The organism is Komagataeibacter medellinensis NBRC 3288, assembly GCF_000182745.2.
Lineage (GTDB): Bacteria > Pseudomonadota > Alphaproteobacteria > Acetobacterales > Acetobacteraceae > Komagataeibacter > Komagataeibacter medellinensis.
The window spans coordinates 3,047,501-3,136,818 of the sequence record NC_016027.1 but is presented as its reverse complement, the minus strand read 5'-3'; the positions used below and the strand labels follow the sequence as shown (position 1 = coordinate 3,136,818).

At 59.2% G+C, this 89,318-nt stretch carries 69 protein-coding genes, 2 tRNA genes and 2 rRNA genes (1 of these 73 cut by a window edge); 23 read left to right on the top strand and 50 right to left on the bottom strand.

Translation table 11 applies throughout. The annotated features are described in order from the left end of the window. Positions 1–240 precede the first annotated feature (240 nt). Positions 241–510 carry a 30S ribosomal protein S20 gene (gene rpsT, locus GLX_RS14530; RefSeq protein ID WP_014106711.1) on the bottom strand — a complete coding sequence of 90 codons (270 nt, stop codon included), beginning with the start codon at positions 508–510 and terminating at the stop codon, positions 241–243. 106 nt (positions 511–616) lie between these two features. Continuing rightward, positions 617–1,489, bottom strand: coding sequence for a bifunctional DNA-formamidopyrimidine glycosylase/DNA-(apurinic or apyrimidinic site) lyase (gene mutM / locus GLX_RS14525; protein WP_014106710.1), 873 nt, complete (start codon positions 1,487–1,489; stop codon positions 617–619). A gap of 29 nt (positions 1,490–1,518) precedes the next feature. Here mutM and GLX_RS14520 point away from each other — a divergent pair, with 29 nt between their 5' ends. The 5 genes from GLX_RS14520 to GLX_RS14500 are packed head-to-tail and all read left to right on the top strand — an operon-like array spanning position 1,519 to position 7,101. Beyond that, the gene (locus GLX_RS14520) at positions 1,519–2,316 is read left to right on the top strand and encodes a class I SAM-dependent methyltransferase (RefSeq protein WP_014106709.1); all 798 of its coding nucleotides are present in this window, start codon (positions 1,519–1,521) and stop codon (positions 2,314–2,316) included. Then, positions 2,316–3,566, top strand: coding sequence for a bifunctional phosphopantothenoylcysteine decarboxylase/phosphopantothenate--cysteine ligase CoaBC (gene coaBC, locus GLX_RS14515; protein ID WP_014106708.1), 1,251 nt, complete (start codon positions 2,316–2,318; stop codon positions 3,564–3,566). The genes GLX_RS14520 and coaBC overlap by 1 nt, the downstream gene beginning before the upstream one ends. Beyond that, positions 3,563–4,024, top strand: a complete 462-nt coding sequence (gene dut / locus GLX_RS14510; RefSeq protein ID WP_014106707.1) for a dUTP diphosphatase — start codon at positions 3,563–3,565, stop codon at positions 4,022–4,024. Before coaBC ends, dut begins: the two co-directional genes overlap by 4 nt. A gap of 41 nt (positions 4,025–4,065) precedes the next feature. Beyond that, positions 4,066–5,739, top strand: a complete 1,674-nt coding sequence (locus GLX_RS14505; protein WP_407927272.1) for an ABC transporter permease — start codon at positions 4,066–4,068, stop codon at positions 5,737–5,739. 6 nt (positions 5,740–5,745) lie between these two features. Continuing rightward, positions 5,746–7,101, top strand: a complete 1,356-nt coding sequence (locus GLX_RS14500; RefSeq protein WP_014106705.1) for an ABC transporter ATP-binding protein — start codon at positions 5,746–5,748, stop codon at positions 7,099–7,101. Positions 7,102–7,214: 113 nt separating this feature from the next. Here GLX_RS14500 and msrA read toward each other — a convergent pair whose 3' ends face one another. The 4 genes from msrA to GLX_RS14480 form a co-directional block, all read right to left on the bottom strand. Beyond that, positions 7,215–7,769, bottom strand: a complete 555-nt coding sequence (gene msrA / locus GLX_RS14495) for a peptide-methionine (S)-S-oxide reductase MsrA (RefSeq protein WP_014106704.1) — start codon at positions 7,767–7,769, stop codon at positions 7,215–7,217. Between the two features lie 40 nt (positions 7,770–7,809). Continuing rightward, entirely contained in the window at positions 7,810–10,503 is a 2,694-nt protein-coding gene (locus GLX_RS14490) for a valine--tRNA ligase (RefSeq protein ID WP_014106703.1), read from the bottom strand. A 145-nt stretch (positions 10,504–10,648) separates the two neighbouring features. Next, positions 10,649–12,082, bottom strand: coding sequence for a TolC family outer membrane protein (locus GLX_RS14485; protein ID WP_041247481.1), 1,434 nt, complete (start codon positions 12,080–12,082; stop codon positions 10,649–10,651). Positions 12,083–12,177: 95 nt separating this feature from the next. Continuing rightward, positions 12,178–12,864: a protein-L-isoaspartate O-methyltransferase family protein gene (locus GLX_RS14480; protein ID WP_041247480.1), complete on the bottom strand. Its 687-nt coding sequence runs from the start codon at positions 12,862–12,864 to the stop codon at positions 12,178–12,180. A gap of 182 nt (positions 12,865–13,046) precedes the next feature. Here GLX_RS14480 and GLX_RS14475 point away from each other — a divergent pair. Further along, positions 13,047–13,120: transfer RNA gene (locus GLX_RS14475), tRNA-Cys, on the top strand. A gap of 695 nt (positions 13,121–13,815) precedes the next feature. Beyond that, a complete protein-coding gene (locus GLX_RS14470) occupies positions 13,816–15,180 on the top strand; it encodes a purine-cytosine permease family protein (protein ID WP_041247914.1) in 1,365 nt (454 codons plus the stop codon). Here the strand turns inward: GLX_RS14470 and GLX_RS19390 are convergent. Further along, entirely contained in the window at positions 15,164–15,556 is a 393-nt protein-coding gene (locus GLX_RS19390; RefSeq protein WP_407927246.1) for a family 20 glycosylhydrolase, read from the bottom strand. The genes GLX_RS14470 and GLX_RS19390 overlap by 17 nt on opposite strands. Before the next feature lie 115 nt (positions 15,557–15,671). Between GLX_RS19390 and GLX_RS14455 the strand changes: the two genes are divergently transcribed. From GLX_RS14455 to GLX_RS14435, 5 genes are all read left to right on the top strand, one after another. Continuing rightward, positions 15,672–17,297, top strand: coding sequence for an aminotransferase-like domain-containing protein (locus GLX_RS14455; RefSeq protein ID WP_014106698.1), 1,626 nt, complete (start codon positions 15,672–15,674; stop codon positions 17,295–17,297). Between the two features lie 75 nt (positions 17,298–17,372). Continuing rightward, positions 17,373–17,669, top strand: coding sequence for a putative quinol monooxygenase (locus GLX_RS14450; RefSeq protein WP_041247476.1), 297 nt, complete (start codon positions 17,373–17,375; stop codon positions 17,667–17,669). Further along, a complete protein-coding gene (locus GLX_RS14445; protein ID WP_014106696.1) occupies positions 17,659–18,834 on the top strand; it encodes an arabinose transporter in 1,176 nt (391 codons plus the stop codon). The genes GLX_RS14450 and GLX_RS14445 overlap by 11 nt, the downstream gene beginning before the upstream one ends. Further along, positions 18,831–20,072 (top strand): Tm-1-like ATP-binding domain-containing protein, encoded by a 1,242-nt coding sequence (locus GLX_RS14440; RefSeq protein WP_014106695.1) that lies wholly within the window; start codon positions 18,831–18,833, stop codon positions 20,070–20,072. The genes GLX_RS14445 and GLX_RS14440 overlap by 4 nt, the downstream gene beginning before the upstream one ends. Further along, positions 20,050–20,880: a phosphoenolpyruvate hydrolase family protein gene (locus GLX_RS14435; RefSeq protein WP_014106694.1), complete on the top strand. Its 831-nt coding sequence runs from the start codon at positions 20,050–20,052 to the stop codon at positions 20,878–20,880. The genes GLX_RS14440 and GLX_RS14435 overlap by 23 nt, the downstream gene beginning before the upstream one ends. A 115-nt stretch (positions 20,881–20,995) precedes the next feature. Here the strand turns inward: GLX_RS14435 and GLX_RS14430 are convergent, their stop codons facing one another. Beyond that, positions 20,996–21,547, bottom strand: coding sequence for a Dps family protein (locus GLX_RS14430; RefSeq protein ID WP_014106693.1), 552 nt, complete (start codon positions 21,545–21,547; stop codon positions 20,996–20,998). 335 nt (positions 21,548–21,882) lie between these two features. On the opposite strand from GLX_RS14430, the gene GLX_RS14425 reads away from it, so the two are divergent. Continuing rightward, complete coding sequence (locus GLX_RS14425) at positions 21,883–22,860, top strand: hypothetical protein (RefSeq protein WP_041247913.1); 978 nt, start codon at positions 21,883–21,885, stop codon at positions 22,858–22,860. Positions 22,861–22,943: 83 nt separating this feature from the next. Here the strand turns inward: GLX_RS14425 and GLX_RS14420 are convergent, their stop codons facing one another. The 12 genes from GLX_RS14420 to GLX_RS14365 all read right to left on the bottom strand — a co-directional run bounded on the left by GLX_RS14420 (position 22,944) and on the right by GLX_RS14365 (position 38,345). Further along, positions 22,944–23,714, bottom strand: coding sequence for a glucose 1-dehydrogenase (locus tag GLX_RS14420; protein ID WP_041247475.1), 771 nt, complete (start codon positions 23,712–23,714; stop codon positions 22,944–22,946). A gap of 155 nt (positions 23,715–23,869) precedes the next feature. Beyond that, positions 23,870–24,769 (bottom strand): glucose-1-phosphate thymidylyltransferase RfbA, encoded by a 900-nt coding sequence (gene rfbA, locus GLX_RS14415; protein WP_014106690.1) that lies wholly within the window; start codon positions 24,767–24,769, stop codon positions 23,870–23,872. Further along, positions 24,766–25,842 (bottom strand): dTDP-glucose 4,6-dehydratase, encoded by a 1,077-nt coding sequence (gene rfbB / locus GLX_RS14410; RefSeq protein WP_014106689.1) that lies wholly within the window; start codon positions 25,840–25,842, stop codon positions 24,766–24,768. Before rfbB ends, rfbA begins: the two co-directional genes overlap by 4 nt. A 241-nt stretch (positions 25,843–26,083) precedes the next feature. After that, positions 26,084–27,235, bottom strand: coding sequence for an acyltransferase family protein (locus GLX_RS14405; protein ID WP_041247474.1), 1,152 nt, complete (start codon positions 27,233–27,235; stop codon positions 26,084–26,086). 31 nt (positions 27,236–27,266) lie between these two features. Then, entirely contained in the window at positions 27,267–27,821 is a 555-nt protein-coding gene (locus tag GLX_RS14400) for a polysaccharide biosynthesis/export family protein (RefSeq protein WP_041247473.1), read from the bottom strand. Positions 27,822–27,918: 97 nt separating this feature from the next. Next, on the bottom strand, positions 27,919–29,220 hold the full coding sequence (locus tag GLX_RS14395) for an outer membrane beta-barrel protein (protein WP_148268686.1): 1,302 nt from the start codon (positions 29,218–29,220) through the stop codon (positions 27,919–27,921). Between the two features lie 77 nt (positions 29,221–29,297). Then, positions 29,298–30,776: an oligosaccharide flippase family protein gene (locus tag GLX_RS14390; RefSeq protein ID WP_014106685.1), complete on the bottom strand. Its 1,479-nt coding sequence runs from the start codon at positions 30,774–30,776 to the stop codon at positions 29,298–29,300. Then, positions 30,776–31,927 (bottom strand): glycosyltransferase family 4 protein, encoded by a 1,152-nt coding sequence (locus tag GLX_RS14385; RefSeq protein WP_041247912.1) that lies wholly within the window; start codon positions 31,925–31,927, stop codon positions 30,776–30,778. Before GLX_RS14385 ends, GLX_RS14390 begins: the two co-directional genes overlap by 1 nt. Positions 31,928–31,944: 17 nt before the next feature. Next, entirely contained in the window at positions 31,945–34,155 is a 2,211-nt protein-coding gene (locus tag GLX_RS14380; protein ID WP_014106683.1) for a GumC family protein, read from the bottom strand. Between the two features lie 5 nt (positions 34,156–34,160). Then, positions 34,161–34,976 (bottom strand): WecB/TagA/CpsF family glycosyltransferase, encoded by an 816-nt coding sequence (locus GLX_RS14375; protein ID WP_193360650.1) that lies wholly within the window; start codon positions 34,974–34,976, stop codon positions 34,161–34,163. Between the two features lie 38 nt (positions 34,977–35,014). Continuing rightward, complete coding sequence (locus GLX_RS14370; protein ID WP_231850354.1) at positions 35,015–36,514, bottom strand: sugar transferase; 1,500 nt, start codon at positions 36,512–36,514, stop codon at positions 35,015–35,017. A 352-nt stretch (positions 36,515–36,866) separates the two neighbouring features. Next, entirely contained in the window at positions 36,867–38,345 is a 1,479-nt protein-coding gene (locus tag GLX_RS14365) for a mannose-1-phosphate guanylyltransferase/mannose-6-phosphate isomerase (RefSeq protein WP_041247471.1), read from the bottom strand. 315 nt (positions 38,346–38,660) lie between these two features. Here GLX_RS14365 and GLX_RS14360 point away from each other — a divergent pair, with 315 nt between their 5' ends. Then, entirely contained in the window at positions 38,661–39,992 is a 1,332-nt protein-coding gene (locus GLX_RS14360) for a UDP-glucose dehydrogenase family protein (protein ID WP_041247470.1), read from the top strand. Between the two features lie 104 nt (positions 39,993–40,096). Here GLX_RS14360 and GLX_RS14355 read toward each other — a convergent pair whose 3' ends face one another. The 4 genes from GLX_RS14355 to GLX_RS14340 are packed head-to-tail and all read right to left on the bottom strand — an operon-like array spanning position 40,097 to position 44,566. Beyond that, on the bottom strand, positions 40,097–41,062 hold the full coding sequence (locus tag GLX_RS14355; protein ID WP_014106678.1) for a glycosyltransferase family 2 protein: 966 nt from the start codon (positions 41,060–41,062) through the stop codon (positions 40,097–40,099). Further along, complete coding sequence (locus GLX_RS14350) at positions 41,059–42,264, bottom strand: glycosyltransferase (RefSeq protein ID WP_014106677.1); 1,206 nt, start codon at positions 42,262–42,264, stop codon at positions 41,059–41,061. The genes GLX_RS14355 and GLX_RS14350 overlap by 4 nt, the downstream gene beginning before the upstream one ends. Further along, positions 42,261–43,412, bottom strand: coding sequence for a glycosyltransferase (locus tag GLX_RS14345; protein ID WP_041247469.1), 1,152 nt, complete (start codon positions 43,410–43,412; stop codon positions 42,261–42,263). The genes GLX_RS14350 and GLX_RS14345 overlap by 4 nt, the downstream gene beginning before the upstream one ends. A gap of 44 nt (positions 43,413–43,456) precedes the next feature. After that, on the bottom strand, positions 43,457–44,566 hold the full coding sequence (locus GLX_RS14340) for a GumK N-terminal domain-containing glycosyltransferase (protein ID WP_041247910.1): 1,110 nt from the start codon (positions 44,564–44,566) through the stop codon (positions 43,457–43,459). Positions 44,567–44,882: 316 nt separating this feature from the next. Between GLX_RS14340 and GLX_RS14335 the strand changes: the two genes are divergently transcribed. The 5 genes from GLX_RS14335 to rfbD are packed head-to-tail and all read left to right on the top strand — an operon-like array spanning position 44,883 to position 49,972. Then, positions 44,883–46,064, top strand: coding sequence for an acyltransferase family protein (locus GLX_RS14335; protein ID WP_041247468.1), 1,182 nt, complete (start codon positions 44,883–44,885; stop codon positions 46,062–46,064). A gap of 13 nt (positions 46,065–46,077) precedes the next feature. After that, the gene (locus tag GLX_RS14330) at positions 46,078–47,412 is read left to right on the top strand and encodes a hypothetical protein (RefSeq protein WP_014106673.1); all 1,335 of its coding nucleotides are present in this window, start codon (positions 46,078–46,080) and stop codon (positions 47,410–47,412) included. Then, positions 47,409–48,431, top strand: coding sequence for a glycoside hydrolase family 5 protein (locus GLX_RS14325; RefSeq protein WP_014106672.1), 1,023 nt, complete (start codon positions 47,409–47,411; stop codon positions 48,429–48,431). Before GLX_RS14330 ends, GLX_RS14325 begins: the two co-directional genes overlap by 4 nt. Before the next feature lie 44 nt (positions 48,432–48,475). After that, entirely contained in the window at positions 48,476–49,045 is a 570-nt protein-coding gene (gene rfbC / locus GLX_RS14320) for a dTDP-4-dehydrorhamnose 3,5-epimerase (protein ID WP_014106671.1), read from the top strand. Between the two features lie 42 nt (positions 49,046–49,087). Further along, positions 49,088–49,972: a dTDP-4-dehydrorhamnose reductase gene (gene rfbD, locus GLX_RS14315; protein WP_014106670.1), complete on the top strand. Its 885-nt coding sequence runs from the start codon at positions 49,088–49,090 to the stop codon at positions 49,970–49,972. 169 nt (positions 49,973–50,141) lie between these two features. Here rfbD and GLX_RS14310 read toward each other — a convergent pair whose 3' ends face one another. Next, positions 50,142–50,969, bottom strand: a complete 828-nt coding sequence (locus GLX_RS14310) for a hypothetical protein (protein WP_231850353.1) — start codon at positions 50,967–50,969, stop codon at positions 50,142–50,144. Positions 50,970–51,373: 404 nt separating this feature from the next. On the opposite strand from GLX_RS14310, the gene GLX_RS14305 reads away from it, so the two are divergent. Both GLX_RS14305 and GLX_RS14300 read left to right on the top strand, forming a co-directional pair. Beyond that, positions 51,374–52,531, top strand: a complete 1,158-nt coding sequence (locus GLX_RS14305) for a DegT/DnrJ/EryC1/StrS family aminotransferase (protein ID WP_014106668.1) — start codon at positions 51,374–51,376, stop codon at positions 52,529–52,531. A 42-nt stretch (positions 52,532–52,573) separates the two neighbouring features. After that, positions 52,574–53,884, top strand: a complete 1,311-nt coding sequence (locus GLX_RS14300) for a Rossmann-fold NAD(P)-binding domain-containing protein (protein WP_014106667.1) — start codon at positions 52,574–52,576, stop codon at positions 53,882–53,884. A gap of 155 nt (positions 53,885–54,039) precedes the next feature. Here GLX_RS14300 and GLX_RS14295 read toward each other — a convergent pair whose 3' ends face one another. From GLX_RS14295 to GLX_RS14270, 6 genes are all read right to left on the bottom strand, one after another. Then, positions 54,040–55,410, bottom strand: a complete 1,371-nt coding sequence (locus GLX_RS14295) for a sugar porter family MFS transporter (protein WP_014106666.1) — start codon at positions 55,408–55,410, stop codon at positions 54,040–54,042. Between the two features lie 47 nt (positions 55,411–55,457). Beyond that, positions 55,458–56,588 carry an L-dopachrome tautomerase-related protein gene (locus GLX_RS14290; protein ID WP_014106665.1) on the bottom strand — a complete coding sequence of 377 codons (1,131 nt, stop codon included), beginning with the start codon at positions 56,586–56,588 and terminating at the stop codon, positions 55,458–55,460. Positions 56,589–56,695: 107 nt separating this feature from the next. Continuing rightward, positions 56,696–58,165 carry a xylulokinase gene (xylB, locus tag GLX_RS14285; RefSeq protein ID WP_041247467.1) on the bottom strand — a complete coding sequence of 490 codons (1,470 nt, stop codon included), beginning with the start codon at positions 58,163–58,165 and terminating at the stop codon, positions 56,696–56,698. A 284-nt stretch (positions 58,166–58,449) separates the two neighbouring features. Further along, complete coding sequence (locus GLX_RS14280) at positions 58,450–59,592, bottom strand: acetoin dehydrogenase dihydrolipoyllysine-residue acetyltransferase subunit (protein WP_014106663.1); 1,143 nt, start codon at positions 59,590–59,592, stop codon at positions 58,450–58,452. 1 nt (position 59,593) lies between these two features. Then, the gene (locus tag GLX_RS14275) at positions 59,594–60,622 is read right to left on the bottom strand and encodes an alpha-ketoacid dehydrogenase subunit beta (protein WP_014106662.1); all 1,029 of its coding nucleotides are present in this window, start codon (positions 60,620–60,622) and stop codon (positions 59,594–59,596) included. 32 nt (positions 60,623–60,654) lie between these two features. After that, positions 60,655–61,620, bottom strand: coding sequence for a thiamine pyrophosphate-dependent dehydrogenase E1 component subunit alpha (locus GLX_RS14270; protein WP_014106661.1), 966 nt, complete (start codon positions 61,618–61,620; stop codon positions 60,655–60,657). 216 nt (positions 61,621–61,836) lie between these two features. Between GLX_RS14270 and GLX_RS14265 the strand changes: the two genes are divergently transcribed. After that, complete coding sequence (locus tag GLX_RS14265) at positions 61,837–62,796, top strand: helix-turn-helix domain-containing protein (protein ID WP_014106660.1); 960 nt, start codon at positions 61,837–61,839, stop codon at positions 62,794–62,796. A gap of 16 nt (positions 62,797–62,812) precedes the next feature. Here the strand turns inward: GLX_RS14265 and msrQ are convergent, their stop codons facing one another. From msrQ to GLX_RS14195, 15 genes are all read right to left on the bottom strand, one after another. Then, positions 62,813–63,439 carry a protein-methionine-sulfoxide reductase heme-binding subunit MsrQ gene (msrQ, locus tag GLX_RS14260; protein ID WP_014106659.1) on the bottom strand — a complete coding sequence of 209 codons (627 nt, stop codon included), beginning with the start codon at positions 63,437–63,439 and terminating at the stop codon, positions 62,813–62,815. A gap of 2 nt (positions 63,440–63,441) precedes the next feature. Then, entirely contained in the window at positions 63,442–64,386 is a 945-nt protein-coding gene (msrP, locus tag GLX_RS14255) for a protein-methionine-sulfoxide reductase catalytic subunit MsrP (protein WP_041247466.1), read from the bottom strand. A 178-nt stretch (positions 64,387–64,564) separates the two neighbouring features. Continuing rightward, positions 64,565–66,241 (bottom strand): SGNH/GDSL hydrolase family protein, encoded by a 1,677-nt coding sequence (locus GLX_RS14250; protein ID WP_014106657.1) that lies wholly within the window; start codon positions 66,239–66,241, stop codon positions 64,565–64,567. A 57-nt stretch (positions 66,242–66,298) separates the two neighbouring features. Continuing rightward, positions 66,299–70,000 carry a cellulose biosynthesis protein BcsC gene (locus GLX_RS14245; RefSeq protein ID WP_014106656.1) on the bottom strand — a complete coding sequence of 1,234 codons (3,702 nt, stop codon included), beginning with the start codon at positions 69,998–70,000 and terminating at the stop codon, positions 66,299–66,301. Beyond that, positions 69,955–71,565 (bottom strand): IS66 family transposase, encoded by a 1,611-nt coding sequence (tnpC, locus tag GLX_RS14240; RefSeq protein ID WP_007397838.1) that lies wholly within the window; start codon positions 71,563–71,565, stop codon positions 69,955–69,957. The genes GLX_RS14245 and tnpC overlap by 46 nt, the downstream gene beginning before the upstream one ends. Before the next feature lie 63 nt (positions 71,566–71,628). Next, positions 71,629–71,976 (bottom strand): IS66 family insertion sequence element accessory protein TnpB, encoded by a 348-nt coding sequence (gene tnpB, locus GLX_RS14235; RefSeq protein WP_010510701.1) that lies wholly within the window; start codon positions 71,974–71,976, stop codon positions 71,629–71,631. After that, positions 71,973–72,332, bottom strand: coding sequence for an IS66-like element accessory protein TnpA (tnpA, locus tag GLX_RS14230; protein ID WP_007400224.1), 360 nt, complete (start codon positions 72,330–72,332; stop codon positions 71,973–71,975). The genes tnpB and tnpA overlap by 4 nt, the downstream gene beginning before the upstream one ends. A 76-nt stretch (positions 72,333–72,408) precedes the next feature. Beyond that, entirely contained in the window at positions 72,409–72,771 is a 363-nt protein-coding gene (locus tag GLX_RS14225; protein WP_014106655.1) for a hypothetical protein, read from the bottom strand. Between the two features lie 7 nt (positions 72,772–72,778). After that, the gene (locus GLX_RS19280; RefSeq protein WP_331396595.1) at positions 72,779–73,444 is read right to left on the bottom strand and encodes an acyltransferase family protein; all 666 of its coding nucleotides are present in this window, start codon (positions 73,442–73,444) and stop codon (positions 72,779–72,781) included. Then, positions 73,335–73,973, bottom strand: coding sequence for an acyltransferase family protein (locus GLX_RS19275; RefSeq protein ID WP_331396357.1), 639 nt, complete (start codon positions 73,971–73,973; stop codon positions 73,335–73,337). The genes GLX_RS19280 and GLX_RS19275 overlap by 110 nt, the downstream gene beginning before the upstream one ends. Positions 73,974–74,022: 49 nt before the next feature. Continuing rightward, on the bottom strand, positions 74,023–74,691 hold the full coding sequence (locus GLX_RS14215; protein WP_014106653.1) for an SGNH/GDSL hydrolase family protein: 669 nt from the start codon (positions 74,689–74,691) through the stop codon (positions 74,023–74,025). Between the two features lie 108 nt (positions 74,692–74,799). Further along, positions 74,800–79,365 (bottom strand): UDP-forming cellulose synthase catalytic subunit, encoded by a 4,566-nt coding sequence (gene bcsA, locus GLX_RS14210; RefSeq protein WP_014106652.1) that lies wholly within the window; start codon positions 79,363–79,365, stop codon positions 74,800–74,802. A 609-nt stretch (positions 79,366–79,974) separates the two neighbouring features. Next, a complete protein-coding gene (locus tag GLX_RS14205; protein WP_231850352.1) occupies positions 79,975–80,955 on the bottom strand; it encodes a glycosyltransferase family 4 protein in 981 nt (326 codons plus the stop codon). A gap of 309 nt (positions 80,956–81,264) precedes the next feature. Further along, a complete protein-coding gene (locus GLX_RS14200; RefSeq protein ID WP_014106650.1) occupies positions 81,265–82,560 on the bottom strand; it encodes a capsule biosynthesis protein in 1,296 nt (431 codons plus the stop codon). Position 82,561: 1 nt separating this feature from the next. Then, positions 82,562–84,076 carry a capsular polysaccharide export protein, LipB/KpsS family gene (locus GLX_RS14195; protein WP_231850351.1) on the bottom strand — a complete coding sequence of 505 codons (1,515 nt, stop codon included), beginning with the start codon at positions 84,074–84,076 and terminating at the stop codon, positions 82,562–82,564. Between the two features lie 571 nt (positions 84,077–84,647). Between GLX_RS14195 and GLX_RS14190 the strand changes: the two genes are divergently transcribed. Continuing rightward, positions 84,648–85,268 carry a sterol desaturase family protein gene (locus tag GLX_RS14190; RefSeq protein WP_050856137.1) on the top strand — a complete coding sequence of 207 codons (621 nt, stop codon included), beginning with the start codon at positions 84,648–84,650 and terminating at the stop codon, positions 85,266–85,268. 444 nt (positions 85,269–85,712) lie between these two features. Here the strand turns inward: GLX_RS14190 and GLX_RS14185 are convergent, their stop codons facing one another. The 4 genes from GLX_RS14185 to GLX_RS14170 form a co-directional block, all read right to left on the bottom strand. Further along, on the bottom strand, positions 85,713–86,792 hold the full coding sequence (locus GLX_RS14185) for an IS5 family transposase (protein ID WP_014104060.1): 1,080 nt from the start codon (positions 86,790–86,792) through the stop codon (positions 85,713–85,715). A 199-nt stretch (positions 86,793–86,991) separates the two neighbouring features. Next, a tRNA-Met gene (locus tag GLX_RS14180) sits at positions 86,992–87,068 on the bottom strand. Positions 87,069–87,088: 20 nt separating this feature from the next. Further along, positions 87,089–87,204: ribosomal RNA gene (gene rrf, locus GLX_RS14175) — 5S ribosomal RNA — on the bottom strand. A gap of 108 nt (positions 87,205–87,312) precedes the next feature. After that, positions 87,313–89,318 (bottom strand): 23S ribosomal RNA (locus GLX_RS14170); it runs 733 nt beyond the window's last position.

Here is an 89,318-nt window from a genome sequence, read left to right as displayed (position 1 = left end):
GGCACGACCTACAACCCGACCCGGCCCGAAAGGGCAGGATCAACGATGACGCTGGAGTTATCCACACAAACTAGAACAGGGGCAGGCGCGAAGCAACGGGAATCTGCCCATACCCCACCAAAACCTGATCACACCTGACAGAAAACAAAACAAAAAGGGTCGCATTCACCAATAATGGTGACATACGACCCTTCTTGTTACTGGCAGTAATTCTTTCAGATGAAAGAAAACCGCCGCTTATTACGCAGCAGCAAGCGACTTGATACGTGCGGACAGACGGGAAATACGACGTGCAACCGTGTTGGCATGCATCACGCCCTTACCAACGGCACGCTGCAGTTCCGGCTGTGCCTCACGCAGGGCGACAACGGCCTCGTCCTTCTTGCCGGCCAGGATGGCGGTCTCAACCTTCTTGACGAAAGTGCGGACGCGGGACATGCGCGCCGTGTTACGGGCGTTACGGACTTCGTTCTGACGGATGCGCTTGCGCGCTGATGCTGTATTGGCCATTGCTCTCAGTTCATCTGCATAAATCAGGTTTACGGCGGTCCGCCACCCGATCGTTGCGGACATCCCCATATCAGGCAGGCGGTCTAGTCCACCCAAGGCCTGTTCGTCAAGACAAGTCTTCATCCCGAGCGTTTTTCATCTCCTGCTGACGGGGGCAAAAGAAAGTCGAGCGCCCGGACTGGGTGATGCGCACCACCCCGCCACACGCGGGCGGGCCGGGGCAGTCTGGGCAGCCCTGCCCCTCGCGCCCATATACGCGCCACGCATGCTGGAAATAGCCTAATTCCCCGTCGGGTTGCACATAATCACGCAGGCTTGAGCCGCCAGCGGCGATCGCCTCCTCCAGCACGGTGCGGATTTCGGTGGCAAGGCGGGCATATTCCGCCCCGCTCACCGCGCCTGCGGCGCGCGCGGGATGAATGCGCGCGCGGAACAGCGCCTCAGACACATATATATTGCCCAGGCCCGCCACCACGCGCTGGTCGAGCAGGAGCGCCTTGATGCTGCTGCGCCGCCCCTTGCCGCGCGCGGCAAGCCATGCGCCATCAAAACGGTTACCCAGCGGTTCAGGGCCCATGCCCGCCAGCAGGCGGTGACTTTCCACAGCACCTGCCGTTACAAGATCGACCATACCGAACCGGCGGGGGTCAACCAGTCCGCAGCGTGCGCCCTCGGCCGTCTCGATCACCAGATGTTCGTGAAGGGCGGGTGGCATCGCTTCCACAGGTGTCGAAAGCAGCACCCGTCCCGACATGCCCAGATGCATGACCAGGACCATGCCGCCCGAAAGGGTGATGAGGATGTATTTCCCCCGCCGGGCGAATCCATCCACGCGGCGGCCCGCAAGGCTTGCAGCCAGACCGGGGGGAAACGGCCAGCGCAGCCCGGTATGGTGCGTGCTGGCGCGGGAAATAGTGTGACCTTCAAGATGCACTCGCATCCCGCGCATCACAGTTTCGACTTCAGGGAGTTCCGGCATGGCCTCATCTGGGGTTATACCTGTGCATCATGACCGACAATAGCCAGCCCTACCATCCCTCCCCTTCCGCAGGCCGTCCCGGTGACCGCCACGCGGATACAACCGATTTCGGCTTCCGCGATGTGCCATTGCGCGAAAAGAAATCCATGGTGCGCGAAGTCTTTGACAGCGTGGCCTCCAAATACGACATCATGAATGATGTGATGTCGCTGGGGATCCACCGCGCGTGGAAGAAGATATTCGTCAATGAACTCGCACCCCACCCGGACCTGTCGCTGCTCGACCTGGCGGGCGGGACGGGCGACATCTCGTTCGGCTGGCTGCGCGGCGGCGGCGGGCCTGCCATCCTGTCCGACATCAATGTCAGCATGCTGAGCGTGGGCCGCAACCGCGCGCTGGAGCGCGGGCTTGTATCCGGCCTCAACTTCCTTGCCGTCGATGCCGAGGCCATTCCACTGGCTGACAATTCGGTGGACCGCGTCTCCATTGCATTTGGCCTGCGCAACTGCACCGACAAGCTGCAGGTGCTGCGTGAGGCACGGCGCATCCTGCGCCCCGGCGGGCGATTCCTGTGTCTTGAGTTCTCACGCGTGCAGGTCGCGGCCTTTGCGCCGGTGTACGATGCATGGTCGTTCCATGTGCTGCCGCGCATGGGGGCAGCCATTGCGGGAGACCGCGAAAGCTACCAGTACCTGGCCGAAAGCATCCGCATGTTCCCCGATCAGGAAACCCTGGCCGACATGATGCGCGAGGCGGGACTTGAGCGCGTTTCCTACCAGAACCTCTCTGGCGGGATTGCCGCAATCCACTCCGGCTGGAAGATCTGATGGTAGCAGGGACAGGCCGCTCTGTCCTGCTGGTCGTATGCGGGGGAATCGCCGCCTACAAGGCGCTGGGGCTTGCACGCAGACTGCGCGAGCACGGCATCCGTGTCCGTCCGGTGCTGACGGCGGCAGGCGCACGATTCGTTACCCCCATGGCGCTGCAGGCGTTGTGTGGGGAGCGTGTATCGAGCGACCTGTTTTCCCTGACCGAGGAAAGCGAGATGGGCCACATAGCGCTTTCGCGCAGCAGTGACCTGATCGTGGTCTGCCCCGCCACTGCCGATATGCTCGCCCGCATGGCCACGGGCCTTGCCGATGACCTGGCCACCACGCTACTGCTGGCCACCGACACCCCCGTGCTTGTCGCCCCCGCCATGAACGTGCGGATGTGGCAGCACCCCGCCACACAGACCAACATCGCCACCCTGCGCGCCCGTGGCGTGACCTTCGTGGGGCCGGAATCGGGCCTTATGGCATGCAACGAGAGCGGGCCGGGCCGTCTGGCTGAACCGGACATTATACTGGCCGCCATCATGCGCCAGCTTGCGGGCGGGGCGCCGCTTGCCGGTTACACGGCACTCGTTACGGCAGGCCCGACGCATGAACCGGTTGACCCCGTGCGCTATCTGGCCAACCGCTCATCAGGCACGCAGGGCTATGCCATTGCCTCGGCCCTGGCACAGGCGGGGGCAGAGGTTACGCTGGTCAGTGGACCGACCACCCTGCCAGATCCGTCAGGTGTCACCACCATACGGGTGGAAAGCGCGCGCGAGATGCTGACCGCCTGCCAGCAGGCCCTGCCATGCGACATTGCCGTCTGCGCCGCAGCTGTGGCCGACTGGCATGTCGCCCCAAGCGCGCAGAAGATAAAGAAGGCAGCACACGCCCCGCCCCCCGTGCTGCACCTGGTGCCCAACCCGGACATTCTTGCAACACTCAGTCAGCCATCACCCCTGCGTCCCCGGCTGGTCATAGGCTTTGCGGCCGAGACCGAGCATCTCATCTCCCATGCCACCGCCAAGCGCCTGCGCAAGGGGTGTGACTGGATGGTGGCCAATGATGTCAGTCCCGCCACCGGCATCATGGGGGGAACAGAAAACGAGGTTATCGTGATTGACGAGACCGGATGCGCGCACTGGCCCCGACTGGACAAGATGCAGGTCGCCCATAAACTAGTCGCACGAATCGCGGCCTTCCTCCATACCTCCCACCTCCATCCAGACCAGCAAGACTCCGACGGACGACAGCCATGACCCCTTCCCTCCTTCCCATCCAGGTCCGCCGCCTGCCGCACGCGCACGGTTTGCCGTTACCGTCCTATGCCACGGAAGGCGCTGCCGGCATGGACCTGCTGGCTGCCGTGACCGAACCGATGATTATTGCCCCCGGCGGCCGGGCACTGGTGCCCACGGGGCTATGCGTGGCCCTGCCGCGCGGCTTTGAGATGCAGGTCCGCCCCCGCTCTGGCCTCGCGCTCAAGCACGGTATTACCCTGCCCAACGCGCCCGGCACGATTGATGAGGATTATCGCGGCGAGATCGGCATCATCATCCTCAATACCGGCAGCACGCCCTTTGTGGTCGAGCGCGGCATGCGCATTGCACAGGGCGTGCTGGCCCCTGTGATACGCGGGGAGTGGATTGAATATGCCGAACTGGAAGAAACGGCGCGGGGTGCTGGCGGCTTTGGCAGCACGGGCACCGCAGGGTGAGTGAAACCGCACTGCCGGGCAACCTGCGCGTCCGCCCCAACATGGCGGACCTGCTGGGACTGCTGGCGATCATGGCGGCTGCGGTTGTCCTTGCTACCGCGGGCCGCCACATGCTCGTACCCATTCCCGCAAGCGAGGCAGGGACCATACATCTCAGCCCTGCCTGGCTGCCCGCCTATGCGGTGCGGACTACGCTGCGCATGTTCGCAGCCCTTGCGGCCTCGCTGGTCTTTACCTTCACCTATGCCGTATGGGCAGCCAAGAGCAGGCGGGCGGCACAGGTGCTTGTCCCGCTACTCGATATCCTGCAATCGGTTCCCATCCTGGGGTTCCTGACCTTTACGGTCGTGTTCTTCCTCGGCCTGTTCCCCGGCAGGATGGTGGGGGCGGAACTGGCCGCCATCTTCACTATCTTCACCAGTCAGGCATGGAACATGGCCTTTGCCATGTATCAGGCGCTACGCACCGTGCCGCCTGACCTGGAAGAAGCCGCACGCTGCTTCGGCCTGACCCCGTGGCAGCGTTTCTGGCGGCTGGAAGTACCTTTCGCCATACCGTCACTGGTGTGGAACACCATGATTTCCATGTCCGGCGGGTGGTTCATGGTGGTGTATTCCGAGACGATCACGGTCGGCAACACCGACATCGCCCTGCCCGGCATCGGCTCCTACGTTGGCGTGGCCATCGAACAGCGCAACATGGCCGCCATCTTCTACGCCATCATCGCCATGCTGGCGGTCATTACGATCTATGACCAGTTGCTGTTCCGCCCGTTGGTGGCCTGGTCCGCACGCTTCAGCACCGATGATGGCGCGAGCGTCGCCGCCCCCGACCCCTGGGTGCTGACCCTGCTGCGCCGCACGCACCTGCTGCGCCAGTTCTGCCTGCGGCTGGGCGAGACCATGACCCGCATCGGCTGGCTGGCCATCGGCCCCCGGCCTTCACGGCCTGTCCGCGCCCTTGTCCCCTCCCGCCTGCTTGATGGGGCATGGGTGCTGGCGCTGTCGGTCTGCGCGCTGACCATCGGCTGGAAGACATGGACCTTTGGCAGCAGCCACTACACCGTGGCGCAGGTGCTGCACGTGATCGGGCTGGGCGGGATTACGCTGCTGCGGGTTATGGGCACGGTTGTCGTGGCCTCACTGATCTGGGTGCCGCTGGGAATCTGGCTGGGCCTGTCGCCCCGCCGGGCACGCCATGCACAGATGGCGGCACAGTTCATGGCGGCCTTTCCCGCCAACCTGTTTTTCCCGCTCGTCGTCATCGGGATCGTACACTGGCATCTCAACAACAATATCTGGCTTACCCCGCTCATGCTGCTGGGCACGCAGTGGTATATCCTGTTCAATATCGTGGCGGGCGCTTCATCCTATCCCGGTGACCTGCTGGAAGCAGCCAGGAACTTCCACGTAAAAGGCTGGCTCTGGTGGCGGCGCATCATGCTGCCCGGCATCATGCCCTATTTCATTACCGGGGCACTGACCGCATCGGGGGGGGCATGGAATGCCGCCATCGCCACCGAGGTAGCAAGCTGGGGCGACACCACGCTCAGCGCACAGGGACTGGGCGCCTACATCGCTCATGCCACCGTGGCGGGCGCGACCGACCTTGTGGGGCTGGGCATGGCCGTCATGGCCGCCTTCGTGCTGCTGCTCAACCGCGTACTCTGGCGCCCGCTGTCCAATTACGCCGCCCGGCACTACACTTTTGACTGAGAGTTCATGATGCAGCCTGCCACACTCCCGCCCACCACCGCACAGAGCGGGACGGAGCTTGTCCGGATCGTCAACTGCCGCCAGGCCTACCACAAGGAAAGCACGACCGACCTTGTGGTGCTCGATGGTGTCAACCTGTCCATACGCAGTGGGGAGATCGTGGGGCTGCTGGGTCGGTCGGGTTCGGGCAAATCCACGTTGCTGCGTATCATCGCGGGGCTTCTGCCGCCCACTTCAGGCGAGGTTATCTGGAAGGGCAAAAAGCTGGAAGGTCCGGCAGATGGCATATCCATGGTGTTCCAGTCCTTCGCGCTGTTCCCGTGGTTGACGGTGCAGAAAAATGTGGAACTGGGGCTTGAAGCCCAGGGCGTCCCGGCGACAGAACGTGAAAAGCTGGCGGAAGACGCCATTCACCTGATTGGCCTTGGCGGATATGAGAACGCCTATCCCAAAGAACTTTCCGGCGGGATGCGGCAGCGCGTGGGGCTCGCGCGCGCCCTTGTTGTGCGGCCCGACCTGCTGCTGATGGACGAACCCTTTTCCGCGCTGGACGTGCTAACAGCGGAAAACCTGCGCACCGACCTTGTGGAACTATGGGCGGAAAAGAAACTGCCCATCCAGTCCATCCTGCTGGTGACCCATAATATCGAGGAAGCGGTGCTGATGTGCGACCGCATCCTTATCTTCTCCTCCAATCCCGGAAGAGTGGCGTACGAACTGCAGGTGCCCTTCGAGCATCCCCGCAACCGGGAGGACATGGCCTTCCGCCAGTTCGTGGACCGCATCTACGCGCTCATGACCCGTCGCGCGCCGGTCGTGTCGGAAGCAGACATGACCGACCCGGACATGAAACACGTACAGATCAGCGCCGATGCCGTGGCTTTGCCGGTACTGCCGATCAACACCATTGTGGGCATGATGGAAACGCTGGCAGCCGACCCGCTGCATGGCCGCGCCGACCTGCCGCTGCTGGCCAGCCGCCTGCAGCTTGAGCTTGATGACCTGTTCCCATTGGGCGAATCCCTGCAACTGCTGGGCTTTGCCGAACTGGAGGACGGGGACATCCTGCTCACGCCCGAAGGCATGCACTTTGTCCAGAGCGAGCACGACATCCGCAAGACCATCCTGCGCGCGAGCATGCTGCACAACCTGCCCATGGTGCGCACCATCCGCGCGGTGCTGGACGAGCGGCCTAACCATCGCGCCTCCGCCGAGCGTTTCCGCGATGAACTGGAGGATAGCATGTCCCCTGACTATGCCCGCCAGACATTGCAGACCCTGATCGGCTGGGCACGCTATGCGGAACTATTCGATTTTGATGAGGAAGCTGACCAACTCTTCCTTGAGGATGAAACTGAATAAACGCGCAGGAAAAGTTTTAAGTAAAAGAAGTTTTTGGTGAAGCTTTTTTCAAAAAGCTTCAGAGAACGCCGCCTTTAAAAAAGGCAGCACCCCAAAATTTTTATTCTTTCCTGTTAACCCGCCGTATCCACCAACCGGTCACGGAACAGGCGACGCATCTTGGCAATCTTGGGCGGAATGACCGCGCTGCAGTAGGGATTGCCGGGATTACGGGCAAAATAATCCCGATGATAGTCTTCCGCTGGCCAGAAATGATCCAGCTGCACAATTTCGGTCACCAGTGGGTTTGGCCACACGCCTGCCGCTGCGATCTCGTCACGGATGGCATGGGCGGCCTTTTCCTGCTCCGCATCCTGCCAGAAAATGGCGGAACGGTACTGCGTACCCACATCGTTGCCCTGCCGATTGAGCGTGGTGGGATCATGCATGACAAAGAAAATGCGCAGCAGGTCGGCACACGATAGTTCCGCCGGGTCGAACGTCACGCGCACGACCTCCGCATGGCCGGTGCGGCCAGTGCAGACCTGCTCGTAAGTGGGATTAGGGGTCTGGCCACCGGCATAGCCAGGTTCGATTGCGTGTACCCCGCGCAGTTCCCTGAACGGGGCTTCGATGCACCAGAAGCAGCCCCCACCCAGCACCAGTGTCTGCAATGCCTGTACGGTCATGGCGGCGTCTCCTCCGCAGTTTGCTTGATGTTTGCCTGCTTCAGGCGATACGGGCCAACGCGGCCTGCAGGCGCGCGCGTTCTGCCATGAACGCATCCAGCCGTTCACGGTTCTCGACCACGACCTCGGGCTTGGCGCGGGCAACGAAATCGGCATTGCCCAGCTTGCGCTCGACCTTGGCGATCTCACCATCCACCTTGGTGCATTCCTTCTCCAGCCGCTGGCGTTCCTGCGCGATGTCGATAATGCCAGCCAAGGGAATAACCAGTGTCGCCTCATCCACCACCAATTGGGCAGCCCCCTGCGGCATGTCCCCTTCCAGCGGCAGCACTTCGGATACGCGGGCCATGCGGCCGATGGCTTCCGACCACTTGGCAGCCCGCGCCACGGTGGCGGGTGACGCATCGCGCAGCAGCACGGGGGCAAGGCGGGATGGCGGCACGTTCATTTCAGAACGCACGGTGCGGATGGCGCTGATGAAACGGATCAGCCATTCCATCTCATCCCGTGCCTGCGCAGCCCCATCCAGATGTTCGGGCTGCGGCCAGGGGGCACTCATGAGCGAGCCCTGCGCACCAAAGCCGAAATGCTGCCACAGTGTATCGGTCATGAACGGAGTGACGGGCTGCATCAGGCGCAGGATGGTGCCCAGCACATGGGCGGCCACCGCACGAATCTCGACTGCTTCCGCCGTCTCCCCCGCACCGAACACGGGCTTTGCGAATTCAAGGAACCAGTCACAGAAGCAGTTCCACACAAAGCGGTAGCAGGTGGCGGCATATTCATCGAAACGGAAGGATTCGAGCGCCTTTGTGGCATCCTCCACCGCCTGCGCCAGTTCAGCCAGCACCCACCGCCCCAGCGGGGACTGCACGCTGGCGGGGCTGAACCCCTTGACCGGAGCTACACCGTTCATTTCGCAAAAACGCGCCGCGTTCCATATCTTGGTCATGAAGGAGCGGTATTCCTCCACCCGCTTGCGCCCCAGCTTGACGTCACGCCCCAACCCGGTCAGCGCGCAGATGCAGAAACGCGTGGCATCGGCGCCATAGGTGTCGATCATCTCCAACGGATCAATGCCGTTGCCCTTGGACTTGGACATCTTCTGCCCGCGCTCGTCGCGCACCAGCCCATGGATGAAGACCTTGCGGAAGGGCACATCCTTCATGAAGTGCAGGCCCATCATCATCATCCGCGCAACCCAGAAGAAGATGATGTCAAAGCCGGTAACCAGCACATCGGTCGGATAATAGCGCGCAAGGTCAGCCGTTTTCTCGGGCCAACCAAGAGTGGAGAACGGCCACAGGGCAGACGAGAACCATGTGTCCAGCACATCCTCATCGCGCGTCAGCACCGTATCCTGCCCGTAATGGCGGCGGGCCTGCGTCGCCGCGTCCGCTTCATCATGGGCAACAAATACCTGCCCGTCCGGGCCGTACCATGCCGGGATGCGGTGCCCCCACCACAACTGGCGGCTGATGCACCATGGCTGGATATCACGCATCCAGGCATAGAAGGTGTTTTCCCACTGCCGGGGCACGAATTCGATCTGCCCGCTTTCCACTGCCTCGATCGCGGGGCCAGCCAGGGTCTTGGCATCGCAGTACCACTGCGTGGTCAGCCGGGGTTCAACCACGGCGCCACTACGTTCAGCATGCGGCACCTGATTGGTATGCGGCTCGATCTTTTCCAGCCATTCCAGGCGTTCCAGTTCGGCCACCATCGCCTTGCGCGCCGCATCGCGCGGCATGCCTTCAAGCGTACGGACAAAAGCGGGGTCGGCAAGGCCTGCCTCGGCGCACAGTTCGCCTTCAATTTCGGCAAGGGTAATACGGGCTTCTTCATCCAGCACGCTGGGCATGTCCAGCTTGTGGCGGCGGCCGACCTCAAAATCGTTAAAGTCATGAGCAGGCGTGATCTTGACTGCACCACTGCCCTTGGTCGGATCGGAATGCTCGTCGGCCACGATGGGAATACGGCGGCCCGTCAGGGGCAGAATAACATTTTTGCCTACCAGTTCAGCAAAACGCTCGTCTTCGGGGTGAACGGCCACGGCCATGTCACCCAGCATGGTCTCGGGTCGGGTCGTCGCGACCGTGATGGTGCGGCCCGGTATCCCCTCGACCGGATAACGGATATACCACAGGTTGCCACGGCTTTCCCGGTTATCGACTTCAAGATCCGAAATGGCGGAGCGGAAGGCGGGGTCCCAGTTGACCAGACGGCGGTCACGATAGATCAGCCCTTCGCGGTAGAGAGTGACGAACACTTCCTTCACCGCATCCGACAGGCCATCATCCATGGTGAAGCGTTCGCGCTTCCAGTCCAGCGAACTGCCAAGGCGGCGCAGCTGCTTTGTAATGCCGCCGCCGGATTCGGCTTTCCATTCCCACACGCGCCCGACAAAGGCGTCGCGACCCATTTCCTGCCGGGACGTACCTTCCTTTTGCAGCATCCGCTCGACCACCAGTTGGGTCGCGATGCCCGCGTGGTCGGTGCCCGGCTGCCACAGCGTGTCACGCCCCTGCATGCGCCGCCAGCGGATCAGCGTGTCCTGCAATGTCATGGTCAGGGCATGGCCAATATGCAGCGTGCCCGTGACGTTGGGCGGCGGGATCATGATGGTATAGGGCGTGGCCGGACTGCTCGGCTGCGCACTGAATGCGCCACTGGCCTCCCACAAGGCATAGAGGGAAGTTTCTGTCCCGTCGGGGGAGAACGACTTGTCAAGCATCACGAAAAACCAGATCCACCATAATCAGACGCAGGGCAGGACAATGCGCCCGGCCCAGCTCTGATATACCCTAAACCGGCGCGAAGGGAACGCCACCGACATAATCTTTATGTGCCCGTGCCCGATGGGAATGGCCAGCCCCCTTTCAGCGCCCCGGCTGGCTGGTGGCGTAATCGCTTATGCCCCACAGCCGGTCATGCACGGCGCGGTAATAGGCGCGCTCGTCATACAGCGGCACGTCAAGATTGAGGTCATGGGCGGTCAGCCTGCCAATGGCTGCGGTTGCCTGATAGGTGGACTGGACCAGGTTGCCTGCGCTGCGGACCAGCGCGATCTGGGCCTGGAGCAGGGTTTCCTGCTGCTGGAGCACCGCCAGCGTCGTGGTGGTGCCGACAATGGCCTGGCGCTGCATACCGTGCAGGGCGGTGGCATCGGCGGTCACGGCCTCGCGGTTGCTGTCTATCGCCGCGCGGTTGGCCTGCATACGCTGCCAGCTTGCCGCCGCCAGCTGGACGGCGGTACGGCGCTGCACATCAACCGCCTGTGCGGCTTCCGCCGCCTGCTGGCGGGCCATGCGCACGGCAGCGTATTCTCCACCGCCCTGATAAAGCGGGAGCGAGGCACTGACGACGGCATATTTGTTGTTGGCCAGCGAACGCCCCTCATCTTGATTGATGCCATGCATGTAGGCCGCCTGTGCGCTGATGGTGGGCATGAGGGCCGCAAAGGCCACGCCCACGGCATCTTTCTTCGATGCCTCATCAAACAGGGCAGCAACAACCTGCGGGTTGTTCTGCACCGCCATGGCCATGGTTTCCTGCTCGGTATGAAGCGGGAGCACCAGCGGCTGGGGCGGGGTCAGGTTATCGGGGGCGTCCGTGCCCACAACCTGGCGGTAGGTGGCGCGATCAGCCTGCAGCGTGCCTTCAGCCAGTTGCCGCACCGCCCGCGCATTGGCCAGCGCACCCTGCGCCTGCGCCACATCGGTATGGGTGATTTCGCCCCCGTGGGCACGCAGTTCGGTCGCGCGCAGCTGAGCGGCATAGACCTGCTCGTTATTGATGTCGATGCTCAGAATCTGCTCATCTTCAACCACATTGATGTAGGCATTGACCACATCGGTAAAAACCAGTTGTTCTGCTACGATCAGCCGCGCGCGTTCGGCCATGACCGCGTGGCGGGCCTTGTGCGTGGTGGCTGTGGTCTTGCCGCCGGTATAGATGGGCTGGGCAATGCTGACGCCACCGGAATAGCCGGGCGTGTCGTACTGGCGGGCGTACCCGCTTTCCCCCGCTGTGGGCGCCATGCGGGTCACGCCGGAATAGTAGGACATGGAGGCCGTGCCGGTAATGGTGGGTCGCCACCCACCCAGCGCCTGGGATACCTGCTCATCGGTTGCACGCAGGTTTGCCCGTTCCTGACGCAGCACCGGATTGGTCAGGTAGGCCGCAGCCAGCGCGGCCTGAAGGGTATGGGGCACCTCGGTGCCAGACGGGTCCATATGCGGCGTGCGCGCGAGCGCCGTGCCATAGCACAGGATGGCTGCGCTCCCCGTTCCGATTACCCAGTTGCCCTTCATTATCCCACCTGCCGCCTGACATACCATGTGGGGCCGCAACCCCATGGCGTGTCTAGCAGCCGGATATTGCCCCGGCGTTAACCGGGGCATGGGCTTCAGAACACGAAAGCCGGGGCCGGTTCCAGTTCCGGCAGGAGGGGTACGGCAGCATCAAACAGCCGTTGTACGGCCCCCCCCTGCGCCGTGGGCAGGACAAGACAGACCGATGTCACACCACCAACCGGGCAGATGGGGGCGACAACGCGCCCTCCTTTGGCCAATTGCGCCACAAGCGCCGGGGGAACCTGGCGCACCGCGCCGTCAACAAGGATCAGGTCATAGGGACCATCTGCTTCATCCCCCTTTATCAGTGGCCCGTTGCGCCACTGCACATCGGGTGCCTGCTGGTGGCACAGAACCTGCCCCAGATCCGCCAGACGCGATTCTGATTCCAGCGCCGTAACAGCAAGCCCCTGCCCCATGGCGGACAGCAGTGCCGCCAGATAACCCGTGCCCGCACCCACGACCAGAATCCGCTCCCCGGGCTGGATATCGGCCACCTGCAGCATACGGCCCGTTACGCGGGGTTCGGTCAGGTAACGCCCCTCGCCCAGCGGCAGATTCTGGTCGGCATAGGCAAAGGCTCGCAGCGCAGGCGGTACCGCATCCTCACGCGGTACTGCCCGCATGGCGGCGATCACGGCCGGATTGCTGACCTGTGCCGGGCGGATCTGTGCATCCACCATACGCTGCCGGGCGGCCACGGGATCAAGCGGGGCATAATCGGGGTCTGTCTTGTCCATAACATTTCCTTGAAGCATGGCACCAAACCGGGAACCTAAGATCTGCCGTTAGACCGGACGAGCGGCGTTTCCCGGCTTTATTTCATATTTATGCGCCCCTTTTACACGGAAACAACGCCCAACCTGCACACAACGGCTTGACCTGCGCCCCATTTCGGCAGATATACCCCCTGTGCCAGTGAGGTCTGGTGGCAGAATGGTGATGCAGCGGACTGCAAATCCGCGTACGTGGGTTCGATTCCCGCCCAGACCTCCAATCCTTCCTGACAGGGCAGGATAATAATTGACACAACCACCAAAAATATACCGTTTTAATCCCCATAGTTATGACAGGCTTGATGGGGTATCGATGCTAATGGATTCGGTAAACCTCTGGAATCCCCGTATAAGTATTGTAGCCTTGGACGGCCTTCATCTGCTTATCAAGCCAGACTACTCCCGCCTGGGGCATGTAAAATATCGGTTTGATGGATAAAGAGAGATTGTTGTCTGTCGGCGCATAATATCCAAGCGTTTCTATGACTGGATTACGGCAGACACGAGATAGTGCCTGGCTCAGAGCACATAACCGGAAGATGACGGTTACAACGAAACAGATGGCTAAGAAGAAGAGATCCGGGCATTTATCATAACGTGTTGCGACCAGTCTCCAATCCTTGATTCTTCTGAACATGGTTCCGATACGATTGCAGCAAAAAGCTTCACCAAACACTTTCTTATGATCATCCGGTCTGTCCCAAAGCAGATTTCCAGACAGTTTCTGACAGGCGCATTGCACAATTCTGTGCTCTTCGTGCGAAATTGTGTTGCCTTACAAACCCCTGATTTCAAAGCGACGTCTGCGGTCCGACACCTCCCGTCCGGGATATATGCCATAACAGCGGTACGGACATGATCCGGGCCATGGGGCAGAATGTATCCATGGCATGGTTCATCAGGCATATAGCCTTGATGAGCACGGCATTTGAAAACCATACAATCTATCAGATCCCCCACGACCAGCGGCACGGCCGGGTACACGACCTGTTTGCCGTATGGTTCAGCACCAACCTGACACTCCTGACCATTGTAACGGGCACACTGGGAACTGGCCTGTTCGGGCTGTCCTTTCCTCTGTCCATCATTGCACTAGTGCTGGGCAACATGGTGGGGGCCGTGGTCATGGCGCTGCATGCGGCACAGGGACCGATGCTAGGCGTACCACAGATGGTACAGAGCCGGGGCCAGTTCGGCTCCTTCGGGGCTATGCCCATTATCTGCCTTGTCGTGCTGATGTATATCGGTTTCGTGGCCTCCAACTTCGTGGTGGGGGGCGAAGCGCTTGATACTGCCCTGCCTGCCCTTGGCCACATGCCTGCAATCCTCCTCATCGCGCTGCTCAGTTTCGTGCCGTGCTGCATGGGCTACCGCATCATCCATGCGTGGTCCAAGGTGGTAAGCTGGGTGGCAGGCGGTGTAATCATGTACTGCCTGTGGCTGGGCTACCGGGCCCTCGCACCCGGCACGATGGCAGACATGCATGGTTCCGTTGCCGGGTTCTGCAGCACATTTACCGCCGCGGCCCTGTGGCAGATTGCCTATGCGCCCTATGTTTCCGATTCCTCGCGCTATCTTCCCGCCGATGCCCAAGGCACGCGCGCGGCTTTCCTGACCACCTATATCGGCTCCGTTACCGGCACCATCCTGCCCATGGTCCTGGGTAGCATGATCGCCCTGTATGCCCATGGCGCCCCGGTCGCCACGGTCATGGCTCACCTGGCAGGCGCATGGGCAACACCCGTGCTGGCCGTGCTGTCACTTTCCATCGCGCTGGGCAACGCCATGAGCCTGTATGGGGGGGCTCTGTCCGCCATAACCATAATCCAGACCTTTGCCCCCCACTGGCGCGCAGCCCTGCGCGAACGCACGCTGGTCACACTGGTACTGGTAGGTGCGGCATTGGCCATGGCGCTGGGCATGGCGGACAGTTTCCTGAAATCCTACGCCGCCTTTCTGGATCTGCTCATGGCGGTCATGGTGCCGTGGACCGCCATCAATCTGGCGGACTACTACCTGCTGCGCCGGGGCCAGTATGATGTGCCGTCCTTTTTCCGTCAGGATGGAGGCATATATGGCTACTGCAACATTCCCGCTCTTGGCGCCTATGCCATCGGGGTCGTGGCTGAACTGCCTTTCATGCAGAACGGGTTCCATAGCGGCTTCCTGGCGCGCGGACTGCATGGGGTGGACATATCATGGATGGTGGGGCTGCTGGTGACCACGGGTCTATACGTTCTGGCCAGTCCGCACCGCAACGCCCCTAACCGCCGGGCGTAACTGCGCCCACCAGCGCGGCTATACCGGGGGGGGTATGGCCTGCAGCAGGTCCCCTACGGGCTGGGCATGGCCCTGACCGCCAGCATGGAACGGCGGGTGGCAAACTGCGGGTAGGCACACAGCATGGCTTAGCTGTGACCCGGCGTTCAAACTCCGGCACGATGCGGATACCGCGCTGTGTCACGTATGCCACCAAAGCCTTCGCCTGCTGTTGGGTATAATACTGCTCTGCCCCCGCAACCTGCTGCAAGCGCGGGAACAGATGGCTTTCCACCCTGAATCCCTGCCCGTCGGACAGGTGCAGGTGTAGGTGCAGGACATTGCGCTTGGTGAGTTCCATCATGTCCAGTTGCCGCTCAAGAACCGCAATCGACACGAACCGCAAAATGCCCTGACCCGCAGGGCCGCTGCCTATTCCTGCCCTGCGCCACCGGTCCCGGACGGGCCACCATGGCACCAATATCGGATATGGCCGGAACTAAAAATACAACATGTGCGATAATTACAGATTCCCTGTTGGCAATACCCATGGTGGCAACGCGCCGCACCGCCCACCCCTGCATGGCCAGCAGGGTCACTTACGGATACCCATAGCCCGCACATCCCATCTCCTGCCTGCCCATCCACATACCCATGGTCAGGTCACGTTTGTGTCGGGTACCAGAGCCTGCTCCAACCCGCCCGCCAGTTCCACGCTCCGCCCCGAACTGCTATGGCTTGCCTGCTCATACAACAACAGAACAGGCTTTCGTACAATGCGCCTGCGCTCCCCATGGAAGCCTCATCTCCCTGCGGGCGACACACCCGTCGCCGAACGTCTGGCCGATGCGCTGGCCGGTGACATTCTGGATGCACGGCTGAACGCGGGCGACCGCCTGCCCGCCCATCGTGACCTTGCATGGCAACTGGAGATGGGGGTGGGCAGCGTGACCCGTGCCTATAGCATACTGGAACGCCGGGGGCTGGTGCGCAGCATACGCGGGCGGGGCACCTTCGTAGCCTTCCATGCCGGGGGTACGGGTTGTGTGATCGACCTGTCAGCCAATATGCCGCCCCCCATGTTCGGTGACCGCGCGCTGACCCGCACGCTCTCACGTCTGGCGCGCACGGTCGATCCCGCGCTGTTCAATGTCTACCCCCCCATTGCGGGGCACATCGAACATCGCCGCATCATGAGCCACTGGCTGGCGGAACTGGGGGTGGATATCGCGCCCGACAGGCTGCTGCTGGCCAGCGGCGCGCAGCAGGCACTGGGGGTGGCCCTTGCGGCAAGCAGGCAGGTGGCGTCCACTGTCCTGACCGAGGAACTGACCTATCCCGGCATGCTGTCCCTGCTCAGCCAAGCCAAGCTGCGACCGCAGGGGCTGGAAATGGATGCCTGTGGCCTACTACCCACGGCTCTTGAGCACGCACTGTCCCAGCATCCCCGCGGGCAATGCGTGCTGTATGTTACACCCACCATGCACAACCCCACCACCGCCACCATGGACCTGGCCCGCCGGCACGACGTGATACGCCTATGCCGCGCCCATGACGCCCTGATTATCGAGGATGACGTCTATCACTGCGTTGCAGATGACACGCTTCCCGCGCTGGTAACGCTTGCGCCGGAACGGACCTTTCATGTCAGCAGCCTGTCCAAAACCCTCAGTCCCGGCCTGCGGATCGGCACGCTGGCCCCCCCGTCCCCGTTCATGGCGGCAGCACGCGAGGCACTGTTCAACTCATCGCTCATGATCGCACCGCTTTCCTATGCCATGATGGCACAGTGGATGTTGGACGGCACGGCAGCCTCCGTGCGCCGCGCCCTGCGTACGGAAGCCCGGCGGCGCAGGGAACTGGTCATGCACCAGCTTGGCCCCCATGTTGTCCCACCGCGCTATGATGCCTTTCATGCCTGGATGCCCATGCCCCCCCGGCAGGCCAGGGCACTGGAGGAATCCGCCGCCCACCATGACGTAAAGGTGACACCCCTCACCCCGTTCATGACCAGCCAGCGCCTCACTGGCCATGCTGGCATCCGCCTGTGCCTTGGACCTGCCGCGCTGCCTGACCTGACGGAAGCCCTGCGCCGCCTGCGTGCGTTATGCACGGAGCAGGATAAAAGTGTCGCGTGACACTTTCTCGATGGAAGAAAAGTGTCACACCTGTCTATCATCCCTTCGCAATCACAGCATCCGACAGGTTTTCTTATGACGGACCAACCCATCACGGTCATAGCGACCCTGCGCCTTCGCCCCGGCCACGAACGGGCGGTGCTGGAGGCCATACGCCACTGCATTGCCGCGTCGCGGCTGGAAACAACCAATCTTTCCTATCAGTGCCATCGCGATACCAGTGATGGGGCCGTATTCGTGTTTGTCGAACGCTGGGCCAGCCCCGAAGCGCTGGCAGCGCATGAAACCACACCACATTTCCGCGCCATGGCAAAAGTATTTGAAACCGCACTGGCCGAACCACTGCGGGTTCATATTACCCATGAAATCTGATCCCGCCCCTCAACTTCTGGTCCGTCTGGCCACGGCACTGTTCCTGTCCTACATGGCGGTGGCGTTGCCACTGGCGGCCCTGCCGGTCGCGATCGTGCACTGGCCAGGCTATGGAAACGGGCTGGCGGGGCTGGCGGTAGGGATTGCGTTCTTTTCCACCATCCTCAGCCGCAACCATGCCGGCGCCTATGCTGATATGAAAGGCGGCCGACCATGCATGCGCGCGGGGCTTGCACTGTATGTCATGGCCAGCATGACTTGTCTCATGGCCGGACTGGTGCCCCTGCCCCCTGCCGCCCGCTACGGTATCCTGATCGTGGGCCGCCTGTTGCTGGGCGTGGGGGAAAGCCTGACTATTGTGGGCATGCTGGGCTGGGGTATCGGGCTTATGGGGCATGAGCGCGCGGGCCGTGTTCTGGCGTGGACCGGCGGGGCCATGTATGGCGCCTTTGCCGCCGGTGGTCCAGTTGGCCTGCTGCTGTATGAATATGGTGGTATCACGGCCCTCATGGCGGTATCGGCCCTGCTGCCACTGCTGGGGCTGGCGCTGGTGCAGGGTGTACCGGCCACCCCCACGCATGCGGGGGGCAGGCCGCCGTTCTGGCGCATACTGGGCACCATACGCTGGCAGGGCATGGCGGTTGCCTTGCAGGGCGTGGGGTTTGCGGCACTGGGCGCGTTCCTGCCGCTGCGTTTCATCCACGCACACTGGCCTTATGCCGGGCTGGGGTTGACCTGCTTCGGGGTGGCGTTCGTGGCCGGGCGCATCATCTGCGGGCACCTGCCCGACCGTATTGGCGGGCTGAAGGTGGCAATGTTCTCGCTCATGATCGAGGCGGCGGGGCAGTACCTGATCTGGTGCGCCCCCGGCCCACTGCCTGCGCTTGCAGGTGCGGTCCTGACCGGGGCAGGCTGTTCCATGGTTTATCCCGCGCTCGGGGTAGAAGTGGTACGTCTGGTGCCACCGCACATGCGTGGTACGGCACTGGGCGGGTTTGCCGCCTTTCAGGACCTGGCCTATGGCGCGACCGGCCCACTGGCGGGACTGCTGGCGGACCGCTTCGGGTATGACATTGTGTTCCTGCTTGGCGGCCTGTGCGCCACCGGTGGTGTGGCCATCATTCTTGCGCGGCTCACCACACACTGCACGGGGACCACGCCATGACCACGGGTTGCGTATATGTCTTGGGCACATGTGATACGAAGCTGGCCGAACTGACCTATATCCGCCAGATCCTGCTTGATGGCGGCATTACCGCGCGGATTGTGGATGTCAGCACCCGCAGCCATGCAGGCCATGCAGGCCATGCCGATATCAGCGCCCGCACGGTGGCTGCCTGCCACCCGCAGGGGGAAAGCCACGTATTCACGGGCCACAGGGGGCATTCCATTACCGCCATGGCGGAAGCGCTGCGCCACTACCTGGTTACACGCACGGACATGCGGGGCGTGATTGCCATTGGTGGATCAGGCGGCACGGCGCTGGTGGCCCCGGCGTTGCAGGCGCTGCCGCTGGGACTGCCCAAGCTGGTCGTGTCCACCGTTGCTTCGGGCAATACCGCGCCCTATGTGGGGGGAACGGATATTGCCATGCTTTATTCCATAACCGACATGGAGGGGCTGAACCGCATATCACGCATCGTACTGTGCAATGCCGCCCACGCCATGGCGGGCATGGTGCGCACGCCCTACCAACCCGTGGCCGACCCGCGCCCGGCCATTGGATTGACCATGTTCGGGGTAACGACGCCGTGCGTAAACCATATTGTCCAGCGCCTGTCCGACCGCTTTGACTGCCTTGTGTTCCACGCCACCGGTACCGGTGGCCGGGCCATGGAGCGCCTGGCGGATGCAGGTGTAATACACGGCTTTATCGACACGACCCTGACCGAGTTCTGCGACCTGGTGGCAGGCGGTATATTCCCGTGCGACAACGACCGTCTTGGTGCGGCGATCCGCACGCGGCTTCCCTATGTGGGGAGTTGTGGCGGGCTGGACATGGTCAATTTTGGCGCACGCGCCACCGTGCCCGAACATTACCGGGCGCGTGTTCTGGTCGAGCACAATCCCCAGATCACCCTTATGCGCACCAGTGCGGCGGAATGCCAGGCCATGGGTCACATGATCGGCCACCAGTTGAACCGGTGCGAAGGCGAAGTCCGTTTTCTCTACCCCGAAGGCGGATTTTCCATACTCGACCAGCCGGGTGCGCCTTTCTACGATCCGGCCGCGGATGAAGCCTTTTACGCAGCCCTGGTCGAAACACTGGAGCAGACCCCCAAACGCCAGTTGATCCGCCTGCCCCATGCGATCAACGACCCGGCTTTCGCCGACGCACTGGCGCATGAATTTTCATGCCTGTTTAAGGAGAATACAGAAAATGCCCCGCATCCCCCGCAGTGACATCCTTGCAAAATTCCGCACCCTGATCGCTGAACGCAAACCCATTATAGGCGGCGGTGCCGGTACCGGCCTTTCCGCCAAGTGCGAGGCAGCGGGCGGGATCGACCTGATCGTGATCTATAATTCCGGTCGCTACCGTATGGCCGGGCGCGGCTCGCTGGCCGGGTTGCTGGCCTATGGCAACGCCAACCAGATCGTGATGGATATGGCGCGCGAGGTCCTGCCTGTGGTGCCGCATATTCCGGTCATGGCAGGTGTGAACGGCACCGACCCGTTCGTGGATTTTGATGTATTTCTTGATGACGTAAAGCGTGTGGGCTTTTCAGGCATCCAGAACTTCCCGACCGTGGGACTGATTGACGGCACTTTCCGCAAGAACCTGGAAGAAACCGGCATGAGCTACAGCATGGAAGTGGATGTGGTGGCCCGCGCGCGCCACAAGGACCTGCTGACCACGCCCTACGTATTCAACGAGGCGGAAGCAGTGGATATGGCCAAAGCTGGCGCCGATGTGCTGGTGGCGCATATGGGCCTGACCACGGGTGGGGCCATCGGTGCGGAAACCGCGTTCACATTGGAAGACGCGATTACGCGCATCAACCAGATTATCGAGGCCGCGCGCAGCGTGCGCCCCGACATCATCACCCTGTGCCATGGCGGCCCAATCGCCATGCCGGCGGATGCGCAGAAAGTGCTCTCCGCCTGCCCGGACTGCCACGGTTTTTATGGTGCTTCCAGCATGGAACGTCTGCCGGTCGAGGTAGCCCTGACCGAACAGACGCGCAATTTCAAGGCCATGACACGCTGAACATACGGACTACTGAACAGAGAAAATTTTTGGTGAAGCTTTTCTCAAAAGCTTAAAAAAATCCGCCTTTTTGAAAAAAGGCGGCATCCAAGACCTTTTATTCTTTCTCAGTTCTTCAGTCATTGCGGCCAAAGGCCGGACGGGTCGCCTCAAACAGGAACCACGTCCGGCGTTCGGTCTCGTCAATCCAGTTCTCCAGCAGGCTGGCGGTCGCCACATCATTGCCTTCGTCACATAACGCATGCACCGCGCGCAGGCGGGCGGTCAGGGCAAGATTATCCTCACGCAGTTCGGCCAGCATGTTCTCGGGTGTTACGTATTCGGCATCGTTATCGGCCACTGCGGTCAGGCGGGCAATTTCACCCACGGAATGCAGTGTATTGCCCCCGATCTTGCGCGCACGTTCGGCCATGGGGTCGGTCATGGCGAAGATCTGCTCGCCCTGTTCGTCCAGCAGCAGGTGATAGTCGCGGAAATGCCGGCCACTCATGTGCCAGTGGAAATTCTTGGTCTTGATATACAGCGCGAAAACATCTGCCAGCGCCACTTTCAGGCCGGCCGCAATCTCCCGCACGGCCTCGTGCTTCAGGTCTGTAGGCGTGCCCAGATAGGTCTGGACATGCGCCCGGCCCGCTTCTTTTTCCGCTGCCTTCCTGTTTACCATCATTATCTCCACTATACTGTAACTGACCTGAAAACCGGGTACACGGACACTGCCATGATCCCGCCGGTAAGGACCTGCGTCTGGCATATGCATGCTTAACGCACCTCCACCCGCAAGTTGCATGGGCGTGATCGCTGCCCTGCGTTGGTACGCGATGGCTTTGTATTTTTGTAGTTGCAATTGATATTCGTTTGCAATATAAAAAAAACACTCACGGCATTCCTAGACAGTTTCCCAACCGTCGATTTCCCAGCACCAGGCCGTGAAAACTCATGCGGCATCGCCAGCATGCATGGCGATGCCGCTCTTCTTTTTTTCATGCAGGGATCATGTCCATCATGAGTGAAACAACAGGATGCTCGGCCGACTGGCACCTTGCACATTCCGCCCCCACCCGGTTCCTCCGCTACCTTGACCCCAACCGCCCCTTTGCCCGGCAGATCAACATGCTGTCCGGGCGCTTTCGCGATGTACAGGCCCTGTGCAACGGGGGCATACATTCACCGGAACTGACACACCTGCGCAACGCGCTGGCGTTCCACCTGGTCAAGATGTCGCGCTGGTGGCGCTTTGATTTCTGCCCCCGTGGGGTTGTTGGCACACGCAACCCGCTTTTCCTGACTTATGTAAAAGCCCATACCGAACGCGTAGCGCAGGACGAGGCCCTGTTCGACCTGTTCACCCTCCAGCGCTACATGCATGCAGGCGACGGCGGGCATATCCTTGTGCTGGGACGTGATACGGAGGCTATAGCGGGCATATCCGTCCTGTATGGCGTGGACGGGCAGCGTAACTTCCGTTTTGCCACCGGTTCCGCCGGGGCCGAACCGTTATGGAACGAGGAGCCCCACCCGGATTTTACATCAGCCTGGCTGGCGGCGCAGGCCATGCAGGCCCTGATCCGTGATGACAATACTGACCTGCACGAATACAGGACCGCCCAGCGCGAACATCTATGGGCACGAGGATGGCACCAGCAGCATTTTCACCGCAGTGGCCGGTTACCCCTCATCCGGCTTTATGCACAGGCCCATACCCAATGGCAGAACTGCCACTCCACTTTTGGGAAGGCGGAAATGAAGACCATTGTGGAGCGATTGGCCTTTGAACTTTCACGTACGGCCTTTGAGCGGCACATGACGGTTGCGGACCTGATTGAGGAAAGTGATATGCTTGCCATCAACCTGCGCTCGGCCAACATGATCAAGCAGCGCGCCCGGGCTTATGTTGCCACCTGCATGGACCCCATAGCTCGACCCGAAATGGATATTCTGCTGGACCGCGTGGTCTCCTACATACCCCGCCGCTGCCCCTGATGAACAGAATGGCCAAAAGACAGGAACCCGGCACAGCCAGGGGCCATGTCGGGTTCTTTCATGCCTTTTATCGCGCAAATGCGTTACTGCGCGGTATAGCCACCATCAATGACCAGTTCGCTGCCGGTCATGAACTTGGATTCATCCGAGGCAAGGAACAGGATGCCATAGGCAATATCATCCGCCTCTCCCAAATGACCAAGCGGGTGCAGGTCAATCAGCTTCTGCCGGGCGGCCTCCTGGTCTGGCGTATCGGCTGTCAGGCCCTGGACCATGGGGGTCCAGATATAACCGGGATGGACGGAATTAACCCGGATCCTGTAACCTGAACGCGCGCAATGCAGGGCGGCGGACTTGGTGAACAGCCGGACACCCCCCTTGCTGGCATTGTAGGCGGCAAGGGTCGGATCGCCCACCAGCCCTTCAATGGATGAAAGGTTGATGATCGATCCCCCGCCCTGCGGCTTCATAGCCTCCACGGCGTAACGGGTTCCCAGGAACACACCATCAAGATTGACCGCCTGCACACGCCGCCAATCCGCCAGGCTGGTTGACTCCACCGTACCGGTATAGGCAATACCGGCATTGTTGACCGCAATGTCCAGCCGCCCGAAGCGGGCCTTGATCGCGGTCATGGCCTTGCTCCAGTCTTCCTCCACCGTTACGTTGAGGGACACGAACAGGGCTTCGCCGCCTGCTGCTTCGATTTCGGCCACCACGGCATGGCCTTCCTGCTCCTTCATGTCAGCAACGACCACTTTCGCGCCCTCACGGGCAAGCAGCAGGGCCGTTGCCTTGCCAATGCCCAGTGCTGCCCCCGTAACCAGAGCTACTTTTGCCGATACACGTCCCATCATGCTCTCCTTGATATCCGAATCTTGTGAACTCAACAGGAAAACCCTGCCCCATCCATAAGCAGGCAACACTGATCCAACCCCGACATTACCGTTTTATGATGCTGTCGGCGGGCAACCCTGCCATTCTGAAAAACAGGAAGCAGGACAGGCGTTCAGAATTCACCCGTGGCGATCTCCATCAGAATGCGCCCCAGTTCGGTCTTGATCATGCGCTGGGCATAGGCTTTCAGTTGGGCGGCATCGATAAAGCCCATGCGGAACGCGACCTCGTGCGGGGAACCGACCAGCAGCCCCTGCCGGGACTGGATGGTGTTCACGAACTGCCCGGCCTCCATCAGGCTGTCAGGCATGCCGGCATCAAGCCACGCACAGCCACGCCCAAGGCGCTGCACATGCAGATGACCCTTTTGCAGGTATATCCGGTTCAGATCGGTAATTTCCAGTTCCCCCCGCGCCGAGGGCCTGAGGCTGCGCGCATATTCGCGCACCTTGCTGTCATAGAAATACAGGCCCGTTACGGCCCAGTTGGATTCAGGATCGGTGGGTTTTTCGACAATATCGTGCGCATGACCATCCTCGCCAAAGCTGACCACGCCATAACGCTCGGGATCACGCACCTGATAGGCAAAGACCGTAGCCCCCACAGGGCGGGTTGCGGCGGCGCGCATCTGCTTGCCCAGATGGTCGGCGAAGATCAGGTTATCGCCCAGCACCAGCCCACAGGGCGCATCATCCAGCCAGTCATCGGCTATGACGAAGGCTTGCGCAATGCCATCGGGCGATGGTTGTTCACGGTAAGTGAAGGTAACGCCCATATCCGACCCGTCACCCAACAGGCGCCGGAACTGCGGCAGGTCAGCCGGGGTGGAGATGATCATAATATCCCGTATGCCCGCCAGCATGAGGGTGGAAAGCGGGTAGAAGATCATCGGCTTGTCATAAACCGGTAGCAACTGCTTGCTGACCGCCAGTGTCATCGGATGCAACCGCGTGCCCGACCCACCTGCAAGCAGGATACCCTTAGTCGGCTTCCGGGGTGTGTTTTCGTTCATGCTGCTGTTCCCATCGTCTTTCCTGCCTGCCCCAAACGCTGCCCACTGTAGCGTGCGGCGCGGATGGCTTCCCACCAGTCCCGGTTATCAAGGTACCACTGCACGGTACGGCGGATACCGTGTTCAAAATCATGCCGTGCGCGCCACTCCAGTGCCTGCTCGGCATGGGATGGATCGATCTCGTAGCGGAAATCATGACCCGGCCGGTCCGTTACATGCCGGATCAGGCGCGCATGGGGGCCTGCCGGGTCGGGCTGCAATTCATCAAGAATGCCACAGATCGCCTGCACCACTTCCATATTGGTACGCGGCTGGCGCGCCCCTATGGCATAGGTCTCGCCCGGTTGGCCGCGTTCCACCGCGCGCACCAGTGCCTCGGCATGGTCTTCCACGAACAACCAGTCCCGCACGTTCTGCCCGGCACCATAGACCGGCAGTTCCTGACCTTCGATGGCGTTTATGGTGACAAGGGGGATCAGCTTTTCGGGGAAGTGCCAGGGGCCATAATTGTTTGTGGTATTGGTGACAAACGTGGGTAGCCCGTAAGTATGGTACCATGCCCGCACCAGATGATCGGATGAGGCCTTGCTGGCTGAATAAGGGCTGCGCGGGTCATAGGGGGTCTGTTCGGTAAAGGGTGGATCGCCGGGCTGGAGTGCCCCGAACACCTCATCGGTGGAAATGTGATGGAAGCGAAAGGCCTTCTGCCGCGCCGCATCCAGCCCTGACCACCAGCGCCGCGCGGCTTCAAGCAGGGTATAGGTGCCAACAACATTTGTGTTGATAAAAGTACCAGGCCCGTCAATTGAGCGGTCAACATGGCTTTCCGCGGCCAGATGCATGACGGCATCAGGCTCAAAGGCAGTAAAGATGCGGTCCATGGCGTCGGCATCCGTAATATCGGCAACGTCCAGCCGGTAGCGGCTACTATCGGTTGCCATCTGCGTAGACTGCTTGCTGGCCGCATAGGTCAGGGCATCCACATTCAGGACTTCATGCGCGGTCTGGCTGATCAGGTGCCGCACGACCGCCGAGCCGATGAACCCGCACCCGCCCGTTATCAGTATACGCATTCCTTGCTTCCTTCCTCCCTGGTGCCGTTACACGTTGCCCCACCCGCGCATGACAGGGGAGCGGGACCGTTGCCGATCAGGGCCGGGCCGAGTAACGACAGGCAAACCTGCAATATAAAAGCACCTTACTATTATAAAACTGCAATATGTCTTGTGTGTGTCAGAAATATGGGCATCGTGCTCCTGGTCGCTCAAAACGGTAACGTATGAGGGATGTAGCAGGAGTACCTCAATAAAACGTTCATGCCGCCCGTTGCGCGCTGGCATGGGCATCACGCGCCTCAAGCCACTGCATGACACGCCGACCCAGACGCTGCGATGGCCGTTCAACCAGATGGTAGCACACCGTACCCGTCAGCAGGCACAGGGCAAATATTGCCATCGTTGCTGCCATACCGCCGATAAAACCCAGGTTACGCAACCATTCACCCATGGCCCAGGACAGGATGCCGATAATCAGGTAATGCGTCAGATAGAACGAGAACGATATCCGCCCCAGCCACATGACCGGCCCGGATGACAGGACCGTATTGATGACCCCACGCTGGTAAGCCAAGCCAAACACAAGGGCCGTGAAACCGAATACATCACACACCGGCAGCACCGGAAAGAACAGTGTCAGGACAATGAAGGCAACGGCCCCCATTGTAATGGCCGCCCCGTAGCGCTCCGTATCCTGCGGGGCAAGGTGGTAGGCACGATACAGTACAATCCCCGCAGCAAAGCAGAAGAACATGCGAATGGCGCCAAACGTGCCGGTCGGGTTGTTATTGGCATGATGGCAGGCAAACAGAATGACCACCAGCGTGCCAAGACTGGCCACGCACAGCATCACGGCATGGCGTACGCTTGCAATGCGCATGGCCGCCATGGCAAGCAGCGGGAACGCGATATAACCCAGCACTTCCGCGCTCAAGGTCCATGATACGATGTTCCACTCCCCCAGTTTCAGCACAGTCCAGGTCTGCACAAGCAGCAGGGTCTGGACAAAACCGGGAATGGACAAGTTATGCGCGCGGTAGGCAAAGGCAGGATCGGTGTAATGGCGCTGCATGGCCACATAACCCGGCGCAAGCAGTACAAGAGGCACCAGGGCAAGCAGAACAAAAGTATTTAAGGGATAGACACGAAAAAACCGGACAATAAAGAAATCGCGGATGACAGGCCAGCGTAACTGCGTGAACTGCCCCTCATGCACATGCATGAGGATAAAACCCGACAGCACGAAAAACAGGTCAACCCCGCGAAAACCGTTGAACAGGAACAGCGAGTGCATCAGCCACGGCTGGTGCAGCATATCAGCAGCAAGACCGTAGAAATGGGTCATGAACACCCATAGCGCCGCAACACCGCGCACACCGGTCAGGCTGGGGATGGAACGGGCCCTGGGCATGTTATCCCCTTGTTGCATATTGGTTCAGGTTTTAGAAAAATCTTTCGCCAATCGTTACGACATCACCGGGCAGCAGTTCAGTCTCACGCGTGATACGGCCTTCATGCGCGGGATTGTTCAGGTTTTCATGGCGCACATCGGTCGCATGTGCGGTGATGGCGCGGTAGGTAAACCCGCCCGCCAGTGCAACCGCCGTGAGCATGGTCATGCCCGGCTGGTAAGGATACTGCCCCGGATGATTGACCTCACCGAGGATATAGATGGGCCGGTACTGCGCCACCTCCACCGAAACACTGGGCTGAAACAGGATACCCTTGCTTTCCAGACTGGAGGAAATGCGCTGCGCCAGATCGCGTGGCGCAGCCCCTGCCGCTGACACCACACCCAGTAATGGAAAGTCGATGTTGCCGTTGTCACTGACGGTAAAGGTATTGCTCAACTGCGGGTCGTTATAGGTAATGACGCGCACCTGATCACCCGGCCCCAGATGGTAGGCGCGCGTATCAACCGGTGCGAAGGACTGTTCCCGCGCCGATGCACATGAACCCAGTGCCAGCAGGGTTGCAGCGGCGACTGCCTGCATCATTCCAGGCCGACACGTACTCCGTATCATTGCAAACATGGCCACTCCCAAATCATTGTAATGCGACTTTCCCCGTTCTGTTGGCTCGACGGGCCTCTCCCTAGCCAGAGAAGGAAAAGCCCAATAGTACCGTATTGCTTGTAAACGTCGAAAGGCGTCCGGGGATGTTCAGATAATTCACGTTTCCGCCCGATGTAGCGTTATTGACATAGTTATAGGTAAGGGACGCACGGATATGGCGATCAATGTTCCAGAAGACCGATCCGCCGAAATGGATCTGCTTTTGCAGCCGACTGCCCGTCAGTGTTGTGGTGGCATCGGCAAGCTGTGTTGCGGACTGGGTATCACTCTCCCCGAACTCGCCATAAGCGCGCAGGAATACGTTATGGCGCAGTTCATGGTCCCATTGCAGGCGCACGTCGGTAATGACCTGGTTACGGGCAAAGGGGGTTTCGGGGTCGCTCAGGTGGCGGCCTGCCGTCAGGTTGACCGTATCGATCCTGCGCGGCATCCACGATACATTGACCTCAAACGTAGGCGTGCTGACCGGCGGGCTGTAGCCATTGGCGAAGCTGCGCGTCTCACCACCCACCAGCAGGCGATACTGCCAGACCTGCCCGCTGCGAAAATCCACCCCGACAAACCCCGCCCCATCGGCATAGTTGTTGGTCGATGCCTGGACCGCCGCATCATACTGGGCGGCGGAACCGCGCAGCACAACAACAGCCGAGTTGCCCGGCGAGAACGCGAAGCGCGAGGTCAGCGACCCCGTTTCCACCTTGTGGCTGATGGTGCCGTAATCAATGGAAATCGGCCCCGGTGCGGTCCCGAACGAAAAGTCCTGATAATCGAAGGCGGGGATGAGGCTGAAGCGCCCGAACACCTTGGTATAGGTCAGGCGCCCGTCATTGACCTGGTAGGGCACGGGATAGACCACGCCGTACACACCCAGATTGGTTGCGGAAAGGTGATACTGATAATGCGAAAAAGCAGCGCTGAGCGTGTCATGCCCCAGGTTGAGCGATCCACCAATGCTGCCATGCCAGTTGGTGTAGCTGGCAATGGACTGGGTGGGATAGCGGTGATCATCCATCCCCACCGAAGCCCCCAGCGCATGCCGGCGCCAGCGTGAATTGGCGCTGACATTGGCCGAAGTCTGCACTGCCGGGCTACCCGAACCAGGAATACCCAGCGTGTTGGTGTTGTAGCCCACGTTTTCCGATGCCGTCGGGCGCAAAAGCCAGCTGCCCAGTCCGATGCCGTCGCTCTGCTGGCCCATCATCTGGCGGGTCACAACCGAGCCGGTCATGTCCGTGGCATACCCCGGCACATCAGAAGGAAAAAGCTGCTGGATCAACTGTGCATGCGCCTTGCCCGCATGCAGCCCAATCCCCAGCACCATTACACCGACGGGTCCCCACGACAGACAACGCCCCACCGTGCCGTTGCACCGCAACTGCCTGACCTTCATACTGCATCCTAACCTGTGATCGTAACACGGGGATTCCCCCCCGCCCGCTGGACAAACCGGTGCACGATATCATGCAAGCCCGGGTCCAGCCGGTATGCAGCAAAAGCCATGGCAAGTCCCGCTACCGTGGCTGCACAGGCAGAGACCACAAGGCTCATGGGAACCAGCAGACTCAAGATCAATGCCCCTGTCATGATTATCATTCCCGGCACAAGCCGCCAAGTCTGCCTGGAAAGGCAATCCGACAGGAGATAAAGGGCAATTAAATTAATTGTGACCCGTAATGTCCACGCAGCGGCCGCACCGGGCAGTCCCCACCATTTGATGAACAGCCACAGCACGCAGAAGAAAGGCAGGATCTCCACCATCGAGACCTTGGCCGTGACATGCGGCCGCCCCTGTCCCTGAATCAGCCCGTATGGCAGGAAAGCAATGCCGTTGGTCCAGGCCCCGAACATCAGGATCTCGGCCACAGGGCGCGAGACATCGGCAAAATTCCCGCCCACCCACATATGCAAGAACGCCCCGGAAAACAGGATACCGGGCGCGCAGATCATGCCAAACCCGTAGGTGAGCGAGGCCGTGGCCCGGCGGGTCAGGTCAACCGCCTCCGCCCGGTTGGCGCGCGACAGGCGGGGAAACAGCGTCCGGGCAAGCGCCGTGGCCACCACCTGCGAGCGCATGGCCAGATTCATGGGCACCGTGTACTGCCCCACCGATGTCACCCCCAGCGTCGCACCGATGATAAGCTGGTTGGATGTATCGAGCAGCGGGTTGATCAGGCTGGAAATACTGACCCATGACCCGTAGCCCAGCAGGCGCTTGAGCCATGTCACGTCATAATCCAGCGGGCGGATCGGCCATTCCAGTGTAATGACCACACAATAGGACAGCATGATCATACCCAGCCGTGACAGCACGATGGCCGGAAGGACAACCGTAAGCTGCGGCCCCCACAGATAGATGCAGATCAGCGGAATGATCTGCCCCGCCATGGTGGTGCTGGAATTGAGCATGTTGGACAGCAGAAAGCGCTCGCGCGATTCCAGCGCCCCCGTGGCCACGCCATTGATCATACCCAGCGGCAGCATGACCGCCATCCATGGATAGGCGTGGCGGGTTTCAGCCAGCAGGTCAGGCGGAATGCGTACGAAGTGCATCAGCACCACATCACCGATGGGGTACAGGATCAGCCCCCCCAGCGCGCCAAGGCCGAGGTTGCTGTAAAAGGCCGTCATCAGCACGGGTGAACGCTCGCGCGCCGTGGCATGACCCAGTTGCGCCAACGCATTGGCCGAAGCCCGCGACAGGCCGAAATCAAGGAACCCCAGGTATCCCAACAGGATCCATGATATCGCGACAATACCGTACCGGTCCGTGCCAATCAGGTGCAGGTAGAAGGGCACCGTGCCCAGCGAGACGATAATGGGGAAAATGGAACCGAAGACGTTGAAGAGGAAATTGGTGGAAAATTTGCTCTGTGCCATTACTCCGCCCCTGCTGTAACCATGGCGGACCGGGGCCGGGAGCGGCCAAGGACCTGCTGGTAGACACGCACATATTCCTGGGCCACGCTGTTCCAGTCGTACCGGCTGGCCACATCCATGTTGCGTGCCCGCATCGTGTCCGCCGTTTGGGGCAGGGAGGCGGCAAGGGCTTCCACATCCCGCGTGCCGGGTGCCAGATCATCAGGGTTGATCATCACCCCCACCGCCCCCTGCTGCATGAGGCGGACAAACGGGGTAATCGTGCTCAGGATCGGCACAAGGCCAGCCGACATGGCCTCGACCGCCGCCAGTCCGAAGCCTTCATGCGCGGAAAGGCAGCCAAAGAAACTGGCCTCCCCCATCAGGTCGCGCAGTTCCGCATCACCAGGCCCGGATACGATCCGCAGGCTGTCCGCAATGCCACAGGCACGGGCCTGCGCGCGCAGGTCATCGGCAGTCAGGTTGGAATCCTGTCCCGCCACAATCAGGTTCCACTTCGGGTTGTCACGCCGCAGGCGTGCGACAAGTTCAAATAGCAGGTTCAGCCGCTTGTGGATGGCAAACCGACCGAAGGCAAGGATGGTATGGTTGGGTGTGCGCGACGCCGCATCGCGGAAGCGGGTCTGGTTAATACCGTTCTCGATTGTCTGCAGCCGGCCTCTGGCAACCTTGCTGAACATGTCGGCATCGCTGTAGCTGCACGCCACGATGCGCGAATAGGCACGGACCGAGATGGGGGTAATGGTGCGAAACCAGATCTCTTTCACCCGCCGCAGCGCCCCGGTGTGGAAAAAGCCGCCATGAGTGGAAGCGATCATGGTCTTGCGATGAAATGGCCATGTCCAGGCCAGGAAATCAAAGAAGAAGTCGATCGCGTGTACATGCAGCAGATCAAAATCACGGATATGGCGCAGCACTTCGGGTGCAAGCGGGTAACGTGTAGAGCCACGCCACGCAATGCGGGTAACGGGTATGTCATCGACCATATCACGATGCGGCAGCTTTCCGGGACGACCAAAAACGCTGTCGAGTGTCAGCACCTGGGCATCCACCCCCAGATTCTGGCGCTGGCTGCGCGCAAGGTTAAGCACAGAATCTTCCAACCCACCGACAGAGGGACTGAACTGACGGCAAATATGCAGGATCTTCAATTTTTCATCCCCCTCGTTCATTTCTCGTCAAAACGGTTCAGGATCTTGATATCCCGGTTGCCGTAGCTGTAGCCCATCACGTCCATGGCGTTGTCCTCCACCATGGTAGCCACCACGCCAGCCAGTGGCGCGCCACTGGTTTCCAGTCGCTCAAGGCAGGCCATGACGGCCCGCTGTGTCGTGCTCTTCCATCGGCACACAAAGATCACCTGATCGGACATGTTGGCGTGCACCAGCGCATCGCTCAGCCCCAGCAGCGGCGGACAGTCGATGATGATCAATTCATACGACCGCTTGAGTTCCACCAGCATGGCGCGCAGGCGGCGGATCTCGACAGGGCTGAAGGCATGTTCCATCGTGCGCCCGGCGGGAATGTAGTCAAAGCCGGTATCGGGGTCGGTGCGTATGACATCCTCCACCCGCGCGCCGGTAGTCACAAGGTCGCTCATGCCCAGAGAGGGACGGCCGGTTGTCACATCAGTCAGATACTGGTCAAGCATCCCGCGCCGGTGGTCCGCATCGATCACCAGCACCTTCTGCCCCCCCCGGCGGGCGACGGTGGCCATCCACAGCGCCAGCGTGCTCTTGCCTTCTTCCGGCCCGGCCGAGGTAATGGCAAGGCAGAGCGGCTGACCCCCGTCATGCACCCGCATGGACAGTTGCATGACCAGACTGCGCACCGCTTCCGTGGCGCGGGAATAGGGGTGGTCGATCACATGCCGCCGCACGCCCTGCTCGGTACGGGCGCGCACCTTGGGTATCACGGCCATAAGGGGCAGCGGTACGGCGGCGCGCAGGCGCTCGATCTCGGTAAAGCCCGCAGTAAAGTAATCACGCAGCAGCACGATGCCAGCACCCGCGGCAAGGGCCACGGCCACAAGACCCATGCCGATTTTCTTGCGGTTGGGGAAGCTGGGCACATCAGGAGCCGAAGCATGCGAGACAAGCGAAATGGGCGGCTGCAGCAGGGCTGCGCGGTCAACCACTTCCTTGGCATGTTCAAGGAAGGTTTCATATACCGTGCGCGCACTCTGCGCTTCCTGGTCCAGCGTGCGGTATTCGGCCTGGGGCGCGCTCTGCCCACCTGCCTTCTGGCGCAGCAGGTCAAGGTTCTCATTCAGCCGGTCCACTTCCGCCCTGGCGGAAATCTGGTCTTCGCGAATGGAGTTCAGCGCCGCCTGTGTCTCGGCCGCAAGGCTTGCGCGCGTGACGGCAATCTGCTGGTCCAGCGCACGCAGGCGTGGATGCTGCGGGCCATAGGTTGCGGCTTCCTCCTGCCGTGTGCTCTGCAACTGCATGAGCGCATTGGCGGTGCTGACAAGGAGCGGCTCCTGCGATAGGGCAACTGCCGCTCGCGCATCCCCGCGTGAGGCGGCGTCACGCAGCGCGTCAGCTCGTGCCTGGGCTGCGGCAAGGCGTCCCTGCGCCTGGCTGAGATTGGCTGCCGTATCAGCAATCTGGCGTTCGATCAGCGGGCTGGACGTGCTGCCCTCACTGGTGTTGGTCAGGCCATGGGCGGTATCGAAGGCATTGGCCTTTTCCACCGCATCCATCCAGCGCTGGCGCAGTTCGGCTGTGCGGCTGTCCAGCCAGGCGGCCACGCGGTTGATGTCCGCCGTCTGGCGCGCAAGGGCCAGGCGCTGGTAATTCGTCACCACCGCATCCGCCAGGGCGGCGGCGCGCGCGGCATCGCCATCGACCACGTTGATGTCGAGGATCTGGGTATGGGCCTCGGGTATGACGGTCAGGTTGTTGAGGAAGGCATCCTCATCCCGCGCATGCTGCACGGCCGGATCGACCTGTTGCTGCGCGCGGCACAGGAAACCGGCCCCCATGTGGCACAGCCTGTCCCGTATACCGACATGCTGGGCCGCAGCCGGTGGGGGCAGTTGCGCCAGAACGGCGGCGGCCACATTGCGCGAATGAATCATCGCCGCCTCGGTCTGGACCAGCGAGTCATCCGGCGGGGCCTGGTTCTGCTGCTGGCCATTGGGGGCCAGTGGGTCCTGCTGCGCGCGGCCAGACACCACAACCGTGGCGGTGGCTGTATAGCGCGGTTTGAGCGTGAGCATGACCGCCGCCCCCGCAACAAGCACGCCAAGCACAGTCATTACAAAAAGGAAGCGGTGCCGCAGGAAGGCCCGCAGCGTCTGGCGTATGACAAGACCCATGTCCTGCGCTGTCCATGACATTGAAGTGGCCCGTCCCTGTAAGGAAACATAATTCATGCCGATTACCCCGCCAGCTTGCGCGAGAGGGACGATGCTGCCCCGCCACGGCCCTTACGCAACAAGTAAACAAGAACGTAAAAACCAAATACAGGCAGCCCCAGCAGGTAACGCCGCCACAGCCTGCGTGGTTCACGCACCAGACGCACAAGCCATTCAAGCCCCATGTTCGCCACCCACCGGGGCGGGCGGTGCACATGCCCCGCCGCATGGTCCACCAAGGCGCCTGCCGTCAGCATCACACCTGTGGGAATATGGTCCATATTATCGCGCAGCCAGCTTTCCTGGCGTGGCATGCCCATGGTCAGCAGAATGATGTCGGGCCGGGTTTCCAGCACGCGCTCAAGCAGTTGTATTGATTCACGCGAACCGGGAGTCTGGTCAAAAAAGCCATGCTGGGTGCCTGCCGTGCGCACACCATAGCGTGCGGAGAACGCACGGGCCGCGTCCTCCACCACACCCGGCTTGCCCCCGATCCAGAAGACAGATGCATCCCCCCCCAGCCGTGACAGGACGGGACCGATCCATTCCGGTGGTGTAGTGCGCGGCAGGCGCCGGCCGGTCAGCACCATTGCGGCAAGCTGCACCCCTGCCCCGTCACAAAAAGCAATATCAGCCCGCCGGAACAGGGTACGCAGCCAGCCCTGGCCCTGCGACACGACGGCCATATGGGCATTGGCATTGACGATGACCATTTTCTGTCGTGCCCGCACGGCACTGATCACACGTTCTATGATCTCATCACGCGAGATGTCACTCAGGGGCAGGCCCATGACATCGACCACCGTGTTGTCCACCTTTATTTCAGTATTTGCGTTCATTTTGAATACACCGTTCATCATCTGGAGAAATTGAGAAATCAGAATGCATTCCGGCTGAAAATTTCGCGCTTCACGGTCAGGAAAATGATCTTGATATCCAGCCAGATCGACCAGGCGCGTATGTATTCAAGATCCAGCACGACACGGCGGCACAGATCATCGCGCGTGACCAGTTCACCGCGCGACCCGTTGATCTGCGCCCAACCTGTAATGCCGGGTTGCACCCGGTGGCGGGCTACGTATTCTTCCATTGCCTCATGCAGGAGTTGGCCGCCAGCGCGTGTCTGCGGTGCGTGCGGGCGTGGGCCGACAAGCGACATCTCGCCACGCAGCACATTAAAAAGCTGGGGCAGTTCATCAATGCTCAGCCTGCGGATCCACCTGCCTACGCGCGTCACCCGCGGGTCGGTGCGCGATGTCTGGCGTGCCGCATCCCGGTCAGCCATGTCGGTATACATGGAGCGGAACTTAAACACGTTAAAGTAAAGATTGTTGTATCCCTGACGCGGCTGGCAGAACAGGATCGGCCCGCGAGAGTCCAGCTTGATTGCCACCGCCACCACAAGTAGTACGGGAGAAAGCGCCACCAGCAGCAGCGTGCCGACCGTAATGTCAAAGGCACGCTTCTGCATCATATCCCATTCGCTCAGGGGGCGGCGCTGCAGCACGGTCAGCGAGAACGGCCCGAAGCGTTCAACCGGCCAACCGTGGCAGTCATCCGTCATCAGTGTCGGCACAACATAGACATCAGCCAGCATGCCGCGCAGCCGCCACAGTTCATCCATGACATGCTGCTGTCCACCTTCATCAGGCGAGAAGTTCATGATGACGGCATCGATCCCCTCCTCGCGCGCACGCACGACAAGGTCTTCCACTGTGCCATCAACCTTGCCACCTCCGTCATCAAACAGGCCGATAAGGCGGAATGTGCGCTGCATGCGGGTATTGATGCGCGCGGCCATCCGGTGCGCCTGCGGACCAGCCCCGATGATGGCGACCCGGCACGCCAGGCGGCGGGCTATGGCATCCGTATGCAGAAGGTATGTACCCACGATACGTTCCGCCGCCAGCATGATCGCAACAAACACCAGCCACTCGCCCCCCCTGCCCAACGCCGCCCCCATGGGCCAGGACAGCAGGAGCAGAACGGTACAAAAAATTGCCGCACCAAAAAGCATGGGCGGCAGCAGGTAGCGCAACTGGGCGGAGAACCGTGTTACATCAGGGATGTCAAGAAGCGGGACATTGCGTGGAAACAGCAGGAACCCACCAGCCGCCATGATATTGGCCAGCACGAACTCACCGGACAGTTCGGGCATGTCATACATGCGCTGCCAGGCAATGTATGCCATGACAGCAACACACACACAGACCGCATCCGACAGGATCACAATCTGCGGAAGGAGGGGATGACGGTATGAAAAGCTGTTGTCATCAACCTGACGCCCCATATGCGGGCGCCTGATCGTACTTTCACCTACCGCAGATAACGACAGGTCGGGTTCGCCGTTTTTCAACTGCCTGAGTGCCTCGCTCATCTTGAAACATCTCCTGTCGACGCGGAATACGACCTGACGCCGGATTAAGGCTTTGCCCGTCATTTTCCGCACTGCACAATCAAGTGCGAAAAAACCTCCACTTTTATTGTTGTTATCCCAGACTCGAAAATACCTGGTCCGGTCAGGCAATACTCTGCCTGTTTTGGGGCCAAAATATGTCACGCCTACAATACAGAAACATAAACTGGCCCATCACGATGGTTTCATAAAAAATTAACCAGATTTGATGAACGTTATTGTAGTGAAACGAGATTCCTCGCACACATCCTGACTTTCTGCCATATTCAGTCCATTCAATTCATTATGGACCAAAGGGGCGCACCCTACGCTGTTACTGTCGGCCGTATGTATCCTCGAAGCGGACGATATCGTCCTCCCCCAGATAAGGACCGGACTGGACCTCGATCAGGGTCAAGGGAATACGGCCTGGGTTTTCAAGTCGGTGCATACACCCTAACGGCAGATAGACACTTTCGTTTTCCTGTAACAGAAGATTTTCCTCGTCCCGTGTGACCATTGCGGTACCGCTGACAACAACCCAGTGTTCCGCCCGATGGAAATGCTTCTGCAGCGACAGCTTCTGCCCCGGATACACCACGATCCGCTTGACCTGGAAACGCTCGCCCTGGATCAGCCCTTCATAAAAACCCCATGGCCGGTAACAACGATTGTGAATTTCAGCCTCGGGCCTGCGACTGGCCTTCAGTTGCGCCACCAGTGCCGATACGTCCTGCGCGTAATCACGATGAATGGCCAGCACCGCATCGGATGTGACAATCAGCGCCACATCCGTCAGCCCCGCCACAGCGGTCAGCATGCCTTCGCTACGAACGTAACAGTTATGCGACTGCTCAAGCACGACATCACCAACCGCCACATTGCCCCGCACGTCCTTGTCACCCAGTTCCCACAGCGCGTTCCAGTTGCCCACATGCGTCCAGCCCAGATCGGCCGGGATGACAACCGCACGGTCCGTGCGTTCCATGACCACGTAATCAATGCTGACATTGGGGCAGCGCAGAAAGGATTCCGTATCAAGGCGGCGAAAGGTAAGGTCATTCTGGCTATGCTCAAGAGATGCGCGTACGCATTCCAAAATAGTGGGTTCATGTCGCTCCAGTTCCGCCAGCATGACCGATGCCTGAACCATGAGCATGCCTGAATTCCACAGATAACCGCCTTCCTTCAACATTTCCGTCGCACGCAGGCGGTCGGGCTTTTCAATAAAGCTGACCACGCGCTGCACATCCGTACTGTCACCATCGGGGTATAGCGGGCCATCACTGCGGATGTAGCCATAGCCGGTCTCGGGTGAATCAGGCTGGATACCGAATGTCACGATATAACCCGCACGCGCGGCCTGGACGCCTTTTTCCAGTGCGGCCGCCAGGCGTTCGAGGTGACGGAAGGAGGCATCGGCCGCCATGATCCACAGCAGGGTATCGGGGTCTTCGTCTGCCGCCAGCAGGGCAGCCGCGGCAATGGCGGCAGCCGTGTTGCGCGCGGCGGGTTCAAGGATGATACGCCCGTCCTCGCAGCCATTCTCGCGCAGTTGTTCGGCCACGAGAAAACGGTGGTCCTGGTTACAAACCACAATCGGGGGCGCGAACGCTTCACCCGTGGCACGCTGCAATGTCTCGCCAATCATGGTGTGCGCAGAAGTCAGCGCCCAGAACTGCTTGGGGTGGCTTGCACGCGAAACGGGCCATAGGCGCGTACCCGTCCCGCCTGATAGGATAACAGGGATAATGGCGCGCCTTTCGGGCTGGACGGAAGGAATGTGTACATCCGTTACTGTCATAAAAGTCATGGATCGCAACTCCGTCATGTATGTTTCATGGTATGCGTATCCGCAGCCGTGGCCACGCAACGGTAGATCTCGTGCCAGCCATTCCTGCCGGGGAGGAACATAGGCCTATTTTTTTTGTCAAGAATGTGGTGTGCAAACATATTTTTGTCGTGTTCATGCCGTTGTGTAAGGTCCGCATGACATATTCCGCGTTACGGAACATGCAGCCATCATTGCTGTGAGTTTTCTTAAAACCGATTTGAAAGCCATGGGTTTGCGCCTGTTATGGACAACAGGCCGCGAGATACAATCAGGGAGGTCCAGGTGCGAATTGCTATGATCGGTGGAGGCTACGTTGGGTTGGTCTCCGGTACGTGCTTTGCTGAATTCGGTACGGATGTTGCCATTGTTGAAACCAACCCCGACCGACTGGCCGCCCTGCGGGAAGGGCGTATACCGATTTACGAACCCGGCCTTGACCGCCTGGTAGCGGAAAATGTGGAAGCCGGGCGTCTGACCTTTGGTGATGACATGGCCGCCGCCGTAAGGGGGGCGGACGCCGTATTTGTTGCAGTGGGCACGCCTTCACGCCGGGGCGATGGGCAGGCCGATACAAGTTACGTCTATGCCGCAGTCGAACAAGTTGCCCGTGTGGCGGAGGGCTATACTGTCATTGTAACAAAATCGACAGTACCGGTAGGCACCGGGCGTGAAATTGCACGTATTGTGCGTGAAACACGGCCGGACCTGGATTTCGATGTTGCATCCAATCCGGAATTCCTGCGTGAAGGAAATGCCATTGTCGATTTCATGAAACCTGACCGTGTAGTGATCGGCACAGACCAGAACAAGCCCGGCGGAACGCAGCGCGCTCAGGATATCCTGCGCAAGCTCTATCGCCCGCTTTACCTGCTGGAACGGCCGATTGTCTTTACCGGCCTCGAAACGGCCGAACTGATCAAATACGCCGCCAATTCGTTCCTTGCGATGAAGATTACCTTCATCAATGAAATTTCGGATCTGTGTGAAAAAGTGGGGGCGGATGTGAACGATGTTGCCCGCTCCATCGGGCTGGACGGGCGTATCGGCAAGAAGTTCCTGCACCCCAGCCCAGGCTTTGGCGGTTCGTGCTTCCCCAAGGATACCCGCGCGCTGACGGCCATCGGTCGCAATGCCGGTTCTCCGGTACGGCTGATCGAGACCACGGTCTCGGTCAACGAACAGCGCATGAAGAATATGGGCGAGCGGATCATCGCCTTTGCCGATGGTGACGTAAAGGGACTTACGATCGGTGTGCTGGGACTGACCTTCAAGCCCGAGACCGATGACATGCGGGAGGCTGCCTCCATTGTCGTGCTGGACCAACTGGACAAGGCGGGTGCGCATATCCGTGCCTTCGACCCTGCTGGCATGCAGACTGCGCGACCGGTTCTGCCCAAGTCGGTTACTTACTGTAAGGATGCCATGGATGCGCTGGAAGGTGCCGACATTCTTGTGGTGCTGACGGAGTGGAATGAATTCCGCTCCTTTGCCCCTGAAAAGATCAAGCGACAGATGAAGGGCCGCAAGATTGCGGACCTGCGCAATATCTGGGACCCGCAGACACTCAAGGAAGCGGGTTTTGACTACATCTCACTTGGCCGCCCCGATGTGGTGGCGGCTTCCTGAACATGCACCTAACCCGGGTCATGCCTGCATGGCCCGGGTTTATTGAAGAGCATATAACGAAAGGGGCGGCCCATTATAATGGGCCGCCCCACGCACGTCATGGATCAGGAATGACAGAGCCTGCGCCTGAGCGCCATGGCAACCTGCCGGATCATGGCAGGCAGGAAAGCTGGCCGCCTGATGATACGCCGCAAGATTGCCCCCACCGCGCCCGCACGTAGGGCAACCGAGACAAAATGCGAATCATCCAGCCGCTGCAGGCCCGCCGCACGCTGGTACAGCAGGCCAACCAGTTCCGGGTCATCGCGCATCCGTGGATCATCTGCCAGCGCCAGCGCCGTATCGTGCATGTCCCGGTAGGCAATGGTGGTACGTGACATGCCAGACGCCTGCATGCTCACGCTACCCTGGCGCTGGGTATAGAGATACGTCGCATGGTCCGTCAGGCAAAACCGGCCGCCCGCCAGAAGGAACGTGACCATGAGCAGGAAATCCTCCCCATGACGTACGGCGGGGTCATAATGTATGGCGTGCTCAAGCAGGAACTTCCGCCGCAGCACGGGCTTAAGCAGCCCCCAGTCAAATCCCTTCCCCCCCGAAAGGTTATGGGCCACATAATCGCGCAGGCTGACAGGGGCCCGCGGCACCTGGCCCGCGCCCATTGCCCGGCCCGTGACCTGCGCTGCAATGGCATCGTAATAGGCCAGATCATCGGCTACGCCGTCACAATCCCCCTGTGCCGCACGCGCCATGATGACTTCCAGCCTTTCGGGTGCAAAGGCGTCATCCGCGTCCAGAAAAGCCACCCAGTCACCGCGCGCTGCATCCAGCCCTACATTACGCGCCAGTGACGGACCGCCATTACGGGGTGTGGACAGGACACGGATCTTGTCATGCCCACGTTCCAGCCTGCTCAGTATTTCGGGCGTACCATCGGTGGAGCAGTCATCGACTACAATGATTTCCAGCGGCGGTGCTGTCTGCTCAAGCGCAGACGCCATGGCCCGCATGATGAACGCCTGGGCATTATAAGTGGTAATGATGAGGCTGACGGACATGGAAGTATTCATGATGTGCGCCCTGTCATGCTGTCATAGATATCTTCCAATGTTGCGGCCCAGCGCGAGAGGTCATGCTGCTGCGCCACGAAAACGGGACCGGCGGCGGACATGCGTGCAGCGAGCCCGTTATCACGCAGGATAGCGAGCAGGTGGGCGCTCAGTGCCGCGACATCGCCTTCGGCAAACGCAAAACCGGTTTCGCCATTGATGATGCCTTCAGTGGCACCACCGCGTGCGGATGTCACGACCGGCACGCCGCAGGCCTGTGCTTCCAGCAGTACCAGCCCCATGCCTTCTGCATCGCCATTACGCGCCGTGACACTGGGCAGGCAGAATACCCGCGCCTCCGCCAGCAGGGGCTGCATCTGGGCTGCGGAATAACGGCCATGGAATGTAATGCCCTCCATATCCGCAGCCATGGTGGAGAGCATGACGCGCTCGGGGCCATCACCCGCTATGACCAACCGTGCATCGGGCATCTGCGCGCGTACGGTACGGAAAGCCTCGATCAGGTAGCGGCAGCCCTTCTTTTCCACCAGTCGGCCCGCAAACAGGATGACCGGCCCGCGTTCGGCCACGGGCCGGCCCGTATGCCGGAAACGCTGCACGTCAATCCCGATGGGGCAGACATGAATGCGTTGTGGTGGCAGGCCGGCGCGGATGGCGGCTTCGCGGATACTGTGGGAGACGGCGACAAAGCTGACCTGCGGTTCAGTCGCCAGCCGTTTCAGCCGGCGCGGATAGGCACGCCACCGCTGCCCCCCACCACCAGAGGCAAACCAGTGCATGTCTGTTGTAATGTCGGACCCATGCAGCGTGATCAGCAGCCTCACACCAAGTGCACGCGCCACTGGCCACGCTTCCACCCCGTCAAAGCCAAAATGGGCATGCACCAGCTTTGGCGCCACACCGCGCATCAACCGCAGCATGCCGGGCACGGGGCGGTCAAGGTAGCGCGCGCCCATGCCGATCAGGCGCTGCAGCAGGGTTGGTGGCCCGTCATGCAGCGCGCGTACAGCCATGCCATCAAGCGGCAATTGCCCGATCGTACGCTCGCCTGTCAGCACGGGTCGCCAGCGCCGCAGCGCACGGGCCTGGTCGCGCACGAATGTTTCCGAAATGGGCAGGATCTGTGTGCGGTAGATCGCAACACAGGGTCTGGAACCGCCAGATGGTGGCACCTCCCCTGTCGCACCGTTGGCGATCATCATGCCGCCATGGCCTGCGGGCTGGCGGCAATGGAGGCATGGCCACGGTGGCAGGCCCGGTCGGTGCGCGATGATTCACGGCCAAAACGGCGCACAAGCGGGGCAAGCAGCACACCCAGCACCGCATCCTTTTTCATCGCCCGGCCCCCAAACGTCCAGAATGAGCGCTCGCTGTAGCCCCCCGCGCGCATCAGTTGGACAAAGGCCGCAACCCGGCGCGGCAGGCTGGCTGAACAGACCTCCGCCCGCGTGCTGTACAGCTTCTCCAACGCGCCCCACGCGGCTGCGGCCGTACGTGCACGCTCCCGTAACGCATCGGGCAGGGCCGGATCCTGCGCCAGATCGGCAAAGAGAGCACTGTCCTGCACGGTCATACGGGCAAGGTAGCGGTAGGTTTCGGCCCGGTCCTCCAGACGATAGCGCCAGCGGTCAATGAGTGTGGGCTTGGTGCGTTTGCCCGAACCCACGGTATTGCCGCCATGGATGCGGTATTCGGCCAGTTCGTCATCAAGATAGACAATCGTGCCGACACCCGATGCCACCAGGAAGAAATACAGGTCATGCCCCATTTCCTTGCCCGGATTGTAATGGTCGTGCATGCGCGGCCACTGCACTGCCGCTGGCTTGAGCACAGAACGGAAGGTCTGCATGAAACCGTATGAAAAACTCCATGGCTGCAACGTAAGTGGTCGGGCGACGGCGGGAATGGGCGGCGTTGCATAAAAAGTGGAAATGGGATTGCGCTGCGCATCGACCAGACGGGCATTGTGGAAGACCATCATCACGTCAGGATCATCGGCAAAGGCACGCTGGACCTTGGCAAGGTTGTCCGGCTTCCAGAAATCATCCTGATCACAGAACGAGATCAGGTCGCCTGAAGCCAGACCCACGGCGCGCATGAAATTACCCTTGTAACCAAGCCGCTCGGGGTTACGGTGGATCTGGACCGCAAAGGGTGCGGTACGCGCAAAATCCGCCGCGATATCCAGTGTTGCGTCGGTTGATCCATCATCCGTTATGATCAGTTCGGCAGGCAGGCAGGTCTGCGCGGCCAGGCTGTCGAGTTGTTCGCGAATATGGGCAGCACCATTATAGGTGGCCATGACAACCGAAATATCCAGCTCGCTGCTGTCTTTACCTGCCTCAGTCATCTCTCTCGCCCTTTCTTGTGCGTGGGTGCAGGTCTGGCCTGCTGTCATACATGGGTATCGGGATAAGCCTGTGGCGTAAGAATGCGCTGCACGACCTCGGGCCAGCCATGGGCATCGAGTTCTATCGTTTCGGAAGAATGCAGGGCACCCTCGATCGCCTGGCCAATGGATTGCGCGTTGCCCGGACGGTAGCCGTAGCGCCCCACGGTATTATTGAGCGCAAAATCCGGGCAGACGGCAGGAATGCCAAACAGCGCGAACTGTCGCAGCTTGAGCGACGTATCCAGCAGGTAGCGTGGTGTATTGGCATCACGGTACGGCGCCACGCCAAAGCTGGCGTGTTGCAGGTAAGACAACGTGCGTTCAAACGCCATTTCGGGATGAATAATGATGTTGGGCGCATCCAGCCCGTCGGCCGCATGTCCCGCGCCAATGATGTGAAAGTCGATATCAGGACGCAGTTTGGCTGCAAACTGGAAGAATGTCCTGTCGAACAGCATCGAACCGATCGAGACGCAACTGATACGCCCCGGACGGTACGGGTCGGGATACGTCTTTTCGGCAATACTGCGGTCGATGCCATGCGGCGCAAAAACGGCGGAGCGCCCATGGGGCAGACATTCCAGCAGGTAGCGCGAGGGCATGCGAACAGTATCGATCATATCGAAATTGCGCACGAAATCATTTTTGATCGTATCCGCACACCCCACAACCTCCAGGTCATCGGACATCAGGTAAATAATACGGGCAGTCGGATTAAGTTTCCTTACATCTGCAATAAATATTGGCGCCATCCCCGATTCAATAAAAACCGTATCCGCGCGCCGTATCCATTTGCGGGCAATGGCAGGCAGCATCTGCCGGTAAAGCCAGAACAGCCCACGCTCCACCGGCGCAAGCACTGGCCTGCGCATGTTGAACGGATGCCAGCGCATACGCCACAGATAGCACTCCACGCCATCGACCGTTTCCACTTTATTGGCACGCCCGACCAGATTTGCACGCGTATCCCCCCGCCGCAACGATAGTGAACTCAGGCCGATGGACAGAAAAGCAGTCGGCCCCCTGCGCGCCATTTCCGCTGCGATAAAATGAATACTTGCCTTGCGTAAACTACGAAAATCATGAACTGAAATGAATAGGGACCGTGTCATGAAAAAAGTGACTCCCATCTTGTGCCAAGCCTGCCCGGCATATGACCATGCCGGGACAGGCGGCTCCCGCTCCGGCCGCATATGGTGATTCTGGCAGGGATCACGACACACCTGAACTTGTGGAACGCCTCAATCCACCCCCGGATTAAGGCAGTACGATGACAAGTTCGTGCCACGATGATGACAGCGGGACAAAGAATTGTGTTGCCACATTTTGCGTGTTTTCTACATTTATATTCTGTTAGGCTGCGCCAGCCACTACACAGACATGCCTCTGCACCATCCACGCCATTCATGCGCCGAGGGAAATTCAGTAATGCCATCCGTGACAGAAACTTCGGGAACGGAGCGGAATTATCTGCACCAGTTGACATCGTTGCGCGGTGTTGCCTGTCTGGTCGTACTGTTCGGCCATGCCATACAGGTTTTTCGCTACAGCCAACCCTCCCGGCCAGCACCACAGGCGGCCCTGCATGATCTCATGACCTATGCCTTCAATGCAGAGGCCGCTGTCGTGCTGTTTTTTGTATTGAGCGGGTGCGTGCTTTCTCTTTCCCTGCAAAAATATACGCACATGACCGGGCGCATTATTGGCAGTTTTTATATAAAGCGCCTGTTCAGGATCTATCCGCTGCTCTGGTTTTCCATCATCCTTGCCATTGTCAGCATGGTCATTGCGCGCGGACTGGTGGCGGATGGGGTATTCGTGGGCTGGCTGTCGCGCAACCTGCAGACACCGGTTTCCATCTGGAATACCATCGCATCGATAACCGGCATGTTCACCCGCTATAATGGACCCATGTGGTCGCTGCGTGTCGAACTGATGTACTCTGTGGTGTTTCCGCTCCTGTTCATGCTGGTCCGTGCGCGCCGCCTGCGCGTGGTCACGCTAGTAGCGCTTGCCGCCATTGCCCTGCTGCCTGTGCCGCATGAGGTGGGTACGGTCTTTGCCCTGTGCTTCGGGCTGGGGGCGCTGATCCCGCTGCTGCCTACCGCCCTGCCCCGTCGGCACGGATTATACGCGCTGCTGGGGGTGGCGGTACTCCTGTATGACCGTTATGCCCTTGCCCCACTCAACCTGCCCGAACGCATTCCCGACATGATCGAGACGGTGGCGGCGTTTGTCGTTATCCGCGACCTGTATGCATCGGGGCGACAGTATCGCCTGCTGCTCAGCAAGCCGGTCATTGCGGTGGGTGAACTGTCCTATGGCATCTACCTGCTGCATCTGCCGGTCATGCTGATCGTGTTCAGCGTGGCAGCGCGCGTATGGGGCGCACCTGTCATGCTTTCGCATCCTTCATTCACGCAGTTCACCCTGGGCATAGCAACAGTGGTGCTGACTACGGCGCTCGCGGCACTGACCTATGCGCTGCTGGAACTGCCCCTGCATAACCTGGGGCGCCATCTGGGGCGCGCCATTCTCAACCCGGCTGCTGCCAGCATTCGCCCGATCACCGCAGGAGAGGGAACGGACACGCATGTCTCTCGCGTCTGACACCACACCTTTCATGCTTGCCGCAGCCCCCGCGCGGGCGTCGGCCCCGCCTGTAACCCGCGCACCCGCACTGTCCCGCGCGGATGGCGTTTCGTGGCTGGTCGTAGCGGGGGCGGTCTTCAATCTTGTCCTGTGCTTCATCAATACGCGACATGTCATCACGGTGCACAGTTCCGAGATCGCACTGTGCGAACTGGGCATCATATTCCTGGCCTTCCTTGAGGTACGCAACACCATTTCCCCCGCCGTGGTACGGATCACGGCGGTCATGCTGTGTTTCGAGATCGGGGCAAAATTCATCAATCCCCGCCTTGACCTGAAGATCCTACATGATCTGGCCATTGCCTACCTGTTCTACCAGCTTGGCACGCGCTCCACCTTGCGTTCGGGTGAGCGGACCCTGTGGGTACTCATGGCGATGATCCTGTTCATCGGCTTTTTCGAACTGCTGTTCACCAACCTGTTCGGCACTGTGTTCGATGTCTGGACCTATTACGTCAACAAAGGAGTGATCAGCACCAGCACGGTCAATTATAGCAATACCAACCTATTCATCAGCGGCAACCGGGGTGCTGCGGCATCGCGCACATTCTTCCAGTCCATATTCGGCTCGCACCGTGTCTCATCCCTGTTTCTGGAGCCGGATTCACTAGGAAATTTTTCCGCCATCGGCTTTGCATGGTGCCTGAGCACCAGCCTGGGCTCGCGCCTACGCCATGCGTTCCTGTTCTTCCTATCTGCACTGTGCTTCGTGCTGGCGGATTCCCGCTTTGCCTCGGGCTGCGCCATGGCGATGATCCTGCTGCGCATGACCCCGCTTTACCGCTCGCGCTTCGTTGTCTTCCTTATGCCGGTTACGGTCATGATGGGGCTGATGCTACAGGGCGCCAACCATGAAATGCCGGGCATCCTGCCTTCCATCATTGGTGATGATTTTTCAGGGCGCCTCCTGTTCTCGGGAAGGCTGCTGGATTACTGGAACCTGCCGCAATGGTTCGCCATGGCGCCATCACAGGTCTATACAGCCGATACGGGCTACGCCTACATCACCAATAACCTGGGCCTGCCGCTTACGCTGTTCCTGCTGGGGCTGTTCACCATGCACCCTGCGCGCACGGAAGCCGCCGTGTCGATGAAGGCCATGATCTCCCTCTATTTCGCCACATCGCTGTGCATTGGTGCCTCGGTCTTTACCATCAAGACCTCAGCGCTGCTATGGTTCCTGTATGGCACGACCAACAGTGTCGTTACCCCGACAGATGCGCTTGTGGCTACGACGGACATGGTGGAACGCGTAAAGTCCTTGCGACCGGGCAGGCTTTCCACCTTACCGGAGCATAACGCATGAAACGATCCCTTTCCTGCCGCGCGCGCCGCTGGCTGACAGGCTGCGTTACGGGGGCAGTCCTTGTGCTGCCCGTCCTCCAGCCCGCCACAGCGCAGACCTGGCGGGGCGTGAACCTGGCGGGGGCCGCCTATTCATCCTCCAAGCTGCCGGGGCGGTACGGGTATGACTATCTCTATCCCAAACCCGCCGAAGTGGATTACTTCACCCAGGCCGGCATGAACACGTTTCGCCTGTCCGTGCTGTGGGAGCGCCTGCAACCGGTCCTGAACGGCCCGCTAAACCCGCAGGAAGTGCAGCGTGTACAGCAGTTCGTAAGCTATGCACGGGGCAAGGGTGCGAGCACGGTGCTCGATATTCATAACTATGGCCGTTACCGGGGGCAGGAAGTGGGTTCCGACGCGGTATCCGATGCAGCCTTTGCCGACCTGTGGTCGCGGCTGGCGCAGGTGTTCGGCAAGGATGACCATGTCCTGTTCGGGCTGATGAACGAACCCCAGCAGCATTCCGCCGAAGCGTGGAAGGCCAGTGTTCAGGGCGCGATTGACGCCATACGCAAGACCGGCAGCCACAATGCGATTCTGGTGCCCGGCATTGGCTGGGATGGCGCGCACTCCTTCGTCACCCTCAACAGCCCCACCCTCGGCACGCTCACGGATCCGGCGCACAACCTGATCTATGAAGTGCATGAGTATTTCGATACCGATGCATCGGGTACCAAGCCGGCCTGCATTTCACAGGATCAGGCGCTTGCCCGGATCCGGGCCTTTACCGACTGGCTGCATGCGCATAAGGCCCACGGCTTCCTGGGGGAATTCGGGGTCAGCCGCCAGCCCGAATGTGTAGCCCTTCTGTCCCCCCTTCTCACGCACATGCGTGAGAATGCCGATGTATGGTCCGGCTGGACCTACTGGGCAGCCGGACCTCTATGGGGCAACTATATGTTCACACTTGAACCCGATCATGGCACCGACCGGCCACAGATGCAGGCCATCTGGCCCTTTCTTGGCGCGGCACGCTGAATTTCAGACCACACCATCCACAACCGGGATACAGGAATCCACCCATGGACATAAAGACTTTCAACATCGAAGGCATGATGTTGCTGACCCCGCCCCGATTTGAAGACGACCGTGGCTATTTCACGGAGACTTACAATGCCGCCCGCCTGAAGGAGCTAGGCATTACCGAACCCTTCGTGCAGGATAACCATAGCCTCTCGCGCCAGCGCGGGGTCGTGCGCGGATTGCACTGCCAACTGCCGCCACATGCACAGGGCAAGCTGATCCGCTGCACACGCGGCAGCATATGGGATGTGGGGGTGGACATACGCGCAGGCTCCCCCACCTTCGGGCAGTGGGTCGGGCAGACACTCTCGGCTGAAAACGGGGCGCAATTCTGGATCCCAGCAGGATTCCTGCATGGGTTCTGCACCCTGACCGACAATGCAGAAGTGCAGTATAAATGCACCGATTTCTGGAACCGCGAGTGCGAGCGTTCCGTGCGTTGGGATGACCCGCTTCTGGCCATTGAATGGCCGGTTAGCGCAGGGGACGCGATCGTGTCCGCCAAGGATGCGCAGGCGCTGTCCTTTTCAAACGTGGATGACTGGTTCACGCACACAGCCGATGGGTAAGATCGCACTACTTCCCTGTAACTGAAAAAGAAAACAGATCTGATGCATCCATCCATTCTGGTAACCGGCGGAACGGGACAACTTGCCTGCGCGCTTGCGGCACATGCAGGCGTGACACGCGTTGGCCGCCCGGATATTGATTTTGACCGCCCCGATACAATCGATACCATCCTGCGGGTCAACTGCCCTGCCTTTGTGGTCAATGCCGCTGCCTGGACGGCCGTTGACGCAGCGGAAACCCATGTGGAAGCCGCCGAACGCGCCAACCATACCGGTCCCGCCCGCATGGCGGCCCTATGCCGGGAACTGAATATCACGTTCATCCATATCTCGACCGATTACGTATTCAGCGGTGACAAGGGCGCTCCCTATGTCGAGACCGACCCAGTGGACCCGCGCTCTGTCTATGGCCGCACGAAGGCGGAGGGCGAGCAGGCCGTGCTTGCAGCCAATCCCGACAGCATCATCCTGCGTACGGCGTGGGTCTATTCACCCTATAACCGCAACTTCGTACGCACTATGGTCGAGGCCGCAGCCAAACGCCCCAAACTGCGCGTGGTCAGTGACCAGATCGGCAACCCAACCAGTGCCGATGCGCTGGCGGATGTAATCATGCAGATCATAGCCTGCATCCGCGATACAGGGTGGAAGACGGATTATGCCGGCATTTACCATGCCACGGGCGCAGGCCACGCAAGCTGGTACGAACTGGCCTGTGCCGCGATAAAGGCCGCCGCCCGGCACGGAGCCCCCACCCCCGCCATTGAACCCATTACAACGGCGGACTGGCCAACTCCCGCACGCCGCCCGCATGATGCGCGACTTGACTGCACGCGGCTGAAGCAGGTTTTCGACTGCGCGCCCGGTCCGTGGCAGCCGGAAGTGGAACGGGTTGTGGGAGAACTCATGGCGCATAAACAGCCGTGAAGTCCTTGTGGAAGGCTTTGAAAATGCCACCACGACCATAATGTAAAACGCACAGAAGTTTTTGGTGACGCTTTTTGCAAAAAGCCACAGGGTGCATTGTCTTGAAAAAAGACTGCACCCAAAAACTATTATCATGTCCCCTAACGGGATTGTTTAAAAAACAACCCGTTCATGTGCCGCCACAGGCCAGCCGTAACCGCTCCTTTGCACGGTTGGCCGCAGCACGGTACAGCTGCACGCGCGATACCTCGCCTGGGAAACGTGCAAGCTCCCGCCGCAATGCGCTACCTGACATGAAATAATGCCGGACAAAATGGGTATGGCGCAGCAGGCTGGCAATATAGCGCTTACGATCCAGCACCGGATGGATGAAGGCAGGCCCGGTTGGCAAACGCCCCAGATCCGTCTCCAGCACGGGCGGGAACCAGTTATAATGCGAAACATCGCCATAACGTGCCAGCGGTAGGAAAGACAGTCCTGCGGCCATTACTTCTGATGCCACGAATGCCTCCCCCAACGGCCAGAATGTAATTTCCGCCCCATTGGCGACCGACATGGCACGCCGCCTGCCAGCCAGATGATCAAGTGCCCTGGCCGAGAAAAACGAAATGCAGTTAAGCGAGGCATGCAACCGCGTACCGGGATAGAGTGCCGCGTGAAAGCGTGTCCAGTACCATTGCGGACCTGAATCAATGGGATGCGCCACCAGGTCCGCCCCATCGGCCATCATGTCCGCCAGCATGCGGCTGCCATCACCGGTAATACAGGCATCATATTCCACAAACAGGTAATAATCATAATCGGGAATACGGGCACGTACCTGATAATGGGTGTAATCGGCATTCCACCATATCAGGCTGCCTTTTTCAAAACGGTTGGCAAATCCCATGGTCACCATGTCCGCATTGCAGGTACGCAATACGCGATCATGGGGAATGGTACCGGCAAAGCCGTTCGTTTCATCAACAGACAGAAATACATCCGTATCGGGAAACATGGATTGCAGCCGTCTGAACTGCCGGTGAACAAAACTGTCCCAAGCATAAGTCTTCAGCACAACCGCGCATTTCCTGGCTGCGATCACGTTCCGCCCTCCATATGATGGATCAACCCATAGATAACGAATGATATGAATATTATATAATTACTATTAAGCGTATATGTTCTATAGACATAACGATAATGTGTGTTCTTGTATTGCATGAATTGCACAGCATTTTTTCAAAATTATGTATATTCCTGAAATATTGGCATCACATAATCGTGTGGTAAACAATATATTTATATTTGAAGTGAACCTGTACACATTCTACGTGTTTAGAATGGGTTGCTCAGGTCTGGTGGCTTTCATACGCGTCCAGACCGATGCAACCATTGGATTTTAGGAAGCGGAATATAAAGATGACAGAAATATCGTATCCAGAGATATCATTCATCCGCTCCAATATTCCAAAGATAAGCCAGTTATCCGATGACATTCTTGCAATGGAACAGTCGGGGATTTACACAAATTATGGACCGATCAACCAGAAATTTGAAAAACGCCTGATCGAACAGATGTTCGGCGGGATCGGCCAGTGTGTCACGGTATGCAACGCCACGATCGGACTGATGATGGCGCTGAAATATGTCACCCGCCATACAACGCCCGACCGGACGCCTTATATCATCATGCCATCCTTTACTTTTGCTGCGGCAGCACACGCGGTATTATGGGCCGGCTTTATCCCCCTGTTCTGCGATATAGACCCGCAGGACTGGATGGCATCCCACCCGGCGGAAGACGAACTGCTGCACAGATATGATGGCGAGGTGGCCGCCATCTTCCCCTATGCGACTTTCGGGAATGCAACCGATATTACGCGCTACACGGTTCTTGAAAAAAAGACAGGCATTCCCGCCGTTATTGATGCAGCGGCTTCCCTTGGCGCACATGATGCACAGGGGCAGGGATTTGGCTCCGGTTCACCGCACGCCATTGTCTGTTCGCTGCATGCAACAAAAACAATGGGAATTGGCGAAGGTGGTTTCATATACGCCAACAATCCCGACATGATCGCCGCATTGCGCGCCATGGGCAATTTCGGTTTTGGCCAGGTCCGCCATGCCACAATGCCGGGCCTTAATTCCAAATTGCCGGAGATCGGGGCCCTTCTCGCCCTGTCGGGACTTGACCATCTGGATAACGTGGTCAGGAAAAAAATCTGCATAGAGCAGCTTTACTACGAATTGCTGCCCGGTTTTGAATTCCAGCACCAGCGTGGCACGCGCACATCCTACCAGTTCCTGCCCGTGCGCCTGCCCGCCAGCCTTATCCCTTACCGCAGCGCCATACTCGAGCGCATGAAAAACAGACGGATCGGGACTGCCACCTACTTCTCTCCCCACCTGCATGAGCAGAGCTATTTTGCTGCTCATAGCAAGGCAGGCGACCTGAGCACGACACGCGCGCTGTCCGCATCCATCGTATCATTACCGTTATGGCACGAAATGACACCCGAAATGGTGCACTACGTGTGCCAGGAATTCCTCAGCGCCTGTGCCGCATACGGTATGTAAGCCCCCGCTCCCCCAATCCTGCGGAAAACGGATATAGACATCATGCCATCTCATCCCATGACACCCGTCCTGATTGCCGGAGGTGGTCCGGCAGGGATTGCCCTGCTGCTTGCGGCCTCTCGCATGGGTGAACTGCCGCGCCTACTGGACGAAGGCCTGACCCTGGTTGAACAGGGCAGCCATATCGGTTCGGGCATGCTGGGGCGCTACGTCATCAATTCCGACAGCGCCGCGGAAACCTTTGTCGATGCACTGACCGATAACCCGGTGCCAGAACTGGCACGCCTATGCACGCACCCCCTGATAGAACGGATCCGCAGTCATGGCAGGTGCACGCTCCCTCTGCGTGTGGTGGCGGAATATCTGGACCTGGTGGGGCATGTGCTGGCCAGTCTGATCCGCAAACACCCGGCCTCACGTCTGTTGACGGGATGGCGACTGACAAGCCTGCGCCAGGGAGAGCGGGGGGAATGGGCCGCGTACCTTGTCTCGGCCGACGGAGCGCACACACAGCATGTAACGGCCCGGCGGGTTGTCCTTGCACTTGGCGCCAATCAACCCGAACAACGGCTTTATAACGAACCGGTTGGCGACCACACGTTGCTACCGAAATACCACGATCGTCTCATGCAGTCAGATGACCTTCTCTCGCCCACGGGCATAAGCCGGTTGCGCAGCATGGTCATGAGCGTAAAAACACCAAGGATTGCCATAGTTGGGGGGGCCAGCAGCGCCCTGTCGGTCGCGCGCGTCATCCTGCGTGACATGGCGGACCTGCTTATGCCGGGCCATTTGACCATGGTGCACAAATCGCGCCTGAAGCTGTTCTACCGGACGGCCGAGGAAGCCGTGGCCGATGGATATACGGATTTTGGCGCGGCCGATATCTGTCCAGTCAGCCAGTTCGTTTACCGCTTTGGTGGCCTACGCTATGATTCACGCGATCTGGCCATGCGCCTGATGGGCATAGCCGACGCCCCCCCTGAACCCCGGTTACAGACCCTCCAGATAACAGACAGCAACCAGACGACCGTCCAAGCTGTGCTGGACCGTGCGGATGCCATTATTGCCTGCCTTGGCTACCGCCCCCAGCGGGTCATGATCCTGGACCGACACAACCATGCTATCCCACTAGCCATGGATCATCCCGATGGGAGCCTGACGGGCGCGGATTGTGGCATACTGGATGAAACCGGCCACGAAATACCGGGGCTGTTCGGCCTGGGCCTGGCGGCGGGCTACCGCCCGTCTGCCGCAATGGGGGGGGGAAAGAAGCTTCAACGGGCAGGTCAACAGCCTGTGGCTGTGGCAGAACGCCATTGGCGAGAAGATCCTGTATCAACTCCTGCCTGAAGAAACGCCGGTGCGCCGCATCACCATCGCGCGCCCGCCCGCAATCGACGCGCACCACATCATCCATCACTGACCCGCTGCATCCGCAGCAGCCCGCTGGCCCGCAAGGTCGCATGCCCCGTGCATGCGGCCTGTCTGCGCAGGGCAGCGCAGCATCAGGTCAACTGGTTGAAAGTGCCATTCTTCAGGGCCGTCTCGATATCCTCCAGTGACCGCCCGCGCGTCTCAGGCACATAGCGCCACACGAACACGAACGCCAGCAGGTTGATCCCCGCGTACATCCAGAACGTACCGGCCGCCCCCAGTGCCTGCACCAGCGACAGGGTGGTCAACGAAATAAGCAGGTCAGCCGCCCAATGCGTTGCGGCCACCAGGCTCATGCCCTTGCTGCGGCATGACAGGGGATAGACCTCCGCCCCCACCAGCCATATGGCAACCGACAGGCTACCCACGTTGAATATGGCGTAACACACCACGGCTGCGGCCGTGATCCATGTATTGATACCCTGTGTCGAACCGATGCCGAACATGGTGGCCAGCACCATAAGCGATATGGCGGCGCCCGGTATGAGCCGCAGCAGCAGGCGCCGCCGCCCCCATGCATCCACCGCCCAACTGCCAAAGGCGGTGGACAGCACCATGGCAACACCAATGGCGATGGAAGTCAGCAATGCTGAACCCTGCCCGAACCCCACGCCCGCAAAGATGGTAGGGGCATAGTACAACACAGCATTGATACCCGTAATCTGGCAAAACAGCGCCACCCCGACCGAGGCGACAACCGCAGGCCGCACCCATGGCTGCAACAGGGCCGACCAGGGTGCCTGCTCATCATGCATGGCAACGATGGAATCCAGTTCCGTACGCGCGGTCTGCGGATCGTGCCGCAGGCGCTGCAGGACTTCGAACGCGCCTTCCAGATTGCCCTTCATGGCCAGCCAGCGCGGACTGCGCGGCAGCACCGACATGCCCCCAAACAGGATGACCGCCGGAATGATCCCCAGCCCGAACATGAGCCGCCACGACTGGTTGCTGCACAGATACCCTGCAATGAAAGAAATCAGAATACCGAACACCACCGCAAGCTGGAACAGCACAACCATCTGCCCGCGTTTTTCACGTGGGGCGATCTCGGCAATATAGACCGGCACGATCTGTGAACACATGCCAACCGCAAGCCCGAGTATGAAACGCGCGCACACCAGCAGCCCCACCCCCGGAGCAAGCGAGGCCACAAGCGTACCGACAATGAATACCAGGGCTGCGAACATGATCATGTAGCGCCGTCCCAAACGGTCCGACAGCGGGGCCGCCACAAGGCAGCCCCCCAGCGCACCCGCCACGATGGCGGATGTCACGACCTGCTGGCCCAGCGTGCCCAGTGCAAAGTCCGGGGTTATCTGCAAAAGGGCTGCGGAGATGATGCCGGTATCGTAACCGAACAGCAGTCCACCCGTCGCTGCGACCGCCGCAATCAGATTGACAATGCCCGAACCGGGGGAAACCGTTTGCCTGTCATGCGCCATTATTATGCGTTCTTTCAGCTTACCGGTCCAAATGAGCCGGCGAAATTTTACTTCAGCGGAATACGTACCACCAGCCACGGGCGTTCTTCCATGTCGTGGCCATCGTGGAAGACGGGCAGCCGCCCCCACTGGCCCACGGTCAGCCACAGCGCACCATCTTTCAGCGCCAGCCCGTCGGGTGCGATCAGGCGCGGGTCATGGGCCACGACATCCAGATGCCCGTCCGCCGTGCGGCGCAGGACGGCATGACGCTCAATATCGGTCAGATACAGGGTGTTGTCCGGCCCGGTGGCCATGCCGTCCACCACCGCATCCTCGCCTTCATCACGCACGGACTGCTGCAACTGCGCGGGCTTGGTCGTGGGATCGGCCAGCAGGGCGGTGGGAGCGCTGTACAGCCTGCGGCTGGACAGTGGCTGCCAGTAAAGCCTGCTGGAATCCGTGCTCAGCGTCACACCATCAATCCCTCCTTGCCCCATGGCCGGGTGTGCCATGTCATAGCGCAGCATCCGGCCATCCAGTTCCATGGCAAAACCCGGTTCCGCACGGGTGGACGGTGCGTTTTCCAGCACGCGGCGCGCATGACCCGTGGCAATATCCACCACGATGATCGCGGGATGGTCCATGAGCGAGGTATCACTGATATAAGCCGTGCCCTGTGCGCCATGCGTCATGTCTACGCGCACGTCATTGACGTGGCTGTCGGGCAGGGTCGCCCCCTGCCCCAGCGCGATATCCGCAATGATCTGGCCGGTACGTCCGTCCATGCCGATCAGGGCCGGTGCGGGCGGTGTTTTCTGTCCGGCAACCGTTCCCTCATCCACGATCCATAGCCGGCCCGTGGCATCAACCGTCATGCCAAGGGGGGAAACCAGGCGGGACTGTGTTGCCTCATCGGGGAAAGGCGTCACCTTCCCATCGCGTAGCAGGCCAAGACGTGGCCCCTTGTGGTCGGCGGCACTGCGGGGGAAGGCCAGCACCACGCGCCCGTCGGGCAGCGCTGCAATGCCGGAGGGCTGCATGTCGGCAAAACGCGCGACAACCTGGACATTGCCGGTTGCCGCCGCCCCATGATCAACGCTGTCGGCAGCATACCCGGCTGCTGGCACCAGCAGCGCCAGCAGCACAGCAGCACCCGTGTGCCGATGGAAAATTGAGGAAAGCAGGTCTGTCTTCATACTGGTTGATCCATTTCCATATTCTTGCCCGAAGGGGGTAGACCCTCCCGCTATAACAACCTTTTGCTCTGCTCAGGATAGGGATCATGGGGAGGCGGAGCTGCCCTTCAGGCAGACGGCGTTTCCATTGCACTACGCACGGCGGGATAAAGTGCGCGATAGCGTGCCAACGGGGCCGCATATGCGGGACTGACCTGCGGGTCCGGCACCAGCGTTTCCTCACGCGCCTGTGGCAGGCATACGCTGCCCACCGTCTCCCCCGTTACCGCAAGGCGGGCCAGGCGCGCCGCGCCAAACGCGCCTCCCTGCGCCCCATGCGCCAGACGGTGCAGCGACAGGCCGGTCACGTTGGCCAGGATGGACACCCATGCGCGGCTGTTCGAGCCACCACCGATCACATCCGCTTCGTGTACCACAGATCCCGCCGCCGCCAGCACATCCACCACATCACGGAAAGAGAACGCCACCCCTTCCAGCACCGCCTGCGTCATGTCCGCGCGCGTGGTACCATGCGACAGGCCAGCAAAGACGCCCCGGATACGTCCGTCATTATGCGGCGTGCGCTCCCCCGACAGGTAAGGCAGGAAGATCACGGGGGAAGGCCGGGTAATTTCAGTAGGTAGTTCCGCCAGCAAAGCCGCCTCGTTCATGCCGGTCGTGCGTGCCCACCACGCCAGTGAAGACGCAGCCGACAGCGTAACCCCCATCTGGTGCCACATATCGGGCACCGCATGGCAGAAAGCGTGAATCCCCCCCTGCGGGTGCGGCCGGAAGCGCTCCGTCGTGATCCACAGCACGCCCGATGTACCAAGAGAAAGGAAGGACGAACCCGGCGTGACCGCCCCCAGTCCCACGGCACCCGCCGCATTGTCCCCGGCACCACCCGCCAGTACGGGGCGGACCTTCATGCCCCAACGGCGCGCAAGATCGGCATCCAGCGCGCCTGCCGGTGCCGTACCCTCCACCAGTGCCGGCATGGCGTTGCGCTCAAGCCCACAGGCTGCCAGCGCCCCGTCTGACCAGCAGCGATGGCCCACATCCAGCCATAGCGAACCCGATGCGTCCGACATATCCTCGATCATCTCGCCCGTCATGCGGTAACGCAACCATGCCTTGGGCAGCAGGACATGGCGGATGGCACGGAACACATCCGGTTCATGCTCAGCCACCCATATCAGCTTGGGCGCGGTAAAACCGGGCATGGCGATGTTGCCGCATACCTGCCGGAATTCTGGAAAACGGCGTTCGAATTCCCGGCATTGTGCCACGGCGCGCACATCGTTCCATAAAATGCATGGACGCAGCACGCTCCCGCCCTTACCCAGCAGCACAGCACCATGCTGCTGGCCGGAAAGGCCGATGCCCCTGACCGCCGACATCTCACGCGGATGTGCCGCCACAAGCGCATCCATGGCGGCGAGCAGGGCAATCCACCAGTCCTCGGGCGGCTGTTCGTTCCATCCCGGATGGGGGGAACTGACATGCAGGGGGTGCGTGTAGCTGGCGACGACACGCTGCGCTTCATCAACCAATACGGCCTTGAGGCCGGAAGTACCCAGATCAATCCCGACAAACATTATTGTTATTCCTGTCCCGTTACTGGCATGCCAGCCCGGCCATTCTTGCTTTGCCTTGATCCAAGTGAACGCATAATGACCACAACAGTGCAAGTACGGACTGCACACCTTCTGGTGACCACACCCACTGACCATACCCATCGGGCCAAATGCGCAGGTGCATGGCCGTACGGCCGTGAACAGTGCGGATATTCTTTTTTAAAAACGCTTATCGCGTGCATGAAAAAAGAGGAAAGGCCTGCATGGCCTTTCCCCTCCGTACATTTTCCTCAGCGTTTATTACGTTACGACGTGGCGACTTTTGCTTTGATGAACTCTTCCACAATCGTGTTGACCGCCGTGGCGGCCTCAAGCTGGGGCATGTGCCCCGTATCGGCCATCATGTGACGGGTAATAGCGGCGGGCAGGCCCTCAGCCTGTGTGGCAGGCAGGATTTCATCCACCTGCCCCCAGATCAGGGTAACAGGCATGTCAGCGGTCTCGATATCGGGGCGCAGGTCATCAGCCTGCTGGCCTGCGGGGAAACAGGCGGCCGCGATCGTACGCAGCGCCGCCTCCGCCCCGTCCAGCCGCTTGTAACGCAGCACGTCATCGGCCATGCGCCGACCGATCAGGGATTTGTCATGCACTAGGTATTTCAGCACATCCTGCAGGGCACGCACCCGGTCGGCTTCGATGAAGCCGTTGATGAAATCCATGTTGATCTGCCGCCCCATGCCTGCGGGGGCAACCAGCACGAGCGAGGCCACACGCTGCGGGGCCATGCGCGCAAGCGTGAGCGCAATGCCACCACCCAGTGAATGACCCATGACATGCACGCGCGACAGGTCGAGATGATCGAGTAACTGAATGGTTACACCTGCAAAGAACTCCAGCGTGCCCGGTCCCACATCCTTCGATGAGCCACCATGTCCCGGCAGGTCGAAGGCAATGACACGCCGCCCATGCGCCAGAGCCGCATGGTTGAACATCCAGTTCTTCAGGTCGCCGCCAAAACCGTGGATGAGCACAAGCGGGGCCTCATCCCCCTCGCCCCGTTCATGCACGCGCAGGGTATGCTCGCCTACCGTGACCATAACCGGCTCATCGGTAGTCTCCGCGCCTTCCGCCGTTCCCGCATTTTCGGCAAACTCCGCCTGAAAGCGGGTTACGAACGCATCGATATCCGCATCCGTCACGGCCGTATCGGCCACAACACCAATCAGCGCGCCAACGGGCAGCATTTCGCCATTGGCCGCAACCTGCCGGCGGAATGTACCCGCCAGCGGACTTTCAAACGTGTTGGTGATCTTGCTGGTCTCGATATCAACCAGTTCCTCGCCCGCCGTAATGGTGGCGCCGGGTTCGACCAGCCAGCCGGCAATCTTGCCTTCGGTCATGGCAAGACCGAATTTGGGCATAGTGATGGGGGTGATGTTCTGTGCCATGTCAGACTTTCTCCGCTACGCGATGGTTCATGGTGGCGGTGACGGCAGCCTCGATCTTCTCCACATTGGGCATGTAAAGGCTTTCGAGCACCGTGGCGAAGGGAACCGGTGTGTGCGGTGGCACCACGCGGCGGATGGGCGCGCGCAGGGTATCGAATGCTTCTTCCGCCACCAGGGCCGCGATGTCGGTCGCCATGTTGCAGCGCGGGCTGGATTCATCAACAATCACCAGCCGCCCGGTATCGGCCACGCATTCCAAAATGGTGTCGCGGTCAAGGGGCGATGTGGTGCGCGGGTCAATGACCGTGCAGCTGATGCCCTTCTTTTCCAGCCGGTCGGCGGCCTGGTTGGCCATGCCCACCATGCGGCCGAAGGCGACAATGGTCACGTCATCGCCCTCCCGTGTCAGGTTGGCTTCGCCAAAGGGAATGGTATAGGCCTCGTCGGGCACGTCCTCCTCCTCATCATACATCACTTTATTTTCAAGGAAGATGACCGGGTCATCATCGCGTATGGCCGAAATCAGCAGGCCCTTTGCCTCGTAGGGGGAGGACGGGATGACGACCTTCAGCCCTGGTATGTGGGTAAACAGCGGGTACAGCGCCTGACTGTGCTGGGCAGCAGCATTGAAGCCCGCGCCATACATGGCGCGGATGACCAGCGGCGTGCGTGCCTTGCCGCCAAACATGTAGCGGAACTTAGCGGCCTGATTCATGATCTGGTCAAGGCAACAGCCGACAAAATCCACAAACATCAGTTCTGCCACCGGGCGCAGGCCGGTGACTGCGGCACCTGCCGCGGCACCGATATACGAGGCTTCAGTAATGGGAGTGTCGAGCACGCGGGTTGCGCCAAACTCCTCATACAACCCCTTGGTTACACCCAGCACACCGCCCCAGGCGTCCGTTACACCCGCAGAGCCACCACGGCCACCGGCCACGTCCTCGCCCATCAGGATGACAGTGGGGTCGCGGCGCATTTCCTGCCGTAGGGCTTCATTGATCGCCTGCCGAAAGCTTTTCTTGCTCATTGTACGTTTCCTTCCTGCTTCTGGGGGCCTGCTCAGTAACGGACGTAGACATCAGCCATCAGATCGGGCGCCTGGGGCAGCGGGTCATTCTTGGCACGGATGACGGCGGCCTCGATCTCATCGGCTACGGCGGCATCCACCTCGTCCAGTGCGCTGCCCTCGAACAGGCCCGCCTGGGTCACGCGGTCGCGGAACAGCTTGAGGCAGTCATGGTCACGCCGGGCCTCGGCCACCTCATCGGGGGCACGATAGGTCATGGCATCGCCTTCAAAATGGCCATACCAGCGTTGCAGGTGCACATGCAGCATAGCCGGGCCGTTGCCACCGCGTGCATGGGCAATCGCTTCGCCCGCCGCCTGGTGCACGGCAAAATAGTCCGAGCCGTCACACTCGATATAGGGCATACCGAAGGCCGCTGCCCGCGCCTTCTGACTACCGGCACAGGCATAGGATGCAGCCGTGGCCTCGCCATAGCCATTATCTTCCACCACGAACACGGCGGGCAACTGCCAGACGCTGGCAAGGTTCAGGCTTTCAAGCGTTGTGCCCTCGTTAGAGGCGCCATCGCCATAGAAGGCAACGGCCACCGCGCCATCACCCAGCGTCTTGTGCGACAGGGCGGCACCACAGATCAGCGGCGGGCCGCCGCCCACAATGCCGTTGGCCCCCAGCATGCCACAGGTCAGGTCGGCAATATGCATTGACCCGCCCTTGCCCCGGCACACGCCGGTGCTGCGGCCATAGATCTCGGCCATCATGCCCGCAACCCCCACGCCCTTGGCAATGCAGTGCCCGTGGCCACGATGGGTACTGGCAATGGTATCGTTATCGGTCAGGTTGGCGCACACGCCCACAGCCGAGGCTTCCTCGCCGCAGTACAGGTGCACGAAGCCGGGTATTTCGCCGGTTGCGAATTCAACATGCAGGCGCTCTTCAAACATACGGATGGTACGCATCGACCGGTATGAGCGCAGCAGCGTTTCACGCGCTATTTGCATGGGTGTTCCCCTGTTCTTTCTGCCTCCGCCCCTCATGCATGCTGGCATATGGCGGGCTGGGGGCAGCACACACGCTTTGCCGCCATCCGGGCAACAACGCGGTAGGGATGTTTCACGTCCATGTGAAAGGGATGGTACGAAGTGTCGCGAAACTGCGACATGCGGCAAGCTCTATTACCTGTATCCCATCCATTTATCCCAACCTGAAGAACCAGCATGTCGCATGGCTCCCGTTTCCTGTTTTCCGCTCCCCCCCTTGCCACCCTTGCCGGGACTGGTACGGGACTTGAAGCTTCATGGCAGCGCTGCCAGCACGAATACGCGCTGAACCCGGCCACTCCGATGCTACCCAGCGTTCTGTCGGGTGCCGAACTGCGGCAGTGTGCCCAGCATGCTGGGCGCATCATGCATTTTGCCGCCCCCGAACTGGACCTGCTGCATGCGGCGCTGGAACCGGTGGGCTATACGGCCATGCTGGCCGATACCGAAGGCGTGGTACTGGATCACCGCACGGCGCTCCCGCTGCGGCGCGGGTGCCGCCGCTGGCATTTCTGGCCCGGCGCCGTGTGGCATGAACGCCATACCGGCACCAACGGTATTGGCACCTGTCTGGCCGAACAGCGCAGCGTGAGCGTGCACCGCAACCAGCACTGGCGCAGCGGGCTGCATGGGCTGGCGGGCGTGGCCACCCCGGTCTATGACCCTTCAGGCCGCATGGCCGCATGCCTGAACGCCAGTTCGTTCCACCCCACGCCAGAAGGTACCCTGGGTGCACTGATCGCCTCCGCCCTGTTGCAGGCGGCGCGCCAGATCGAACGGACCTGCTTCATGGACCGCTACCGCGGCCATGCGATCATGCTGCTGGGGGCGGCACTGGGATCATCAGTGCCCATGGTAGCTCTGGACCGCGAGCGCCATGTCGTGGGCGCCACCTTTGCCGCGCGCATGCAGATGGGCATTGCCCCCGCACAGGATGTCAACCTGTGCCTGCTGGATGATACGACAGCCCCCCGCCCCACCACCCCGTTGCGTGATGCACAGACCGCAGCCATCCAGGCCGCACTGGCCAGCGCACGCGGCAAGGTGGCGGTGGCCGCGCGCATGCTGGGCATCAGTCGCTCGACCCTGCACCGTCGGATACGCAACCTGGGTGGCATACCGGCCGCACGTGCCTGATACCGGGACCGCCGGTTCAGGTCCGTGCGCGCCACCTGCCCCACGCAGCCCAGCCCCGCCATGCCACCATGGCCATCAGTAGGGCAGCATAGCTGACACTGGTGGCATTATAGGTCTTGAACGCCATGAGAAAATGCACGGCTGCAAGCCCGGCCACCACATAGACCAGCCGGTGCAGCCTGCCCCATCGCCTACCAAGATAGCGCATGGACGCACGATTGGACGTAGCCGCCAGCGGCACCAGCAGCATGAAGGCGGCAAACCCGACCATAAGGAATGGGCGCTGCGTCACGTCGCGTACCAGCACACCGATATTGCCCTGCTGGTCCAGCCCCACATACACCCCTACATGCAGGCACACGTAACAGAAGGCCAGCAGCCCTAGCAGACGGCGGTAGCGGATCAGGTTCAGCCCGGTCAGCGCGCGCAGTGGTGTCACCGCAAGCCCCGCCAGCAGGAAACGCACCGCCCACAGTCCCAGCCAGCGTTCAAACACATTGACCGGGTCCGGTCCCAGTTCATCATGCGCGCCATACCAGAAATAGAGGGTAGCCGGCAGCAGGCCCAGCAGGCCCAGCGCTCCTGTCTCGCCCGGCCATGGCACAAGCAGGCGGTTGCGGCGCGTGCCGGACAGATAGGGCATGCTCAGTAATTCCGCCGCAGGTCCATGGTGCCATACAGCCCCGCCACCTGCTCGCCATAACCATTGAACATGAGGGTTTTCTTCCGCCCACCCCCCAAAAATCCCCCCGCTCCGATCACCCGCTCCGATGCCTGACTCCAGCGCGGGTGATCAACTTCGGGATTGACGTTGGCGAAGAACCCGTATTCATCAGCATTCATCTGGTTCCACGTCGTAGGCGGCTGTTTTTCCACCAGCCGGATGCGGGTGATCGACTTGATGCCCTTGAACCCGTATTTCCACGGCACCACCAGCCGCACCGGTGCGCCATTCTGGTTGGGTAGGGTTTCCCCGTACAGGCCCACCGCCAGCAGCGTCAGCGGGTGCATGGCCTCATCCAGTCGCAGTCCTTCAACATAAGGCCATCCCAGCGAATCAAGCCCACCACGCTGGCCGGGCATCTGCGCGGGCCGCACAACGGATTCAAAGGCGACATAACGCGCGCTGCCCAGCGGTTCCGCCTGGGCAAGCAGGCTGGAAAGCGGAAAACCATCCCATGGAATGACCATGGACCATGCCTCCACACAGCGCATGCGATACAGGCGTTCTTCAATCGGCATCGCGGCAATAAGCTGGTCGATGTCCCATACACGCGGACGGGCCACCAGCCCCTCGACCGAGAGAGTCCACGGCCGCGCGGCGAAACTGGCCGAAAGGGCGGCAGGGTCCCCCTTGTCCAGGCCGAATTCATAGAAATTATTGTAATGGGTGACATCAGACAGGGGCGTCGGCTTTTCTGCTGCCTGAAAGGGACCGGGACGTGCATGCAATGTTTCCGCCCGTGCACGCGGCACAAGGCGGCTGGCTACCCCCATTGTCACCCCGGCCAGCAGTGTACGCCGTGACAGCCATACCGAACGCGGCGTGATTTCATCTGGTGAAGGCCGGGGGTAAGGCGTGTGTGCCATGATGCACCTCCTGCTCGGAACATGGGAACACCAGCCTAACGCGACAGATCCCGTCCCGTCTTCCTGAAACCCGCCCTGACGCATTTCCACCGAACCGGTTTTCGATGGAAATGCGCCAGTTTATGTTTTTACGGGTATCTTCACCTGTTTGAATGCGCGCATTCAAACAGGATCTGTTCTAGCGCAGCAAGCCTTGGATGCGGCTCCAGATCACATCAGCCAATATCTGGTGCCCGGCCTGCGCGGGATGGGTCGTATCGGCATCCCACGTTGTCTGGTCCAGCACATTGGTCAGCTTTTCACCGGGGGCGAACGGATCGATCTCGATATCGGCGGCAATCGTCCCGTTCTGGATGGCTGCATGCACCGCCTGTCTTGGCGCGCCCTGTGTCGTGGCCTCATCAAGGATGGCGACCCGGTAACCCGCTTTTTTCAGCCTGCTGACAATCTGTGACAGGTTACGGACCGTGTCATCCGTTGCAATGTGATTGAACGGCAGGTGATCGTTATACCCGCCAAAAACTACGGCAACGCGTCGGCCTGGCCCTGCTGCTACGCTCTCGGCAGCTGGCACCATGCCTAGCATCTGCCTGCTGGTCGCACCGGAGACGGCAAAATTATAGCTCTGGTAGCGTGCGAAACGCTGCATGAGATAAGGCCAGTTCGTGCCATCGCTCAGGCGGAAACCTTCCGTCCGGCTATCGCCGATCGCAACAACAACATTGCGTAACTGCGGCATGTAGTTACCCAGTACCGCAGCAGATGCCTGAAAATTCGCGACTTCGCCAGGTGTTGCCGTATGGTCGGCAATGACGATACCCGTCCACTGCCCGGTATTGCGCCCCTGAACGAACCATTCCCCTCCATCGGCATTGTAGCCGATATAGCCGCCCGTCAGCGCATCATTGCTCAGCATGCCGGGATGCTGGACACGGGCATTGCCGGACTCAAGCGTGTAGCCCGTGGGGGTGGCGTTTACACCAAAGGCCGCAGGGGAATTGGTCATGACAAGGTTCGTGCGCTGGTCGGGACTGCGCGGGTCAGCCACATGTACAAAACCATCAAACGTATAGCTACCCGTGAAAACCTTGAATTCATGCCCGCCCCCTCCCAGCATGACCGGGACGGGAAAAGCCGCGTAACCGGAATTGGATGAGGCATAGGTGCCGGTCGTGCCAAAGAAAAAGCCATTACCCGCAACCTTCACCCCCTGTGGCAGCACAAAACCGCCGGGGCCATTATTCTCTCCCCACGACAGGGTTTCCTGCCCCGCCACCTGAACGGCACCGATATGCACCACATGCTGGCCCGGCGTGGCCGTGATGTGATTGCCGTGGCCCGACTGGTCATAAACGCGGGTAACGGTGGCAAAGGTTCCGCCATCACGCGTGGACAGGGCGCGATGCAGCGTATCGGTATCCAGCGTGCCATCGGGGTGGATGACAAGGGTGGCCGTGACCTGCTGACCCCCCACGACCGTCTCGATATCTACGGCTGGGCCGCTATAACCGCTGACCATGCGCGTCGGCCCACCGGCAAAAATGGTATGACGGCCAAAGCTGTCGGCGGGATATGTGGTCTGCTCGCCCTCCCACCGCGCGGCGCCGGGTGCAACCGATACCGCGCGCCAGGCATGGCCACCGGCCTGCCACAGATCACCTGCTGCATAGCCATGGCGGGCATCGTCATTATGACCAGGTGGGCGGTTCAGTCCCTCACTTGCGCCATCACGCGCGGGAACGCAGGTCTCTCCGTCATGATCCACGGGCGGGCACTGTGCCGCCATGGCCAGGGAAACACCGTTGCCTACGGCCAGTACTGTCATGCAGGCAAGAAGTTTTGTGCATGTTTTCATACCTTGCAGTTCCCCGATATTATTGGGCAATTACCAGTCTGAATATTTCCTGCCGTCTTACTGACCATCAAAAGCATAGTGAGCCATCCACATGCCGCTGGTTTCAGACCAGTTGCCTGCGCGGCTATAGCCGCCCTCCATCCCCACACGCAGGCGATGGGTAAACTGGTAAACAATACGACCGTGCACATTGCCCGCAAGGCCGCTTGCACCCTCATCACCATAATAATCCGGCTGATCTGCAACAGAAAGCGCCTGAAGATTAGAATCTTTAGGGTAGTACGGGGCACCATTACTATGATAATGCTGAAATCCCGCCTCCCCCCGCAGGAACCACGTCCACCGCTTGTTATGACCCGACCATTCGACCGGCACCATAGCACCATAATACTGCTGCGGAGAGAAGTAACCGCCCTGCCCCCATGTAAAGAAGTAAGTATCGCGCTTGTAGCCAAAATACATGAGGTCAAGCCCAACCCGCAACCACTGTCGGTCATGCATCTGCCACACCGTGGCACTGCCACCCGCACTGGCTTCTGCTTCGGTATTGCCAATGACATGCGTGCCGCCAAGATAGGCAAAGCCACCGCCTGCGTACACGTTCCATGTTGGCTCGGACCATTCAAGCGCGCCATGGCCGAACATGCGCGTTACCCCACCCCACAACTTGCCCGTGCCGGGGTCACGCTCACCGGCATAAGACAGTTCGCTATCGGTCACCATGCGGCGACCACCGCTGATGCGCAGGCCAAGGTTGCGGGTCAGACGGGGCGAGAACTCTACCCCGCCCACCACATTGGTAATGGGGAAACCAAGCGGTGAGGACCCTACATCAGCTGCAAACCAGTGATTGACATAATTCAGGCTCAGCCCCACGCCCTGCATATAATTATGGTGCGCGTAACCGGGCATCGGCTTATTGACGGCATCGGTGCCGTATTCATGCTCCGAATAGGAATTGCCCAGCGGGTTACCCGTGAACAGGAACGTAGGAATGACTGAAAAGGACAGCCTGTGCTCCCACGATTCAAACGGCAACGTGCCCGTAATCGGAACGGCGAACTCCGTAAGCTGCCCTAGCCCCGCAATGCCCGTCCTGCTGCGTACGAAAGTATTGGCATCGATCTGGGGTGAGACGGAATCGCGCAGGTAGACGATCTGGCGATCCATGGCCTCCGGCCCGTCGTCTTCGGGAATGTAGTGATAGCTCGCGGGAAGGGTCGCGCCGTGCAGGTTGATATAGTTGCTGTCAATCTCGGGCCAGCGATAATCGGGCAGAAAGCTTTCATGCTGCGGCTCTGCGCAGATGCCTTCGCCATCAAGCGTGCACTGCGCGTGGCGCGCATGTTCCACATCAACCAGTTGCAGGCGGGTATTGCCCTCGATCCGCTCGATATCGGAACGGACTTCCCAGCTCATCGGGCCGTCAGGATCTTCCTGCGCCAGTTGGGTGGAATAGGCCTTGGCCGCTGCCATCTGGTGCAGCCCACCCGCATCGCGCGCGGCTGCGGCAAGGGCATATATGTTGTGCGGCTTGAGGCGCAGGGCAACCTGGTCTTCTTCCAGCGCGCGCCGGGCCAGGTTGCGGGTCTGGTAGACACGCCCCATGGCCAGATGCGCCTCAACCGAATCCGGATGCGCCTGCAGCACTGGCGCCAGCACCTGATAGGCTTGTGCGGTCTGGCCATAACGGTCAAACCCATCTGCTGTCATGATCGCAAGACCGATTGCGATCTGGTTACGGATCTCACGCTGGTCCGCCGTTATATCGGCAGGCCGGACCTGGGCAATGGCATCAAAGCCATTAAGGCAGCGCGTGGCATCAATGGAGGAATGCAACCGCAGGTAGACACCCGCATAGGCCAGAAGCTGGGAGGGCTGGGGCGGCTGGGTCAGCCGCTCCTCCTCTGCCAGTACCTGCTGTGCATCCTGCGGGGCATGGCGGTCAAGCAGCGCATTGGCAATACGCATGCCGCGCTCACCCGTAGGATCGGGCCGGTCAGCCAGCGCCATCAGCAACGCATTGGGCGCGCGCGGTGCGCGGTTGAGTTCCTGTATGCGCCGGGCCAGTTCAATCTGTTCGGCCACGCGCGCTATTCCGGGGCTCTGGCTACCCGCTGGCATACGTGCCATGAGTTGTTCGGCACGGGCTAGGTCATGGCGGCCCATGGCATAGATGATCGCGGCCTGCAGGTCCTCGGCCGTAACGGAGCGCCCACTGGTCACACCATCCATGACGGCCTGGGCCTGTGCATGATTACCTGCTTCATCCAGCGCATGCGCCAGCTTGAGCCGGACCCACGGATCCGCAGGTGCCATGGCCAGGGCGCGGTTCAGCAGTTGGAGTTTTTCGTTATTATTGCGAGTCCGGTCCGACTGAGCCGAAAGATCGGCTACTTCCAGATGGCGCGCAAGGTCGGGACGCACATGGTGCAGCCGCACGATAATATCCTGCGCCTCGGGCTCCCGGCCGGTTTCGATCAGTATGCCGCCCAGGTTGAACAGGGCATCGGCATTGCCCGGTACGCGGCGCAGGATTTCACGATAAAGGTGCTCGGCTTCGGCCAGATGGCCCTGCCTGCGCTCCAGCATGCCCTTCAGGGACATGAGTGTAACCGTATTGCCCCTGTGAGCCAGTTGCGCAAGGTCCGTCTGTGCCGCATCGTACCGCCCGGAATTAATGGCCTGTATGATACGTGCCACCAGCGGGTCCATGCCACCACCACCGCTTTCCATCGCCTTGATGGCTGCGCGCCAGTGAGGAGCGGAATCCGGGTCCATCTCCATGGCCTGCTGGAAATACTGCCGGGCCAGAGCTGCCTGCTGGCGGCCCTGCGCCACAAGTCCCAGCCCACCAAGCGAATCCGCATCATGCGCATTGATGGCCAGGGCACGATGGAACTCCGCAGCCGCACCTTCCAGGTTCCTGCCTGCCAGCAATTCGTAGCCATGCTGGCGGTAATTGGCGGCATCAATGGTGTTCTGCGTTTCCTGCGCCTTGTGCAGGCGATCAATGATTTCCTTGTCGTCCGGGTGCATGCCAAGCCACTCGTTATAGAGCGGGATGGTAGGGCCGGTAATCGGCTCCCACAGCAGCACGTCACGCCAGGCGGCCATGGCCCCATCCCGTATCCCGGCGGAAGCATGGGAGCGGGTAAGCTGACGCAACCCCTCCAGCCCCTCGTCACGCGAGGAGGCGCGATAGGTCAGAATCCGGTCAAGCATCAGCTTCGCATCCAGATCGCGCGGGTTGCGCGCCACCCATGCGGCAAGCTTGGTGCGCGCTTCCTGATAGCCAAGAATGGTGGCTCCCAGCACGCGGTAATACTCCATGGCCAGGTCTGGTGGCGGGTCGCCGTTCTTGAACAGGGCCTTGTACTTGAACATCGCGGGCATCATCTTGCCCGAAGCCACAAGGGCACGAGCTTCCGCCAGGGCCTTGGGGTCCACCGGTCCGGCCTCTATCTGGGCCTTGAGGTCAGACACCAGTCCCGCCGCACCGCCATTGTGGATCAGTCGGTTAAGTGTAGCAGAAGCCAGCTTGGGCTGACCCTCAGCCATCTGTGCTCGGCCCAGTAGGAAAATGGCTTCATTGTTGTCCGGCTCGATCGAAAGCGCGCGCTGGATCGTCTCGCGCGCCTTGGGCAGGTTGTGCTGCCCAAGCCAGTAATAGCCCTGGTTCAGCAGTAACCGGCCGCTCTGGGCCGCCTTGATTATGCGGCCTGTCTGTGCAGTGTATTCACGGGTTTCCAGTTCCATGGCAACAGTTCGTGGAGCCGGTTGATCTTGTGCTCGTTGATACGGGCCAGGACGTCGGCGAGGTAATCGTGCGGATTAAGCCGGGAGAGTTTTGCGCTTTCGATAAGCGTCATGGCATCAGCGATGTTGTCGCCCCCGGTGTCGGATCCGGCAAAGAGATAATTTTTTCGCCCCACGCATACGGGCCGTATGGCGCGTTCGGCAGGATTGTTGTCGATGGCGACACGACCATCTTCGAGGAACAGGGTAAAGGCCTTCCACCGGTTGAGCGCATAACGGATCGCTTTTGCCAGTTCCCCCTTTCCAGGGATACGGGCAAGCTGTGTTTCGCACCATGCGTGGAATGCTGTGACACGGGGGCGGCTTTGTTCCTGTCGGACAGCCAGACGATACGGGGCCGGGTGTCCGGTGATCTGGCGCTCGATATCGTAGAGCTCTCCGATCTGTTCAAGTGCTTCCCTTGCGATTGTCGAATCACTGCCCTTCCAGACATCATGGAAGGCCCGGCGGAGATGAGCCCAGCAGGCCGCTTCGCGCACGTGCACGGTTCCTGTTGCGTCTGGTTTATACAGATCCCTGAACCCGGCGTAGGCGTCAGCCTGCAGAATGCCCCGGAACTGTGCCAGATGGGTCTGGGGATTGATCCCCTTGCGATCGGGAGAGAACCAGTAGGCCACGGCGGGCGGATCACTCCCTCCCCATGGGCGGGGATCGCGCAGATAGCTCCAGATCCGCCCTTCCTTCACGCCCCGGGGTTTGCCAGCCTGACGCAGACGGGGGTCAAGAACCTGGATGGGTGTATCATCAGCATGTAGCAGGTCTGCCTTTACGACATCCTGACGGATCAGATCTGTCAGAGGACGCAGAACGGCAACGGCCTGACCACACCAGTCGATCAGGGTTGAACGGGGAATGTCCACACCCTGACGGGCAAAGATCTCATTCTGACGATAAAGCGGAATGTGGTCATCGAATTTCGAGACCAGGATATGGGCTAAAAGCCCGGTGCCAGCCATCCCCCGTGGGACAGGGCGCGACGGTGCTTCAGGCTGCACCAGTGTTTCGCAGTGACGGCAGGATTTCTTCAGCCGTGCCGTTTCGACAACTTTCAGTTTTGCCGCAATAAAGTCCAGTATTTCGGTGACATCTTCGCCTACAAGACGCAGGGGACCGCCACAGGCAGGACAGGCCTCACCTGGGTCGAGAACAATACGCTCCCGTGGTGTCGTGTCAGAAACCTTTGGTTTGCCACGCTGCCGTGGGGGAGAGAGTGCATCATCGCTGACATCATGCTCCCTGATATCAGGAGAAGGATCGGCTGCCGCGATGGCGATTTTTACATCTTCAAGGAGCAGTTCGAGTTGTTCAATCTCACGGTCTATCTTTTCTGAACTGGCCCCGAATTTCTGTTTCTGAAGACGTGCGATCCGGATTTTGAGAGACTGGACAAGAGCTTCATACGCACGGGCTGACGCAGAAAGCCGAGCCACTTCGGTCTGCAGGGAAACAATCATTTCCCTCAGGGTATCCGGATCATCAGGCAGGACCGCAGGTGCAGACGTCATTATGAAAAAATAGCAGAAAACCTAAGAAAATTCAAAATGTTCTGCACTCTCACGCCATAAAAATCAGGCCACGCGAGACGGTGGTGCAGACCAGGAAGGGCGTCTCCACTCCATGCCTTCCCACAGCATGGCCATCTGTGCTGTCGTCAGGCGTGCAACGCCCTCTGCCGGAGACGGCCATGGAAAACGTCCCTTCTCAAGCACCTTGTAATAAAGACAGAACCCCTGACCGTCCCACATCAGAAGCTTGATCCTGTCCCCACGGCGACCACGAAAGGCAAAGAGCGCCCCTGATGTCGGGTTCTGACGCAGCACGTCCTGTGCCAGTGCTGCCAGACCCGATATGCCCTTGCGCATATCGGTCACCCCGCAGGCCAGATAGACACGCACGCCGTTGCCCACGCCAATCATGCCGTCTCCGCAATCCGGATGACCCGGGCCAGAAGATCTTCGGCAGGATGTCCCGTCACCCTGATACTACGGCCATTGCGCAGCACTATGGCCAGTTCGTCAGGATCACCGCCAGATGCCACAGCAGGTGTCGTCACTGAAGCAACAGGAACAAACGCCACAGACTGATCTGGGGAAGATAGTCTTTGACGGAATGACGTCCGCCATTGGTAAAGATGTTGGCGGGTCAGGTCATGTCGACGTGCCACATCCGATACACTTGCTCCATCCACACCAACTTCAGCCAGTATCGCCAGCTTCCGTTCATCCGACCAGCGGCGGCGGCGTTCAACGCCAATCAGGATTTCCTGGGTCATTCTTACCTCTCAAATGACGTCAATAACGACGTCGTTAACGACGTCGTTAACGACGGTAAGTTACCAGTCACAATCCTCAATCATAAGGCGGCCTCAAACGGCCGGTTACGTTCAGCAGCAGTTCCAGCACGGCTGCCGCATGCGCCAGGTGCGCATTAGCCGCTATCTGGTCTGCGCTGGGGGTAACCGTAATCTGCGTGGTACCGCTGGAAGATGATGGCGCGCTATCGGGCGCTGGCGTCCATGCAGACTGCGCGCGCGCGACCTCTCCCGACATAATGACGCCGGCAACCATGCCGCAGACAATTTTCAGCCCCCCCCCGGTCAACCGGGCGGGAGATGGCGCATACGACGCAGGCACCATGACCCAGGCCGCAGGCGCACTGCGCCATGCCGGAGCACAATGCCGCCAGCCACCGGCAAGGGACGGTCTTGTCATGTATGTCCTAATGAACACGAGACACAAAGGAAATATAGAACAGGATCGCGGCCAACGTCATGCAGCCCCCCACCAGGATGGCTGCCCCACGGTTACGCACGGCAGGCGTCACCCGGTCTTCGTAATCCAGGCCGGTCCGTTCCACGAACAGGTAGCTGAGCAGGCTGATCACAAGAACAATGCCCAGAACTGCCGCCATGGTCAGCCCCTGCACCTGGAACGACAGAAGATAGCTCGCCACCACAATGCCCGGCCAGTGCCAAAGATAGACCGAGTAGGAAATGACACCCAGCGGGGAAATCGGCACCAGGCACAACCGGCCAATTTCCGTTTCGGGCAGCATGATGATCACGGCCACGGCAACGCAGGGGAAAACCATCATGTAAGACGGGCAGGCAAACTGGAGTGTATAAAACAGGCCCGACCCCACGATCACCGCAAGGGCTGCCGCATAGATGATGTTCGCAACCACCTTGCTGAACTGCGGGCGCGGAAAGATCCAGATCATCGTGCCAAGGGAAAACTGCCACAACCGGTCGAATATGTTGTAGTAGGCCTGTGTATCACCCTTGAAATAGCTCAGCCCGCAATAGGCTGCCGAAACCGCGAAGATGCCCGTCAGGACAAGTTTGCGGTGTTTTGTCAACGGCAGCAGCAGGGCCATGAGGAAGATGATGGTATAAAACTGCATTTCCAGCGAGAGCGACCACGTATGCAGGAACGGGTAGGCAATACTCTGCCCCTGGAAATAACCGACATGCCCAGATGTTGGACAGGTATACCAGCGCATAGGCGCCATTGATCGCGATATCGGCCCGGTCGCTCTGCAGGACCCACCACAGCATACCTGCCGAGACCAGTGCAATCATGCACACCAGTGCAGGGAGCAGGCGGTAAAGCCTGCGACAGACAAAGCGCACGGGCTGGAACGGATGCTGCATGAGTGCTGAACGGCCCATGAAATAGCCCGAGATCACCACAAAGATATCAACCCCGACAAAGCCCCCCTGCAGCCAACCTGCATGGAACAGCACAACAAGGGCAATGGCGAGGCCACGCAGACCATCGATATCGCGCCGGCGGTTTTTGGGAAAGAAATCTTTCTCAAGTATGTCCCGCCATCTGCTGGAGGTGGAGGCGAGGGCGGCGTCTTTTATTTGCAGCATCAACAAATTTCCACGTATGGCGCCCGTATCCGGCAAGACGGAAGCCCCCCGATACGTCAGGGATGCTTCCGTGTAGTGAGCGGACTTACTGGCCTGCCGCAGGAGTTGCTTTCATCTTCTCAAGCTCGGGCAGCGTTGCCTGCACGATCGCGTCACCCCACACCTTGTAGCTTGCCGGCGTTGCGTGAACGCCATCGATGGTGTTGACACTGCCCCGCTTGAGCAGCGCCGTGCCATCAACATAGGTGCACGGCGCCACTTCGCCCTTCAGGAAGGTTGCCATTTCCGTCGTGCGCTGGTCGGTTTTGCCGTAACGCGGGCTGAACTGCCCCCAGGTCGGGCCAACCCAGATGCATGCGGTCTTGCCGATGGTATAGGTCAGGGTTTTGACCTGTTCGTCCACCCAGTCCTTCGAGACAGCCTTCTGTTCATAGGCAGCCATGGTATCACCCAGGATGACCATGACAACATTGGGGTGCCACTTGGCAATCAGGTCGCTTATGGGCGGCGGAGAGGTCGGCTTCATATTAGGTGCGCCAATCGGTGCATCGCCAATACGCTCTGCCGCACCGCACCCGTTATTGGGGTTGGGCACAACCCAGTCTGCCGCCATGGAAGAACAGACACCATAGGTTACGACCTTCGCACCCCGCTTGGTAAATTCATCTGGCAGAACTGAAAGAAGGGAGTCTTTGAAGGTTACGTGGCTATCGCCGATAATCAGAAGCGTAAGACCCGCGAGAAGAGCATTCATGAATCATTCCTCCGTAAACGATTTATTTTTCAGAAAACGTGCGTTTATGTGAAAATCGCTCCAGCAGTAACATTGACTTCAGTCAATTGCTACCAACTCCGCAATCGATTACAGTTCTCCGGTCAGTTCCTCCTTCTCGATACGTTTGCGCGACAGGTGCCTCAGCCATCCCCTTATACCCAGGGCCGCCAGTCCTACCCCGACAAGACCGGTCAGATAAAGGGCAAAGGGGTGACGGCTCAGATACCAGTCGGCACGCACCCAAAGCGGCAACGAACCTACGGTGTAAGTAGGCGCCGTGCGGTAACTGGTGAACCGGTCGCCATTCTTGATGACCAGATCACCCTGCAATGAAGGCAGGTCTGTCTTGTTGCGCAGGCTGAGAACAAGATCATGAATCTGCTCCGGTGTATCACCCGTAAAGGCAATGATGGAGCGGGCGCGATCATAGGGTGACTGGGCCGCCAGCATCAGTCCCGCCTCAACGATCGGGGCATTGAGCTTTGCGGTCACGCCATTCTTCAGGCCAGCATGGTCACGATCCTGAAACAGGTACCAGATGCCCTGCAGGCCCATATGCTCACCAATCTGGATATGGCTATCCTTGATGACATACGGCGAGTGCGACAGCAGCCGCGTGGCATTACCCAACTGCGCTGCCGTACCCAGCACGATGATGTCTCCCGCAGGCGGGTTGGCCTCAATCTGGTCAGCGGTCACGATCTGCACACCTGATGCCGGATACCATGTCGAGGCACCAAAGAATCCCATCAGGTCCAGGAAGGCGCCAGCCGTGCCGGCATTGATCTGCGATGGCAGCACTACCGTCGTTTCAGACAGGTCAGCCATGCGGGAGAAGGGAAAGGCCGCTTCAGCGAAGTAGGACAGGTTGGGCAGCTCGGCAAAATGGTAGCCACGGCGGAAATCGAGCGTGGAATCAGAATCCACGCTCATATGGATGTCCCCGGGAGTGCGGCGGCAGGCTCCGCGGTCGATCGGTCGGGCATCGAATTTGAACTGCAACTGGTTCTGCCCAAACAGCAGCCAGGTCGGCAGCGCCGTGGTATGCCCGACCGCACCGGCATGCAGGTTGACCATGCGCTGCGACCAGCGCTGCCACAGCCCCGGCGGCGAGAGCGTATAGCTCTGCAGGTAGTTGTTGTTGAGGCTGACATCGACGCGCGATGTCTCAAGATCCACCACCGGGCCACCGGGGGCACGGATCCACATGTCCATCAGGAAAGGACGGCCACGCCAAGTATAAAGATCGGGCGGAAGATGGAAAGGCAGCGTCATCCCTTCAGGCGAGAACCCGCCACCCTGTAGGTCTGCGGCCCCTACCAGTTCGCCAAAACGTACGACACGGTCTATCGGTATAAAGGCAGGTGCATCGTAGGGCTGGCGTGCCTCCAGCGACACGTCCTCCACAACCTTTGACGCGACACCACCCAGCGTATCCGTCGCGAATACAAGCGCACGCGCTGCGACCTCAACTTCCTGCGCATTGCGCCCGGTCACGACCAGAATGGTACCCCAGCGATCATTGGGATTGGCGATTTCCGCCAGCATGGGACCGCGCGGTCGTGTGCCTGCATCATCAACAGGCAGGTTTTCCCCCACCTCGACCGCATTGCCCGAAGCCGGGATCGCCGTATAGACGGGAAAAGACAGCTTGCGGAAATCAGCAATCTTGCCAAACCACGATGACACCAGACCCGCAGCCTTGAGACTGCTTGTTGAAGCAGTATCGGGCAGGACCATCGGCACGCGCAGGGTCGTGCGCAGGTTGGGGTCAAAAAAGGGCGCGGGTAGCCGCGACAGCTTGCGTGCGGGGGCTATGCGGACAGTCGTGAGCGTTATCTGCGACATGTCAGAGATACGCGCCCACAGGATCTCATTGAAGAGATCGTTACAGTCACGCCTGTATTCACCCGCAAAACGGAAATTGAGCTTGTTATCACCAGTAAAATAAAGCGGGTCGATATCGAACGTCAGCGGCCCGAACTGCGGATGATCGGGGTCAACCTTGATCGTGCCGATATACTGCTCGTTCAGCGTTACCGTCACGGCGCTGGCTTCAGGCAGCAGGGAGGGTGAAAGCGCCCCGGAAATCGTCAGCTTCGCGTGAGTGACCACACGGTTGGCCGGCACGATCACGTCCAGCCCCTGCAGGGGGGAATACCCGCGCAGGGTAAGCGGGCCGGTCGTGGCGCCAAGGTTGCGGAATGACAGGGTGCGCGTCACTTCCGTGTCACTGATCCGGTCGGCCACGGCCTGATCAATCGTCGGCACAGCTTCGGGCACGGTACCGGTATTACTGTCACCGAACGGGGTTTCGGCGCTTACACCTTCCTGGTCACCCATGGCGGCGGATGCGGTGGCGGGCTGCACCTGCGCCATCGCTACCGGACAGAGGGCGGCAAAGGCCACAAGAAAGGCAGCGGATGCGGCAGCACCATTACGGGCGCTACGTCGAACAGGTTTCAGCACGAGGCTTTGTTTCTCCAGTTTTTCTTCCACAACAGGCACAGCAGCCTCTTCTTCGTCTGCCACATTGCGTGGAGCCTCACGCGCCCGCCACTTAAAGAGGCCACCAATACTTCTGATTACCATGGTAATACTGCGCAGGGGCCGGTCAGGCTCGAAATCGGCCCAGTTTGCCCAGGCATCATTGCGGCCAAAAACCATATCCACGATCTGGCTTTCATCCTGCAAGTCACGCCGCACCCATTGCAGGCGCATGGACCGTTCCCCCATGGACAGGACACGTGCGGGAACGGTGGTATGAATCCGGTCCCGTTCGTTTACATATTCCACCATAACTTCATCTGGCGCGGGCACATCGACAGGCCAGTGAATATCAATCCCCAACCCACCAAGCGAAATATCGTGTGTATGCGCGGCAAAGCCCCTGCCTTCGCGATCGGAAACCCTGATGGGCAGCGTCACCGTAATACGCGGAGCAGAGCGGGTCTGGCGTGTTTCACGCCCCACCGCAATGGAAGCCAGTACAATGATGAGGCTGATGACCACCCACAGCGTATTAAGCGCAAAGGACTGCAGGGCCAGGCGGTCATGGAACTGCCAGACAATACCAAATACCCCACGCAGGAACGCAATGAACAGGATGCTGGCCAGGATAACGTTGGGGTAGACGGCACTAAAGTCGAAATAGCTTTTTTCCAGCAGGCCGCCCTTGTCCGTCACGTTGAACTTACCCTTGTGGGGCTGAAGCAGGGTAACGATGGTAATGCGGATGAGGAATAACGCCAGCGATGTTTCGTAAATCTCGCTCCAGAAGGAATAGCGCCACCGCCCCTCAATGCGGGAGAGAGTCAGGATGGAATGGAAAATATGCGGTAGCGCATACACACTGATGGCCAGCGGCGAGGCCGCAATGATGTTCTCTCCCAAAAACAGATAGGCCAGCGGGGAGATAAGGAAAGTCACACGCGGGATGGCAAACAGAAAGTGCGACATGGCGGACAGGTAGCACAACCGCTGCTCCCAGCGCAGGCCGCGCCCCAGCAGGGGATTATCCAGCCGCATGATCTGCAGCATGCCGCGCGCCCAACGCACGCGCTGCCCGATATGCAGGATCAGGCGTTCGGTCGCCAACCCACCTGCCAGCGGTTCGCGCAGGTAAGCGGTCCGCCACCCTCTGCGCTGCATCTTAAGCGCGGTATGCGCATCTTCCGTCACGGTTTCCGTAGCAAAACCACCAATGCCCAGAACGGCAGAACGGCGGATAACGGCGCACGAACCACAAAAGAAGGTGGCATCCCAGAAATCATTCCCATCCTGGACAAGGCCATAGAACATGTTGCCTTCCGGCGGGACATGGGCACCAGACACGAGATTGCGCTGGAAGGGATCAGGTGCATAGAAATGGTGCGGCGTCTGGAGCAGGGCAAGATTGGGATCGGCAATCATCCAGCCGATGGTTCTCTTGAGGAAGCCACGGGTAGGCACGTGGTCACAGTCAAAGATAACGGCGAACTGGCCGTCGGTTATCTTCAGCGCGTGATTGAGGTTACCTGCCTTGGCGTGGCTGTTCTCCGAGCGGATGATATACCCTGCCCCCGATTCAAGCGCGAAATCGCGAAAGGTAACCCGGCGCCCATCATCAAGGATGTAGACATTGAGCTTATCTTCCGGCCAGTCCAGTTCCAGCGCGCCCAGAACGGTAGAACGGACAAGATCGAGATCTTCGTTATATGATGGGATATATACGTCCACATTCGGCCAGGTCGCGGGGTCCTCGGGCAGAGGATGTTCCTTGCGCCGCAGCGGCCATGCCATCTGGAAATAGCTCAGACACAGGGTTACGAGCGCATAAACTTCAGCCAGAAGAAGTAGGATAGCCAGAAAGGACTGTATCCACCCATGGAACTCGATGGTGGATGTCAACCGCCATACTAGGTAGCGCAGGGAAACCAGCAGGGAGAGCATCATGAGAAAGATGGTGATGCCACGCCCCTTGAACCTGTTCAGCACAAGCAGGAGCAGAACCGTCCCGATCGAGATCATGCCTTGCAGGTCGGGCAGGAGGGCGATCGAACCTACAAAACTCATCATGGCCACACCGACCACAATCGGCGCCCACGCAGGCACCCGACCTGTACCGATCTGATCCATCAATTCGGTAATTCTGGCGGCTACCGCCTTAGTCATGTACACCGTCAGAACTGCCTATACCTTAAAATGCGATACCCATTCAGTGCAAAACCACATATCTGTACGATAGGAACGCACCCGAAATTTTCAAATGTTCACTGTAAAATTCTACAAACCGAGATTTCTTATTCAAGACGCGCAGGGATTACTCTTCCTAGCATCAGGATTCCATGAAATTTCCACTTTTCCACCATATTATTGACTTAATTCTCTATGGCGAATTCAGTTATTAATTTTATGGCAAACGATTGTCAAGAAAGAAAATATGCCTCTTTAATATATTTTTCATATATCAGGCATATTGAATACCAGTTTAAAAAGAACACACCTAACGAAATACCAAATAATTCATAAATGATTAATTTTTTATTGCTTTATTTTTTACTATAATGCGTATAGAAATTATAGGTATTTTTGGTGATTTTATCAGATATATAGAGATCTGTTATTCTAATTTAATAGAATACGTTATTTTACGTAGAAATTTATATTCCTGAATTTTTTCTATTCAGGATTAGTTTTTTATTTGTTTTTATAGAAACAAATAAAACTATATTTAGAATTTTATATAAATGATCTGACCCGACCAGACGCGACAAGCCCACCCTACCCTGGCAGCAGGCCAGAACATTCATATTTTCCAATAATATCATCCGCCGCCTGTATACCCTTGCCAACCTGCTCCGGCCACTGAAACAAAAGGGGTGCCCTGAACTGATCTTCCGATGGTACGGTAGCTCTCCTCTTGCCATTGCAGGCATTACGGATGGCGCGCTTCCAGGCAGGGCCATCGGTCGGGTCAATATAAGTTACGTCAGTTCCGGCAAATTCATGAAAAACCGGAATATCACTGCATATGACCGGCACATCCAATACAAGAGCCTCAGCCAGTGGCAGGCCAAACCCTTCGCTGAAGGAGGGAAACAGAAGAGCAGCCGAATTTTGCAGCAATGCCGCCACTTCCGGATCAGTCAATCCCTGGCATTCGTGCACATGACCCTGCAGTGCCGGGCAGCGCTCCAGCATGTCGATAACATTTTCGTTTTCCCAGCCACGTTTACCGACAATGACCAGGTGCGGCACGTCCGCGCTTGCTTCCTCTGCCATGGCACGCCAGATATTCAATAACAGCAGATGGTTCTTGCGTGGCTCGATTGTACCAAGACAAACGAAATAGGGCTGCCCCTGCTGCATGAGTTGCTGCTGGAAAACACCTTTCGCGGGAACAGTTTCCCCCAGATGTACACCATGCGGCACAACCTCCACATGCGCCCTTGCCGGACTGAACTGCAGATACGGCGCCAGTGACCGCTCAACCGCATAGGCCGGAACGATAACCCCTGCCCCAAGACGCGCAACCGTCTGCATCCTGACCAGATGTTTCTCTTTTTCTCCAGGACGCCCGTATTCAGGAAATTCAATGGGAATCAGATCATGCACCATGGCAATGAATAGCGCATTATATCGAAGCAGAAAATTCTCGATGCTTCGGGGACGTGTCAGGTGATGGTGCGACACATTAAGATACATTGCCGTGCAAGCTGTATCTGTCCGCCTATCTACTGCCTTCAGCGCCTGCCAGAGCATACGACGCCCCTGCCGGCGCAGGCCGGAACACAGCGCTGTCTGCCCTTCCCATGCCAGGCCGGTCCGCCTTACGAAATCCCGCGCCTCTTCAAATGGAATCTCACCAATCCGGCCCAGAGGATGAAAGGCAACAAAAGTGCTCCGCTGTGGGGCATGCGCCAGCAGATAACGCGCATATTCATACTCCACCCGGTCGATGCCTGTTGGCACGGGCATGCCCGCCCGGGCAATCAGACGTGAAAGGTCCATGAAGATATGCGCTGACATACTGCTAGCATTCCTATTGAAATTTCAGGCAGGCTTAGCAGCTTACCGCTTGATCACATTCAGGCGTTCCAGAGAAGACGTGACAAAACTTGACCCGTCATTCGCCCGTACAGACGAACGGATACGCTCAAGGGTGCCATTTACCAACTTCGCCAGCCCTTCTTCAGAAAAGAAGCCACCCTCGATCATACAGCGGTCAATCAGTACCCTACGGAAGGCATTGAATATCTTTTCATCCGGCGGTGTCGGGTTTCGCCAGAAATCATTCAGACTACCCTGATAGGTAATGCCGGAAATGTCGTAAATCGCCTGCCCCAGTGTAATGGTTGGCACGTTGGATGCCAGGGCCAGCGTGCCTGTGGTGCTGTTGATGGTCACAACGCCACGCGCATCACGCACCAGTACGGCGATATCCCCACATTCGAGGTACCGCACACGGTCCTGTATTCCGTATTTGCGGGCAATACGCATAACCAGCTTACGCCAGTTCTTCACTCCGTTATCCAGCGGGTGTTCTTTGACCAGCAGATACAGGTCCTGCGGCGCATGGTGAGCAAAGGACTGGAGAACATAGTCAATGGCCCCCTCGTTCCCCTTGAACTCCGAATGCAACCGGATCTGCGCATCCGCATCAAGCTGGAGGGGAAAAAGCATATAAGGAAGCGTTTTTTCCTTGATTTCCGCTATGGTCGCATCGGTCCTGATCTGGGCTGCCTCACGGTTCCTTAGGCGTTTGAGCCAGCCAATCCCTTCTATCCATGGATGCCATGGACGATAGTCATTCCAGTGACGGAAATACCATCGGGTCAGGATATCCGCCGCGTTATAGGCAACAGCCTCCAATGCCCTGCGCCGGAACGAAGACGGCACAAAAGAATGCGGCCCCAGTGGCGACAACTCCGCAGCACGCTGCACATACCATTCGGGATCACGTGGAAGATGGGAGTGCCCGTTAACGCCATCAAGTTCCAGCGTAACCCAATCAGGGCGGATGTAGCCTTCCTCAAATACATAGACCCGCACATGCATTTCATGGCAGATGCCAATTGCCACCCGGTGTAGTGGCCGACAGTCCCCAAAAAGCATGACATCGGTAATACCATGTTCACGAATGACCTGACGCACGAAGTCGGGCCACTGTGCGCTGGAACCGGTAAAGTCAATTCCGTTGGGCAGGCGCCAGAACAACTGGTCCCCCCCATTGAAATTGATTTTGTAGACCCCATAGCCGGCCTTGCGCAGGGCGATACCGACCCGACGGAAGAAAGGCCCCATCAAGCCCTGGAAAAGTAGAAAGTTCCGGGACTTGCTTTCAGGTACCTGCATATCCTGTGCCATATTACTTGCTTCGGCTCCCACAGGCCCATGCATTCTGGCGAATACGTTTTGATAACATTATTTTCGTCCTCCCATAGGCCATTTTGACCTGCATAAGCGTGGTTGGACGCCACAGGGCCGAATCTTCAAAACGATCAACAAGGATTTCGGCCTCACAAGGTAACCGGGTCAATGGATCAAGGTAGCGTGGGTAAAGAATTAAGGCACCCGCGACAAGCTCTTCAATATGCAAGATGCGTCCGCGTCTGGACCATGGCACGTCGCCCATGTCCCGGGTCAGGCCCCAACCCGCATAAAAGGGTGCCCCGTAGGTTACGACCGGAATACCGCGCAGCAGGCCCTCAAAGCCTGCAAGTGATGTCAGGGTATGGATTTCGTCTACCTGTTCCATCAGACCCGTTATCGAACCGCCATAACTTATATGATCGGCCCAGGCCAGCACATCCCTCTCGTTCAGGGCACCAGCCCGATAGCCAGACGTCACATCTGGATGCGGGCGGTAAAGGATGAAGGCATCGGGATTATGCCGCCTTACAGCCTGCAGCAGTTCAAGATTGCCACGGATCTGGCCCCCACCCCGCAATACGGACTGGTCATCACTCACCTGGCCTGGAACCAGAATGGTCCGGCGACCGCAACTGTCCCACCCTGCAACAGCCGACTGCCCAGCCTTTCCATATTTTGTAATACCCTTATGCACCAGATAATGAGCCAGATTACGGGCCCGGTTGCGCAACTGTGGATCAAAACGAGTTGTTGCCAAAATATGCTCAAGGTCGCTGGGTTGGGCAGGATCATAGTAAATCCCCCTCTTATCCAGGATGATGGAAGCAGGAACCTGCAGGCCACTCCCCAGCCCTACCGATCTTACAAATCCATCTTCCACTTTCCATACAGGAATATTTTCCTCTTTCGCTCCTTTTTCCAATCCTGGCGGCATACGCGTTACCCATGTTGCAATCGATGCGCCCCGCTTGCGGCATAGCCCAAGCGCCTGCCTGACTGAACGGACAAAACGCATACCGTGGGGAGGCGTTGCCAGAAAATCCGCAATCCTGTCACGCTTCCACCATGACATCCCAATGCAGGCACCAATATGGCGGTTTTCATCGATTACCCTGCGCCATAGCGTCAGTATTTCTATAACATTCCTGATATCAGTTGATTTTTTATTGAATGGATTAACATAATGCCACTGTGTCAGCAGGGCATGCGCAACCATATTCCCATCAAGCTGAATCGGGTCTGCCTGCGCGCTGCCGTCCAGTCCAGGCACGGCATGGCGCACGACTTCCAATCCACGCAGGCTGGCCAAGGTTCCGATCTCTCCTTCTCCAACCTCATGAACCTGACCGACATGGTCAAGCAGGCTGTGAGGATCACACGACATCGAAACGTGGCGAATCTGATTCTGCCTTGCAAATCTTGCAATCCTGCCATGCTTTAAAGGATAAGAAAGAAGAATATTGTCCTTTCCGTTCTGCCTGAGCATTTGTTGAAGCAACTGCATGAGCATGTGAGATGTTGTATTTTGTGTACTGGAACAGCAGATGAGGATGGGGAAAAAATTTCCAAGATGGTATGGCGCTGCCCAGAATGTCCCACCAACCCGCCGACTCACAATTTCATGACGCAGCCAGGCAATTTCCGCATCTGTGCCATCGTGAAGAGGGCGACACGAAGGAATGGCAAGATGAAGTGGCTGCACCTCACGAAATGGGGGGCAACGAAATAGGCTAGGGCAGGCCAATCTAGCCTCCTCTCAAAAGTCGGGACGTTTCCTAATGCATTTCCATATCATTTTCCACAGGTCTGATGGACCTTCGACAAGGAAAATGATATCGCCGTAAGCCTTGATGAAACCATGCCACATCCTTAGATAACACAGTGTAGTCGTGGCCGTATTTGGCTGGCATTCCCGGCAACAGTGCAGTAAGAAACAATGCATCTTCGCCAGATAAGACAGATAGACTGCGTGGTAGGTTGTGCCCGGAATTTATGGTAGGAGCCTTGGTTCTCATGGAAGCGACCAATTAGTAAAAAAGGCACAAAACAATTACCACAATTCAACTTCAAGGATTTCTTACATGCGTCGGGTAGGCAGAAATGAAACCGATAATATGCCGATCCGGTTGTTCAAAAATCCTGTTTTTGAATGCATGACACTCCTGTCCTTCCCCATATTTCTTGTTGTATGGGGGCTGATCCTGTCTGTGGCTCTTGTCTATGCGTTTAGCCATGCCTTTTCGGTCAAGAGTCTGGTGGCCTGTTTCTTGGTCGGTTGGATCATCTGGTTCCCTATGGAATACCTGCTGCACCGTTTTCTCTTCCATCTGAAGGGAACATCAGTATTCGTCAAATCAATGGTCTTTTTAATTCACGGCAATCATCACGAGCAGCCCAACCATCCCCTACGTAATCTTATGCCCCTGAGCGTATCGCTGCCTCTGGCCGCAGTCATATGGTCAGGATGTGTTTGGCTCATGGGAAAAGGAAACGGCAGCGCAGCAGCCGCCGGTTTCATATGCGGATATATCGGCTATGATATTATTCATTATTCATGCCATCAGTTCCCCATGAAATCGAAATGGCTGAAAAAGCTTAAGGCACACCACATCAAGCATCATTATAAAGACCATGATGCAAATTACGCCATTACCGGCATATTTATCGATGATATTTTCCGCACAAATATGAAACAGAAATAATTATTTCCTCTTCTTATACAGACTGAAACCGAAAGAGATTGATATTGCTGGAGCGGTCCACTCCATCATGAACCCATGCTGGAATACGGTCATAATAGATAAAGAGTATTGTTACTATTCCATTGACCACACGACATCAGATACAATTGGCACAAGTGGGTGATCAAAATCCGCGCCAGATTCATACGTCATGCAGAGCTTTTCCATAACCCGACATAATCTACGGCGTGTCGTCAGTTAGGCTCAGGACCCATTGATTTGTGTAGGGAATTTTGCTTCAGGCTCTGCAAGGAGACTGAAGATGAGCGACCTGGAGGGATCGAAGAACCGTTGATTGGCGCGCGTGGTTCCTGATTTCAGGCTTTTGTCGTGCTGATTGACGGTTCTTGGGGTGACTTTTGATCTGCGTCTTGAGCAGATCGGACGCTGTCGCCAATGGGATAGCTACGCGGCCGCGTTCAACCTCTCGAGGAAGAGGAAGCGGCGCATGTTGTAGACGATATTGGCCAAGCCAATCCTCATGGTGGCCCGGGTAATGCCCACGGTCCGGACGAACAATCCCGTCTGCGATTTCTGATCGGCAAAGACATGCTCGACGCGGGATCGGATGACGGACTTCCCTGCGTTAGAGCGCTGGATATGGCGAGGCATGGGCTTGAGATGCGGCTTTTTCCTGTGAACCTTCGAGACGAAACCCTCTTTGTCCATGAAGTCCTCATTGGCTTTCGAGCGATACGCGGTGTCGGCCCAAACGCTTGAGGCCGTATTGGTTTTATCGAGCAAGCCCTCGCGCAGCCTGGCACCATCACTGGCGGCGGCATCCGTCGCTTTCCATTTCCGGATCAGTCGAAACTTTCGATCGATGGAAATATGCGATTTGTAGCCAAAGAACGGGATGGCGAGGTCCGTGGACGGGAGCGTCCCGTCCTCCTGCCGCTTTGCCTTCGTGAACTTCAGTGTCCATCGCGCATGGCGATCCTTGTGGGACAACTTGGCAGGCTTGTCCTGCCAGTCCTGCGGAATGCGGCCTTCCCGAAGATCAACTTTCTCCGCGTTGGTATTGCGCTGCTTTGGCGCCGCCACCAGCGTGGCATCCAGGATCTGGCCGGACATCGGCAGATACCCGGCGTTTCGCAGGGTGGCGTCAAAGCGCTCGAACAGCTTCTGGATGGCGCCAGCCTCGGTCAGCCGTTCACGGAACAGCCAGACCGTTTTGGCGTCAGGCACCCGGTCCGATAACGCCAGGCCGAGGAAGCGCATGAAGGACAGCCGGTCGTTGATCAGATACTCCGTTCGCTCGTCGGAGAGATTGTTCAGCGTCTGGATCACCAGGATCTTGAACATCAGCACCGGATCAAACGGGGGACGGCCACCTTTACTTCCGTCCGCATAGGCCAGAGCCCTGTCCAGATCAGGACGGAACACCTCAAAATCCACAGTCCGAGAAAACGCTTCGAGCTGATCGCCAAGGCCACTCAAACGGGCTAGTCGCTCGTCCACATCAAAGAAGCCCGGCTGCTTCATGAGCCATTCCCTCAATCATCACAGAAGAGAGGGAATCACACACAGAGGGCCAGAACCAGGGGTTTTTCGAACCCTCCACGCAGGGTTGCTACGCGTGAATTCGCTTCCGAATGATTCCTATATGATTCCAGTTGGTGTTCTGGAACGCCAAAAGGCGGCTTGCGCCGCCTTTTAAGTCATTGATTTTATTTGGAATTCATGGTTGCGGGGGCAGGATTTGAACCTGCGGCCTTCAGGTTATGAGCCTGACGAGCTACCGGGCTGCTCCACCCCGCGATTGTAGGGGAGACTGGAAGACCTGGCGGCGACCGACTTTCCCGTGCCTTAAGGCACAGTATCATGGGCGCTGGGGCATTTCACGGCCGAGTTCGGGATGGGATCGGGTGGATCATTCCCCGCCATTGCCACCAGGTCATCTAGTCTCCCCGGTATGGGGAGGGATGTGGATGGGTTGGTGTTTTTGTTAGGTGTTGAGAGTGGATGACTGCTGTGCATGTGTGTTGCCCTTTATGGGGGCTATGGAATGAGCCTATTGGGCGATTAGGACCAGTTAGCTGCACGCATTACTGCGCTTCCACACCTGGCCTATTGACGTGATGGTCTATCACGGCCCTTGGGGAGACCTTGTTTTGAGGTGGGTTTCCCGCTTAGATGCTTTCAGCGGTTATCCCGTCCACACTTAGCTACCCGGCTGTGCCGCTGGCGCGACAACCGGTGCACCAGAGGTATGTTCATCCCGGTCCTCTCGTACTAGGGACAAATCCTCTCAAGTCTCCAACACCCACGGCAGATAGGGACCGAACTGTCTCACGACGTTCTAAACCCAGCTCACGTACCACTTTAATCGGCGAACAGCCGAACCCTTGGGACCTGCTCCAGCCCCAGGATGTGATGAGCCGACATCGAGGTGCCAAACCTCCCCGTCGATGTGGACTCTTGGGGGAGATCAGCCTGTTATCCCTAGAGTACCTTTTATCCGTTGAGCGATGGCCCTTCCACGCGGGACCACCGGATCACTATGGCCGACTTTCGTCTCTGATCGAGCTGTCACTCTCACAGTCAGGCGGGCTTATGCCATTGCACTCGACAGCCGGTTTCCGACCGGCCTGAGCCCACCATCGCGCGCCTCCGTTACACTTTGGGAGGCGACCGCCCCAGTCAAACTGCCCACCATGCAGGGTCCCGGACCTGGCTAACAGGCCTCGGTTAGACATCAGAAACAGTCAGGGTGGTATTTCAAGGATGGCTCCACCGGAACTGGCGCCCCGGTTTCAAAGCCTCCCACCTATCCTACACAGAATGTCTCTGATGCCACTGCAAAGCTGCAGTAAAGGTTCATAGGGTCTTTCCGTCTGACCGCGGGTACCCCGCATCTTCACGGGGAATTCAATTTCGCTGAGCCGATGCTGGAGACAGCGGGGAAGTCGTTACGCCATTCGTGCAGGTCGGAACTTACCCGACAAGGAATTTCGCTACCTTAGGACCGTTATAGTTACGGCCGCCGTTTACCGGGGCTTCAATTCAGTGCTTGCACACCTCCTCTTAACCTTCCGGCACCGGGCAGGCGTCAGGCCGTATACGTCGTCTCTCGACTTCGCACAGCCCTGTGTTTTTACTAAACAGTCGCTACCCCCTGGTCTGTGCCACCCGCCGATGGTTGCCCACTGACGGGTCTTGCTTATCCCGAAGTTACGCAAGTAATTTGCCTAGTTCCTTCAGCATCGTTCTCTCAAGCGCCTTGGTATTCTCTACCAGTCCACCTGTGTCGGTTTCGGGTACGGTCTATATGCCAGAGCTATTTCCTGGAATACGCCAAAAGCCGGATCAATCCGATAAGACCCGACAACATATTGTATTCGTCACTTCTGGCAGGCCCGGGAATATTTGCCCGGTTTCCATCGACTACGGCTTTCGCCCTCGCCTTAGGGGCCGGCTCACCCTGCGCGGATTAACCTTGCGCAGGAACCCTTGGACTTTCGGCGACAGTGTTTCTCGCACTGTTTGTCGCTACTCATGTCAGCATTCGCACTTCCGATATCTCCAGAGAGGGTCACCCCGTCTCCTTCACAGACCTACGGAACGCTCCGCTACCGCGCATTCATAGAATGCACCCACAGCTTCGGCACGTGGCTTGAGCCCCGTTACATTTTCGGCGCAGGGTTTCTAATAGACCAGTGAGCTATTACGCTTTCTTTAAAGGATGGCTGCTTCTAAGCCAACCTCCTGGTTGTTTTGGAATCCCCACATCCTTTCCCACTTAGCCACGATTTGGGGGCCTTAGCTGGTGGTCTGGGCTGTTTCCCTCTCGACAATGGACCTTAGCACCCACTGTCTGTCTGCCTGGCTCATACTTCCGGGTATTCGGAGTTTGGTTAGGTTTGGTAAGGCTTTGGGCCCCCCTAGCCCATCCAGTGCTCTACCCCCCGGGGTAATACCAGACGGTCTACCTCAATAGATTTCGCGGAGAACCAGCTATTTCCGAGTTTGATTGGCCTTTCACCCCTAGCCACAGCTCATCCCCGACTT

What these genes read in the sequence shown, in the direction of transcription:
- rpsT (WP_014106711.1), bottom strand. Translation starts at nt 510, where the DNA reads ATGGCCAATACAGCATCAGCGCGCAAGCGCATCCGTCAGAACGAAGTC.
- mutM (WP_014106710.1), bottom strand. Translation starts at nt 1,489, where the DNA reads ATGCCGGAACTCCCTGAAGTCGAAACTGTGATGCGCGGGATGCGAGTG.
- GLX_RS14520 (WP_014106709.1), top strand. Translation starts at nt 1,519, where the DNA reads ATGACCGACAATAGCCAGCCCTACCATCCCTCCCCTTCCGCAGGCCGT.
- coaBC (WP_014106708.1), top strand. Translation starts at nt 2,316, where the DNA reads ATGGTAGCAGGGACAGGCCGCTCTGTCCTGCTGGTCGTATGCGGGGGA.
- dut (WP_014106707.1), top strand. Translation starts at nt 3,563, where the DNA reads ATGACCCCTTCCCTCCTTCCCATCCAGGTCCGCCGCCTGCCGCACGCG.
- GLX_RS14505 (WP_407927272.1), top strand. Translation starts at nt 4,066, where the DNA reads ATGGCGGACCTGCTGGGACTGCTGGCGATCATGGCGGCTGCGGTTGTC.
- GLX_RS14500 (WP_014106705.1), top strand. Translation starts at nt 5,746, where the DNA reads ATGATGCAGCCTGCCACACTCCCGCCCACCACCGCACAGAGCGGGACG.
- msrA (WP_014106704.1), bottom strand. Translation starts at nt 7,769, where the DNA reads ATGACCGTACAGGCATTGCAGACACTGGTGCTGGGTGGGGGCTGCTTC.
- GLX_RS14490 (WP_014106703.1), bottom strand. Translation starts at nt 10,503, where the DNA reads ATGCTTGACAAGTCGTTCTCCCCCGACGGGACAGAAACTTCCCTCTAT.
- GLX_RS14485 (WP_041247481.1), bottom strand. Translation starts at nt 12,082, where the DNA reads ATGAAGGGCAACTGGGTAATCGGAACGGGGAGCGCAGCCATCCTGTGC.
- GLX_RS14480 (WP_041247480.1), bottom strand. Translation starts at nt 12,864, where the DNA reads ATGGACAAGACAGACCCCGATTATGCCCCGCTTGATCCCGTGGCCGCC.
- GLX_RS14470 (WP_041247914.1), top strand. Translation starts at nt 13,816, where the DNA reads ATGAGCACGGCATTTGAAAACCATACAATCTATCAGATCCCCCACGAC.
- GLX_RS14455 (WP_014106698.1), top strand. Translation starts at nt 15,672, where the DNA reads ATGTGCGATAATTACAGATTCCCTGTTGGCAATACCCATGGTGGCAAC.
- GLX_RS14450 (WP_041247476.1), top strand. Translation starts at nt 17,373, where the DNA reads ATGACGGACCAACCCATCACGGTCATAGCGACCCTGCGCCTTCGCCCC.
- GLX_RS14445 (WP_014106696.1), top strand. Translation starts at nt 17,659, where the DNA reads ATGAAATCTGATCCCGCCCCTCAACTTCTGGTCCGTCTGGCCACGGCA.
- GLX_RS14440 (WP_014106695.1), top strand. Translation starts at nt 18,831, where the DNA reads ATGACCACGGGTTGCGTATATGTCTTGGGCACATGTGATACGAAGCTG.
- GLX_RS14435 (WP_014106694.1), top strand. Translation starts at nt 20,050, where the DNA reads ATGCCCCGCATCCCCCGCAGTGACATCCTTGCAAAATTCCGCACCCTG.
- GLX_RS14430 (WP_014106693.1), bottom strand. Translation starts at nt 21,547, where the DNA reads ATGATGGTAAACAGGAAGGCAGCGGAAAAAGAAGCGGGCCGGGCGCAT.
- GLX_RS14425 (WP_041247913.1), top strand. Translation starts at nt 21,883, where the DNA reads ATGAGTGAAACAACAGGATGCTCGGCCGACTGGCACCTTGCACATTCC.
- GLX_RS14420 (WP_041247475.1), bottom strand. Translation starts at nt 23,714, where the DNA reads ATGGGACGTGTATCGGCAAAAGTAGCTCTGGTTACGGGGGCAGCACTG.
- rfbA (WP_014106690.1), bottom strand. Translation starts at nt 24,769, where the DNA reads ATGAACGAAAACACACCCCGGAAGCCGACTAAGGGTATCCTGCTTGCA.
- rfbB (WP_014106689.1), bottom strand. Translation starts at nt 25,842, where the DNA reads ATGCGTATACTGATAACGGGCGGGTGCGGGTTCATCGGCTCGGCGGTC.
- GLX_RS14405 (WP_041247474.1), bottom strand. Translation starts at nt 27,235, where the DNA reads ATGCCCAGGGCCCGTTCCATCCCCAGCCTGACCGGTGTGCGCGGTGTT.
- GLX_RS14400 (WP_041247473.1), bottom strand. Translation starts at nt 27,821, where the DNA reads ATGATGCAGGCAGTCGCCGCTGCAACCCTGCTGGCACTGGGTTCATGT.
- GLX_RS14395 (WP_148268686.1), bottom strand. Translation starts at nt 29,220, where the DNA reads ATGGTGCTGGGGATTGGGCTGCATGCGGGCAAGGCGCATGCACAGTTG.
- GLX_RS14390 (WP_014106685.1), bottom strand. Translation starts at nt 30,776, where the DNA reads ATGGCACAGAGCAAATTTTCCACCAATTTCCTCTTCAACGTCTTCGGT.
- GLX_RS14380 (WP_014106683.1), bottom strand. Translation starts at nt 34,155, where the DNA reads ATGAATTATGTTTCCTTACAGGGACGGGCCACTTCAATGTCATGGACA.
- GLX_RS14375 (WP_193360650.1), bottom strand. Translation starts at nt 34,976, where the DNA reads ATGAACGCAAATACTGAAATAAAGGTGGACAACACGGTGGTCGATGTC.
- GLX_RS14370 (WP_231850354.1), bottom strand. Translation starts at nt 36,514, where the DNA reads ATGAGCGAGGCACTCAGGCAGTTGAAAAACGGCGAACCCGACCTGTCG.
- GLX_RS14365 (WP_041247471.1), bottom strand. Translation starts at nt 38,345, where the DNA reads ATGACTTTTATGACAGTAACGGATGTACACATTCCTTCCGTCCAGCCC.
- GLX_RS14360 (WP_041247470.1), top strand. Translation starts at nt 38,661, where the DNA reads ATGATCGGTGGAGGCTACGTTGGGTTGGTCTCCGGTACGTGCTTTGCT.
- GLX_RS14355 (WP_014106678.1), bottom strand. Translation starts at nt 41,062, where the DNA reads ATGAATACTTCCATGTCCGTCAGCCTCATCATTACCACTTATAATGCC.
- GLX_RS14350 (WP_014106677.1), bottom strand. Translation starts at nt 42,264, where the DNA reads ATGATGATCGCCAACGGTGCGACAGGGGAGGTGCCACCATCTGGCGGT.
- GLX_RS14345 (WP_041247469.1), bottom strand. Translation starts at nt 43,412, where the DNA reads ATGACTGAGGCAGGTAAAGACAGCAGCGAGCTGGATATTTCGGTTGTC.
- GLX_RS14340 (WP_041247910.1), bottom strand. Translation starts at nt 44,566, where the DNA reads ATGACACGGTCCCTATTCATTTCAGTTCATGATTTTCGTAGTTTACGC.
- GLX_RS14335 (WP_041247468.1), top strand. Translation starts at nt 44,883, where the DNA reads ATGCCATCCGTGACAGAAACTTCGGGAACGGAGCGGAATTATCTGCAC.
- GLX_RS14330 (WP_014106673.1), top strand. Translation starts at nt 46,078, where the DNA reads ATGCTTGCCGCAGCCCCCGCGCGGGCGTCGGCCCCGCCTGTAACCCGC.
- GLX_RS14325 (WP_014106672.1), top strand. Translation starts at nt 47,409, where the DNA reads ATGAAACGATCCCTTTCCTGCCGCGCGCGCCGCTGGCTGACAGGCTGC.
- rfbC (WP_014106671.1), top strand. Translation starts at nt 48,476, where the DNA reads ATGGACATAAAGACTTTCAACATCGAAGGCATGATGTTGCTGACCCCG.
- rfbD (WP_014106670.1), top strand. Translation starts at nt 49,088, where the DNA reads ATGCATCCATCCATTCTGGTAACCGGCGGAACGGGACAACTTGCCTGC.
- GLX_RS14310 (WP_231850353.1), bottom strand. Translation starts at nt 50,969, where the DNA reads ATGTTTCCCGATACGGATGTATTTCTGTCTGTTGATGAAACGAACGGC.
- GLX_RS14305 (WP_014106668.1), top strand. Translation starts at nt 51,374, where the DNA reads ATGACAGAAATATCGTATCCAGAGATATCATTCATCCGCTCCAATATT.
- GLX_RS14300 (WP_014106667.1), top strand. Translation starts at nt 52,574, where the DNA reads ATGCCATCTCATCCCATGACACCCGTCCTGATTGCCGGAGGTGGTCCG.
- GLX_RS14295 (WP_014106666.1), bottom strand. Translation starts at nt 55,410, where the DNA reads ATGGCGCATGACAGGCAAACGGTTTCCCCCGGTTCGGGCATTGTCAAT.
- GLX_RS14290 (WP_014106665.1), bottom strand. Translation starts at nt 56,588, where the DNA reads ATGAAGACAGACCTGCTTTCCTCAATTTTCCATCGGCACACGGGTGCT.
- xylB (WP_041247467.1), bottom strand. Translation starts at nt 58,165, where the DNA reads ATGTTTGTCGGGATTGATCTGGGTACTTCCGGCCTCAAGGCCGTATTG.
- GLX_RS14280 (WP_014106663.1), bottom strand. Translation starts at nt 59,592, where the DNA reads ATGGCACAGAACATCACCCCCATCACTATGCCCAAATTCGGTCTTGCC.
- GLX_RS14275 (WP_014106662.1), bottom strand. Translation starts at nt 60,622, where the DNA reads ATGAGCAAGAAAAGCTTTCGGCAGGCGATCAATGAAGCCCTACGGCAG.
- GLX_RS14270 (WP_014106661.1), bottom strand. Translation starts at nt 61,620, where the DNA reads ATGCAAATAGCGCGTGAAACGCTGCTGCGCTCATACCGGTCGATGCGT.
- GLX_RS14265 (WP_014106660.1), top strand. Translation starts at nt 61,837, where the DNA reads ATGTCGCATGGCTCCCGTTTCCTGTTTTCCGCTCCCCCCCTTGCCACC.
- msrQ (WP_014106659.1), bottom strand. Translation starts at nt 63,439, where the DNA reads ATGCCCTATCTGTCCGGCACGCGCCGCAACCGCCTGCTTGTGCCATGG.
- msrP (WP_041247466.1), bottom strand. Translation starts at nt 64,386, where the DNA reads ATGGCACACACGCCTTACCCCCGGCCTTCACCAGATGAAATCACGCCG.
- GLX_RS14250 (WP_014106657.1), bottom strand. Translation starts at nt 66,241, where the DNA reads ATGAAAACATGCACAAAACTTCTTGCCTGCATGACAGTACTGGCCGTA.
- GLX_RS14245 (WP_014106656.1), bottom strand. Translation starts at nt 70,000, where the DNA reads ATGGAACTGGAAACCCGTGAATACACTGCACAGACAGGCCGCATAATC.
- tnpC (WP_007397838.1), bottom strand. Translation starts at nt 71,565, where the DNA reads ATGACGTCTGCACCTGCGGTCCTGCCTGATGATCCGGATACCCTGAGG.
- tnpB (WP_010510701.1), bottom strand. Translation starts at nt 71,976, where the DNA reads ATGATTGGCGTGGGCAACGGCGTGCGTGTCTATCTGGCCTGCGGGGTG.
- tnpA (WP_007400224.1), bottom strand. Translation starts at nt 72,332, where the DNA reads ATGACCCAGGAAATCCTGATTGGCGTTGAACGCCGCCGCCGCTGGTCG.
- GLX_RS14225 (WP_014106655.1), bottom strand. Translation starts at nt 72,771, where the DNA reads ATGACAAGACCGTCCCTTGCCGGTGGCTGGCGGCATTGTGCTCCGGCA.
- GLX_RS14215 (WP_014106653.1), bottom strand. Translation starts at nt 74,691, where the DNA reads ATGAATGCTCTTCTCGCGGGTCTTACGCTTCTGATTATCGGCGATAGC.
- bcsA (WP_014106652.1), bottom strand. Translation starts at nt 79,365, where the DNA reads ATGACTAAGGCGGTAGCCGCCAGAATTACCGAATTGATGGATCAGATC.
- GLX_RS14205 (WP_231850352.1), bottom strand. Translation starts at nt 80,955, where the DNA reads ATGCTCTGGCAGGCGCTGAAGGCAGTAGATAGGCGGACAGATACAGCT.
- GLX_RS14200 (WP_014106650.1), bottom strand. Translation starts at nt 82,560, where the DNA reads ATGGCACAGGATATGCAGGTACCTGAAAGCAAGTCCCGGAACTTTCTA.
- GLX_RS14195 (WP_231850351.1), bottom strand. Translation starts at nt 84,076, where the DNA reads ATGCTCATGCAGTTGCTTCAACAAATGCTCAGGCAGAACGGAAAGGAC.
- GLX_RS14190 (WP_050856137.1), top strand. Translation starts at nt 84,648, where the DNA reads ATGCGTCGGGTAGGCAGAAATGAAACCGATAATATGCCGATCCGGTTG.
- GLX_RS14185 (WP_014104060.1), bottom strand. Translation starts at nt 86,792, where the DNA reads ATGAAGCAGCCGGGCTTCTTTGATGTGGACGAGCGACTAGCCCGTTTG.